The organism is Vibrio aphrogenes (assembly GCF_002157735.2).
GTDB lineage: Bacteria > Pseudomonadota > Gammaproteobacteria > Enterobacterales > Vibrionaceae > Vibrio > Vibrio aphrogenes.
Genome location: NZ_AP018690.1, coordinates 692,060 through 807,402, shown reverse-complemented (window position 1 = coordinate 807,402; position 115,343 = coordinate 692,060). Strand labels below are relative to the sequence as shown.

General features: G+C 41.9%; 90 protein-coding genes, 2 pseudogenes and 1 riboswitch (2 of these 93 running past the window's edge). Of the genes and pseudogenes, 55 read left to right on the top strand and 37 right to left on the bottom strand.

From position 1 onward, the window contains the following. From napA to napF, 3 genes are all read right to left on the bottom strand, one after another. A protein-coding gene (napA, locus tag VCA1004_RS14810) for a periplasmic nitrate reductase subunit alpha (protein WP_086981199.1) crosses the window boundary here: on the bottom strand, positions 1-87 show its 5' end (the start). Its footprint begins 2,406 nt before the window's first position; only the first 87 of its 2,493 coding nucleotides appear in the window; its start codon is at positions 85-87; its stop codon lies off the left edge, out of view. 63 nt (positions 88-150) lie between these two features. After that, on the bottom strand, positions 151-426 hold the full coding sequence (locus tag VCA1004_RS14805) for a chaperone NapD (protein ID WP_086981198.1): 276 nt from the start codon (positions 424-426) through the stop codon (positions 151-153). 83 nt (positions 427-509) lie between these two features. Beyond that, positions 510-992, bottom strand: a complete 483-nt coding sequence (napF, locus tag VCA1004_RS14800; protein ID WP_086981197.1) for a ferredoxin-type protein NapF — start codon at positions 990-992, stop codon at positions 510-512. 251 nt (positions 993-1,243) lie between these two features. Between napF and narQ the strand changes: the two genes are divergently transcribed. The 5 genes and pseudogenes from narQ to VCA1004_RS14780 all read left to right on the top strand — a co-directional run bounded on the left by narQ (position 1,244) and on the right by VCA1004_RS14780 (position 6,648). Next, positions 1,244-2,971: a nitrate/nitrite two-component system sensor histidine kinase NarQ gene (narQ, locus tag VCA1004_RS14795; protein WP_086981196.1), complete on the top strand. Its 1,728-nt coding sequence runs from the start codon at positions 1,244-1,246 to the stop codon at positions 2,969-2,971. A gap of 33 nt (positions 2,972-3,004) precedes the next feature. Continuing rightward, positions 3,005-3,380: pseudogene (locus VCA1004_RS15390) on the top strand (response regulator); the annotation flags it as partial. 62 nt (positions 3,381-3,442) lie between these two features. Continuing rightward, a pseudogene (locus VCA1004_RS15385) lies at positions 3,443-3,640 on the top strand (response regulator transcription factor); the annotation flags it as partial. 40 nt (positions 3,641-3,680) lie between these two features. Further along, positions 3,681-4,382 carry a riboflavin synthase subunit alpha gene (locus VCA1004_RS14785; RefSeq protein WP_086981194.1) on the top strand — a complete coding sequence of 234 codons (702 nt, stop codon included), beginning with the start codon at positions 3,681-3,683 and terminating at the stop codon, positions 4,380-4,382. A 271-nt stretch (positions 4,383-4,653) separates the two neighbouring features. Continuing rightward, the gene (locus VCA1004_RS14780) at positions 4,654-6,648 is read left to right on the top strand and encodes a sensor domain-containing diguanylate cyclase (protein ID WP_086981193.1); all 1,995 of its coding nucleotides are present in this window, start codon (positions 4,654-4,656) and stop codon (positions 6,646-6,648) included. 124 nt (positions 6,649-6,772) lie between these two features. Here VCA1004_RS14780 and pstB (VCA1004_RS14775) read toward each other — a convergent pair whose 3' ends face one another. The 9 genes from pstB (VCA1004_RS14775) to VCA1004_RS14735 all read right to left on the bottom strand — a co-directional run bounded on the left by pstB (VCA1004_RS14775) (position 6,773) and on the right by VCA1004_RS14735 (position 15,660). After that, entirely contained in the window at positions 6,773-7,522 is a 750-nt protein-coding gene (gene pstB / locus VCA1004_RS14775; protein WP_086981192.1) for a phosphate ABC transporter ATP-binding protein PstB, read from the bottom strand. Positions 7,523-7,634: 112 nt separating this feature from the next. Next, on the bottom strand, positions 7,635-8,498 hold the full coding sequence (pstA, locus tag VCA1004_RS14770; RefSeq protein WP_086981408.1) for a phosphate ABC transporter permease PstA: 864 nt from the start codon (positions 8,496-8,498) through the stop codon (positions 7,635-7,637). Between the two features lie 23 nt (positions 8,499-8,521). Beyond that, entirely contained in the window at positions 8,522-9,487 is a 966-nt protein-coding gene (pstC, locus tag VCA1004_RS14765; protein ID WP_086981191.1) for a phosphate ABC transporter permease subunit PstC, read from the bottom strand. A 94-nt stretch (positions 9,488-9,581) separates the two neighbouring features. Next, positions 9,582-10,403: a phosphate ABC transporter substrate-binding protein gene (locus VCA1004_RS14760; RefSeq protein WP_086981190.1), complete on the bottom strand. Its 822-nt coding sequence runs from the start codon at positions 10,401-10,403 to the stop codon at positions 9,582-9,584. A 181-nt stretch (positions 10,404-10,584) separates the two neighbouring features. After that, on the bottom strand, positions 10,585-11,382 hold the full coding sequence (gene pstB, locus VCA1004_RS14755) for a phosphate ABC transporter ATP-binding protein PstB (RefSeq protein WP_408646928.1): 798 nt from the start codon (positions 11,380-11,382) through the stop codon (positions 10,585-10,587). 55 nt (positions 11,383-11,437) lie between these two features. Beyond that, complete coding sequence (gene pstA, locus VCA1004_RS14750; RefSeq protein ID WP_086981188.1) at positions 11,438-12,295, bottom strand: phosphate ABC transporter permease PstA; 858 nt, start codon at positions 12,293-12,295, stop codon at positions 11,438-11,440. Beyond that, positions 12,295-13,251 (bottom strand): phosphate ABC transporter permease subunit PstC, encoded by a 957-nt coding sequence (gene pstC, locus VCA1004_RS14745; protein ID WP_232012664.1) that lies wholly within the window; start codon positions 13,249-13,251, stop codon positions 12,295-12,297. The genes pstA (VCA1004_RS14750) and pstC (VCA1004_RS14745) overlap by 1 nt, the downstream gene beginning before the upstream one ends. A gap of 122 nt (positions 13,252-13,373) precedes the next feature. Beyond that, the gene (gene pstS / locus VCA1004_RS14740; RefSeq protein WP_086981187.1) at positions 13,374-14,417 is read right to left on the bottom strand and encodes a phosphate ABC transporter substrate-binding protein PstS; all 1,044 of its coding nucleotides are present in this window, start codon (positions 14,415-14,417) and stop codon (positions 13,374-13,376) included. A gap of 454 nt (positions 14,418-14,871) precedes the next feature. Next, a complete protein-coding gene (locus VCA1004_RS14735; protein ID WP_086981186.1) occupies positions 14,872-15,660 on the bottom strand; it encodes a ferredoxin--NADP reductase in 789 nt (262 codons plus the stop codon). 253 nt (positions 15,661-15,913) lie between these two features. On the opposite strand from VCA1004_RS14735, the gene VCA1004_RS14730 reads away from it, so the two are divergent. The 4 genes from VCA1004_RS14730 to VCA1004_RS14715 all read left to right on the top strand — a co-directional run bounded on the left by VCA1004_RS14730 (position 15,914) and on the right by VCA1004_RS14715 (position 20,141). Next, positions 15,914-17,560, top strand: coding sequence for a phosphoethanolamine transferase (locus VCA1004_RS14730; protein WP_086981185.1), 1,647 nt, complete (start codon positions 15,914-15,916; stop codon positions 17,558-17,560). A gap of 18 nt (positions 17,561-17,578) precedes the next feature. Beyond that, the gene (locus tag VCA1004_RS14725) at positions 17,579-17,956 is read left to right on the top strand and encodes a diacylglycerol kinase (RefSeq protein WP_086981184.1); all 378 of its coding nucleotides are present in this window, start codon (positions 17,579-17,581) and stop codon (positions 17,954-17,956) included. Positions 17,957-18,027: 71 nt separating this feature from the next. After that, positions 18,028-18,705: a response regulator transcription factor gene (locus VCA1004_RS14720; RefSeq protein ID WP_086981183.1), complete on the top strand. Its 678-nt coding sequence runs from the start codon at positions 18,028-18,030 to the stop codon at positions 18,703-18,705. After that, positions 18,705-20,141: a sensor histidine kinase gene (locus VCA1004_RS14715; protein WP_086981182.1), complete on the top strand. Its 1,437-nt coding sequence runs from the start codon at positions 18,705-18,707 to the stop codon at positions 20,139-20,141. Before VCA1004_RS14720 ends, VCA1004_RS14715 begins: the two co-directional genes overlap by 1 nt. A gap of 262 nt (positions 20,142-20,403) precedes the next feature. Here the strand turns inward: VCA1004_RS14715 and VCA1004_RS14710 are convergent, their stop codons facing one another. Continuing rightward, on the bottom strand, positions 20,404-21,240 hold the full coding sequence (locus tag VCA1004_RS14710) for a bifunctional allantoicase/(S)-ureidoglycine aminohydrolase (RefSeq protein ID WP_086981181.1): 837 nt from the start codon (positions 21,238-21,240) through the stop codon (positions 20,404-20,406). 178 nt (positions 21,241-21,418) lie between these two features. On the opposite strand from VCA1004_RS14710, the gene VCA1004_RS14705 reads away from it, so the two are divergent. From VCA1004_RS14705 to VCA1004_RS14615, 18 genes are all read left to right on the top strand, one after another. Then, on the top strand, positions 21,419-22,282 hold the full coding sequence (locus VCA1004_RS14705) for a LysR family transcriptional regulator (RefSeq protein WP_086981180.1): 864 nt from the start codon (positions 21,419-21,421) through the stop codon (positions 22,280-22,282). 242 nt (positions 22,283-22,524) lie between these two features. Next, positions 22,525-23,829 (top strand): urea ABC transporter substrate-binding protein, encoded by a 1,305-nt coding sequence (urtA, locus tag VCA1004_RS14700; protein WP_179949589.1) that lies wholly within the window; start codon positions 22,525-22,527, stop codon positions 23,827-23,829. Positions 23,830-23,921: 92 nt separating this feature from the next. After that, a complete protein-coding gene (gene urtB, locus VCA1004_RS14695; protein WP_408646913.1) occupies positions 23,922-25,544 on the top strand; it encodes an urea ABC transporter permease subunit UrtB in 1,623 nt (540 codons plus the stop codon). A gap of 90 nt (positions 25,545-25,634) precedes the next feature. Further along, positions 25,635-26,774: an urea ABC transporter permease subunit UrtC gene (gene urtC, locus VCA1004_RS14690; RefSeq protein WP_086981404.1), complete on the top strand. Its 1,140-nt coding sequence runs from the start codon at positions 25,635-25,637 to the stop codon at positions 26,772-26,774. A 17-nt stretch (positions 26,775-26,791) separates the two neighbouring features. Then, positions 26,792-27,634, top strand: coding sequence for an urea ABC transporter ATP-binding protein UrtD (gene urtD / locus VCA1004_RS14685; protein ID WP_408646927.1), 843 nt, complete (start codon positions 26,792-26,794; stop codon positions 27,632-27,634). Positions 27,635-27,636: 2 nt separating this feature from the next. Beyond that, a complete protein-coding gene (gene urtE / locus VCA1004_RS14680) occupies positions 27,637-28,332 on the top strand; it encodes an urea ABC transporter ATP-binding subunit UrtE (protein ID WP_086981178.1) in 696 nt (231 codons plus the stop codon). Between the two features lie 273 nt (positions 28,333-28,605). Beyond that, positions 28,606-29,472, top strand: coding sequence for a mechanosensitive ion channel domain-containing protein (locus VCA1004_RS14675; RefSeq protein WP_086981177.1), 867 nt, complete (start codon positions 28,606-28,608; stop codon positions 29,470-29,472). A gap of 233 nt (positions 29,473-29,705) precedes the next feature. Beyond that, positions 29,706-30,851 (top strand): L-threonine dehydrogenase, encoded by a 1,146-nt coding sequence (gene yiaY / locus VCA1004_RS14670; protein WP_086981176.1) that lies wholly within the window; start codon positions 29,706-29,708, stop codon positions 30,849-30,851. Positions 30,852-31,018: 167 nt separating this feature from the next. Next, the gene (locus VCA1004_RS14665; protein ID WP_086981175.1) at positions 31,019-31,915 is read left to right on the top strand and encodes an urease accessory protein UreD; all 897 of its coding nucleotides are present in this window, start codon (positions 31,019-31,021) and stop codon (positions 31,913-31,915) included. 182 nt (positions 31,916-32,097) lie between these two features. After that, positions 32,098-32,400, top strand: coding sequence for an urease subunit gamma (ureA, locus tag VCA1004_RS14660; protein WP_086981174.1), 303 nt, complete (start codon positions 32,098-32,100; stop codon positions 32,398-32,400). A gap of 9 nt (positions 32,401-32,409) precedes the next feature. Next, positions 32,410-32,745, top strand: a complete 336-nt coding sequence (locus tag VCA1004_RS14655) for an urease subunit beta (RefSeq protein WP_086981173.1) — start codon at positions 32,410-32,412, stop codon at positions 32,743-32,745. 142 nt (positions 32,746-32,887) lie between these two features. Next, on the top strand, positions 32,888-34,630 hold the full coding sequence (ureC, locus tag VCA1004_RS14650; RefSeq protein ID WP_086981172.1) for an urease subunit alpha: 1,743 nt from the start codon (positions 32,888-32,890) through the stop codon (positions 34,628-34,630). 273 nt (positions 34,631-34,903) lie between these two features. Then, positions 34,904-35,377, top strand: a complete 474-nt coding sequence (gene ureE / locus VCA1004_RS14640; protein ID WP_086981171.1) for an urease accessory protein UreE — start codon at positions 34,904-34,906, stop codon at positions 35,375-35,377. A 100-nt stretch (positions 35,378-35,477) separates the two neighbouring features. Then, a complete protein-coding gene (locus tag VCA1004_RS14635; protein WP_086981170.1) occupies positions 35,478-36,062 on the top strand; it encodes a HupE/UreJ family protein in 585 nt (194 codons plus the stop codon). Between the two features lie 6 nt (positions 36,063-36,068). Continuing rightward, positions 36,069-36,773 (top strand): urease accessory protein UreF, encoded by a 705-nt coding sequence (locus tag VCA1004_RS14630; protein WP_086981169.1) that lies wholly within the window; start codon positions 36,069-36,071, stop codon positions 36,771-36,773. 46 nt (positions 36,774-36,819) lie between these two features. Beyond that, a complete protein-coding gene (gene ureG, locus VCA1004_RS14625) occupies positions 36,820-37,452 on the top strand; it encodes an urease accessory protein UreG (protein ID WP_086981168.1) in 633 nt (210 codons plus the stop codon). 268 nt (positions 37,453-37,720) lie between these two features. Continuing rightward, entirely contained in the window at positions 37,721-39,061 is a 1,341-nt protein-coding gene (locus VCA1004_RS14620; RefSeq protein ID WP_086981167.1) for a peptidoglycan DD-metalloendopeptidase family protein, read from the top strand. 90 nt (positions 39,062-39,151) lie between these two features. Then, positions 39,152-40,381, top strand: a complete 1,230-nt coding sequence (locus VCA1004_RS14615; protein WP_086981166.1) for an MFS transporter — start codon at positions 39,152-39,154, stop codon at positions 40,379-40,381. A 178-nt stretch (positions 40,382-40,559) separates the two neighbouring features. Here VCA1004_RS14615 and VCA1004_RS14610 read toward each other — a convergent pair whose 3' ends face one another. Beyond that, a complete protein-coding gene (locus tag VCA1004_RS14610) occupies positions 40,560-41,450 on the bottom strand; it encodes a LysR family transcriptional regulator (RefSeq protein ID WP_086981165.1) in 891 nt (296 codons plus the stop codon). Positions 41,451-41,625: 175 nt separating this feature from the next. On the opposite strand from VCA1004_RS14610, the gene VCA1004_RS14605 reads away from it, so the two are divergent. From VCA1004_RS14605 to VCA1004_RS14590, 4 genes are all read left to right on the top strand, one after another. After that, positions 41,626-42,726 (top strand): efflux RND transporter periplasmic adaptor subunit, encoded by a 1,101-nt coding sequence (locus VCA1004_RS14605; protein WP_086981164.1) that lies wholly within the window; start codon positions 41,626-41,628, stop codon positions 42,724-42,726. Between the two features lie 2 nt (positions 42,727-42,728). After that, positions 42,729-45,800, top strand: coding sequence for an efflux RND transporter permease subunit (locus VCA1004_RS14600; protein WP_086981163.1), 3,072 nt, complete (start codon positions 42,729-42,731; stop codon positions 45,798-45,800). 149 nt (positions 45,801-45,949) lie between these two features. After that, positions 45,950-46,828, top strand: coding sequence for a LysR family transcriptional regulator (locus VCA1004_RS14595; protein WP_086981162.1), 879 nt, complete (start codon positions 45,950-45,952; stop codon positions 46,826-46,828). A gap of 197 nt (positions 46,829-47,025) precedes the next feature. Then, positions 47,026-47,925, top strand: coding sequence for a cation diffusion facilitator family transporter (locus VCA1004_RS14590; protein WP_086981161.1), 900 nt, complete (start codon positions 47,026-47,028; stop codon positions 47,923-47,925). Between the two features lie 428 nt (positions 47,926-48,353). Here the strand turns inward: VCA1004_RS14590 and phoU are convergent, their stop codons facing one another. From phoU to VCA1004_RS14565, 5 genes are all read right to left on the bottom strand, one after another. Continuing rightward, positions 48,354-48,998, bottom strand: a complete 645-nt coding sequence (phoU, locus tag VCA1004_RS14585; RefSeq protein WP_086981160.1) for a phosphate signaling complex protein PhoU — start codon at positions 48,996-48,998, stop codon at positions 48,354-48,356. Positions 48,999-49,007: 9 nt separating this feature from the next. Then, positions 49,008-49,865: a phosphate ABC transporter ATP-binding protein PstB gene (pstB, locus tag VCA1004_RS14580; protein ID WP_086981403.1), complete on the bottom strand. Its 858-nt coding sequence runs from the start codon at positions 49,863-49,865 to the stop codon at positions 49,008-49,010. A 17-nt stretch (positions 49,866-49,882) separates the two neighbouring features. Further along, positions 49,883-50,803, bottom strand: coding sequence for a phosphate ABC transporter permease PstA (gene pstA / locus VCA1004_RS14575; protein WP_086981159.1), 921 nt, complete (start codon positions 50,801-50,803; stop codon positions 49,883-49,885). Then, positions 50,803-51,735 carry a phosphate ABC transporter permease subunit PstC gene (gene pstC, locus VCA1004_RS14570; RefSeq protein WP_197715839.1) on the bottom strand — a complete coding sequence of 311 codons (933 nt, stop codon included), beginning with the start codon at positions 51,733-51,735 and terminating at the stop codon, positions 50,803-50,805. Before pstC (VCA1004_RS14570) ends, pstA (VCA1004_RS14575) begins: the two co-directional genes overlap by 1 nt. A gap of 126 nt (positions 51,736-51,861) precedes the next feature. Next, positions 51,862-52,854, bottom strand: coding sequence for a PstS family phosphate ABC transporter substrate-binding protein (locus VCA1004_RS14565; RefSeq protein ID WP_197715838.1), 993 nt, complete (start codon positions 52,852-52,854; stop codon positions 51,862-51,864). Positions 52,855-53,032: 178 nt separating this feature from the next. Between VCA1004_RS14565 and VCA1004_RS14560 the strand changes: the two genes are divergently transcribed. The 5 genes from VCA1004_RS14560 to arsJ all read left to right on the top strand — a co-directional run bounded on the left by VCA1004_RS14560 (position 53,033) and on the right by arsJ (position 56,627). After that, positions 53,033-53,407: a hypothetical protein gene (locus tag VCA1004_RS14560; RefSeq protein ID WP_086981157.1), complete on the top strand. Its 375-nt coding sequence runs from the start codon at positions 53,033-53,035 to the stop codon at positions 53,405-53,407. Positions 53,408-53,486: 79 nt separating this feature from the next. Next, positions 53,487-53,828, top strand: coding sequence for a metalloregulator ArsR/SmtB family transcription factor (locus tag VCA1004_RS14555; protein ID WP_086981156.1), 342 nt, complete (start codon positions 53,487-53,489; stop codon positions 53,826-53,828). Positions 53,829-53,840: 12 nt separating this feature from the next. Further along, positions 53,841-54,842: an ArsJ-associated glyceraldehyde-3-phosphate dehydrogenase gene (locus VCA1004_RS14550; RefSeq protein ID WP_086981155.1), complete on the top strand. Its 1,002-nt coding sequence runs from the start codon at positions 53,841-53,843 to the stop codon at positions 54,840-54,842. A gap of 12 nt (positions 54,843-54,854) precedes the next feature. After that, positions 54,855-55,352, top strand: a complete 498-nt coding sequence (locus VCA1004_RS14545) for a cyclin-dependent kinase inhibitor 3 family protein (protein ID WP_086981154.1) — start codon at positions 54,855-54,857, stop codon at positions 55,350-55,352. Between the two features lie 48 nt (positions 55,353-55,400). After that, the gene (gene arsJ, locus VCA1004_RS14540; protein ID WP_086981153.1) at positions 55,401-56,627 is read left to right on the top strand and encodes an organoarsenical effux MFS transporter ArsJ; all 1,227 of its coding nucleotides are present in this window, start codon (positions 55,401-55,403) and stop codon (positions 56,625-56,627) included. Between the two features lie 241 nt (positions 56,628-56,868). On the opposite strand, the gene VCA1004_RS14535 is transcribed toward arsJ, so the two are convergent. Further along, complete coding sequence (locus VCA1004_RS14535) at positions 56,869-57,744, bottom strand: Fe(3+) dicitrate ABC transporter substrate-binding protein (protein WP_086981152.1); 876 nt, start codon at positions 57,742-57,744, stop codon at positions 56,869-56,871. Then, positions 57,744-59,876 carry a TonB-dependent siderophore receptor gene (locus tag VCA1004_RS14530; protein ID WP_086981151.1) on the bottom strand — a complete coding sequence of 711 codons (2,133 nt, stop codon included), beginning with the start codon at positions 59,874-59,876 and terminating at the stop codon, positions 57,744-57,746. Before VCA1004_RS14530 ends, VCA1004_RS14535 begins: the two co-directional genes overlap by 1 nt. A gap of 341 nt (positions 59,877-60,217) precedes the next feature. On the opposite strand from VCA1004_RS14530, the gene VCA1004_RS14525 reads away from it, so the two are divergent. Genes VCA1004_RS14525 through fecE form a run of 3 tightly spaced genes read left to right on the top strand, consistent with a single transcriptional unit; the run spans position 60,218 to position 62,963 of the window. Continuing rightward, complete coding sequence (locus tag VCA1004_RS14525) at positions 60,218-61,213, top strand: FecCD family ABC transporter permease (protein ID WP_086981150.1); 996 nt, start codon at positions 60,218-60,220, stop codon at positions 61,211-61,213. Then, positions 61,213-62,202 (top strand): iron chelate uptake ABC transporter family permease subunit, encoded by a 990-nt coding sequence (locus VCA1004_RS14520; protein WP_086981149.1) that lies wholly within the window; start codon positions 61,213-61,215, stop codon positions 62,200-62,202. The genes VCA1004_RS14525 and VCA1004_RS14520 overlap by 1 nt, the downstream gene beginning before the upstream one ends. Then, positions 62,199-62,963: a Fe(3+) dicitrate ABC transporter ATP-binding protein FecE gene (gene fecE / locus VCA1004_RS14515; protein ID WP_086981148.1), complete on the top strand. Its 765-nt coding sequence runs from the start codon at positions 62,199-62,201 to the stop codon at positions 62,961-62,963. The genes VCA1004_RS14520 and fecE overlap by 4 nt, the downstream gene beginning before the upstream one ends. 186 nt (positions 62,964-63,149) lie before the next feature. On the opposite strand, the gene VCA1004_RS14510 is transcribed toward fecE, so the two are convergent. The 6 genes from VCA1004_RS14510 to VCA1004_RS14485 form a co-directional block, all read right to left on the bottom strand. Continuing rightward, on the bottom strand, positions 63,150-63,434 hold the full coding sequence (locus tag VCA1004_RS14510; protein ID WP_086981147.1) for a hypothetical protein: 285 nt from the start codon (positions 63,432-63,434) through the stop codon (positions 63,150-63,152). Between the two features lie 322 nt (positions 63,435-63,756). Continuing rightward, positions 63,757-64,272: an RDD family protein gene (locus VCA1004_RS14505; protein ID WP_086981146.1), complete on the bottom strand. Its 516-nt coding sequence runs from the start codon at positions 64,270-64,272 to the stop codon at positions 63,757-63,759. Positions 64,273-64,303: 31 nt separating this feature from the next. Beyond that, entirely contained in the window at positions 64,304-65,014 is a 711-nt protein-coding gene (locus VCA1004_RS14500) for a DUF445 family protein (protein ID WP_086981145.1), read from the bottom strand. 104 nt (positions 65,015-65,118) lie between these two features. Further along, complete coding sequence (locus VCA1004_RS14495; protein ID WP_086981144.1) at positions 65,119-65,475, bottom strand: YibL family ribosome-associated protein; 357 nt, start codon at positions 65,473-65,475, stop codon at positions 65,119-65,121. Between the two features lie 155 nt (positions 65,476-65,630). Further along, positions 65,631-66,626 carry a metal-dependent hydrolase gene (locus VCA1004_RS14490; protein WP_086981143.1) on the bottom strand — a complete coding sequence of 332 codons (996 nt, stop codon included), beginning with the start codon at positions 66,624-66,626 and terminating at the stop codon, positions 65,631-65,633. A 9-nt stretch (positions 66,627-66,635) separates the two neighbouring features. Continuing rightward, the gene (locus VCA1004_RS14485) at positions 66,636-67,100 is read right to left on the bottom strand and encodes an HPP family protein (RefSeq protein WP_086981142.1); all 465 of its coding nucleotides are present in this window, start codon (positions 67,098-67,100) and stop codon (positions 66,636-66,638) included. 104 nt (positions 67,101-67,204) lie between these two features. Between VCA1004_RS14485 and VCA1004_RS14480 the strand changes: the two genes are divergently transcribed. Further along, a complete protein-coding gene (locus tag VCA1004_RS14480; RefSeq protein WP_086981141.1) occupies positions 67,205-67,762 on the top strand; it encodes a TetR/AcrR family transcriptional regulator in 558 nt (185 codons plus the stop codon). Between the two features lie 330 nt (positions 67,763-68,092). Here VCA1004_RS14480 and VCA1004_RS14475 read toward each other — a convergent pair whose 3' ends face one another. The 6 genes from VCA1004_RS14475 to xylA form a co-directional block, all read right to left on the bottom strand. Continuing rightward, complete coding sequence (locus VCA1004_RS14475; RefSeq protein ID WP_086981140.1) at positions 68,093-70,048, bottom strand: hypothetical protein; 1,956 nt, start codon at positions 70,046-70,048, stop codon at positions 68,093-68,095. Further along, positions 70,045-70,692: a hydrogenase maturation protease gene (locus VCA1004_RS14470; RefSeq protein ID WP_232012662.1), complete on the bottom strand. Its 648-nt coding sequence runs from the start codon at positions 70,690-70,692 to the stop codon at positions 70,045-70,047. The genes VCA1004_RS14475 and VCA1004_RS14470 overlap by 4 nt, the downstream gene beginning before the upstream one ends. Continuing rightward, complete coding sequence (gene cybH / locus VCA1004_RS14465; protein WP_232012661.1) at positions 70,689-71,573, bottom strand: Ni/Fe-hydrogenase, b-type cytochrome subunit; 885 nt, start codon at positions 71,571-71,573, stop codon at positions 70,689-70,691. Before cybH ends, VCA1004_RS14470 begins: the two co-directional genes overlap by 4 nt. 31 nt (positions 71,574-71,604) lie before the next feature. Next, on the bottom strand, positions 71,605-73,305 hold the full coding sequence (locus tag VCA1004_RS14460) for a nickel-dependent hydrogenase large subunit (protein WP_086981139.1): 1,701 nt from the start codon (positions 73,303-73,305) through the stop codon (positions 71,605-71,607). A gap of 3 nt (positions 73,306-73,308) precedes the next feature. Next, positions 73,309-74,448 carry a hydrogenase small subunit gene (locus tag VCA1004_RS14455; protein ID WP_086981138.1) on the bottom strand — a complete coding sequence of 380 codons (1,140 nt, stop codon included), beginning with the start codon at positions 74,446-74,448 and terminating at the stop codon, positions 73,309-73,311. A gap of 359 nt (positions 74,449-74,807) precedes the next feature. Continuing rightward, positions 74,808-76,127, bottom strand: coding sequence for a xylose isomerase (gene xylA, locus VCA1004_RS14450; RefSeq protein ID WP_086981137.1), 1,320 nt, complete (start codon positions 76,125-76,127; stop codon positions 74,808-74,810). A gap of 325 nt (positions 76,128-76,452) precedes the next feature. Between xylA and xylE the strand changes: the two genes are divergently transcribed. Next, positions 76,453-77,838: a D-xylose transporter XylE gene (gene xylE / locus VCA1004_RS14445; RefSeq protein ID WP_086981136.1), complete on the top strand. Its 1,386-nt coding sequence runs from the start codon at positions 76,453-76,455 to the stop codon at positions 77,836-77,838. Between the two features lie 173 nt (positions 77,839-78,011). On the opposite strand, the gene xylB is transcribed toward xylE, so the two are convergent. After that, positions 78,012-79,463 carry a xylulokinase gene (gene xylB, locus VCA1004_RS14440; protein WP_086981135.1) on the bottom strand — a complete coding sequence of 484 codons (1,452 nt, stop codon included), beginning with the start codon at positions 79,461-79,463 and terminating at the stop codon, positions 78,012-78,014. A 169-nt stretch (positions 79,464-79,632) separates the two neighbouring features. On the opposite strand from xylB, the gene VCA1004_RS14435 reads away from it, so the two are divergent. From VCA1004_RS14435 to VCA1004_RS14425, 3 genes are all read left to right on the top strand, one after another. Next, on the top strand, positions 79,633-80,832 hold the full coding sequence (locus VCA1004_RS14435) for a XylR family transcriptional regulator (RefSeq protein WP_086981134.1): 1,200 nt from the start codon (positions 79,633-79,635) through the stop codon (positions 80,830-80,832). A gap of 90 nt (positions 80,833-80,922) precedes the next feature. Beyond that, positions 80,923-81,321 carry a YgiW/YdeI family stress tolerance OB fold protein gene (locus VCA1004_RS14430; RefSeq protein ID WP_086981133.1) on the top strand — a complete coding sequence of 133 codons (399 nt, stop codon included), beginning with the start codon at positions 80,923-80,925 and terminating at the stop codon, positions 81,319-81,321. A gap of 90 nt (positions 81,322-81,411) precedes the next feature. After that, positions 81,412-82,368: a TIGR01212 family radical SAM protein gene (locus VCA1004_RS14425; protein ID WP_086981132.1), complete on the top strand. Its 957-nt coding sequence runs from the start codon at positions 81,412-81,414 to the stop codon at positions 82,366-82,368. Positions 82,369-82,479: 111 nt separating this feature from the next. Here the strand turns inward: VCA1004_RS14425 and VCA1004_RS14420 are convergent, their stop codons facing one another. Together VCA1004_RS14420 and VCA1004_RS14415 are read right to left on the bottom strand one after the other, a co-directional pair. Next, positions 82,480-84,678, bottom strand: coding sequence for a type I secretion system permease/ATPase (locus VCA1004_RS14420; protein WP_086981131.1), 2,199 nt, complete (start codon positions 84,676-84,678; stop codon positions 82,480-82,482). A gap of 2 nt (positions 84,679-84,680) precedes the next feature. Then, a complete protein-coding gene (locus VCA1004_RS14415; protein ID WP_086981130.1) occupies positions 84,681-86,069 on the bottom strand; it encodes an HlyD family type I secretion periplasmic adaptor subunit in 1,389 nt (462 codons plus the stop codon). A 389-nt stretch (positions 86,070-86,458) separates the two neighbouring features. Here VCA1004_RS14415 and VCA1004_RS14410 point away from each other — a divergent pair, with 389 nt between their 5' ends. Continuing rightward, the gene (locus tag VCA1004_RS14410; RefSeq protein WP_086981129.1) at positions 86,459-100,621 is read left to right on the top strand and encodes a T1SS-143 repeat domain-containing protein; all 14,163 of its coding nucleotides are present in this window, start codon (positions 86,459-86,461) and stop codon (positions 100,619-100,621) included. A 422-nt stretch (positions 100,622-101,043) separates the two neighbouring features. Here the strand turns inward: VCA1004_RS14410 and VCA1004_RS14405 are convergent, their stop codons facing one another. Further along, the gene (locus VCA1004_RS14405; RefSeq protein ID WP_086981128.1) at positions 101,044-102,147 is read right to left on the bottom strand and encodes an anhydro-N-acetylmuramic acid kinase; all 1,104 of its coding nucleotides are present in this window, start codon (positions 102,145-102,147) and stop codon (positions 101,044-101,046) included. A 135-nt stretch (positions 102,148-102,282) separates the two neighbouring features. On the opposite strand from VCA1004_RS14405, the gene nagZ reads away from it, so the two are divergent. The 10 genes from nagZ to bcsB form a co-directional block, all read left to right on the top strand. After that, positions 102,283-103,272, top strand: coding sequence for a beta-N-acetylhexosaminidase (gene nagZ, locus VCA1004_RS14400; protein WP_086981127.1), 990 nt, complete (start codon positions 102,283-102,285; stop codon positions 103,270-103,272). A gap of 81 nt (positions 103,273-103,353) precedes the next feature. Beyond that, positions 103,354-103,484, top strand: a riboswitch (purine riboswitch). Between the two features lie 138 nt (positions 103,485-103,622). Continuing rightward, complete coding sequence (locus VCA1004_RS14395) at positions 103,623-104,627, top strand: adenosine deaminase (protein ID WP_086981399.1); 1,005 nt, start codon at positions 103,623-103,625, stop codon at positions 104,625-104,627. A gap of 514 nt (positions 104,628-105,141) precedes the next feature. Continuing rightward, on the top strand, positions 105,142-105,687 hold the full coding sequence (ectA, locus tag VCA1004_RS14390) for a diaminobutyrate acetyltransferase (protein WP_086981126.1): 546 nt from the start codon (positions 105,142-105,144) through the stop codon (positions 105,685-105,687). Between the two features lie 147 nt (positions 105,688-105,834). Continuing rightward, a complete protein-coding gene (ectB, locus tag VCA1004_RS14385; protein WP_086981125.1) occupies positions 105,835-107,100 on the top strand; it encodes a diaminobutyrate--2-oxoglutarate transaminase in 1,266 nt (421 codons plus the stop codon). A gap of 232 nt (positions 107,101-107,332) precedes the next feature. Beyond that, positions 107,333-107,719, top strand: coding sequence for an ectoine synthase (locus VCA1004_RS14380; protein WP_086981124.1), 387 nt, complete (start codon positions 107,333-107,335; stop codon positions 107,717-107,719). A gap of 209 nt (positions 107,720-107,928) precedes the next feature. Then, positions 107,929-109,422 carry an aspartate kinase gene (locus VCA1004_RS14375; RefSeq protein ID WP_086981123.1) on the top strand — a complete coding sequence of 498 codons (1,494 nt, stop codon included), beginning with the start codon at positions 107,929-107,931 and terminating at the stop codon, positions 109,420-109,422. A gap of 427 nt (positions 109,423-109,849) precedes the next feature. Continuing rightward, positions 109,850-110,338 carry a hypothetical protein gene (locus VCA1004_RS14370; protein WP_086981122.1) on the top strand — a complete coding sequence of 163 codons (489 nt, stop codon included), beginning with the start codon at positions 109,850-109,852 and terminating at the stop codon, positions 110,336-110,338. After that, positions 110,329-111,096 (top strand): cellulose biosynthesis protein BcsQ, encoded by a 768-nt coding sequence (gene bcsQ / locus VCA1004_RS14365; protein ID WP_086981121.1) that lies wholly within the window; start codon positions 110,329-110,331, stop codon positions 111,094-111,096. The genes VCA1004_RS14370 and bcsQ overlap by 10 nt, the downstream gene beginning before the upstream one ends. Before the next feature lie 44 nt (positions 111,097-111,140). After that, entirely contained in the window at positions 111,141-113,246 is a 2,106-nt protein-coding gene (gene bcsA / locus VCA1004_RS14360; RefSeq protein ID WP_086981120.1) for a UDP-forming cellulose synthase catalytic subunit, read from the top strand. Next, positions 113,243-115,343 carry the 5' portion of a cellulose biosynthesis cyclic di-GMP-binding regulatory protein BcsB gene (bcsB, locus tag VCA1004_RS14355; protein ID WP_086981119.1) on the top strand. It continues 161 nt past the right edge of the window, so only the first 2,101 of its 2,262 coding nucleotides appear in the window; it begins with the start codon at positions 113,243-113,245; its stop codon lies beyond the right edge, outside the window. Before bcsA ends, bcsB begins: the two co-directional genes overlap by 4 nt.

The following is a 115,343-nucleotide window of genomic DNA, read 5'->3' as shown; positions in this document are numbered from 1 at the left end:
CGCTGAAGCGGGGAGAGTGATCCCTGCTACTGCGGCGGCTGAAGCGGCTGCATTTGCTTTAACAAACGCGCGTCTTGTCATTTTCATACATCACCCTCGGGGTTTTTAATCCAGTGTTTTATCTAAATGATTTAGATAATGAACTTGTTATTATTTTAATGTGTCTGCTTCATCATCGAGGTTTTGCTCGATTTGATGAAAAACCAATGCTGTGCTTAAGACATGATCGAGTTGGTTGATCGCATCGATGGTGTCTGTGATGTAACCTTGGTTTTCAGTTTCAATCACAACCACTAATTTGCCTTCTTCACTTTCGCCGTATATTTCTGTGCCGTCAAAAGACTCAATGGTTGCCTTGGTCGGTGCTAAATATTCAGGCATCACATGAACGACTAAACTTGAAATATGTACTTCATTAAGTGACATGAATGTTCTCTATATTGAGTGTTAAAATGGAATAATGGAGCACTGCTTTATTTATTGCTTTATTGCTTTATTGCTTTATTGCTTTATTGCTTTATTGCAATGGCATCCACCGGGCAAACCGAGACGCATGCACCACAACCATTACAAAGCGCTGTATCTATTTGTGGCTGAGCGACGGAACCTATCGCTAATTTGAAGCGAATAGCTTGAGGTTCACAACTGTCGCCACAACTGCGACAATCAATTCTTCGGGGAGCAAGACAGGTTTCGCTGATGCTTGCTTTTACTTGCCATGCTGCCTCTTCTTTTGAGTTAAAAAGTGGCTCAGGGCATGCCTGTGCACACTGATAACAAAAAGTGCACTCACCGAGGTTAAAATCGACTCGAGGAAAGCCACCATCTGAGAGTTGAATAATGCGCTCAGGACAGGCTTGAAGGCACTTTCCACATTGAGTACACAAATCGGTAAATAAATGGTCTTTTACCCAAGGTAAATTGGGTTTTCCGGTGTCTTTTCGACGCGTAAAAAGTTGTCGTCGAGATAAATTTATTTGCGAATTAGACACATTGATAACCTTGTTTATACACCCCAAGAAATGGGTAAAATATAAACAGCATCAAATATTTATTTACCCTTATAAAATTGTAGTTTTTATCAGTAAAGCTGAAATACCCACAAAGGGGTAATTAATAGGCAGGTTTGTTTTAGATCAATTTTTGCTCTGTATAAACTTCACACATTTGAAAAGGCATCAAGTAAGATGAACGGTATGTTTAAATTACTTTGATCATTGCTATAAAAAGAGATGACCCTATAGTGAACGCCATTCGTTATTCCAAATATTATGTTGCGCCCAAAAAGCCGATTGCCTCGACAATTGCTAAGGGATTGATGTCGATTCTTATCTTGGCAGTGATTGCCATCGTGGTGGGGATGTTGACGATGGTTTATAGCTTAAAAGATGCTGAAATGATTAATGTTTCAGGTTCACTACGAATGCAAACCTATCGCTTGGCGTATGATATTCAGACCCAATCGCCTCACTTATCCCGCCATATTCAAAGCATGAATGAGTCTTTACATTCATCGAGTATGCAATCACTCGATACAATGATCGTGCCCGATTCCATTAAGCAAGAGTACCAACAAGTGCTGCATCGCTGGAAATTGTTATCGTTCCAGCTTGAGTCTGAAAATCCTTCTGGATATTTAAATCAAGTGGAAGGCATGGTGGCACAACTGGATAACTTTGTTTTCAATTTGCAGCGCTTTTCAGAAAATAAGTTGAAAATATTCGCATTGGCGAGTGCTTTGTGTTTATTACTGGTATCGATCATTACGGTGTTAATTGTCCGCTTTGCACGTAATAAGATCGTCCAGCCATTAGGTGAATTAGTGGAGGCCAGTCAGTCTATTCAAGATAAAAACTTTGATATTCGCCTGAATATTAATAGTGAAACAGAGCTGGATGTTTTAGGGCAATGTTACCAGTCTATGGCGAATGAACTGGCTCAGCTTTATCATGGCCTAGAGCTGGCGGTGGATAAAAAAACACAACAGCTGCAACAAGCCAATGATGCGTTAACCATTCTTTATGATTGTTCGGAAGCGTTGTCCAGTTCACGGTTATCGATTCCTGATTTTCAGTCGGTACTCGACAGTTTTATTCAGGTCGATGGTGTGCTGGCTTGTCGTTTATCGATTGATGAAAAAGAAGGCGGCCAAATCGAACTGACAGTAGGCCAATCACAAGCGTCTTTAGAATGGAAACAGTTTCAATTAGAAGAAAATAATATGCCGTTAGGCGTGCTGCAATGGCAACAAACAAATCCACAATTAGACAAGGTCTTGATGGAAAGTTTAGGGCATATTTTAGCCAGAGCACTGTATTTCACGCATAATCAAAAACAAACAGAGCAATTAATTTTAATGCAAGAAAGGGCGACGATTGCCCGCGAGCTCCATGACTCATTAGCACAATCGCTATCGTATTTAAAAATTCAAGTCACTTTACTTAAACGAAATTTAAATCAAGAATTGTGTGTGAAACGCTGTGAAGTGGCGACCGATATCATCAAAGAAGTGGATCAAGTGTTATCTCAAGCCTATACCCAACTGCGAGAGCTCTTGAATACTTTCCGCTTAAAAATAGAAGAGGCTCATTTTGGTGAGGCATTAAAGCAATTGCTTCATCCATTAAAATCGCAAACCGACGCACGTTTATACGTTGATAATCAACTGCTTTCTATTGGCCTAGATGCACAACAACAAGTGCATTTATTACAGTTTATCAGAGAGGCGGTTTTGAACGCGATTAAACATGCCAAGGCAAATAATATTGATGTTGTTTGTCATCAAGATGATAGCCTGATTCGTGTTACTATTGAGGACGATGGCGTTGGTTTTGATGTCAATAAACCCAAGCTCAATCATTATGGCTTGAGTATTATGCAAGAGCGAGCCTCTCGGTTAGGGGCGGATTGCTCTATCCAATCTTATATTGGGCAAGGTACTCAAATTCGACTAGAGCTGCAATTAAGCTGAGCACATGCTCATAAAGAATAAGATAGGTAACTCATGACAACGACCGTATCAAAAGTATTGTTAGTTGATGATCATCCACTCATGCGCCGTGGTATTGGACAACTCTTAAGTTTAGAAAATTGTTTTGAAGTGATTGGTGAGGCCAGTAATGGGGTAGATGCCTTAGCCCTTGCTAATGAGTTAACTCCAGACCTTATTTTGCTCGATCTCAATATGAAAGGTATGTCTGGGTTAGATACGTTAAAGGCGATGCGCAAAGACGGTATTGATAGCCAAATCATTATTTTAACGGTCTCTGATAACCCAGCCGATATTGATGCATTAATCAAAGCTCAAGCGGACGGTTATTTATTAAAAGACAGTGAACCGGATGAATTGGTCGAATTATTAAAACAAGCTCAGAAAGGTGAGACCGTTTATAGTCGTCTGGTGCAACAGTATATAGAGACTAGAGGCGATAATGATAACCTGCTCGATCAGTTAACCGATCGAGAAATGCAAATTCTACAAGAAGTCGCAAAAGGCTATCGAAATAAGCAAATTGCCGATCATTTATTTATTTCCGAATCTACCGTTAAAGTACACATGAAAAGCTTATTGAAAAAACTGAATGTGGCTTCACGTACCGCCGCAACCGTATTGTATCTCGATACTTATGGCCGTGATTAACGTGATGGGTTAAATAAAGACTAGAGGTTTAGGAAGAGACATGTTTACAGGAATCGTTCAAGCAGTAGCAAGGTTAGAGAATATCTCTGATTCACACGGTATTCGTACTTTTGATATGCAATTTCCCTCAGGCTTTTGCCATGAGATTGAAATTGGTGCCAGTGTTGCCGTTGATGGCGTGTGTTTAACCGTCACGGAAATAATTACCCCGAATAAGCTGCGTTTTGATGTGATGCTTAAAAGCTTACAAATTACCACACTTAGCCGTTTCGTTCCGGGTGACACAGTGAACGTAGAGCGAGCGGCCAAAGATGGCGCAGAGATAGGCGGGCATCCTTTGTCTGGTCATGTAGACTTTACGGCGGAAGTGCTCGAGGTTGCTCATATTGAAGATAATTACCGTGTGCGTATCGGGGTAGAAAAGACCTGGATGCGTTATATTTTTTCCAAAGGTTATATCGCTATTAATGGTGCCAGTTTAACCATTGCCGATGTGGATAAAGCCCACAATTGGTTTGATGTATGGTTAATTCCTGAAACTCGCCGTATGACGACTTTTGAACACAAACACACTGGTTCGAAGTTAAATATTGAAATTGAACGCAGTACACAAGTTTTGGTGGATACGGTGCGTGAGAGTTTAGAAGAAAATTTAGGTCATTTATTGCCGTTATTAGAATCTCTATTACAAGAAAAGAATATCGATTTGACCAATTATATTACCCAACCTAAAAATAAATAATCATTCTTTCAATGTATTAATGCTTAATTATTGTTTTGCATTTTTATCATTCTGTTGGCGGCAAGGATGCTGCTATCCACTTTATGGATGAATCGGGCTTATCTATTTATTATTTAAATTTAAAAATAGAAGTCAGTTCATAAAAAGCACACATTAAGTCATTACTTTATTGGAAACGATAAAGGAACAGCGTATTCTTTCTAGATCGCTAATTCTGCATATATTGTTCGGGTAAACGAGCTTTTATCCAGTCAGTTCTAGGTTGTTTATTATGATGTTAAAGAATGATAAGCCTTTCCGTTACCAAACGGTTTGTCTTAGTGTGCTGTTTTCTTTATTAGTCACGGTGAGCTTTGCTTACCATGAATACGATACTCTCAAGGAGCGTATCAATTCAGACATTTTGCCTTCTGTTGTGACCGATCTTAATACCATTGCTAATCACACGCAGAATCAATTTGAATTTTTACAATTTACCGCATTGAAAAATGATGCCATGTCTACCGGCTTTCATCCCATTATTACGGAAGCCCAGCCACAATTGATTCATCACTGTTTATCAAAAATAGAAAGCAGGCCAGGCACTCAGCTTTTTTCTAATCGAGCACCAGAACCGTTAGATAATTCGGATCTTCGCAATGGTATTCTATTAGGGAAAGGTAATGTTAATGAATACTCTATAGAAGGCTTAAACATACTGTGCACTGTTGTTACTACTGCGAGTACTAATTCAGAAGTGATTAGGTTAGTACGCAGCCACCCTATGTTAAGTTCTCAATTTTACTTTTTACCTAAAAATGAAGATTATATATTTCTGTTTAATCAGTCATTCTCTGATTCAGATTTAGATGAGTATTCAACGCCTAAAATAAAAGAGCAATCTAAAGAGAACTCTGACTATACATTATGGGTTTCCCATCCTTATATTGATGAAAAAACAAATAAAAAAGTGATTAGCTTTGTTGAAAATATTAAAGACTATCATGGGGAGGTGATCGGGTTTTTAGTTCGAGATTTATATGCAGATAATTTAAAATCATTAATCGCTCAATCTTTAAATAAAAGAGATACCAATATTACCTTGATGGATTACGCAGCAGTAACTGTCACGAATAATGATAATGTTATCTTCTCCAGCTTCCCACCTTCGATAGAGCATACAGATACAGATTTGCTTACCTTTAAAGACAGCGATAAAGACTATATACCATCTGATTTTGGTGAGATGCACATTGGCGTAAAAATTCCATTTATTTTCATGGTAAGAATGATATTTAATGAACAAAGTTACTTATTCTTCTTACCATTTTTTATGTTTTTGTTTAGCTATACCATATTGCAGCAGATGCTACATGGCATCCGAGAAAGTGATAAGCAATACTATGACTCATTAACAAAAGTATTTAATCGTCAGGGTCTACATCATAAAGTGTATAAAAAAGTGGATAAAGCTATCGGCAATCATAAAAAAGTTCACCTCTTTTCTATTGATGCAAATAAATTTAAACATATTAATGATAAGTATGGCCATGATATGGGCGATAAAGCTATTCAATTAATTGCTTCGACGGCTCAACATATATGTAAGCCTAATGATGATATTATTCGACTAGGTGGTGATGAATTTTTAATTGTTTTATATATTGATTCATCAAACCCATTTGACCCACAACAATTTATAACCCGCTTTAATCAAAAGTTAGCTTATGATTGTAAAGCTAAATCGGTACCTAGTTTTACCATCAGTGCTGGTTATGTGATTTATAGCGTTAAAGAGCATCAAACCTTCTCACAAGCTATCAGAGAAGCCGATGAGATTTTGTTGAATAAAAAGTCAGTCGATAAAATTGAATCTATATGTGAAGAGTTTGATAGTTTTGATATTAATTTATCGAGCCATGAACAAGAGATAAAGTTGGATATGTTGAGGAAGTTTAACTTTGTTGAAGCCGAGAGCCTGCTACAAATGGAGTTAAATCCTAAAATATTATCGGCTTATCGTGGAAAGTTAAGTTACTTGATCAGTAATTATTTTCAAATGATTTATGAATGTTGCCGTGAGAATGATGATTTGCACCATTATCGTATGAAAATCATTGATAGCCACTATAAAACGGGCATTCCGATGTCGATCTTTTACTTCTTGTTTGTGAAGTATAGTAATTTTTTATTGCGAGATAGCGAAATAAGTCATGAGGAGTTTGTGATTAACAATCGCCTTCTTGCTTATGAATTGCACTTTATTTCTAGTTTAAAAACTCGGTAAAGTGAATGTGCTGGCTATAAAAAAGCCCCTCAGTAAGGGGCAAGAGTTCCATCGCTTTTTATAGTTATTTGGTAAGAGCTAGGTTAATACAACCTAGCTCTTTCATTCCTATGATCCTTAAGGCTTAACCAAAATCACCATTAACGTAGCCTTGAGTACGGTCATCTTTAGGGTTGCTAAAGATGATTTGAGTGTCGTCATGTTCGACTAATTCACCCATCAAGAAAAACGCAGTACGGTCTGAAATACGACGAGCTTGCTGCATGGAGTGCGTAACGATGACAATGGTAAATTCTTTCTTCAATGATTCCATTAACTCTTCAATTTTATGAGTCGCAATAGGATCCAGTGCTGACGTTGGCTCATCCATTAAAATCACATCAGGTTGCATGGCAATAGTACGTGCAATACATAAACGTTGCTGTTGACCGCCAGAGAGGCCAAATGCGTGTGATTTTAAGCGATCTTTCACTTCATCCCATAAGGCTGCACCACGCAGTGATTTCTCAACGACTGAATCAATGTGTTTTTTGTCTTTGATGCCTTGAGCGCGTAGACCGTAGGCCACATTTTCATAAATGCTCATAGGGAATGGATTTGGCTTTTGGAAAACCATACCCACTTTAATGCGCAGATCAGAAACATCAATATTGCCGTAGATGTCATGGTCATCCATGGTGATCTTACCGGTAATTTTTACCCCAGCGATCAAGTCATTCATGCGGTTTAGGCAACGAAGTAGTGTGGATTTACCGCAACCAGAAGGACCAATTAGCGCTGTAACTTTCTTTTGTGGAATTGGCAGATTAATGTTTTTCAGCGCTTGGTTTTCACCGTAGAAAAGGTCTAGGTTTTCGATATTGAATTTATTCATTATGTTATCTCTTTTATCAAAGTAGCCGCGGACAGTGTGAGCTCGCCGCTACTTATTATTCTATGAGGCCAGTTGAGTCTTTAGCCGTATAAATTTTTATTGGGTTTTATAATTAGTAGTTGGCTTTATTGAAGCGACTACCTAAAAACTTGGTCAACATGTTAATGACCAGAACGAGCACGATAAGCACAGTAGCGGTTCCGTAAGCTTGGTTCCATTCTTCAACACTGAAGAGTTCTGTGGTCAATTTGTATAAATGTACGGTCAAGGTACGGCCTGAATCTAATAATGACTCAGGAATACGAGCGACCATGCCCGCGGTTAAGAAAACAGGAGCAGATTCCCCAATAACACGGCCGATACTTAAGATGACCGAGGTTAAAATTCCTGGCATCGCACTAGGTAAGATTAATCGCCAGATAGTGTAAATCTTAGATGCACCTAAGCCGTATGAGCCTTCACGGTAAGTTTGCGATACGGCCATTAAGGACTCTTCTGTTGTACGAATTATTACTGGCAGAATTAAGATACTTAATGTGAGCGCCCCCGATAAAATCGAGAATCCAAACCCTAGTACCGCAACAAAGAAAGTCATACCAAACAGACCAAAGATGATCGATGGAATACCCGCTAATGATTCCGTACAAAAGCGGATCACTTTTACTAATTGACTGCCTGGTTTCGCGTACTCAGTTAAGTAAATTGCGGTCATGATACCCAGTGGTGCTGCAACCGCAATCGATGCAATCACCATGTAGATGGTGGCAATGATCATTGGGAAAATCCCGTGTTGATCGCCAGTGCGAGTATAGTCGTCGCTAATGAAGTTCCAATCTACATGTTGCAAGCCATTCGATAGGATGTACCAGATGATCCAAAATAGGAAGCCAACGGTTAATCCTGCCGAGATCCAAATCAAAACATTAAGGATTTTATCTTTGTTTTGGCGTTGTTTTTTTAGTTTTGCTAAATCCATAGTTTTTTCTACGTTCATGTGACTTACCTTGCTTTCTGACGGTTAAGGTACAGAAGAGCGCCATTTAAAATCATGATAAAGGCTAATAGCACGACGCCGGTGGCATAAAGTGCGTTTGCATGAATGCCACTTGCATAAGACATTTCAATCGCAATGTTGGCTGTTAACGTACGGGCTGAATCTAAAATACCTTGTGGCATAGCCGGTGCGTTACCCATGACCATGATGATGGCCATCGTTTCACCTAATGCACGAGCGATACCTAAGATAACGCCTGTCATAATTCCTGAACGAGCAGCAGGAACGAGAATTTTAAAAATGGTATACGTTTTTGAAGCGCCTAGTGCCAATGACCCTTCTTTATAAGCATGGGGTACCGCACGAATGGACGTTTCTGATACCGTAATAACGGTCGGTAAAATCATCACGCCAAGAACAATAATCCCAGCCAAAATAGTGTTACCTGCAGGGACATTAAAGATCTCTTGAATAAGAGGCACAATAATGACTAACCCGAAGAAACCGTAAACAACCGAAGGAATGCCAGCCAACAGCTCCACCGCAGGGCGGATAATGTTAGCAATACGTTTAGGGGCAATCTCTGCAATGAAAATTGCGGTAAGTAACCCTACTGGCACACCAATAACAACGGCTCCTAGTGTAGAAACAACAGAAGCAATGATCATGGTGTAAACGCCATACAGCGCTGGTGGTAGCCAGTTATCACCCAAAACAATGCCGGAAATGCCCACTGCTTGGAAGGCAGGGATACTTTCTGCAATGATGAAATAGGCAATCAAGGCAAGAGAAACAATACCAATAACGGCGCTACTTAAAAATAAGGCATGGAAGATTTTCTCTTTCCAATCAATACCTTTCTTTTGACGTAAGTTACCGTTAGGTTGAGAAGCTTGTACTTCTGAACTGGCGACAGTATTCATAGGCGTGTCACTATTTATATTTTTGTCACTATAAGTGGCGATGGTCATATTCAAAACTCACATTCCGATGGTTAAGATCAACCGTTCGAGATGGAAAAGAAGCTCAGCTCTTACAAGCTGAGCAATTTATTAAAAAACTTACTTAGTGGATATCGATGTAACCGTTAGCAATTACTAATTTTTGTGCATCTTTTGTTAGCATCCAATCTAGGAATTTTTGCGCTGTTGGTGTTGGGCGACCTTCGTGATAAAGAACCAAGAATGGGCGAGCCACTTTGTAAGTTCCATTTTTCACGTTAGCAATACTCGCTTCTACACCATCAACTGAAAGAGGGTGCACACTTTCATCGACCGTTCCTAAAGAAATGTAGCCAATTGCGTATGGGTTACTTGCTACCATGGTTTTTAGGCCACCGTTACCATTGGCAACTTGAGCACGTTGCGAAATCGCAGACACTTCAATGCCATTGATTTTCATTTTTAAATCCATGATGTCTTCAAATGCACCACGTGTACCAGAAGCGGTATCGCGAGTGATGGCAACGATAGGTTTATCTTCACCACCCACTTGCTTCCAGTTATTAATCTCACCTTTATAAATTTGAGTCACTTGTTCCGCGGTTAACCCTTTGATGTGGTTATTTGGGTTGACGACAACGGCAATCCCGTCACGGGCAACCACTTCTTCTTTAAGGGTTGCTTCTTTTTCTTCCGCTTTCAGTGCTCGTGACGACATACCTAAATCTGCAGAGTTGTTTTTTGCAGCTTTAATGCCGGCAGAAGAACCAGGACCTTGAACTTCGATGAAAACATCTGGGTTCGATTTCATGTAGGTTTCAGCAAAGACTTCCATTAACGGAGTAACACTACTTGAACCTACCGCAGAGATAGTTTCTTTTGCTGATACTGGGTTTACTGTTAGTGCGCCTAAAATAGCCAGAGCACTGATCACTGTCTTTTTCATACCTTTTTTCCTTTATGGCTTCATGCCGTTAAGTCATTGAGTTGACGAAAGCCACTTTAGGGTTGAATTATGACAGTTGTGTTACAGTAATTTGAAACATAGATGACACAGGCGGATCAAAACGATCGCCTGTGCAAAGATAGGAGATTGGAAAGGACTATTTAATGTAGGAGAAATTACATTAACCGAATTCACCACCGATGTACTCAGCCGTCATCGTTTCTTTTGGTTGATTGAAGATTTGTTGTGTTTCTCCAAATTCAATGAGTTTTCCTAAGTGCATGAAAGCCGTAAAATCTGAAATACGCTTCGCTTGTTGCATGTTGTGCGTGACGATAACGATAGTGAATGACTTACGTAGTTTAGTAATAAGTTTTTCAATACCTTGTGTTGCGATGGGGTCTAAAGCCGAGGTGGGTTCATCCATCAAGATGACTTCTGGTTTTAAAGCAATCGTACGTGCAATACATAAACGCTGCTGTTGGCCGCCAGATAAGCCCATGGCGTCTGCATGCAATTTATCTTTTACTTCTTTCCATAAGCGGGCTTGTTCTAGTGCATCTTGTACACGTTGGTCCATCTCCGCTTTAGGCACTTTCTCATTTAAACGAATACCAAAAGCAATATTCTCATAAATGCTCATTGGGAATGGTGTCGGTTTTTGGAAAATCATTCCTACTTTGTTGCGTAATCCGTAGATATCTACCGAGTTAGATAGGATGTTTTCATTATCAAGTTTGATCGTACCTTCAGCATATTGCTCGTCGTATAAGTTATAAATACGGTTCATGGTGCGTAATAAGGTAGATTTACCACAGCCAGACGCACCAATAATTGCGGTGACATGGTTGTGATAGACCGGTAAGGTAATGTCAAATAATGCTTGCTTTCCTTTTCCATAAAAGAAATTTAAGCCTTGGATATCCATACATGTTTCGCGAGAGGTAACCACTTTCTTTTGGACCATATCTGTTTTCATAATAACCACGTTGTTGCTCATCATTGGAGAGACAGTTGCGTTCATAAAGGGTGTCCTATTTGCTTAATACTTTTGTCTTTTTCGCTAACAATGCTGGTAGCATGCGAGAAGTAATGTTTAGACATAAAATTGCCACAGTAATAATGAGAGCGCCCGTCCAGGCTAAATCATTCCAACTGTCATAAGGGCTCATCGCTAAGCGGTAAATAGTCACCGGTAAGTTTGCCATAGGGGCATTCATATCAAAGGACATGAATGTATTATTCAATGAGGTGAATAGCAGGGGAGCTGTTTCACCTGAAATACGTGCAAATGACAATAAAATTCCAGTTAAAATACCTGCGCCAACGCTACGATAACTCAAGGATAATGTGACTCGCCATTTTGGTAATCCTAGGCCTGAACCTGCTTCACGAATGCTTTTAGGTACCAGTTTTAACATTTCTTCTGTTGTTGAAATGATCATAGGTAGTGCAATAATCGCAAGTGCAATTGAACCGGCCCAGCCAGAGAATCCACCTAAAGGTTTCACGCAGATTTCATAGATAAATAGGCCAATTAAGATGGATGGCGAGCTCATGAGCATGCCGTTCAAAAATCGAATGGTGTCAGCTAGTTTTGAATCTTTTCCATATTCAGAAAGCCAGGTTCCGGCAAGTAATCCGATTGGCACAGCAATGGCTATCCCAACAAGGCTGATCATTAAGCTGCCGACAATGGCATTTGCAAGGCCACCTTCACCGCCAGGGCTCGGCATTGATTCGGTAAAAGTGCGCCAATGCAAGCCATGCAGACCTTTGGTTAATAGGCTAAATAAGATCACAGCAAGAATGACTAAGCCAAGTCCAGTTGCGGTATAACAGATCGCTCTAAACGATTTACTTTTTATGGTGCGCCATTGAGAACGAGTCATTATTTGGCTCCTTTTCTAAGCTGAACACGGGCATAACCCATAACAATAAAAGTGATGAGGAATAGCACTAAGCCTAGTTCTAACAATGAGGCTAAATGCATTGGGTTGGTGGCTTCATTAAATTGCTCGGCAATGGTTGCTGAAATCGACGTTGCTGGCATAAATAAAGAAGTATTAATATCTTGTGAGCCACCTACAACAAAGGTGATGGCCATGGTTTCACCGAGTGCACGACCCAGGGCTAAGATGAAGGCACCTAAAATTGAGCTTTTAATCGATGGTAATAATACTTTGAGAATGACTTCGTATGAGTGTGCTCCGATGCCATAAGATGATTCGCGTAGTACATTTGGTACTGTGCCTAAGGCATCTTTTATCAATGACGTTAAGATAGGTAAAATCATGATGGCTAAAATAATACCGGAGGTCAGTAAGCCTAAGCCAATTGGCGGTCCATCAAAGAGCGCTCCAATGACAGGGATGGGAGCAATATGGTCAAGTAACCACATTTGAACGTTTTCTGAAAACCACGGCGCAAAGACAAACAAACCCCACATACCATAAATAATGCTTGGAACGGCCGCTAATAGCTCGATAGCAAGACTGATCGGTTTTGATAACCACTTGGGCATTAACTCAGACAGAGAAATTGCTATGGCAATACCAATTGGAGTAGCAAGCAATACGGCGATAACCGCAGAAACGATTGTCCCATAAAGTGCGTTCGCAGCACCAAAGAGAGATTGAACAGGGTCCCAATCAGTACTGGTTATGAATCCTAAACCAAACTTGGAGATAGCCGGCAAAGCACCGCCAACTAATGAGGCGAACAAGGCTATCATGATCAATGTAATCAAAAGGGCGCTAGTGAAGCTGGCTTTTTGAAATAAACGATCTGCACTTTGATGAGAAAGTCTATTTGAAGAGGGCTTAATAACCGATGATGAAACGCTCAAGGTGCTATCCTGTGTAATGTTGAATCATATTTCTCTTTGCATTAGTACAACGGGGTAATGCAAAAAGTATCACGCAAAGCAAGGTGCTCGATGACGAGCACCTTAATGAGTGGAGAAAGATATTATTGGTTGTAAACACTTGAGCCATCAGCGGCTTTAATGTCTTTAGACCACATAGTTTCTACCATCTTCACAACATTGCTCGGCATTGGTACATAACCTAGCTTAGTTGCGATATCACCGTGTTCGTAACCCCATTTGAAGAATTTCAATACTTCTTTTGCAGTTTCTGGTGAGGCTTGCTCTTTATGCATTAAGATAAAGGTCGCAGCAGTCATTGGCCAAGATTGTGCACCTGGTTGGTCGTTAAGCATTAATTTAAATCCTGGCGCATTGGCCCAATCAGCATTTGCTGCAGCGGCTTGGAATGCAGCTAGTTCAGGTTTAACAAAGTGACCATCTTTATTTTTCATTTGTGTATAGACTAAGCTGTTTTGCTCAGCGTAAGCGAATTCAACATAACCGATAGCGCCAGGAGTGCGTTTGACTAAGTTAGCCACGCCAGCATTCCCTTTACCACCTAGGTTAGTCGCTGCTTTAGGCCATGCGACTTCTTTGCCCATACCAACTTGATCTGCCCATGTTTTGCTAGCACGTTGCAGGTAGTCAGTGTAGTTATAAGTAGTACCAGAACCGTCAGAGCGGTGTACAGCAACAATCATTTGGTGAGGAAGTGTTAACTCTGAGTTTAATGCTTTTAGTTCAGCGTCATCCCAGTATTTTACTTTACCTAAGTAGATGTCCGCTAAAGCTTCACCAGACAGCTTCAACTCACCTGCGCTAATACCTTTAACATTAATCACAGGAACGATAGAACCCATAACTGCTGGGAACTGAACTAAACCATTTTTATCCAAATCTTCTTTACTAAGTGGCGCATCCGATGCACCGAAATCCACTGTTTTAGCTTCAATTTGTTTGATGCCGCCACCAGAACCAATCGCTTGATAGTTCAGTTGTACACCAGTTTCTTTGTTATAGACTTTTGCCCAATCAGCATATACTGGATACGGGAAGGTCGCGCCTGCACCGTTAATGGTTGTTGCCGCCATCGTAGACGCAGATGCCATGGCCAGTGAAGCTAAAAGAAGAGTGTATTTCTTCATTTTTCCATCCTAAAATTGTAATAAAGTGTATTTGCAGGACATAAATTAATCGTTTTAGATGTCAGTTATGTGACAATGACCTTTCATTTGTGAAAAGATTGATTTCATCTGGTTTTTATTTGTTAAGTATTTGTTTTTGATGTGTTTTAAAGTTCAGTGTTTTGCTTTTATCTTGAACAATCATGAATGGTATTGAGGGCATAGTAGAGTTTATGACAGTTTGACATTATTTATTTGTAACAATTTATACCTTGTTCTCAGGTTAACGTCGCAGCACATCGTAATCGTGAAAAGTTTAGTTCAAGGGGCTGATAAGTGAACGGAAGTGATGTGTCGTTGATAAAAAACAGGGTAGGAGAAGGACCATTACCCTGTTTGGTTTCTGTGTGTTGGGGACTGACAAGCTATTTGAGAGTTAGATCAATGATGTGACAATAAGCGGGTGAAAGATAGCCTACCAATAATTTTCAAAGCTAAATTGGCCCGCTTCACGGCGTAGGTGTTTTTTATAGCCCAATTGTTGCAAGACATCCCGAGTATCGCGGATCATATTTGGGTTGCCACATAAATATAAAAAGCTATGTTGTTGGCTTAATGGCAAGTGAGCGGCTTTTTCTAAGGTTCCTGCTTGAATATGCTGTGGGATCCGGCCATTTAGCGCGCCAGAGACAACTTCGCGCGAGACAATAGGCACGTAGCGTAATTTTCCTTGATAAGCCTTCATTAAGGCTATGATGGCGTCTTTGTAGACCAATTCTTCTTGAGTTCGCACCGCATGAACCAGCACTAAATGCTCAAAGCGTTGGCAGGCTTCTATATCTTCTAACAACGCCAAAAAGGGGCCAATGCCCGTTCCGGTTGATAACATCCATAAATCTTGCGTTGCTTGTGGCACTTCATTAATGGTCATAAAGCCTGCCGGTAGCGTACCCACAATGACTTCATCTCCAACGTGTTTATGTCCGAGTAAAGGGGTGAGTTTGCCATCAGGAATTTCAATGACCAAAAATTCTAATTCTAGATTATCACCATTAAGACAAGGTTTATTGACCATAGAATAGGCACGTCGAACCCATTCATTTTGCTCATTTAAGGCTCCTAACTTACTGAATTGACCTGCAACATAAGCTGGAGTGGGAAAGGCTGAACTAGGAGCTTGGACTCGTAATGAAAACAGATGTTCGGCCCAATCTATTCGTTTAATGATCGTACCTGCGACAAATCCGAGTGGTATTTCTTGCATAGAGGTCTCCCTATCTGGTGTGGAACAGGATGGGTGAGATTGGCATAAAATCCATCACCTTAGAATACACTTTCAGTATAGATTGGCAATGAAATGCTCTGCCACTGTTGCGCTAAGTTTCAGTTCCTCTTCAGTCAATCTTCAGTTTCCGTTTATAAAATCACGCCATTATTGTCCATGAAATAGATTGTCCGTGGAATAGATCGCCGGCGGGATAGGTTTTATAAAAGGGTTGAGTAATGAGGAATAAATTATGTGGTCATCAGTGAGTCGTTATTGGAACGGAGATTTGCTTTATCGTCCGAGTGCGAAAGTAACGACCATTATCATGCTGTTGGCATTTTATTATGGGTTTATTTTAAACTTCCCCATCATTCATCAAATTTTCATCTTAAGCCAGAATGTCCCTGATGTGTGGTTTCCATATACTGGTCCATTGGTATTGTTTTTTGCATTTTGTGTGATTTTTTCTTTATTGGCGTGGCCTTATTTGCTAAAGCCCTTTTTTATCCTCTTGACCTTAACCTCGGCGATAGCGTTGTATGGTGAACAAGAGTTTCATATTTTATTTGATCGTTCGATGATTGAAAATGTGATGGAAACCAATGCCTCTGAAATTGCTTTTTATATCAATGTTCGCTCGGTATTGTTTTTGCTTGGCTTTGGGGTTATTCCATCACTCTTCTTATTATGGGTGAAAGTGGAATATCGTGCTTCTTGGTGTCGAGAAGTTGTCGCTAGAATCATTCTGATGTTAGTGGCGCTCTTAGGGATCACGTTGATTACCATCACGACCTATAAAGATTACGCATCGGTAGGGCGTAACAACAAATATCTGAATAAAATGATCATACCGGCGCATGTGTATGACAGCTATCAATACATCAAACGTAATTATTTGACGCAGCCTTTGCCTTATCAATCATTGGGATACGATGCTAAGTTAGCTGCGACACGCAATGGTAAACCGACGCTGGTGGTGATGGTGTTAGGTGAAACGGCTCGCGCTATGAATTTTTCTGATAATGGCTATAAGCATGATACTCAACCTTATACCAAAGGAATGGGAGTGATCTCGTTTCACAATGTCGCTTCTTGTGGCACTTATACTGCGTTATCGGTGCCTTGTATGTTCTCAAATATGCAGCGCACCAATTACAGTAAAGCGAAAGCCAATTCACGAGACAATGCGGTTGATATTATTGCGAAAGCAGGCGTTGAAACCTTATGGATTGATAATGATGGTGGCGATAAAGGGGTAGCTCACGCGACTAAGTTGATTGCCATTGATCCCAAAAGCGATTCGCATTTATGTAATGGCAATACTTGTTTTGATGAAGTGATGCTAAAGCCTGCGCAGCAGTTTATCGAACAAGATAAAAACAATAAGCTAGTGGTGCTACACTCGATGGGTAGCCATGGTCCAACTTACTTTCAACGCTTTCCGGCTGAACGAGCAAAATTCGCACCTTGGTGTAATCGCAAAGATATCGAACAATGTACGGATCAGGAAATTACCAATGTATATGACAACACACTGGTATATACTGACTACTTTTTGGCAAAAGTGATCAAGCAGTTACAGCATTATTCTCAAGATTATAATGTGGCAATGATGTATGTTTCTGATCACGGTGAGTCATTGGGTGAAAATGGTTTATATTTACATGGAACCCCATACGCGATTGCGCCAAAGGAGCAAACCACCGTTCCTTGGTTACTATGGATGCCAACAGCCTATGCGCAACAAAAACACTTTAATGTGTCTTGTTTACAGCAACAAGCGCAGCAACCTGGCCATTCACAAGATAACTTTTATCATAGTTTGATTGGCTTGTTTGGCGTCACTACCCAAGATAAAAATCCTGAATTAGATATTTTTGCTAAGTGTAAAATTTAAATAGAGTTATAGATAAAAATGAATGAGAAAGTCGTAGTTAAACGTACCGGCCTAATGCGAATAATTTTCACCTTAAAGCATAGTTTTAATGGGTTAAAATGGATGGTTAAACATGAAGCAGCGTTCCAGCAAGAACTCATGCTATTCATTCCACTAACGGTCTTGGCGTTTTATCTGGATATTTCACCAATGCACACCATGGCGCTCATTTTGTCTATGATGTTTGTTTTGTTTGCTGAGATGGTGAATACCGCCATTGAAGCAGTTGTGGATCGAGTGGGTTTGGAATACCACACCTTATCCGGGGTGGCGAAAAATATTGGTTCAACTTTAGTGACACTTAGCATGATCATGGCAGCCATGGTTTGGGGTGTGATTGTGTATCCACTATTTTAACTCTGGTGCTTATTAAGATACGTTAGCTTCGATCAACACCATCTTAGAGAGATTAAGGAAAATAGTCGCAGATGAAATTATTGATCATTGAAGATTCCGAAGCACTACGTCGGAGCCTAGTGGTAGGTTTAAATAATCTTGGGTTTACTCTTGATGAAGCAGGGGATGGCTCGGTTGGCTTGAGTATGGCGTTGAGTCATCATTATGATTTGATTATCTTGGATTTAATGTTACCTAATGTCGATGGCATGAGCATTTTGCGCACACTGCGTCAGCAAGGGATTCAAAGCCGGGTATTGATTTTGTCGGCGAAAACCTTACCACAAGATAAAATTGATGGTCTGATGCAGGGGGCGGATGACTATCTTACCAAGCCCTTTTCATTTGAAGAATTACATGCACGTATTTTAGCGATTATGCGTCGTGGCGCCTTGCATCAACAAGGTAACCGACAAACCATTGGCGGTTTTTGTCTTGATTTGGAGACCATGAGTTTTCGCTATCAAGAACAAGAGATTGAACTGACGCGTAATGAATTTAAAATCATCGAGTGTCTTTTCTCGGCCAAAGGGCGAGTGGTAAATGTTGAAATGATCAGCGAGGCCGTGGTTGGAACCTTCGATTATTTATCTAAAAATACCATTGAGTCACATTTATCCTCTGTGCGTAAAAAAGCCAAGGCCGTCGGTGGAGTATTACCAGTCAAAAATAAGCGGGGTTTTGGTTATTTTGTTGAAGAGGTGAAGTAATGGCGCTCAAAGCACGAACCACTTCGATTAAACGCAATTTAGTCAATTCTATTTCGGTGGTTTTCGCCATCATTATTTTCGCCATTTATTTATTTATCGATCTCAGTTTGGATAGCTGGGTGGATAATCAATTTGATAAATCTCTGCTAAATAAAGCCAACTATATGAAATCTTTAGTTAAGGTTTCAAATGATCGCTTGAGTTTTGATGATGCGATGTTGTCTGAAATACAAGATAACGACGATCGTCACTATTATCAATTATGGTTTAAAGATCATAGTTTTAAACGTTCCGCCTCGTTATCTCCTTACCCTGATACCAATCTATTAAACGTCTCATTACCGTTAAATACGTATCAATTTGTGGATGTGATTTTACCAAATGGGGAAGAAGGCCGAGCTTTTCTTTCCTATTTTTTACCAGAATCTGAGCAACTGTCGAGCACGCATGAGCATCCCGCATATCTGGCTTTATATCAGTCAACTCATTCGTTAGAGCGGATGTTGGTCTTATTAGATATGTTGTTAGTAGTGACCTTTTTTCTTTCAATTTTAGTCATGCGTTATATCGCGATACGTATTGTCGATAAGGGGTTGCAACCATTATTGGTGATGAATGACAGTATCAAACATATCGATATTGCTCAAAATACCACGGCTGAAATTCCTGAGCCGGAGCAGAAGGTTGAAGAAATCGAACCAATACGTAAAGAGCTCAACGCCTTTATTAAAGCCAATCAGTTATTTTTGCAAAATGAACAACGGCTTACTGGAGATATTGCACACGAACTGAAAACGCCGATTGCCGAAATCATGAGTTTGAGTGAGGTGTATATCCGTTACCCAAACGATGAGCGAATTGGTCAAACCTATAAGCAAGATATGCTGAAAATTGCGCAAAGAATGAAGACGATTGTCGATAATTTGTTGCTGTTGCAGCGAACGTCTTCATCGATGCTGGTCATTGAGCACAACGTCATCGATTTGCCGCAATTGGTTGAGGAGGTTATTGACGATCTCTCCTTTAAATTTGCAAAAGCGCAGGCTCGAATTCTAATTGAAATGGATGTTACTCAGGTTATTGGCGATGCTTTCTCCTTACAAACGATACTGACTAATTTACTGGATAATGCGCTTTTTTATAGCCCGAGTGATTCTATGGTACGGGTGTCTGTTGAGCTGCAATCAACCGGTTTAGTTGTTGCGGTTGCCAATCAGGTAGCGGTTGCGTTAACCGACAAGGATATGACGCATTTATTGGAGCCACTGTATCAAGCCGATCAATCTCGAACATCCAATGACCGTTATGGCTTAGGCTTATCGATTGTTAATAATCTTTGTCGTTTGAATCATTATCAACTAGACGTGAATTATGAGGTTGAAAGCCGACAGATTTGCTTTTCAATTCAGCCTTTGAAGGTGCTAGAAACGGCTTAGAAATTGGGTTGATGGTTAAGCTAAGTGATGAGATAAGATCAAGTGATAGAGATAAGATCAAGTAACAGAGATAAAATAGACTGATTGAGATTAATAGAGGAAAGAAAAAAGCAGAAGTTGTTCAGTTTTTCTTTGTTGGTTATTGATGAATAATCGAAGGGTACTTAAAAAAGGTTAAGTACCCTACCTTTGATTGCGATATCGCAAAAGCCTAGCAAGATTGATGTTGCTAGGCTTTTTTCTTATTAACCTCAACTGCCGATCAGTTCTTTGGACGAATAAACGGCATGTGGCGATTGACGTCTTTATATAATAAATAACGGAATGGGCCTGGGCCGCCTGCGTAGCAAGATTGTGGGCAGAAAGCGCGTAACCACATGAAATCGCCGGCTTCCACTTCAACCCATTGTTGGTTCAAGTGATACACCGCTTTGCCTTCAAGGACATACAAACCGTGCTCCATTACATGAGTTTCATCAAATGGGATCACGCCACCCGGTTGGAACGTCACAATATTGACGTGCATGTCATGACGCATATCGGTGGAATCCACAAAACGAGTGGTTGCCCAAGCATCATCGGTGTCCGGCATTGGGATTGGCTCAATATCATTTTCATTGGTGACAAACGCTTCTGGTACTTCTAAACCTTCAACGTATTGGTAGGCTTTACGTACCCAATGAAACTTCACCGCTTGTTCACCGTTGTTATGCACGGTCCAATGACATTCTGGTGGGAGATAAGCATAACCCCCTTCGGTTAAATGATAAGGCTTACCTTCAATGGTGAGATCCATTTCGCCTGCTACGACAAATAGAACGCCTTGCGCCGCCGGGTCGAGCTCTGGTCGGTCCGAGCCACCTTGGGGTTCAATTTCAACGATATATTGTGAAAACGTTTCAGAAAAACCACTTAATGGGCGGGCAATTACCCACATGCGCATGCCTTGCCAAAAAGGAAGAAAGCTAGTAACGATGTCGCTGTAGACGCCTTTAGGAATAATGGCGTAAGCGTCAGTGAGTACTGCACGATCTGACAATAATTGCGTCTGCGGAGGAAGGCCGCCTTGTGGCGAATAATAAGTGTGTTTATGCGTCATTCTTGTGATCCTTCATACAAGAGTTGGAGTAGGAATACATCAGTGTCTTGTCCATTTGATGACTATGATTATGCACCTCACAATTAGAATTGAAAAATTAAATAATTTAATTACTACTAGTGGAAAAGCCACTAATATCAGAAGTCTTCATCCATAGAGCATCAAGGACGATCGCAGCATGAATAGCACCTTAGATCCGGTATTGTTACGTTCTTTAGTCGCGGTGATAGATTCGGGCAGTTTTACCCGCGCGGCTGAAAGTACCCACCTGACTCAATCTACTATTAGTCAACAAATTCGCAAATTAGAAGGGCAGCTTGGCTGCGACTTATTGGTGCGTAAAAAGCGTTATGCGACACCGACATTAGAAGGTGAGCGGATTGTGGCGTATGCACGGCGAATTTTGGCGATGATGGAAGATGCGATTGCTGAAACCGTCAGTAGTGCGGAACAAAGACCGATAAAACTCGGAGTGCCAGAAGATTTTGCTACTCAAGAATTGATGCCGACATTATCGCGCTTTGCCCAAGCTTTTCCGGAAGTTCGCTTAGAAGTGAAAAGTGGAATGTGCAGCGAGATCTGGCAGCAATTTAATCAAGGTGAGTTGGAATTAGCGCTAGTCAAACATCGCCCAGAGCAAGCCATGGGGATCGCAAGTTGGTCTGAACCATTAAGTTGGATTGATGGTAAGTCGGTGGATAATTTATCTAAACAAACAATCCCTTTAGTGGGCTTGCCGAGTACGGGCTTATACCGCAGTGAAATGGCACATACTTTTGATTCGCTAGGGAAGCATTGGCGAATGTCCTACATTACTTCCAGTTTAATGGGGGTGGGGTGCGCTGTTGAAGCGGGCTTGGGGATCTCTTTATTACCTTCTCGATTAGTCACGCCTTTACATCAAGTCTTAACCGAACAAGACGGCCTACCGGCGATTGCTCCACTAGAGCTGATTTTGCATGCCCAGCCACAGCTTAGCCAGCAAGGTAAGTTATTAGCTGAAGAGTTAATTGCCACTTGTGACCAAATTTATGCCATGTAACGGAGATATCACCTTTCCCTGATTTAGTGCAAGGTTGCAGCGCTCTCAGTCTCTATTCGAGTGAGATCACTATTTTAGTGAGAAGGTTAACTTTTGCGCACTATGATTGAGCAAGCTCAGGCTCGCAGAGTGCACCAAGATAGTTAATCTATTTTAAATCAATTGCTTATTTATTTGGCACGCTCTTTGCTCATTGAGTTTATTGACCTAATCAATGAGATATTTATCAAGGAGCGATATGTATGCAAAGCAATAGAAAAACCCTCAAAACTCGTTTGAAATGGCTTGCCACTAGTGCGGCCATTTCTGCCTGTGCTTTTAGTGTTCAGGCGGCCGATACCATTAAAGTGGGTGTTTTACACTCGCTCTCTGGCACCATGGCAATCAGCGAAACCACGTTAAAAGACACCGTTTTAATGTTGATTGAAGAACAAAATAAGAAAGGCGGTGTATTAGGTAAACAGCTTGAGCCTGTAGTGGTTGATCCTGCGTCTAACTGGCCGATGTATGCGGAAAAAGCGCGTGAGTTGATTGAAAAAGATAAAGTGGCGGTGACATTTGGCGGTTGGACATCGGCATCGCGCAAAGCCATGTTGCCTGTGTTTGAGCAAGACAATAGCATCTTGTTTTACCCCGTCCAATATGAAGGCCAAGAGTCTTCGAAAAACATTTTCTACACGGGTGCTGCGCCAAACCAACAAGCGATCCCAGCGGTGGATTATCTTATCAATGAACTTGGCGTGAAACGTTTTGTGCTTGCGGGTACCGATTATGTTTACCCGCGCACTACCAACAAAATTTTAGCGGCATACTTAAAAAGCAAAGGTGTGGCAGAGTCTGACGTAATGGTGAATTACACTCCATTTGGTCATTCTGATTGGCAGTCGATTGTCTCTAACATCAAAAAGTTCGGTTCAGAAGGTAAGAAAACCGCGGTGGTTTCAACCATCAACGGTGATGCTAACGTGCCTTTCTATAAAGAGTTAGCCGCGCAAGGGGTGTCATCGGAAGACATTCCAGTAATTGCATTCTCTGTAGGTGAAGAAGAGCTTTCTGGTATGGACACATCGGCTTTAGTCGGTCATTTAGCGGCGTGGAACTACTTTATGAGTGTGGATTCAGCAGCAAACGAGACGTTTATCGATACATGGCATAAGTACATTAAAGATGACAAGCGCGTGACTAACGACCCTATGGAAGCGACGTATATCGGCTTTAACTTATGGGTAAAAGCGGTTGAAAAAGCTGGCACGACCGATACCGATAAAGTCAGCGAAGCCATCATTGGTTTATCGACGCCAAACCTCACTGGTGGTACCGCCACCATGCTAGCTAACCATCACATTACTAAACCAGTCGTGATTGGTGAGATCCAAGATAATGGTCAATTTGATGTGGTGTGGGAGACGGAAAAAGAAGTAAAAGGCGATGCTTGGTCTGATTTCTTACCGAGCTCGGCTAACCTGATCTCTGATTGGACTAAGCCGGTTATGTGTGGCAGTTACAACACCGAGACGAAGACATGTTTAGGTGAGGTAAAAGAGTAACTTAGTTCAAGTGCTCACCTTATGGATCTCAACGGTCGGTAAGGTGGGCGATTTGAAAGGATTCAGATTCAATTTCTGCCATGGATGAGAGAATGATTATAAAACCAGTAAAAAGCTTTTTATTGATGAGCATGATGATGTGTTTGGTTGGCTGGGCTTCGTTGTCGGTAGCGGCTGATATTCAATCATTATCGGACGTAAAAAGCGCGTTGCTGTCAAAAAAAAGCAGCGATAAGAAAGGTGCGATTGAGTGGTTATCTCAATCTTCTGATACCGAACAAGCCAAAAATATTTTAACGCCTTGGTTGGAAGGCGATCTTTATTATCGAAAATCTGATGAGGCCTTATTTGTTATCTCCTCATTGAAATCAGGTCAAACGGCGACGGCCTTATTTGATGCTCAAAATGTGACCATAGATAACCCCCGTGATTTTTCTAAAGTTCGCACCAACAACTCTCTACGTTCTGAGATTCGTGATGTGATTGCACGAATGGATATCAGTGGGTTGCAAGCCTCCACTCGTTTGCAAGCGGTGAACAGCTTATTAGGGTCACCCCATCCTCAAACCATTGAAAAAATGCGCGTTCAACTTGCTAATGAGAGTGATGCTGATGTCCGTGATGCCATTTTATTGGCCTTAGCGATGAATCAAGTGCAAACCAGCGATGATGCGCAAGCCAAAATGGCCGCTATTGAGGTGATTGGCCAATCGAAACAATCAGAAGTGTACGGGATTTTAAGTCAAATAATTCAGAGTGATGCGCAAGATGAAGTCAAACAAGCGGCTCAATTGGCGTTAAATCATTATCAACAAAAACAACAGTTTTACGGCGGGGTCGAAACCGTCTTCTTTGGGTTGAGTCTAGGCTCGGTATTGGTATTAGCGGGGATTGGCCTTGCGATTACCTTTGGCGTGATGGGCGTGATCAACATGGCGCACGGCGAGCTGATCATGATCGGAGCCTACACCACTTACGTAATGCAACAAATCATGCCGAACAATATAGGGCTGGCTTTGGTGCTGTCGATTCCAGCTGCCTTTGTGGTATCAGGACTGGTGGGCATTGTGATTGAGCGCAGCGTCATCCGCCGCTTGTATGGTCGCCCATTGGAAACCTTATTAGCCACATTTGGTATCAGCCTTATTCTTCAACAAGCGGTACGTAGTATTTTTTCTCCTTTAAACCGCTCAGTCAGTACCCCTGATTGGATGGCGGGTGCACTGAATATCAACCCAATGTTGTCTCTCACATACAATCGCCTCTACATCATTCTTTTCTGCTTTATGGTGTTCTTGGCACTGGTCGCCATCTTGAAGAAAACGCCGCTTGGCCTACAAGTTCGCGCGGTATCGCAAAACCGAGCAATGGCACGAGCGATGGGCGTGCGTTCTGAACGTGTTGATGCCATGACTTTTGGTTTAGGTTCAGGCATTGCTGGAGTGGCAGGGGTGGCGTTATCACAGCTGACCAATGTGGGCCCGAACATGGGGCAAAATTACATCATTGATTCTTTCATGGTGGTGGTGTTTGGCGGTGTGGGCAACTTGTGGGGCACTTTAGTGGCAGGGTTAAGTTTAGGGTTATTCAATAAGATTTTGGAACCTTGGGCGGGCGCAGTACTGGCGAAAATTCTGGTGTTAGTGTTCATCATTCTATTCATTCAAAAGCGTCCCAAGGGGTTATTTCCTCAACGTGGCCGCGCGGCGGAATAAGGAGGCGGTATGACAGTGATGACTTCTCAATCTATTCATGGAACAGCACATAATGCAACGCCGTCTGGTTTTGCGGCACGACGTTCTTTTATGGCGTCGGATAAAGGCGGCAAGATCACTATTATCTTTTTATTGCTGCTGGCGGTAGTCGTTCCGATCCTAAATCTTGTGGTGCCAGAAGGTAACCCATTACATTTAAGTTCATTTACCGTGACGCAAATGGGCAAATATTTATCTTATGCGCTTGTAGCGTTAGCGGTAGATTTGATTTGGGGTTACTTAGGCATTTTAAGCCTAGGTCATGGCGCATTTTTCGCACTGGGCGGTTATGCGATGGGGATGTACCTCACTCGTGAAATCGGCGATAGAGGGGTTTACGGTAACCCATTGCTCCCAGATTTTATGGTCTCGCTCAACTGGCAAGAATTGCCGTGGTTCTGGCATGGGTTTGATAGCTTTGGATATGCAGCCTTGATGATCATGCTGGTACCGGGCGTGTTGGCATTTGTGTTTGGCTTTTTAGCCTTCCGGTCACGAGTTTCTGGTGTGTACCTTTCCATTATGACGCAAGCTTTGACTTACGCTCTGATGTTGGCCTTTTCGCGCAATGAAATGGGGTTTGGTGGCAGCAGCGGTTTAACGGGGTTTAAAGATGTGCTCGGCTTCAGTCTGGAACAAGACACCACCAAAGTCGGCTTGCTCGTTACCACTATAGCGGCCTTGATTGTGGGGTATTTGATTTGTCGCTTGGTGATTTCAAGTCGGCTAGGACGCGTCGCGGTGGCGATCCGTGATGCCGAACCTCGCACTCGTTTTACGGGCTATGATGTGGACAGCATTAAGTTATGGGTCTTTGTATTATCGGCAATGCTGGCTGGGATAGCCGGTGCGTTATATGTCACTCAAGCGGGCAGTACGAGTGCTGCGCAATTTGCGCCAATCAACTCGATTGAAATCGTGGTGTGGGTCGCTTTAGGCGGACGGGCAACTTTATTTGGTGCCATTGTCGGCGCTCTTATTATTAATTATGCCAAAAGCTGGTTTACGGTTGAGTTCCCAGATGTATGGCTGTTTGCGCTTGGTGGTATTTTTGTCTTATCCACCATGTATTTGCCGAAAGGGGTGATGGGGGCGTTATCTGAGAGGTGGGCCAATAAATCGGATCATCAAGCTTCATTGCAAAGTCCAGCTCAAAGCTCTACTCAACGTAATAAGGAGGCCCACTCATGAGTGCATTAGATTCGGTTGTGACACCATTTCGCCGCGTGGGTGAAGGTTTCGAAAAGTTTACCCGCCGCGATGAAGTCTTTGATTTTTTAAAGCCGGTTAATCATCCATTGATCGACACTCGTCATAACATCATGTTGTACATGGAAGGCGTATCGGTGTCATTTGATGGATTCAAAGCCATTAACGATTTGAATTTGTACATAAAAGAAGGGGAGTTGCGATGCATCATAGGTCCAAACGGCGCAGGAAAAACTACCATGATGGACATCATTACTGGCAAGACACGTCCGGATCAGGGACAGGTATGGTTAGGTTCAAAGACCAACTTGTTAACTATGGACGAAGCGGCCATCGCCAACGCGGGGATTGGTCGTAAATTCCAAAAACCGACGGTGTTTGAAAGCCTTACTGTATGGCACAACCTTGAACTGGCTATGACCGGTGCGCGCAGTGCGTGGTCGACTTTTCGTGCCAAATTATCGGGTGAGCAAAGTGATGAAATTGATGGCGTCTTGTCGCTGATTGGCCTTGAATCCTGTCGCAGTTTACTGGCTGGAGCTTTATCACACGGACAAAAGCAGTGGCTTGAAATTGGCATGCTGTTAATGCAAAAGCCCAAGCTATTATTGGTGGATGAACCGGTGGCGGGTATGACGCATCAAGAAATGGATCGCACTGCTGAATTGTTGAAATCGTTAGCAGGTAAACATTCGGTAGTGGTGGTTGAGCATGACATGGAATTTGTGCGCTCGATAGCTGATCAAGTCACGGTGCTGCATCAAGGGCATGTGTTAGCGGAAGGGAATATGGATCAGATCCAATCTCATCCTCAAGTGAAGAAAGTGTATTTGGGAGAGTAAGGATGCTGCAAGTTCAAGCGGTGAATCAATTTTATGGTGAAAGCCACATTCTTTGGGATTTGGATGTGGAAGTCGAAAAGGGCAAATGCACAGTTTTAATGGGGCGTAATGGCGTTGGCAAAACCACTTTGTTGCAATGCATTATGGGGCTTAATCCCATCAAAAGTGGCGATATTGTGTTTAAAGGTCAAAGCATCATTAAAGCGTCAACCGAGCAGCGTCCGCACTTGGGCATTGGTTATGTGCCGCAAGGTCGGCAAATCTTTCCGATGCTAACGGTACAGGAGAACTTGGAAATTGGTTTGCCAATCCGTAAGCGAGGCGATCGACACATTCCCGAATTTATTTTCGAGATTTTTCCAGTATTAAAAGAAATGTTGCACCGACGCGGTGGCGATTTATCCGGTGGTCAACAGCAGCAATTAGCCATTGGCCGAGCGTTGGTTGTCGAACCTGATTTGCTAATTTTGGATGAACCCACAGAAGGAATTCAACCGAATATTGTGCAAGAAATTGGCGATATCATCCGTATGCTCAATGAAAAGCATGGCCTGACCGTTTTATTGGTGGAACAAAAATTGCCGTTTGCGCGTAAAGTCGGTGATAAGTTCTGCCTATTAGACAGAGGTAAAGCGGTGGCAAATGGAACAATGCAAGATCTCAATGAAGAGCTGATCAAGGAATTTTTGACGGTATAAACCTGTGCTTGGTTACTCACATCTTGTTCATCAACCCCGGTTTTTGGCTTCATTATTATGGCGAGAAACTGGGGTTTTTATTGATGATAGCTATCATTCAGTAGCAATGATTCATCAAGGAAAAATAAAACTTCCCCTTATAGAAAAATACGATATATTCGCATTAGGTAGCGTTTCGCCAGAGGACGTTTCGTGGCGACGTATTTTATAATACCAACCACACTCATTAGACGCTCAGATAATGAGGACGATTGGTATCAGAAAGGATGATGTATGACTGTCGTTAATAATGCTGTGGTAGAACACACGGTATCCCCTTCTATTTTCCCAACTTGGTTGTCGGAACACTCGGATTTATTCATTCATTATGGCTTTAATATTGTCTCAGCCTTGCTGATATTATTGGTCGGGCATTGGGTGATTAAGTCGGTGCATCAAACCGTAGTTAAACTCCTTGAAGCCAAGAATATGGATGCTGCAATCATTCAATTTATTGGTGCAATTGTTCGTTATGGTTTAATGCTGGTGGTCTTGATTGCGGCTTTAAATCAAATGGGCATTGAAATGGCTTCTTTGATTGCAGTGATGGCGTCGGTGAGTTTAGCCATCGGCATGGCATTAAAAGGCACGCTATCAAATTTTGCTTCAGGGATTTTAATCGTTGTTTTTCGCCCTTTTAAAAGTAAGGATTTCATTACGGCAGGTGGCGTTTCGGGGACCGTTCAATCTATTGAGATTTTCCATACGGTGTTAAATACCGGGGACAATAAAATGCTGGTGGTGCCTCACCGTAAGATCATGTCAGGGCCGATCACTAATGTGTCTCGTCATCCTGTTCGCCGAGTAGATATGGAAATTCGTGTGTCTTATAAAGCCGATTTACAGCAAGCGAAACAACTAATTGAGAATATTTTGCAAGCGGATGAACGTATTTTAAAGACGCCAGCACCGACCATTGGGGTGATCAGCTTAAATGCCAGCTCCGTCAATATTGTTGCCCGTCCATGGGTGAATAAGGCGGATTATTGGAAAGTGCATTTTGATACTTTACAAGCGATTAAAGAAAGTTTTGAACAATATCAAATTGATATTCCTTATCAACAATGCGTGGTCCATGTAGATTCAAAAATGCCGCTCTAAAGACTACTTATCAAAACTCATAGAGTGAGTCTGGTTTGATGTACTGGCTCACTCTATTGAATCATTAAATGTCACTTTGTTTTTTGTGATCTAGGCCTATATTTTTTGATTAATCATAACTACCACTTATGGGTTAATTGTTTTAAGTCAATATAATTTCGCTTTAGAAGGTGCATATTGAATAAAAGTTCTAAATTATAATGAGTTAAAGTCAAATTGACTTAGGAGATAGTATGAGTACATTTTTTATCCCTGCAGTAAATATGATGGGTGCAGATTGTTTAATTGAAGCGGCAGATACCATTGTAGGTCACGGCTTTAAAAAAGCTTTAATCGTGACAGACAAAGTGCTAAATCAAATCGGTATGGTTAAGCAAGTCGAAGAATTATTGCATGCACGTCATATTGAAACAGTTGTGTATGATGGCACTCAACCTAACCCAACCATTAAAAATGTCGAAGCTGGATTGACTTTATTAAAAGACAATCAGTGTGATTTCGTGATTTCTTTAGGTGGCGGTTCTCCACACGATTGCGCAAAAGGTATTGCATTAGTGGCTTCTAATGGCGGTGATATCGCGGATTACGAAGGTGTTGATGTGTCTAAAAAACCACAAATGCCTTTAGTTGCGATTAATACCACCGCAGGTACCGCGTCTGAAATGACTCGTTTCTGTATCATTACTGATGAAGTTACTCACATTAAAATGGCGATTGTTGATAAAAATACAACGCCAATCATGTCAGTGAATGATCCTAAATTGATGTTAGCGATGCCAGCTTCATTGACTGCCGCAACCGGTATGGATGCCTTAACTCACGCCGTTGAAGCGTATGTGTCTACAGCAGCTACACCTGTGACTGATGCGGTGGCGATCAAAGCCATGGAAATGATCCAAAGTAACCTACGTGAAGTGGTTGCAAACGGCGAAAACTTAGAAGCTCGTGAAAACATGGCGTATGCCCAATTTATGGCGGGTATGGCGTTTAACAATGCTTCATTGGGTTATGTGCATGCCATGGCGCACCAGCTAGGTGGTTTCTATGACCTACCACACGGTGTTTGTAATGCGGTTCTTCTACCTCATGTTCAACGTTATAACGCACAAGTTTGCCCAGAGCGTCTACGTGATGTTGCTAAAGCATTAGGTGCTGATGTTGAAAACATGACCGCAGAACAAGGTGCAGAGGCAGCGATTGAATTGATTCAACAGCTATCTAAAGATGTCAATATTCCTTCTGGTTTACGTGAACTTGGCGCGAAAGAAGAGGATCTAGCGACATTGGCAACCAATGCGTTAAAAGATGCGTGTGGCTTTACTAACCCAAAACAAGGTACGCATGAAGAAATCGTAGAGATCTTTACTCAAGCGATGTAATTCACTCATCAGCGCATCCGATAAAAAGACCGCTGCCGAAGTGAATTTGGTGGCGGTTTTTTTATTTCACTGGTATCGACCAGTAGCACGATTCAATTATCAGGCATGATAGTTGCTTACTGGTAAAGAGAACTTATACCAGGCAATTATCAAAGGAGTTGTTATTCATGTCTGTTTATTCGGTAGCGGAACAACCTCCCCAGTCTTTATCTTCACAACCGTCTTCCTCATCTCATCGAAACTTAGATGGTTGGAAAGCCCAGCTAGCCTTAGATTTTACCGATCGAGGAGACAAAACCGTGGTTGGACATAAATCTCAGTGTGGCCCATTGGCGATTCAACGACCTTTATATCCTGAAGGGGATGTTTGCCATACATATTTGCTGCACCCACCCGGAGGTGTGGTTGGGGGAGATGAATTGTTGATCCAAGCGACGACCCATCCTGGTGCACACGCCTTAGTCACCACCCCAGGAGCCACCAAGTTTTATCGTTCAGAAGGAAAAGTGGCCCATCAAAAACAAATCCTCACCGCGAAAACGGGCAGTTGCTTAGAGTGGTTACCACAAGAAAACATCTTTTTCCCCACCGGACTGGTTCAAGTCGACACTGAAATTCATTTAGAAATCGATGCACTATTTATGGGCTGGGAGTTGCACTGTTTTGGGCGGCCTGCACTAAATGAGTGCTTTGATGCAGGGAAGATCGGAGGGAAAACTCAAATATTTCATCAAGGAAAAAGGATTCTTACTGAAAACATACAATTGGTTGGTGGCGATAACTCAATATTAAACAGTGGCTTACAAGGGTTCCCTATGATGGGGAGCTTGTTCATTACCGCTACTACTGATAATGATCTCAAAATGGTACAAGATTTGCTTCAAGATTTTGCATTTAACCGAGAGTTAGTCATTGGAGCAACACAACTAGAGCATCTGATTGTTGTACGAGCGTTAGGTCAATGGACCGAACCTATGATGGAAGCTTTCACTTTAATTTGGCAACAATTTCGTCAGCAATGGTTTGATTATGTGCCTGAGCCACCAAGAATTTGGGCAACATAGGATGTAGGTTTATAGGTGCTAGTTCCTAGTTTCTAGGTATTACTACTTCACCTTTTGTTGTAAGTCATGATAAGCCCTTAAAAATTTAAATATTGAACGTTTTGTTGTGTGGAAGAGTTTCCACAGCAAAGAAATTCTAGGGACTAGGAACTTGTATCTAGCACCCTTTTACGGAGTAAAATATGGAACTTACCCCAAGAGAAAAGGACAAACTCCTCATTTTTTGTGCTGGCATGTTAGCTCAGCAACGTAAAGAGAAAGGCTTAAAGCTTAATTACCCAGAAGCGGTAGCGTTGATCAGTAGTGCAATTTTAGAAGGGGCGCGTGAAGGAAAAACCGTCGCCGAACTGATGAGTTTTGGACGCACCATTTTGAGTGTCGATGATGTCATGGAGGGAGTGGCTTCGATGATCCCTGATGTGCAAGTGGAAGCAACCTTCCCCGATGGGACTAAGTTGGTCACGGTGCACGACCCGATTGTATAAGGAGAGACAATGAAAACCAGTCATGTGAACCCGAACGCATTTATTCCTGGCCAGTTAGTGTCTGGGCAAGGTGACATTGAGCTTAATGTTGGCCGTCAAACCAAGCAAATTAAAGTTGAAAATTTAGGTGACCGTCCTGTACAAATTGGCTCGCATTATCACTTTGCCGAAGTTAATGAAGCGTTGAAGTTTGACCGTGAGGCGGCGCAAGGTTGTCGACTTAATATTCCTGCTGGCACGGCGACACGGTTTGAGCCGGGTCAGCAACGTTCAGTTGAATTAGTTGAATTTGCTGGTGAGCGTAAGGTGTATGGTTTTCAAGGCAAGGTGATGGGCGCGCTTTAATATGCCCTTTGTACTTGAAGCAGCAGCGTTGTTGACGGCGTTCATTCGCCCTTAAGTTCTTCGTTATCTCACTGCAACGTCAATGACTTTGAGGAAAATCACCTTATAAGCAACAGAATAAAAAAAATTAAAAGGATTTAACATGGCAAAAATTTCAAAGCGTGCCTATGCGGAAATGTTTGGCCCAACCACTGGTGATAGGTTGCGCCTTGCCGATACGGAACTGTGGCTTGAAGTGGAAAAAGACTTCACCGTGTATGGCGATGAAGTCAAATTTGGTGGCGGTAAAGTGATTCGTGATGGAATGGGACAAAGCCAATTACCGTCTGAATTTACTCCCGATCTGGTTTTGACGAACGCGGTGATTTTAGATTATTGGGGAGTAGTCAAAGCCGATATTGCGGTGAAAGATGGCCGTATCTGCGGCATAGGTAAAGCAGGAAACCCAGATGTACAACCGAATGTCGATATAATCATTGGCCCTGGGACCGAAGTGATTGCCGCCGAAGGTTCAATTGTTACCGCAGGCGGGATTGACTCGCATATCCATTATATTTGTCCACAACAAATTGAAGAAGCCTTAGCCTCCGGCGTCACCACAATGATTGGCGGCGGAACGGGTCCGGCAACAGGAACCAATGCGACAACTTGTACTCCCGGGCCATGGAATATGCACCGTATGCTTGAAGCCTTAGATGAGTTTCCAATGAACTTTGGGCTATTAGGCAAAGGGAATGCCAGCTTACCAGAAGGGCTTATCGAGCAAGTCGAAGCGGGCGCCATTGGCTTGAAATTGCACGAAGATTGGGGCTCGACTCCCGCCAGTATTGATAATTGCTTAACCGTGGCGGATCAGATGGATGTGCAAGTCGCAATTCATACCGATACTTTAAATGAGTCAGGCTTTGTGGAATCGACCTTAAACGCGATAGGCGATCGCGTGATTCATACTTATCACACCGAAGGCGCAGGCGGTGGTCACGCTCCCGATATTATTCGAGCTTGTAGCGAAGCGAATGTGTTGCCGTCCTCTACGAACCCAACTCGTCCATATACCATTAATACCGTTGATGAGCATTTAGATATGTTGATGGTCTGTCATCACTTGTCGCCATCGATTGCCGAAGATGTGGCCTTTGCTGAATCACGTATTCGCCGCGAAACCATTGCGGCTGAAGATATTTTGCACGATTTAGGCGCGTTTTCGATGATCGCCTCTGATTCACAAGCCATGGGGCGGGTGGGAGAGGTGGTGTTGCGAACTTGGCAAACGGCTCATAAAATGAAAGTGCAACGCGGCACACTTCAACAAGATCAACAAGCCTTTGATGCTCAGGCTGACAAGTTTGGACACACGACGCCCAATGATAATTTCCGATTACGTCGATATGTGGCGAAATACACCATTAACCCCGCCATCACTCATGGTATTGGTCATGAAGTAGGCTCAATTGAAGTGGGTAAACTGGCCGATTTAGTGCTGTGGAAACCGGCATTTTTTGGAGTGAAACCGAGTGCGATTGTCAAAGGTGGCATGATTGCCATGGCTCCCATGGGCGATCCTAATGCCTCGATTCCAACCCCCCAACCTGTGCATTATCGTTCTATGTTTGGCAGTTATGGCAAAGCATCAAAACGCACCTCAATGCTCTTTGTGTCACAAGCGGCGCAAGAGAAAGACATTGCAGGGCAGCTAGGTCTAGGCAGCTTGATTGGTGTGGCAAAAAACTGTCGCAATATTTCCAAAGCGGATATGAAACTAAATGACTGGCAGCCCAAAATAGAAGTTGATTCACAAACCTATGAAGTGAGAGCCGATGGGCAATTACTCACCTGTGAGCCAGCGGAAGTATTACCCATGGCGCAGCGGTATTTTCTTTTTTAGATAAATGTTTCTAGGCCCTGGTCCCAAAAGAGAGGCCCTAGTTTATGGTTCCTAGTCCCTAGGTGGCTGACGCTGAATATTGTGCGTAATAAATAGATATTTGCGCTTGCTTTAATATGGTTGTCACGGAAAGCTTTCCTCCAGGAACCAGGAACCAGGAACCAGGAACCAGGAACCAGGAACCAGGAACCAGGAACCAGGAACCAGGAACCAGGAACCAGGAACCAGGAACCAGGAACCAGGAACCAGGAACCAATAATTGGATAAAAAATCATGATCGAATTAACCAAAGTAATTACAGATTCATTAGAACAACAGAAAATTGATGGCGTCTTGAGCCTTCCTATTAATAGCCGCATTAAAAGCCGCTTAAAAGTGGTGTTAGATGATGGTCGCGATGCTGGCCTTTTCTTACCGCGTGGTCATATTTTGCGTGGTGGGCAAGTGCTACAAAGTGAATGCGGTTTATTGGTGGAAGTGCAAGCGGCACCAGAAACGGTATCGAGCGTGTATTGCCAAGATGCGCTGTTGCTTAACCGAGTAACCTACCATTTAGGTAATCGTCATGTACCGCTACAAATCGCGGAAGGTTGGGTACGCTATCAACATGATCATGTCCTTGATGACATGGTGGTTGGGTTAGGCGCGAAAGTCACGGTAGAACAAGCGCCATTTGAACCCGAAGACGGTGCTTATGGTGGTCGTTCTGGCGGTCATCATCACCATGATCACCAACATGCTCATTAATTGGCCAAGTTGGATCTGACCCGTTTATTTGTTTTTGAGTAACAAGCGTATCAATAAATTGAATATGCAGTATAGAGAATAAAAAATAAGGATATTTGCCATGAAATTAACGCGTTTATTAACACTTGCTTCTCTTTTTGCAGCGCCAGCGGCGTTTGCCCATGTTGGGCATATGGAGCATGGGAGTCATCATTCCTTCATGGAAGGCTTTATTCACCCATTAACCGGCCTTGACCATTTAGTGATGTTACTTGGTTTAGGCATGCTTATTAACCGTGTGCGTGTTAATGACACCAACGCTAAAGGTAAAATTAGCTTGGCGGTTGCGGCCTTGTTGACACTAACATTGGGACTGGCTGCTGGGCGTATTATCGGGGCGATTAGTGGCGTCGAATTGATGATCGCTGCCTCTGTATTTGTGGTGGCATTAGGGATTTGGAATGCCTTTACCAGCCGTGAATCGATGACACAGTTTTTAGTGACCGCTTCCATTGGTTTGGTGTTTTTCCATGGTTATGCACATGGCGTTGAAGCCACAGGTGGCCTAATGGGATTTGGTGCCGGTATGCTCGTGGCGGCCTCATTGATTATGTTCGTTGGGGAGCGCGCCTCACACTTGCTCGCCAGTAAATGGTTAGGTGCTGGTATTGCGGCGTCTGGCATTGCTTTGATGATGGCCTCATAACACATTATGACATTTGAACCACAACCGACTGACGTTGCGAGTTTTCGCCTGTTTCAACTGATCAGCCCTTCTTTGCCAATAGGGGGATTTACCTATTCCCAAGGCTTAGAATGGGCGGTTGAAGCGGGTTGGGTAAGCAATCAAAAGCAAATGGTGGATTGGCTGGAAATGATGCTTAATAACAGTTTAGTCACTTTAGAGTTACCGATCTTAGCCAAGTTTTATCAAGCACTTGCAAGCGATGACCAAACGACTATCCATTATTGGAGTGACTACTTATATTCTTGTCGAGAAACTCGCGAGCTTCGCGCCGAAGAGCTGCAACGAGGTAAAGCATTATTTACCTTATTAAAGCAATTGGATTTGCCGATCCAAGCACAATGGCAACCTGAAAACGAACCTCATGCTGCGACACAAAATCAGCTATTAGGCTTTTGTGTCGCCGCCAAAGCGTGGGGGATTTCGCTGCACAGTTTACAACAAGGTTATTTGTGGAGCTGGGCGGAAAATATGGTGATGGCTGGCGTGAAATTGGTACCTTTAGGGCAAACTTCCGGCCAGAAAGCCTTGCTTACTTTGTCAGAAAAATTGCCGCAATGCATTGTGAAAGCCAATCAAATTCAAGATGACGAGATTGGCAGCTTTACGCCTTCGGTGGCGATTGCCAGTAGTCGTCATGAAACTCAATATACTCGACTGTTTCGTTCTTAGCGCGATGGCGTTATCACGGGAACCGTCACAAGATTAAGGAAAGATCATGTCTCAAGAAACCTATAAACAACCGCTTCGTATTGGTATCGGTGGCCCGGTGGGCTCTGGTAAAACGGCATTATTGGAAGTGTTGTGCAAAGCCATTCGCGACCGTCTGAATATCGCAGTCGTAACCAATGATATTTACACTCAAGAAGATGCCAAGATTCTAACTCGCGCCGAAGCCTTAGCCGCCGATCGCATCATTGGGGTGGAAACGGGGGGCTGCCCTCATACCGCGATTCGCGAGGATGCCTCGATGAACTTAGCGGCGGTGGAAGAACTGGCTAAGCGTCATAAAAACTTAGATGTCGTCTTTGTCGAAAGTGGTGGGGACAACCTAAGTGCGACCTTCAGCCCAGAGCTTGCCGACCTCACTATTTACGTAATTGATGTAGCGGAAGGGGAGAAAATTCCTCGTAAAGGTGGTCCGGGTATTACACGTTCAGATTTATTAGTGATCAATAAAATTGATTTAGCCCCGTACGTTGGTGCGTCCTTAGAAGTAATGGAATCGGATACCCAACGTATGCGTCCGACCAAGCCTTATGTGTTTACTAACCTCAAAGAGAGTATTGGTTTGGATACCATCATTGATTTTATTATTACGGAAGGAATGTTGACCCCGAAACCGATGTAACCGTTTGCGTATTGTTGCGTTAAGGACAGAATCTTCACCCACCTCAAGGTGATAGGAAATCTTACTTTGTTAAAATAAGCGAGTGCTAATCTCTCCTAGCGCTCGCTTTTTTCGTAAGATTAAGTTACATTTGCCGCCAATTTTTTGAACTTTTCGATTTGAAATGGTCTGTTATAACATTACATTTTTATTTCGATTGAGTGCAGATATTATTAACCAATATCGATTCAAATTTTCCTGCTTGTGATTAACACAGATATTAAGTCCTATGTCCAAACAAACATTTTCAAAATTCAAACAGCACCCACGGTTTCCGTTGTTGCTTAAAATTGGTGCGGCCTTTATTGCACTGTTTATTATTCTCGCTTTCATTATTGAATCAGGTGATGGACGTAAATCGGTCTCTTTAGATATTGATAAAATCCTTGCGGAAGAAGCGAAAGCCGTAGCCGCCACCAAACCCGTCCATGTTGATGAAGATTTGCCTCTATTTTCTTATCAGATCCAAGATGGTGATAATCTAAGTAGTATTTTTGTTCGTTTAGGGGTGCCATACGGCGATATGCTCAGTGTGATGGATACCGACCAAAACCACTTAACATTAGATACACTCACACCAGGTGATACTCTAAAAATTTGGATGGATGAAAAGCAACAGCATCTTACTAAATTAGAAGTTGAGTTTACTTTAGTCGATAAAGTGGTATTCACTCGTAACAATGATGAGAGTTATACCTTTAATGAAGTGCATTTAGCTGGTGATTGGAAATCGTATCCTTTATTTGGTGAAATTCACGGCAGCTTTTCCACATCGGTATATCAGCATGGTATTTCAAGTACCGAAACCGCACAAATAACTCAATTATTAAAAGATAAATTGAATTTTTCACGTGATTTACGTGCGGGCGATAAATTTGAGATTTTACAAAAACGCCAATTCCTTAATGGTGTGGCTACCGGTAATCGTGAAATTGATGCGATTCGAATTTATAACCGTGGCCGAGTGATCAGTGCCTATTTACATACCGATGGTCAATATTATGACGCTCATGGTGACAGTTTGCAGCGTGCGTTTTTACGTTGGCCAACCAAACAACATTATCGTATCAGTTCGCCGTTCGATCCAAACCGCTTGCACCCAGTGACGCACCGTCGTGCTCCGCATAATGGTACGGACCTTGCGACACCAACCGGTACTAACGTATTGGCCACGGGGGATGGCATTGTTACTTTAACCACCAATCACCCTTATGCAGGTAAATATGTGGTGATTCGCCATAGTGCGACTTACACCACGCGATATTTGCATTTGAGTAAAATATTGGTGCGTAAAGGGCAAGCGGTCCATCGCGGACAAGTGATTGCTAAATCGGGTGCAACCGGACGTGTCACCGGCCCTCATTTGCATTATGAATTCATTATTCGAAACCGTCCGGTTAATTTCTTAACGGCTAAGATCCCAATGGCGACGTCGGTTCCTAAGAAAGAAAAAGCCGCCTTTGATAAGCAAGTGAAAGCGATTGATCAGCAATTTGCAGCGGCCAAACAAGCCAAGTTAGCCCTTTCAAAGTTACAAGAGGCAAACCTCGCTCATAAAGATGAGCAATAATTAAAAATAAACGATAATTATTTCCAAATAGATTGAGAGCAAGTGATATCATCGCTTGCTCTTTTTTTTATTTTTTATTAAGGATGGATAATGAGCTCTGCGGAAAACTCATCCCAGCAATTGACACAAACGACGTCACCGAAAACGTGGAAAACACCTCAAAACTTTTTACTACTTATTTCGATTATTGTTCCCATTGCTTTTTCAAGTTGGATGGCTTTGCTTAATAACTTTGTGATTGAAAAAGCCGCTTTTACTGGGGCTGATATTGGCTTGTTACAAAGTGTACGTGAAATTCCCGGCTTCCTTGCGTTCACCGTGGTATTCGCTCTGCTGTTTATTCGTGAGCAAAAATTCATGATTGTGGCCTTAGTGATGTTTTCACTGGGTGTTGCCATTACCGGTTTCTTTCCGTCGCTATTTGGTTTATTGATGACGACATTATTGATGTCGACCGGTTTTCATTATTTTGAAACACTCAAACAATCCCTTTCTTTACAATGGTTGAATAAAGACGAAGCGCCGGAATTTTTAGGTAAGTTAATTTCTGTGGGGGCATTAGCCTCATTACTGACTTATGGTGCATTATGGGTCATGTTAGAAGTTGCGAAATTCAGCTATTGGCAAGTGTATTTAATCACCGGCGGGATCGCTTTGCTGATCACCTTGTTTATGAGTGTTTCTTTCCCTCAATTTGAGTCGACAACGATTCAAAATAAAAACTTAGTGTTACGTAAGCGCTACTGGTTATATTACGCCTTAACCTTTATGAGTGGGGCACGTCGCCAGATCTTTACCGTGTTTGCGGGCTTCTTGATGGTGGAAAAATTTCATTATTCCGCCGCAGATATTACCTTGCTCTTCTTAATTAACTACGCATTTAACTTTTTGTTTGCCAAGAAAATTGGTCAATTTATTGGTGTAGTGGGTGAGAGAAAAGCGTTAATTTTCGAATACTGTGGTTTAGTGTGTGTGTTTGTCGGCTACGCTTGGGTCGAAAATTCACATGTGGCGGCGGGACTGTACGTGGTGGATCACCTATTTTTTGCGTTAGCCTTAGCGGTGAAAACCTATTTGCAAAAAATTGCCGATCCAAAAGATATGGCATCAACCGCAGGGGTATCATTTACGATTAACCATATTGCAGCGGTCGTGATTCCCGTGACTTTTGGTTTACTGTGGTTACATTCTCCTGCGGCGGTCTTTTATATTGGTGCGGCGATGGCTGTTGTATCGCTGATTTTATCTTGCAATATTCCACGGATGCCTAAACCGGGAAATGAAGTGTGCCGCTTTAAATGGGGTAGTCAGGGTGAATAGTTTATCTAGTTATCCGCAACTGGGGTTAGGTGAGTAGCGTATAAATAGTAGCGCTTACCTGTAGCAAAACATCATGGCCGCTTACTTTTTAGTGAGTGGCCATTTTTTTGATTCAACCACAGCTTATCTTTAATTAACCGCCGTTGAGGTTAATTAGTACGATAGGCATAAGGGCAGATTACGCGGTTTTGTGTTTTAGAGTGTTCATCATGAAATCAATAAAACGTTGGCTGACTAAGCTGACAAAACGCCGAGATGGATAGACCAAATAACACTTGCCCTCAAAGGGCCCTAGTTCTTCAAACAGCATGACCAATTGCCCACTGTCAATGTATGGTTGCGCAAAGGTGAGCGGCATCATAGAAATCCCTCGCCCGAGTAAGGTGGCTTCTAAAATCGCATCAAGATTGTTGACACATAAATTGCCTTTTAATGGTATTGAATGGGTTTTATCTAGCGGAAAGCGGTTAAAGATTTTGCCATTAGGATAGCGAAATAAAATGGAATTGTGGCTTGGCAAATGTTCGGCGCTGAAAGGCAAAGGGCTTTGCTGGACATAATCTTGGCTGGCAAAAAAATGCACTTTTTCATCCATGATAGGGCGTGCGACCATTTCATTCTCATTGAAGGCATCACCGAGCATAAAGGCTAAATCGATATTATTACGAATCATATTTTGCGGTTCGGCGCTGACAATAATTTCCACTGAAATCTCTGGATTGAGATCCATAAATTGAAAAATGACATGGGTGATCCAGATAAACTCTGGGATCGGAAAAATAAGGATTCGCAAATGACCGTTAATGCCCGCTTCCTGGCCGGTTAGCTCCGACAAAGTTTGCTCTAATGACGCTAACATTTGGGTGGTTTTGCCATAAAAGTGTTGTCCGGCGGCGGTCAGTGTCATGGCGCGACTTTGACGATGAAACAGCTTTACTTTAAGTTCATCTTCTAAAGCTTGTAGACGTCGGCTTAACGTCGATTTTGGGACATTCAAAATATCGGCCGCTTGCACCAATCCGCCTACTTCCACAATATGATGAAATAATGCAATGTCTTCGGTTTTCATTCTCGCCCCTTCAATTATTCTTCGTATTAACTATTTTCTAATTACTATAACTCACATCTATTAATTTGTTTCATATTTTGGAACTATGGATTCCAATTGATTCCGTATTTATCAACTTATTTGCTTGTTATCTTAGCGAGACAACACGTGTTTATCTCAATACGGAATAGATGGTATGAAATGTTTTACAAGCGGTTTTTCTCTCATTTTGATGAGTGCCTTGATTTTGGTGAGTACATTGCTAAGCGGTTGCGGGGCAGAGTCGGTTGAAGTGACAAAGTCTGTCGTGCGGCCGGTAAAAGTGGTGGAGATCCCCGACCCAACCTCAGCGGCGCAGCATGTTTTTCCTGCCAAGGTGGCCGCAACAAAACGCACAGAATTGGCGTTTCGCTTATCCGGTCATGTGACAGAATTTTTCTTAAATGAAGGCGATGCGGTGAAACAAGGTACGGTGTTAGCTCGCTTAGATAGTCGAGATGCGCGTAATACCTTATTACACCGTGAAGCCGATTATGAATTAGCGGCGGCGGATTTTAAGCGTAAAGAAAAACTATTAAAGCGTAAGCTGATTTCTCAAGCGGATTATGATTTAGCCAAAGCGCAAGTTAAGTCAGCCAAAGCCAATCTTGCTAGTGCGCAAGACCAACTGAGTTACACCCAATTAACCGCACCTTATGATGGGGTGATAGCTAAAACCTTAATTGATAACTATCAAATGGTTCAGGCGAATCAAGCGATTTTAGTCTTACAAAAAGATCAAAGTATTGACGTGGTGATTCAAGTGCCGGAAACGTTAGTCAATCACCTACTACAGCTTTACCCTAACCCGACGATTCGTGCTCAAGTGAGTTTTGCGATCCGTCCGGAGCAAACTTTTCCGGTCACGATCCGAGAGCACTCCACACAAATCACTCCTGGGACACAAAGTTATGAAGTGGTGTTTACGTTACCTCAGCCAAAAGATTTGACTGTGTTACCTGGGATGAGCGCCGAACTCATGATCGATTTTTCTTCAGCGCAATCCAATCACATCTTAGCGGTACTGCCGAGCTCAGCAATTGTTAAACGTGACACTGATGGACAAAGCATTGTGTGGCTAATGGATGAGCAGACAGGGTTGGTGCATTCTCAAGTGGTGAGTTTAGGACGAGTAACCCAAGATGGGGTTGAGATAACTCAAGGCGTCAAAGCGGGTGATAAAGTGGTGGTTGCTGGAGTAAAAGCCTTAAGCGAAGGGCTGAAAGTGAAACCGCTTCGTAAGCAGCGTGGGGTGTAGCGATGAATTTTGCCGAGTATTCGATTAAAAACAAAGTGATCAGCTGGATGTTTGTCTTTTTACTGCTTATTGGCGGTAGTATTTCCTTTTTTAAATTAGGCCAGTTGGAATTTCCTGAGTTTACCATCAAGCAAGCGTTAGTGGTGACCGCTTATCCGGGCGCTTCTCCTGAACAAGTGGAAGAAGAAGTGACGCTGCCTATTGAAGATGCGTTACAACAGTTGGATGGGATCAAGCATATTACGTCGGTGAACAGTGCCGGTTTGTCACAAATTGAAATTGAAATGCTGGAACATTATGGCCCTGATGAATTGCCACAAGTGTGGGATGAAGTGCGTCGTAAAGTGAATGATCACTTAGATGCCTTACCTGCGGGGGCCATGAAACCTAAAGTTATTGATGACTTTGGCGATGTGTATGGCATTTTATTAAATCTCACCGGTGACGGGTACAGTGACCGTGAATTACAAAACTATGCCGATGTGCTACGACGTGAACTCGTGTTGGTGGATGGGGTTAAAAAAGTCACCATTGCCGGTAAAGTCATGGATCAAGTCGTGATTGAGATTTCACAGAAGAAATTGAATGCCTTGGGGTTAGATCAAGATTACATCTACAGTCTCATTCAAGCGCAAAACGTCGTGTCTAATGCGGGTAGCGTGCGGGTAGGAGATAGCCGCATACGCATTCACCCAACGGGCGAGTTTGACAGTGTTGAACAAATGAAGCGCTTGATCATCAGTCCTCCTAATAATGCCAAGCTGATTTATTTAGGTGATATTGCCACCATTTATAAAGATACCGAAGAGCAGCCCACTAATATTTATCACTCGATGGGTGAGCAAGCGTTATCCATTGGTATTTCATTTTCAAGTGGTGTCAACGTGGTGGATGTTGGCGTAGCTGTCAACCAACGTATGAACGAGCTCAATGGTGAGCTTCCGATGGGGATGATGCTCAATACGGTGTATGACCAAAGTAAAATGGTCGAACAAACCGTGAGTGGCTTTTTAGTGAACTTAGCTGAATCGATTGGCATCGTGATTGTTGTGTTGCTGGTCTTTATGGGGTTACGTTCCGGCTTACTGATGGGGTTGGTGTTATTACTGACCATTCTTGGCACCTTTATTGTGATGAACGTGCTGAATATTGAATTGCAAATCATCTCATTGGGCGCGTTGATCATTGCATTGGGTATGTTGGTTGATAACGCAATTGTGGTCACCGAAGGTATCTTGATCGGAATAAAATCGGGTAAAAGTCGCCTAGAGACAGCCAAACAAGTGGTAGCACAAACTCAATGGCCATTACTTGGGGCAACCATTATCGCGATTATGGCCTTTGCCCCGATAGGTTTGACGAACACCGCCACGGGTGAGTTTTGCCGCTCATTATTTCAAGTCTTGCTTATCTCGTTATTCATCAGTTGGATTACGGCAATGACCTTGACGCCTTTCTTTTGCCACCTGATTTTTAAAGATCAACTCAATGAGAAAGCTAATGACAGCGATCCTTACAAAGGCATCATTTTTACCCTGTTCCGTTATAGCTTAAATTTGGCGATGCGTTTCCGCTGGCTTACTTTGATTGCCGTGATCGCCACTTTAGTCTTGGCGATCATGGGCTTTGGGCACGTGAAACAAGTGTTCTTCCCAGCGTCAAATACGCCAATCTTTTTTGTGGATGTTTGGATGCCAGAAGGAACCGATATTAAGGCGACAGAAAAACAGATTGCTGAGATTGAACATCATCTTATGCAGCAGCAACATGAACAAGATGTGGGATTAGTGAATATTTCTTCTGTCGTTGGACAAGGGGCGCAGCGTTTCAATCTCTCTTATATGCCTGAAAAAGCTTACGCGGCATTTGGGCAAGTGATCATTGAAATGAAAGATTTAACTTCGCTAAATGCATTTATGCGTCAGTTGGAAACAGAATTAGGCGCTCAATATCCCCAGCCGACCTTCCGCTTTAAATATATGGAGAACGGGCCGGCTCCAGCGGCGAAGTTAGAAGCGCGATTTTTTGGTGATGATCCTATTGTCTTGCGCCAACTAGCAGCACAAGCCACTGAGATCTTTAATGCAGAGCCAACTGCGGTCAGTGTACGCCATAACTGGCGCAATCAAGTAACTTTAATTCGTCCACAGATTGCGTTGGCTCAAGCAAGAGAAACGGGCATCAGTAAACACGATATTGATGATGCGCTGTTAGTGAACTTCACGGGTAAGCAAATCGGTACGTATCGTGATAATAGTCACTTATTGCCGATCATTGCCAGAGCGCCTGCTAGTGAACGATTGAACGCAGATAGCATTAATAAAATACAAGTATGGAGTTCAAGCTATAACGAGTTTGTACCGATCACTCAAGTGGTGTCGAGCTTTGATACCGAATGGGAGAACCCACTTATCATGCGTCGTGATCGTAAACGCGTGATCACGGTGATGGCTGATCCTATTAATGGTCAAGGTGAAACCTCTGATTCGGTGTTGAATAAAATCAAAGCCGATATTGAAGCCATTCCATTGCCTGCTGGCTATGAGTTTGAATGGGGAGGCGAGCGCGAAATTTCACTTGAAGCGCAGCAAGGGGTATTTAGTACCATTCCACTAGGTTTCCTTGCCATGTTTATGATCACTGTGGTGCTGTTTAACTCATTAAAACAAACTTTGGTGATTTGGTTTACCGTACCTTTAGCTATGATTGGAGTGGCAACGGGGCTATTAGTGTTTAATGCACCATTTTCCTTTATGGCGATGCTGGGTATTTTAAGTTTAAGTGGCATGATTATTAAAAACGGTATTGTGCTGGTCGATCAAATTAATGTTGAACTTCAAGCAGGCAAAGCGCCCTTTCAAGCGGTCGTGGATTCAACGGTCAGCCGTGTGCGCCCGGTCTTAATGGCGGCGATTACCACTATGTTGGGGATGTTACCGTTAATCAATGATGCTTTCTTTGGTTCAATGGCCATTACCATTATCTTTGGGTTGGGCTTTGCCACCTTGTTAACGTTAATTGTGTTACCGGTGGCTTATACCTTGATGTTCCGTATCGAAACTCACCCTAAATAAAGTAGGCAGGTCAGATTACGCCAAAAGCGTCAGGCTCAACCATCGAGGTTGGGCCTGACGACGATTAAGGTGGTGGTTATCGCATGAGTCGATAGGCAAGCCGCGTAAATTTGTTTATTATTCTGAGACTTTCTTTATCTGAGTTTGCTATGAAATTATCGCAAATTGAAGCCTTCTGCACGATTGCCAATACCGGCTCAGTCTCTGAAGCGGCCCGTCAATTAGAATGCAATCGAACGAAATTGAGTATGGCGATCAAAGCCTTGGAAACCGATCTTGGTGTAGCTTTATTTGCCCGCACTGGGAATAACCTGACCTTGTCGGAGGCGGGAAAAGCCATTTATAAAGATTGTGAGAGTATGCTGATCACGGCGTCTCGAGTTCGCCGTACTTGCTCACAGGTTTCTGATGAATTTGCCGCTGAAATGTGGATTGCTCGTGACGATGCTTTGCCAGATATGCTGTGGCAAGATTTAGCCCATTCCTTACATAAACGCTTTCCCAATACCTCGTTTAATATTGTATTAGCTTCGAGTGGTGACCTAGCCAATCTCGTGGCGACGCAACAAGTCGATTTTGCCTTTGGAGTGGATTATGAGCGCTTAGATGACCCACGTATTGGTTATCAACCTTTAGGTAAAATTCGCATGATGTCAGTGTGCAGTGCAACGCATCCATTAACCAAAATGAAACGAGTAAGCGATGAAGATTTGCGTAAATCGATGCAGGCCGTCATGGTGTACCTTAATGAACAAGATAACTCCAGTTTAGAACCATTTTCCCGTCGCTATATTGGCTTTTCTAGCTTTGAATATATGTTGAGTACTATCTTAACGGAAAGTGCGTGGGGGGTGCTTCCAGAGCCGCTGATTCGGCATCATTTGCGTGGGCAACGTCTGGCAGTAATACGTCATACTTATGGCTTAACCCAAGAAGATTTCTGCATGTTTAACATTGCAGGTAGTGCTGAAAATCCGGCGATGACGTGGCTGGCGGATAAAGTCAGCGATTATTTATTCGATTTTTAAGCCTTTTGGACAGAGAATAAATGGTGCAATCCACTCAGTGTCAATATTTTTGACACATTATTTTTAATATTACCTATTGATAAATAACAATAAATTTAATTGATGATGGTTTTTGAATCATAGTTAATCGAGTTCCATCTTGTAAAATCCCTTCGTTGCGCCAAAATTACCTCAGTTCCCAAATAGGTATAAATAAAATGTGCGCTCGAACAACTTTCAATGAAAATCGTGTTTTAACCCTCTCAGCCTTTCTTGCATCACTCTTTGCAGGTGGTGGCTTGATTGTGGGTTTACTCGTCGGCTCGTTGGTGATCGTGTTTGACGGCGTGTATTCGCTGGTCAGCCTGCTGTTAACAATCTTGTCGCTGGTGGCTTCTCGTTACATTAGAAAACCGTCTGATGCCCAATTTCCTTTTGGACGAGCTGCTTTTGAACCTGCCGTGATTGCCATCAAAGGTGCGGTTATTTTACTGATTGTTGGTTATTCTTTGTATTCGGCGATTGGTGCTTTGTTGACCGGTGGACGTGCGGTGGATGTTTCCATTGCCACCGTATTTGGTGCGGTGAACGTGATTGGCTGTGGTCTCGCTTGGTGGTACATGGCGTCATTAAGTAAAAAACGCTTTTCTGGTTTGATTAATGCTGAAGTTAAGCAATGGCAAATGGATACCTTATTAAGCGTGGCGGTTACCGCAGGCTTTATCGTCGCTTGGTTATTGACTTTAACTCCGTTAGCGACTTATGCGGTGTACGCTGACCCGATGATGATGTTAGCGATGTCGTTCTACTTTATTAAAGTTCCATTTGGTATGTTACGTTCGGCATTGCGTGAGATTTTCTTAATGGCTCCAAGTCAAGAAATTTGCCAGACCGTTGATCAAAGTGTGGTGGCGGCGAGTAAAGAATCTGAGCAAGAGATAGAGCTGGCCGGAGTGACCAAAGTAGGCCATGAATTGTGGGTGGATGTGGATATTTACCCAGACAATAACAGCGAAATGATTTTACTTGAAGATATTGAACAAACACGTCAAACCATCGAAAAACGCTTAGCCAGTTTGCCGTTAAAATTACAAATATCTGTCAATATTGCCAGCTAATATCAATCGTACCAATTAGATGGTCAGAAATTGCCAGAGAAAAGAATTGAGAAGGTAGAGAAAAGATATTGAGAAGGTAGATAAAAGATATTGAGAAGATAGAGAAAAACCGTGAGAAAGTAGAGGAAAGGCTGGAGAGCAAGGCAACAATTTTCGAACTCTAGCTTGCTCTACAATCAATTTCTTTATCAACGAAAATATAACGCCGTTATTGAGTCTTTTCACAAGTAAAGAGGGCAGGTAATGAGCACGATTGCATCATAATAAACCTGCCCATAACAAACCCGCCATTTGAGGCGGGTTTTTTTATGGTGAGATTGGACTTTCGCTGTCGCACTTTTCATTGCAGCATGCTTGCGGCCCATTCCTGTTAGGCTTATTGGCTATGAACGATTAATTACCTGCTATTAATTACTCGCTATTAACCATTAACCATTAACCATGAATTGAACATCTTTTGCGATATCGCTGATGTGATCCCCAGCTCTTTCCAAGCCTTTGGCGATAAAGAGCAGCTCCACTTGTTGCTCTGGCACGGTAATGTGATGTTGAAAGCCCTCAAGGAGGTGTGCGTAAATGTCTCGATAGTATTCATTAAGTGCTTCATCGCCTTCCCATACAACATTAGCTTGAGCCGCATTTTTATCATTGTAAGCATCAATGACACTACGCAGCATAGTGATGAGATGAACATGCATTTGATGAAATTTCTGAGTTAATTCATCGGGGATCACATGGTTAAATTTGCTGGCCTTAACCGCCATGGATTTTGCGTAATCACCGATGCGTTCTAAGCGAGGAGCCATACGCATGGAAGACAGTATAAATCGTAGATCGTCTGCCACCGCATGTTGTCGAGCTAACACTTTTGCACCATGGTGTTCGATGTTAGTTAAGCATTGATTAGCTATTTTGTCTTGTGCCACGATGCGTTGTGCGAGTTCGGTATCGTGCTGGTCAAAGACCTTGATCGCTTGTTCGAATTCTTTTAATACAATGTCAGACAGTTTATTGATCTCAGATTTGATCTGTTCTAAGTCGCGATCAAAATTCTTTAAAGTATGCTTTTCCATTGTTCATTCCTATCCAAAACGGCCTGTAATATAGTCGCGAGTTTTCTCTTTTGTTGGGGAGGTAAATAACGTATCCGTTGATGAAAACTCCACCATTTCTCCCATGTGCATATACGCCGTATAGTGAGAAATACGCGCTGCTTGTTGCATATTGTGCGTGACCATGAGGACAGTCGTTTCTTTATGTAGGTCGCTCAGCAAGTCTTCAATTTTGGCGGTGGCAATCGGATCTAGGGCCGAAGTCGGTTCATCAAGTAGCAACAAATCGGGTTTAGGGGCTAAGGCGCGCGCAATACACAAGCGCTGTTGTTGCCCGCCAGATAATCCGTAAGCCGAGGTGTGAAGCCGCTCTTTGACTTCATCCCAAATGGCCGCGCCTCGTAATGATTCTTCCGCTCGATCGTCGAGCTCTGCTTTATTATTTACGCCACGAATACGTAGCCCAGCCACCACATTTTCATAGATGCTTTTGGGAAAAGGGTTGGGTTTTTGGAATACCATTCCCACGGTTAAACGAACAAGCCCGGGCTCCATATCAATAAGGTTATTACCGCTAGGGTGGAGAAGAATTTCCCCTTCATAACGGTTACCTGGGTAAAGATCATGCATTCTGTTGAAGCTGCGTAACAGGGTACTTTTACCGCAACCTGATGGGCCAATGAGAGCGGTGATTTTTTTGTCTGCTATCGGTAAATTGACATCTTGCAAAGCATGAACCTTTCCGCCGTACCAAAAATTCAAGTTTTTGACCTCAGCTCGTAGCGTCTCTTGTCCAATTGAGGCAGAGGGTACGGTTGTGTGGTGGTTTCCAATCTCTTGCTCAGTGGAGGCGGATTGGTTAATAGACGTTGAAATATTTTGTGTCATCATCGTTTAGTACTCTCTTACTTCAAGTTACGACGTAGTCGATATCGGATATAAATTGCAATGGCATTCATCAAGATGGTCATGGCCATGAGTACAACTCCGGTTGCAGCAGCATTGATATGAAATTCAGCTTGTGGGCGTGATACCCAGTTAAAGAGCTGAATTGGCATTAAAGTGAACGGGCTAGATAACCATTCAAAATTGATAAATGGGAACTCACTTTGGAAAGGTGACGTAGGTAAAAAAGCGATGAAAGTTAATGCACCAATGGTGATAACCGGTGCAGCTTCACCGATGGCACGAGCTAATCCAACAATGGTGCCAGTTAGGATTCCAGGTCTAGCCGCGGGAAGAATATACATACGAACGGTTTGCCATTGATCGGCCCCAAGCCCATACGCTGCTTCTCGCAATTCTTGAGGAATACTTCGGATGGATTCACGTGTGGATACAATGATGACCGGAAGGATCAGCAGTGCAAGTACAAGCCCAGCGGTAATGATGCTTTCACCTAAACCAAAACCATAGATAAATAAGCCCAAAGCTAATAAGCCGTAAATAATAGAAGGGACGCCGGCCAAGTTACTGACGTTAATTTCAATGATATTGGTTAGCCAATTCTTCGCAGCATATTCTTCAAGATACAACCCAGCAGCCACGCCAAAAGGGATAGCGATAAAGGCAGTAACTAACATCACCAGAGTGGTGCCCACCCAAGCGGATAGAATGCCTGCCCGTTCTGGATGACGTGAAGGGAAGTTGGTATAAAAATCGGCATCAAATAATCGCGGGAAGCCAGAATAGATCAGATCGGCAAAAACACTGACTAACAAAGACATCGCAATCATTAAGATAACGATTCCAATGGTAGCAATGGTCAGATCGGCTTGCTTATTTTTGCGGACGATCTGTTCGAGACTTAAGGTAGGATTTTGCATTAGTAAACCTCTCTAAATCGACGGCGTAAGTAAAAGCCTAAGATGTTAAAGATCAAGGTGATAATAAAAAGAACTAAGCCGGCAGCAAACACAGACTGATAGGCGATGGTGCCATGAGGTAAATCCCCCATTGCCATTTGCACAATGAAAGAGGTGATAGTGGCAGCACCTTCGGTTGGATCAAAACCAAACCTTGGATTTTGACCTGCGGCGATGGCCACGACCATGGTTTCCCCGACCGCACGAGACATTCCCAGAATACATGCAGCGGTGATCCCAGATAACGCCGCTGGGATGACGATGTGTGTGGCAACTCGAAAACGAGAGTAGCCTAATGCGTATCCTGCTTCTCTTAAATGCATAGGAACAGAGCGCATAGCATCTTCACTGACGGAAGCGGTGTAGGGTAGGATCATAATCCCCATCACAATCCCCGGTGCCAGTAAGTTAAAGCCTGACAAGCTTGGAATAAAGGTTTGCAAAAGTGGCGTCACGAAAAGCAGAGCAAAAAAGCCATAGACGACCGTAGGCACCCCTTCAAGCAGCTCTAAGAAAGGTTTAACAATTTCCCGTACTCGATTACTGGCATATTCACTAAGGTAAATCGCCAATCCAATACCGGCAGGAATGGCAACACCTAAGGCAATTCCAGCCACAGTAAGGGTTGCTGAGACTAATGTCATGACACCAAAATGCGCATTAGCAAACATTGGAGTCCATTGGGTATCAGTGAGGAAGTCCAAAATAGAGACGTGTTGGAAAAAAGGTAAAGACTCTGAAACCAAAACATACACAATGCCGACCGTCACAAAGATAGAAGCAAGAGCTGCCATCATTAGAAGGTAACGACTGATCACATTCCAAAATGCACGCCGTTTTAAAAAGGCTTCAGAAACTAAAAGGTTGGATGAATTCGATTGAGTTGTATTCATATACATTGCCCATTAAAAGAAACAAGGAGAAAAGCCGAAACTTTCCTCCAGGCATCAATACTGCGGTTATTTCGTAGACCGCGGTTATTTACGAGACTACCCTTACTTAGGAGGCCAAAACCAAAGCTACTTAGGAGTACGCGCTAATAGTTCTTCAATACCAACCCCGACTTCTGCTCCATGAAAAACAGAGCCAGTACGACGTTGCTTAAAGTTCTCTTGCGCTAACAAGTACGCTTTATTTGGTAGCGGCACATAACCCACTTCTTTGACCAACTTAGGAGCATGGGTTGTGTCCAGGTAGAAGCTGACAAAGCGGTCAACATGCGGTTTTTCATCCGCAGATTTTTTGTTTACATAGATAAAAATTGGGCGAGAAAGAGGTTGGTAAGTGGCATTTTTTGCATTTTCAACGCTTGGCGCCACAGGTGCGTTGCCTTTCCAGCTAATTGGGACGGCTTTTAATTTATCTTTATTTTCTTCGTAGTAAGCTAAACCGAAGAAACCGAGAGCTTCTACATCGTTAGAGACGCCTTGAACAATAATGTTATCGTCTTCACTGGCGGTAAAGTCACCACGGCTGGATTTCCCTTCAACAATCGCTTCAAGGAAATAGTCATAAGTCCCTGAATCTGTGCCAGGGCCAAACAGTTTAAGAGGACGGTCAGGGAAGTCAGGGTTCATCTGCTTCCAAGTCATCACTTTTCCTTGTGCTTCGGGTTCCCAAGCTTTCTTGAGATCTTCAACATTTAAGTGCTTAACCCAATCGTTCTTTGGATTAATTACGACAGTTAAGGCATCAAGAGCGGCGGGTAATTCAATGAATTCGATTCCGTTTTCTTCACACAACTTACGTTCTGAATCTTTAATCGGTCGAGAAGCGTTAGAAATATCCGTTTCTCCACGACAGAATTTTTTAAAACCACCGCCAGTTCCTGAAATACCGACCGTTACCATGGTTTTCCCTTTTTCTGCGATCTGAAATTCTTCAGCCATCGCTTCTGTAATTGGGAAAACAGTACTCGAACCATCGATTTTAACGAGATCACGAGCAATGGCTCCTTGACTCACTGCGAGTAACGTCGCACCAACTAAAGCGGCTGATAAAGTGTGTTTCATGACTTTTCTCCATATTTGCGTCATTGATAACTCACCGATTACGTTACTGGTCTTTTGTTGCTCTTTTGTTAATTTTTAATGTCATTTTATTTAAATATGCATTTATGCGTATGTACAGACTTTGATATGTGTTGTATGTTTTATCATCATGGAATTGTCACTAATGGAGTGAATGTGAATGGATAAAAGAACGGTACATTTTATTAGTTATCCCAACTCTGACTTGGCTTGTCTAGCCGCTCAACTTTTATTTATTCGTTCTAATGACCGCTATGTTATCACCTATGAACGTTTGCCAACTGAAGACGAGGCCTTGAATCATTCATTGGATCGCTTGGGCTATTTTGGTTATCTCTTTTTGGACCCATGTGAGGCGATCGAACCTGGTTATGATTACGTAATTGATATTAATTATGCCATGCAACGAGGGGGAGAGTATCGAAGTGGTTATCAAAAAAATTTGTATTGGGAAGTCAGTTGTAATCAAAATGCAATCACTGAGTTACAAAATCACATCAATTATTTCTCTTCTCGTTGTGATGTTATTTTGTAATTCCCTTCGGTTTTTTCCTTGACAGACAATGAATCTCAAATAAGATATATGAATATGCAGATATACATAGGAGTGGGTCATGTTACCTCACCAATTTTTTAAATTACTGTCAGATGAAACTCGAGTACGTTGCCTATTAATGATTGCACGTGAAGAGAAGGTATGTGTTGGAGAGTTAACAGAAGCGCTCAATGAAAGCCAGCCTAAGATTTCTCGACATCTTGCCTTATTGCGCTCAAGTGGCGTGGTTACAGATACTCGCCAAGGGCAGTGGGTGTTTTATCGTTTGTCTAATCAATTACCTGGTTGGATGAGAAAGCAAATTCAAGGCTTGGTTGAGTCAAATTGTTTAAAAGCAGAATACCAACAAGATATACAACGTTTATCTGAGATGAAAACTCGTCCAGAGTGTTGTGTTTAAAGGAAAATGAAAATGTCTATCAAAGTAGGAATTAATGGATTTGGTCGTATTGGACGTTTGGCTTTAAGAGCATCGTTTGATTGGCCAGAAATTGAATTTGTTCAAATTAACGATGTGGCAGGAGATGCCGCAACGCTTGCTCATCTACTGGAATTCGATTCTGTTCAAGGTCGTTGGCATCATGCCGTCGCCACTGATGGTAAGGCACTGGTTATCAATGGAAAAACAATTGTAACGTCACAAGAAAAAGCGATTGATGCAGTGGATTGGTCTGGCTGTGATGTCGTGATTGAAGCGACGGGTAAACATCGTAAATCAGAATACTTAAATCAATATTTAGCGCAAGGTGTTAAACGTGTGGTGGTGTCCGCTCCCGTAAAAGAAGAAGGGATTGCGAATATTGTTGTGGGTGTCAATGACCATATTTTTGACCCAGAAAAACATCAAATTGTCACGGCTGCTTCTTGTACGACTAACTGTATTGCTCCTGTAGTGAAAGTGATCCATGAGAAATTGGGTATTGAACAATCTTCATTTACCACTATTCATGATTTGACCAATACACAAACCATTCTTGATGCGCCACATAAAGATCTACGTCGTGCGCGTGCGTGTGGTATGAGCTTGATCCCGACGACTACCGGTTCTGCCAAGGCGATTGTTGAAATTTTCCCTGATTTAGAAGGCAAAATTAACGGCCATGCTGTGCGAGTGCCTTTGGCTAACGCTTCATTAACAGACATTATTTTTGATGTTCAACGTGATACGACAGCAGAAGAAGTCAATGCACTGTTAAAAACCGCTTCTCAAAATGAGTTGCAAGGGATCCTTGGTTTTGAAGAGCGTCCTCTTGTGTCGATTGATTACAAAGGTGATCAACGCTCAACGATTGTCGATGCTTTATCTACGATGGTTGTCGGTAAGCGTATGGTAAAAATTTACGCTTGGTATGACAATGAAATGGGCTATGCAACGCGCACGGCTGAATTGGTTCGTAAAGTCGGCTTAGTATAAGGAAAAAGAAACATGACACATCCAACATGGGAACTTCCCGTTGAAGAAAATAATGCTGGTTTGGTGTTAACGCCTTGTCCGGGCACAAAAGACGCTTCTTTGAGTGACAGTGTCGAGCAGTTAAAATCTCAAGGAGTCACTGTGGTGGTGACTGCGCTGAGTATGAAAGAAATGCAAGACAAAGGGGTTGGCGATTTACCTGATATCGTCGAAAAAGCCGGTCTGCAATGGTTTCATACCCCAATCGAAGATGATTGCGCTCCTGATGAGGCTTTTCAAGCTCGTTGGAAGCATGTATCCCCCTCTCTCCATAAAGCCTTAACCAATGGTGACAAGATTGCCATGCATTGTATGGGCGGCTCTGGTCGTACTGGGTTACTGGCAGCTCACCTGTTATTAGAAAAAGGGTGGTCATTGCCGGAAATTATTTCTCAAGTGCAAGCATTGAGACCGGGTGCATTCACCAAAGATGTGCAAGTTGAGTACATCCATCAGTTTGTTAACCAGTAAAACCTTAAAAGAGCTGCCTTGTGCGGCTCTTTTCAAAGAGAGTTAAGTATGTTTTCTCAGCTCAATCAAAATGTTCGCCAGTACATGTTGGTGACATTTAATTATTGGAATTTCACTATCACCGATGGCGCATTGCGCATGTTGGTGGTTCTCTACTTTTATGACTTGGGGTATTCCACTTTAGAAATTGCCTCGCTGTTTTTATTTTATGAATTTTTCGGAGTGGTGACCAACCTCATTGGCGGATGGTTAGGGGCGCGGTTAGGGTTAAATCGCACGATGAATATTGGTTTAGCGATGCAAATCATTGCCCTTTCAATGTTAGCGGTGCCTGCCGCTTGGCTTTCTATTCCATGGGTGATGGCAGCGCAAGCATTATCGGGGATAGCGAAAGATCTTAATAAAATGAGTGCGAAAAGTTCCATTAAGACTTTATTGCCTGAAAATGCGCAAGGTGCATTGTATAAATGGATTGCTATACTGACAGGGTCTAAAAATGCCTTAAAAGGAGCGGGGTTCTTTTTAGGCGGGGTATTACTATCGGTTATCGGTTTTCAATATGCGGTTGCGGCGATGGCTGGCGTGCTATTATTGGTCTTTATTGGTAGCGTCATGAGCTTAAAATCGGATCTTGGTAAAGCAAAGAATAAGCCTAAATTCTCAGAAATATTCTCTAAATCGAGCAGTGTTAACATCTTATCGGCGGCTCGAATGTTTTTATTTGGCGCGCGTGATGTCTGGTTTGTGATTGCCTTGCCGATTTATTTAGGCACGGTATTTGGCTGGGATCACAGTATGGTCGGAGGGTTCCTCGCGCTATGGGTGATTGGCTATGGCATTATTCAAGGTATTGCTCCAAAAATAACCGGCAGTAAATCAGGGCAAGTTCCTGATGGCAAAGCCGCCATAGTATGGGCTTTAGTCTTATCGATCGTGACCGGGCTGATTGCGTATAGTGTGCAACAACAATGGCATCCAGAAGTGGTGATTGTTGTGGGGTTGATGATTTTTGGCGCAGTATTTGCGGTTAACTCTTCTCTGCATTCTTACTTGATTGTGAGTTATGCAAAAGGCGATGGCGTGTCACTCGACGTAGGTTTTTACTATATGGCGAATGCAATGGGGCGCTTAATTGGCACGGTATTATCGGGTTGGGTATTCCAAATGTGGGGATTTTCAGCTTGCCTATGGGTGTCATTTGCATTCTTGGTATTGACCACTATTATTTCTTTTTGGTTACCGACCAGAGTCAAGCAAACACTTATTCAGTCGTAACCGTCATTATGCTTTTTATCTGCTATTCATTAAAAAAAGGTCTAGTTCGAACACTAGACCTTTGCCGTTATAACTATTCCAGTAATACCAATCACAGCAATACCAATTGTACTCGTTACCTAGTCATTCTTGCTTGTTAAAAAGCTTGATAACGGCGTTTAACTTTTCGTTTATCCTTAAACTACTAGAGGCAATTTGAGTGCTTATCTGGGTACAGTCGAGCATTATTACTGGGTAAATATTACGGGTTGAATATGGAATCAAGATCTTGGGCAATTCCCTCGGCAGCTAACATACCTCGATTAAGCGACCAGAGCTCGGGAGAGACTTGAATCGCTTGATGGTTGGTATGAATTTTGAGCAACGAATAAAGAGGGTTTTTCTGCCAAGTATCCAAGACCGTTTGCGGCTTTTTTTTACTATAAAAGAACCAATCAGGATTCACTTTCAATAGCACTTCTAAATTCGCTTCCATTAAATGGCTCGATTGTAATGAAGGCAAAGCGGGTTGTAGGCCTAAGTAAGCGAGTAAGCTACCCGTATAGGATTTTGGGCCATGTAGCCACATACCTCGGTCATTGACATTTGCAAATTGAACTACACCTTGAGCCGAGAACTTTCCTTTGTAGCTTTCCATTATCTTTCGATGTTTTGCTAGACGTTGTCGCATCTCTTGTTCTTTCCCAACGGCTTTCCCTATTTGTAAGGCTGCCTCTAAACTTTCTTGATAACTTTCACCTCGGCTTTTTAATAATAACGTCGGTGCTATCTCAGATAAGGAATGTAAACTCACCTTATGTCGATGTGCATCGGCAATAATCAAGTCGGGCTTAAGTTGGGCAATAATTTCTAAGTTAGGTTGAGAACGCATGCCAACAGACACCCAAGGAGAGATCAAGGCTCTCACTTGAGGAAGGATACGCTCAGGTTGGTTATCATCCGCAACTCCGATAGGAGAGACACCAATAACGGCCAGCGCATCAATAAAGGAATACTCTAGGACTACTACCTTTAGTGTGGAACTTGCCACGATAGGAGCACTTTGAGCTGGTGCGATTGCGAATAAGTAAAGACACAGTAGCCAGCATAAATGGCTAATTCGGTACGGAAATCTCATTAAAACTTACCTGAAAAGCTCAGCATGATTTTACGTGGATCACCTGAATAGATGCGATAATTATCCGTACCGCCTACATAATATTGTTCATCAAAAAGATTGGCGATATTAAGGGAAGTTCGATAGTTATTGATTTCATAATGCAGCCCGACATCCACGGTGACATAAGCGGGTAATTCGACACGGTCGGAAGGATCTTCGCTGGTATAACGAGCTCCTTCATAATTCACTCCTAATGTTGTCCCTAAAATGCCACCGGCAACTTCATAGGGGAGGTTGTATTTTGTCCAAATATACGCATCATTATAAGCCGTCATTGGCGTACGATTACCTTGGATTGAGGAATCAGGGTTGTCTGAAATCTCTGAATCCACATAAGAGTAGCCGAGCTTGATTTGCCAGTTTTCAAGGGGCATGACTAATAATTCAGTTTCAATCCCTTTACTGCGTATGCCACCAAGTAATTCATAATCGCCTTCATCGTTTTGCTCAACCACATTGGTTTTTTCGATATCAAAATATGCAATCGTGAGATTGGTGTTCTCGTTGAGTATGTTGGTTTTAGTACCAAATTCATATTGACGGCCTTTTTCGGGATCAAAAGCATCGCCGTAGATGTCTTTTTTCTCAACACTATTAGGGTTAAAGCTTTCGCCATAGCTAGCATAGAGTGAGCTACCTTCATAGATTTTATAAACAATACCGGCTTGAGAAACAAAGGCATCGGTAGATTGTGTATCGGTTGTCGATTTGCTGACATAGTCAAAATCGACATCTTGACGGGTATAACGTAAACCACCCATCACGGTCCAAGATTCATTCAGGCGGATGGAGTCTTGAACATACAATCCATAGTTTGTGTAATTGGTGATTCGATGGTCTTGTTTGTATTTACTCTCATTGCGAGCAGTCGAAGTTTGTGGATTATAAAAATCGACACTGGTCGTTGCGTAGGTTTCGCGAAGAAAATCTTTCTTTTCTAAGCCAATATTTCCACCTAAGAGTAGTTTATGTTCCATACCATAAGCCCAGAGACTGCCAGTGGTACGTACATCAACGAAATGATATTCCCGTTTATTGACTTGGTCTCGGTCACGAACACTGACGGTTTGAGTACTATCATCGACACTTCTGGTTTCGTATAAATTACGTGAATCTTCATGCCAAACACTGCGCCAATCAACGGTAAAATCAAAATCATTATTCAAGGCCGTAGTGAAGGTCGCGAACGCAACGGTTCCTTTGTCCTCGTCAGTATCATCAGCAGATTGATAATGGGTATCAATTGAAGGGGCTTGATTTATATCATGATTGAGCACGGCAATACCGTTATCGGCAACACGTTGTTCGGATTGAAGCTCTAAACCAAAGGTGAGTTCTGTTAGAGCTGAAGGTCGATAAGTCAGTGTGGGGAAAAAGTAATAGTTTTGGGCATTAACGTCATTGCGATAAGAATCGGCATCTTCACCACTGATTATCATTCGATATAACCAGGTTTTACTTTCATTTAATGGCCCGGTGGCATCTAGCGTACCCACAAATCGATTGTCTTCACCAAAGCCACTCACATCGGTAGTATAAGTGCGGGTTGAAATATCATAGTTGATTGAGGCGGAATCTTGCGGCTTTTTGGTGATGATGTTGACGATTCCGCCGGGTTGAATTTGCCCATACATAATGGAAGCTGGACCTTTTAAAATTTCAACCTGTTCGATATTGGCGGTGGTGGGTGAGCCAAAGCGTGAGGCTAAACCGGGTAAGCCATTGACTTGAATTGTATTCAGGTCGGCCGGCATTCCACGTAAAGTAAAACTATCTGCATCGACACCAGAGCGAGTGAGGCTGGTTGTATAACCATAAGCGTCTTCTAGCGTCGTAGCACCGATATCTTGTAAAAATTGTTGGTTGATAATATTGACTGTACTGGGGGTATCAAGAGGATCGATATCGGTTTTGGTTGCGGTACTGACTTGAGGGTTTAAATAAGAATGTTGTTGACCAACTACCGTGAAGGTTTCGTTAATATTTGAGCTATCAAGAGTTGATCGTGGTTCATCTTCTGCCATGGCATAACCATGTATACCAAGTATTAAGGCTAAACCTTTGACGCTGGTGTTTGGTGATAATTTCATATTACGGCTCTGAAGTTATTTTTGCATAAAAATGCAGTTAAAGGCGTTTTTTGTATAAGGTTATTCATATTCATGTAAAAGTGAACGCACATGGTAATGATTCTCATTATTTAATCAATATTAATTTGATGAATGTTTAAGGGATGGTTTTGGTTTTTTTTGTGATTTAGGTTGTGATTTTGTGTAATAGTTTGTTAGAAGTTATTTATCGAGTTGATGTTTTTAAGGTTTTAATGATATTGATTATCAATTCACTGGCGTGTAGTATGTGCATAAATATTGAATAAGAGTAAGGTGATTTCATTTGAACTTACTCTTTTAATGAGTGTACAAATCATCTAATGCGATCCCCTTTCTTTCCTCTTTTTACTTGGTTATTACTGAGCGTGCTTTTAGCTTTTGGTAGCCTTTTTTCGCTTCTATCGTGGTCTAGTTTTCCTCTTACTATTCATCATTTGGTCGATACTCTCATGTCCTTTGACTCGACGAGTATTGAACATCAAATATTGCTTTCGATTCGAATACCTCGGTTACTTTCTGGCTTTACCATCGGCGCTAGCTTGGCTATTTCTGGAGCGTTAATTCAAGGGCTTACCCGTAATCCTTTAGCCTCACCTTCGGTATTGGGTATTAATACCGGGGCTGCTTGTTTTATGGCACTTGCTGCAATAGGGGCTCCCTTCTTAGTGGATCTTCCTAGTGTGGTGGTGGCGGCGATGGGCGGCTGTGTGAGTGGTGCATTAGTGATGATACTTGGTGGGTTCTTTTCATCTCGTCCACACAAACTTAAATTAATATTGGCAGGGATTGCAATTAGCGCTTTATTTAGCGGTATAACACGTGCTGCAGTGATATTGGCTGATGATAAAGCTTATTCGGTGGTCAGTTGGTTAGCGGGTTCATTATCGTCAATGAGTTGGGTGCAATGGCAGATCTTGTGGCCCTACAGTGTGAGCGGATTGTTGCTGGCCATATACATTGCGAAATTCTTAAATCTACTTTCTTTAGGGAATGAGGTTGCCACAAGTTTGGGCTTGAACATCACAATGACGCGCACCTTGACGTGTCTCGCAGTGGTGTTATTAACGACATCCAGCGTTGCAGTGGCGGGGCCAATTGGTTTTGTTGGCATGTTAGTACCTCATATTGTGAAGCGGTTAGTGGGGAATGATTTTCACATTCTAATCCCGGCTTGTGGGGTCTTAGGTGGTAGCTTGATTGTTTGGGCTGATGGTTTTTCAAGGGCGATTGCTTTTCCTGCTGAAACACCAGTAGGAGTGATTACGGCCTTGATCGGTACGCCATTCTTTATCTTTTTAGCAATGAGAGGTCGCTAATGGATAAGACATTAAGAAGTCCGCAAATTAAGCTTATTATTTTTATCATCTTGCTCGCAGGTTTGGGGGTGGCGGGTTTGATGATCGGTGCAATGCAAGTACCGCTTTCTCAAATTGGGCATACATTATTGTTTGGTGGTGAGTTTGATTTCATTGTTAATCAGTACCGTTTACCTCGTGTTGTTTTAGCCATTGGGGTTGGCGCTGGGCTTGGATTATCCGGCATGTTGGTTCAAGGTGTGATACGTAATCCATTAGCTTCACCAGATCTGATGGGGATCAGTGCTGGAGCAGGGTTAGCCGCGACCTCACTTTTGATTCTCTACCCTGAAGCCCCCTTATATACCTTATCGCTTAGTGCCTTAGCAGGAGGGCTCGGTGCCGCATTATTGATTTTAATTATGGCGTATAAAATCAATCCAACTCCGAGTCATCTGGCCTTAATTGGCATCTCGGTCAGCGTCTTTTTTGCCAGTTGCATCGACTTCTTATTGATTGTGAATCCTGTTGAAATTAACACGGCAATGGTGTGGTTAACCGGCAGCTTATGGGGGCGCTCTTGGGAGCAAGTGCCCTATATTGGAGGGATTTTATTGGTCATGTTGCCATTTTCTTTATGGTTAGCCTGGCGATTGGATGTGATGGGGTTAGGGGAAGAGGCCGCCAGCTCACTGGGGGTCCAACCTAAACGTCTCCAAGGAATGGCATTATTCTCGGCGGTGGTATTGGCTAGTATCAGTATTTCGGTGTGTGGCACGATCAGTTTTGTCGGTCTACTGGCCCCTCATTTATCACGAATGGTATTTGGGCATCATCATAAGTTTTTAGTACCTAGCTCTGCCATCTTTGGGGCCCTGATGGTGCTCATTTCCGATATATTAGCAAGAGGTGTACAACCACCACTTGAGCTTCCTGCTGGAGTATTGACGTCTTTAATTGGCGCGCCTTATTTTATTTTTCTATTACAACGCTACAAAGGTTGGTCATGATTTCGACCCATAAATTGCAAGTTTCTTATGGTGATACTGTCATTATTAAAGAATTAAGTCTCACCATCCCAAAGGGAAAAATTACAGCGTTAATTGGGCCAAATGGCTGTGGTAAATCAACGTTGCTGAAAACGTTGGCAAGGATCCATAAACCTAAAATGGGAAACGTGTTACTGAATAATGTTCCCCTTAATGCTTATGATGATAAAGAGCTGGCTCGTGAATTGTCTTTGTTACCGCAAATGTTAGTCACACCGGAGGGCATTAACGTACAAAGGTTAGTTGAATATGGTCGCTCACCTTACTTGTCGCACTGGGGTAAGTTGGGGGTAGCCGATAAAGCTTATGTAGCAAAAGCGATGCAAGAAACCGGGGTCAGTGAGTTAGCCTTACAACCTGTTGAATCGTTATCTGGGGGGCAACGTCAACGAGCTTGGATAGCCATGATATTAGCGCAAGATACCAATATTGTGATGCTGGATGAACCGACGACCTATTTGGATCTCTCTCATCAAATTGAGTTAATGAAAATAATGAGAGAGATGAATAAACAAGGGAAAACCGTGGTTGTGGTTTTACACGATTTAAATCAAGCGTGTCGTTATTGCGATCACCTCGTGATATTGAAACAAGGCGAATTAGTGGCGCAAGGTACTCCGGAACATGTGTTTACTGAAACGATGCTTGAGGAGGTTTTTTCTCTGAAAGCAAAAGTCATTCAAGACCCCATCGCACAAACGCCAATGTGTGTCGCTTATTAGAATCTGCTCGACGCATTCGTTATTAATGAAATTGAAGATTAATGAAGCTGAAGATTAATAGGAGACTTTGAGCTGAGTCTTCAGCCTCCGGATCAAGACCTAGCACTTTGTTAATAATGGATATAATTCATCAATGGAATTAACTGCATACGGATTTCATTGGTCGTTTGGCTATGCCAGAATCCACTAGCAAAGGCGATTAATGGAATCCCAAACATGATGAGTAAGAGGACGATCAATATTTGGCCTTTGATTGACCTGTGTAAGATGGGGTACGCGTTTATGTACCACGGTCACAATGACACATGCCAATATTAAGGTGAGCAATAAAGGCCAATATAAAGTTGCTAGTGTGGCAAAAAATATTACGAATAACAGTAAGACCGCCCCCAATTTTTTACCACCGGTATACAGTAGGCTGCCACTATAAATAAGAGATAACATTAACGTAATCGATTCAAGAAATGTCATGATTGCACCTTGAGACTTATACATCCATATAGAAATAACTATTTCAAATGTCGCAGTTCGGAGTTGAATGAGGGATTCAATAGTTTATTATTTTATAAGCTCATTTCATTATTTTATTGATGTGCAATAACATTATATTTATTGAGCCTAACCCTTTATGGTTATTTTTATAAAATAGAGAAGCTTGGCAGGCGAATTAAGTGCTTACATGAGGAATAAAGCGATAGATGAAGGGGTTATAAGTCGTGTGATTGCTATTATTCTGTCAGAAATAATGAGTTATAAAAAAAGCCTGAACATTATTCAGGCTCTCATCAGTATATTAAAGGTTGGGTTTAAAGGTGCCTGCTTTAGGGCGAATAACCACAGTGCCGGCTATTTTGTCATGTAAACCTTGTTTGCGACCATCAAATGCCACCCAAAGAAAACCCAGCATAAACAGGAACGTCGACAAAAAATAGCCCAAATAACGAATGACGGATTGAACAGTCGTTAAACGTTGCCCTGTTTTAGCATCGACCACTTGAGCTTTAATTAGCATTTTACCCGGTGTGGCACCTTTGAATTTCCAGAATAACACCGTCACAATTAAGAGCGGAATATAACTCCACCAAGTATCGGATAACATCGAACCCGTCCAAGAGGTCGAGTAAGATGAGAAAGAATAATGCTCAGTTTGTGTCGAAAAGCTTTGTTGATACGAGTCTAAGGTTGGAAGCGCTAATATTCCTATCACGATAGAATATAAAATAGTATCGATAATGCTGGCACCCACACGTGACCAAAAGCCAACGTATTCGTATTCCACTAAGGTGTCACGTAATTCGAATTTTTTCATAATGTACTGCTTATCCCGTTAAGAGTCACTTTTAGGCTGCGCTGATAATGGCGGAAATGACCCCGATTAAACCACCGAAAATGCCACCCCAAACTACTAACCAACCCAAATGTTTTTGAATCATAGTTTGCACGATTTCTTTGACCATCTTTGGGGTTAATTCGTTCAAACGCTGATCAATAATTTTTTCAATATTGGTTTGAATGTCTTCTAACATTGCTGGCTGTTCAAACTGTTCTTTGAGTGCTTGTTTGACTTGCTCGCTTTGGCTGATATCAATGATTGAGCTTTGCATTTTTTCAACGAAGGGTTGTTTTAGTGGCTGGATTGCTTCAACACCACCCAACATCGTCAGCATACCACCGAATGATGAATTCATGATGACGTCGGTTAATGAATCAAAAGATGGTGAGAGATCAATTTTTTTAATAACAGGGGCTAAGTCCAATGAGGTGGCGCTGCTCATACCTTGGTTTACAAATTTGTCTATATTTTTTTGGGTAAAGAATTGATCCATCATGAGGTGTTTAATCGCCGCTTTAAATTCTTCAAACCGTGCAGGGATCACGCCAGATCCATATAAGCCTGGGACTTTTTCAAACAGCATGTGAATGGCGAGCCAGTTTGTGATAGCACCAGAAAAGGCAAACAGGCCCGCATACAACACGATGGTGTTTTGTATTTGATAACCAATAATCAAAAGAAGAATGGAGATGAGGTTTGTGATTAGGCTTTTGTTCATAATGTTCTTTTATTTATCAATAGTAACAATGAGTAGACATAAAAAAGGATGATAAACCGAGGGGTTTTACCATCCTATTGCAGTATAACGTGAGATTGGGCTACTTAAAATTCTTTCGGTGCAAAGCCAGTCATTTCTTCTAGGTTTAATGCTTTACCAATTTTAGTCAGAGGATGAACCACCACTAAGCCTTTGATTGATTTTTTCAGTTTGCCTTGATCGGCTTTTTCTTCTTTAGTTAGGGCACGGCTAAAAGGCATCGCTAATAAAGCTTTACGTTCTTTATTGATGTCATAACTTTGTTTGTGGTTGATTTGAGCAACTTTTTTACTGAGTTGATTAATCTCAGCTTCAAATTGATAAATCATGGCTTTATCCGCACGCTTTTGTGCTGCAGCAAGTTTATGGCGGCACTTATCGAGTCGATTATTAAGTTGTTGTAGTTCGTTTTGTTGGCTCATGTGTTCACCATATTAACCGGGTTAAATTACAAGGGAGCGGAGTATAGCATGGCTCGTGGCTTTCACCTACTTGAAGTACGGCTCTAAAATGCAGAAGCAACGACTTTATCGGTACTTTTGATGATTTTAAGGTAGAAGCCGTGGGAAAACGGCCATTAATGATCGGTTAATATTTGCCAAGGGAGTAATTGTCGTTGGTTTTCTTGAGTATGGCTTTGATAGCTAATATGTTGCTCAGATTGATGCGGTGTAATCACAATCTCCCACAGCGGTGTAGTGCCATTAACTTGAGGTGAATAGCGTAAATCAGCAATGGCATTAGGAGTGGAAGGGGATGATACTAACCAACCATCACTAAACCAACGAAAGCGTTGTATGTCTTGTTGTTGCACGCTGTGTTTATCTAAAGTTGGGAAGGCTTTTTGTTGGTTGAGTACCGCAATGCTTTGACCTGGGTACATTTTGATCTCCCCAAATAACGAGATTCTTAGTGCATTGACGTAATATTGATCTCCTGCCTGATAAAGCGTACGCCACACCAGTAAATTACCAATCGTCGGCATGGCTTTAACTCGCTGAATAGGCGTAGTATGAGCACTGGCCATCAGTTGTACCGCTTGCAAAGCGCGATGATGTTGCAGGGCGCCAAAACTCATATAAGCGACAAAGAAGAGTGAGCCGATAACGATCCATTTTTTGGCTTTAGTGCGGCAAGTCAGTATGACTGCGAGAAGTAATGGAACAGTAACCAAGGGGTCGATAATGCCAATCATATCCCACGCGATACGTTGATTAGACAGCGGCCACAATAGTTGGGTGCCGTAGGTGGTGAAAGCGTCTAATAAGCCGTGAGTAGCATAACCAATCGTGGCGAATAACAGGGTTTGCTTAAAAGGCACTTGCCGGTATACCACCGCCCAAAGTAAAAAGGCGACGATCAAGCCGCCAATAGGAATAAAAAAGAGCGAATGGGTAAATTGCCGATGAAATTCCAACGCCAGCAGAGGGTCGGAGCTGGATTTGATTAAGACATCTAAATCGGGTGCTAACCCAGCCACACAACCCACTTTTGCCGCATGAACACGATGACTCTTGTTAGACACTAATAATGCTGCCGTTGCACCTAATACACCTTGAGAAACCGGATCCATTGGCTGTCCTTAGTTAGGTTTTTTATTGCTGATTATCTGATGCTGAAATCTTAGCATCGTCTTTCCTAATGCAACAATGACTAAAGCTCCAATTAAGACTGGTGAGATTAAAAATTCCCAATTTTGTCCTGACAACATAATTAATAATGGATTAGCCCCAGCTGGTGGGTGAGTCGTGTTTGTTACTAGCATAGCTGTGACTCCTAAACCTGTTGCAAGTCCTAAATCCAACGGAGTTATACCTATGTATTGTACAAATATTATACCAATCATCGCTGTGATTAAATGACCGAAAATGACATTTTTAGGCTGAGCAAGTGGGCTATCTGGGATCCCAAATACTAATACTGCTGTTGCTCCAAATGGGGCCATGAGTAGCACAATATCTTTGAGAGTGCCATTTAATAGTGCAAGTAGACCTATTGCTAAAGTGGCGCCAAGTCCAGAAATTATAGGGAGAATAAACCTTTTCATAAAACTTTCCTTTTTGTAGACAAATTTGTCTACTTGTTAAAATAGACAAATTGGTCTACCTTTGTCAAGAAAGATTATTGGTGAGATATTCTTAAGGCATCAAAATGAATGAAAAAAGACAATTATTAGTAAAGACAGCGTTACATCTGTTTTATGATAATGGTATTAATTCGGTTGGTATTAACGAAGTATTGAAAGTGTCTGGGGTCGCTAAAAAGACGCTTTATCATCATTTTCAAAGTAAAGAGCAGTTAATACTAGCCGTACTCGAAGAAAGGCATAATATCTTTATAGAATGGTTAACATTAAAGTTAAAGGCTTCAACAAGTCCTCAAGATTTAATTGAAAGACTTTTTACCGCTTTGAAGAGTTGGTTTGATAGCGATGAACCTATGTTAGGTCATTTTCGGGGGTGTTTTTTTATTAATAGCGCAGCCGAGTTTGGCCAACCTAATAACGAAGTTGCCCTATATTGTTGTAAGCATAAGCACGACGTTAGAAATATTATTGAGCAATTCTTACCTGGAGCCCCTCCTACCTTAGTAGATACAATCTGTCTTATGAAAGAGGGGGCAATTACTACCGCATACGTAACAGGTCAGCATGACGTAACCAAGCAATGTATCAAAATGCTCACCCAAGTAATAAATAAACCGTTATAACTTGTCACGGGGAAAATATGTCGAAGCTGTTAAATGATGAATAATATTAAAACTGGAAAGTGTTATAGTCCGATAGAGGAATGTTTTGCTTAAAAGAAGATACTGACTTTTAACTTATTTACAGTGTAAATGTTTCAGTGGCTTCAAAGCAAAGATAAATATTATGAGTTGGGGAGTTCATTCAAACTTCAACTAAATATATTTTGAATACCCTCAGTCTCTATTATCGCTAGTTTAGTAAACGCTTATCTATATCCATAATTTGCATTAGCTTCGTTACTCCTATTAACTCTTATTTTCATATTTGAATAGAGGCAGGCTTTGTTTAAACTAACGTCGGCGGCGTTGTGGTAAGTACAGTGCCCCGACGGCTAAGTTCGCTCCTTCCAGATCTAAGAGTGGGTTGATACTCACGACGTAGTTACAACAAAGTCTTTTGGTTAATTGCTGGCTAAAGACGGAGTATTGAAAGTCTTCGCCCGCTAACAGTACTTGTTGGATTCCGACTTTTTGATCGAGATGTTCAATCCACGTTGTCATGTCATCAGCTAAGGAATCCATCAATCCGTAAGCCAATCGAGCGGCAGTGTGGCTATCACTGTCAGAGCCTTTTTCCGTCTGTTCTGCTAAACAAAAACTCATCAAGCTTTTGATGCTTTGGCACCAATCGAAACTCATAATATTATTGGCGGTGCTGCGTTGAGGAAAATCTATTCTTGGTGCATGAGAGGCTGGAAATTGTTGTGCTTGTGCAATAAAGCGGTCAATAGATATTTGATTGGAGTGTGGATGAGACAGCCCCAGCACAGCAGACGCAACAATAAGTAGAGAATGCAGATTATCCGTTGGCGCTGTGAGATTGAGCGCTTTAATCGCGGTCATTCGCTCGGCAAAATGATGTTGATACTTATCTAATATTGTATGTTGAGTGAGTAAGTTTCCTTCAATACTTGGGGTGATTGAGTTTGCGAGAGTTTGTAGAATTTCTTCTCCCGTTTCTGGCAGTTGCGGCCAAGTAAAGGCGCTGTGTGGTCGGTCTTTTTCAATACGTCCGCTTTGGCTCACGCTATTGCTGGTCACGATTTGGCTGGGGTAATAGGCGCTCAGGTAAATACAAGCCGCGTCTTTTTGTTGGCGCAACGGTTGAGTCAATCGAGCGGCTAATAACGCATTAATGGCTTGTTGCTCTGGCTTGCATGGGCTAGTGGCAGCGGTGTTATTGAGTTGCACGCTGAGCAACCCTTGCTTCATTTGTGCTTGATAACCTAGCTGAACGGCCTCATCGTGTAAGCTTTCTGGTGCGTAGAAATGTATTGGAGAGGGGCGTTGGCGATACAACCATTGCTGATGAATAAAGTCCATACTGGGTAAGGGTTGCTGGGTGTGATAATACAGCCAATCGATACCTTGCTGACGTAAATACTCGGTGAAAACAATCAAGGCACGGTTAAAGGCAAAACGCACTTCACAACGTGGTGCATTAATGGCGGCTTGTGGTTGAGTAGTTAAGGTTAAGCTTGGTTTTTCTAAGCATGATAAGGTGATGACTTGTTCGTGACTTGCTTGAAAAAATTGCGATAAGGTATTGGGGTTACAGATCAACACCAGTGGGCGCAGTGTTGCTGTAGTATGAGTTTGAGCTGACGGTGTGCTCAATTGTAAGTCGATGCCGATGGCACGTAAATCGACCTTACCTTGCTGCATCAATTGTGTCGCCAGTGAGGTTATTTGAGCTAAGGTAAGCGGTTGTGATGAATAGGCTTGTTCACCATGGCAACAGCTACACGGGAGGTCGAGTTGACCAAATTGAGGGCTCTGATTATCGCCAAAAAGCGGAGTGCAGCGTTGGCAGTAATCCAGCCCGGTTTGTTGATAAATAGGCGCAGCATTGTGTGACGTGTGTGCTTTCTTGCTCAGCCAGCGGGTTGAGTTTGCTTTGGTGGTCAGTTGCAAAGGCAAAGGAGCTTTGTTGCCGTTGCTTTGTGACAACGGAGTGATAGTTGCCTTGATTAAATGCGCTGAGAGTAAAAAATCGTGAGCAATGCGTTCGGCTAATTGTTCTAGTTGTGGCTGCGTCCCTTGCGCTTCTATACGGTAACGGTATTGACCATTAGTTAAGTGGCCATTATCAATACTGATAGCTAAGCCTTGATTCGTGTGTTGAAGTAGCTGAATATCAAATGCCTGACTCAGATAGTGATTACACAGGTGTTGATAAAATGCGACCGGTTGCGTGCAGTAAAAATCAAAGCCAAGCAAAGTGGAAGTCATCACAGGAGAAGTCATAGCGTTTTTCGTTCGTTTAAGAGAATTGAGTCAAGGGTACGTTTTTGTGCGTCGGGGATCACATCATCAATCGTTAAGTTGGGCAGGTGTTCGTTGATGGTAAATCCTAATTCGATTAAGTGTTGGATAACGGTACGTTCCATGGTGGCAACCGATGATTTAATGCGTTCGGTGAGCCCCATAAACATGGGTTCGATGATCGTTGGAATGACGCCTAATACCAAGGTGTGAGGGCGGTCACCGACCATATCCATCATGATTAAGGTTTGCAGCATTTCAACTTCATGTGCGCTGCCTTGCCAATCAACATCGGCGGGGGCATGATCAAAATCGAACCAATACACATCACCTGGTTTGCCTGTGGCGCTGTTAATCGTGTCAACAACAATCAATTGCTCGTATTCAGATAATAGTGGAATTAACCCATGGGCTAAGGTGCCACCGTCGATAATATCTATTATAAAATCAGCATGTTGAAAGTGATATTTATCTTTAAGGTAATTGGTAAAATGCACGCCGATGCCTTCATCGCCATATAAAATATTACCAATGCCAAGCAGCAGAAGTTTCGTGGGGTTGGCTGACGGTTCACCCGCCGACAATTCGCTGTCAGCGGGGTGGGTTCGATGTGTGGATGGCATCATTTTTGAGTATCTGTGTTTGAGGTATCTATTTTGGGCGTCTTGGTTTTGGGGGTATTGGCATTTTGACTGTCAGTTTGCTCTTGTTTTTTAGAGAGTTGTTCAGACAAGGCCGCCGCAACCGATAAGTGTTCTTCGGTATGATAATCATAGCCAGAAATAATGGCATCGACCGCAGCTTTCTTAAAGCGTAAACCAGTCCAAATTGCTAAGTAGACATGCAAGAATAAGAACACAATAAAGACCCAAGTAAAGTAATGGTGTAAATTCCGTAAGTTCGCCAGTCCGCCCACTGCTTTGACTAACCAAGTGGAAGGCTCATAAATTAACCCGCCTAAACCTTGGTGATACACGTGGGCATATAAGGCTAGGCCGGTAAATACCATGACTAATGAGCAAGTATAAAATACCGCATAAGTTACTAATTGCATTGGGCCATATAACCCGGCTTTTTCATCCGGCTTACCTAAGAAAATGTAGGCTTTTATTTGCGCAATCCAGCGATCTTTTCTCAAGGCATCTTTTAAGGAGCGACGTTCGCTGTTGTCTTTGGAAAATAAGAATAAATAACAACGTACAATGGTAATGCCAGAAAATAAAAAGCCACAGATGAGGTGACCAAAACGTAGCCAGCCTTGCACTAAAACATCGGTTGATTTTGGTGACATTAAAAATGGCCAAGCGATGTAAAACCCGGTGGCGATTAAAATCAAAATAGATAGAAAACGCGTCCAGTGAAAAATACGGATCAGGGGAGTGAAAGCAAACTCACGCATAGTGGGAATATGTTGGATTTGCAAAGAATGGCTTTGCGCGGCTTTCCCACCGGGTATGGTTGTCGCTTTCACGGTATGATTGTCAAGCGTTTGAGATGACTCACTCATAAGCTTTGTCCTTTTCAAAGTAGGCGGGCTATTAACCCGCAGTATTCACTTTAAACTCGCCTAATGTTTGCTGTTGGTAGTCCATGACATGAACGGAACACGACATACAAGGGTCAAACGAGTGAATGACGCGTAATACTTCTAATGGCTTACTTGGATCTTCTAGTTGAATGCCAACCAAAGAAGCTTCATAAGGCCCCATTTTGCCATTTTCATCGGTTGGACCCGCATTCCAAGTGGTGGGCACGACGGCTTGATAGTTTTCCACCTTTCCGTCTTTGATGCGTACCCAGTGACTGAGCATGCCACGTGGCGCTTCGATCATTTGATGACCGATATATTCTTCGGCAGGATCAATGTGCGGCTCAACGTAAGTTAATTCATCCACTTCAATATTACTGACTAAAGCATCGAAGGTTTTGACACTTTCACGTAAATTGATCACGCTTTGTAGCATACGACCTGCGGTACGGCCTAAAGTGGTAAATAAAGCTTCAACCGGTAATCCTGCTTGTGCTAGGAATTGATCAACAGTATCAACCACCACTTGATTGCCACGTGCATAGTTGACGATTAAGGTGGCTAATGGGCCCACTTCATAAGCTTCACCTTGATAACGCGGCGATTTGACCCAAGAATATTTTCCGTCTTCATTTAAGGTGGGCAATTTGCCATCCAAGGTGTCGCGTTCAATAAAGCCGGTATATTCAGGTATGGTGGTGCCTTGATAAGGATGTTGCGGTGCCTCAGCGGTATACCAAGAGTGCGTGACATCTTCTTTTATATCATCGGGATTCAAATCAAAAACCTGACTTAAATCGCCATTTTTTACTACCCCCTGAGTGAATAAGAACTGGCCTTTGTTGAGTAAGAACTCATCGCTACACAGGAAGTTTTTCACATGCAGCCCGCCTAGTGCGCTTGGCTCAGTTTTATAGGCCTCCGCTGCCATTAGAATGTCGGGGTAATAAGCGTTTTCAATGAAGTTGGCCACGTCATCGAATTTTTGTTTCCATTCTTGTAATCGAGCTGGGCTGAGCATATCGCGTACTGACGTAATACCGCCGACCACAATCGATTGTGGATGTGGGGACTTACCTCCAAAGATGGCCAATAGCTGCGCTGCCACGCGTTGTACTTCTAAGGCTTTTAAGTAATGCGAGAGGGCAATGAGGTTTTGCTCGGGGGTGAATTTGTAGGTTTTATTTCCCCAATAGCCATTCGCAAATGGACCCAGTTTGCTGGTGGCGACTAAGCCTTTTACTCGCTCTTGCACTTGACGTAACTCACCTTCACCACAAGCAATCGGAGTATCGCTATATTTCATTGCCACTTGGGCGGCTTTGGCTGGGTCTGCACTTAACGCGGAGACGACATCCACCCAATCTAAACCATGTAAATGATAAAAATGCACAATATGATCATGCAGATGTAGGGCGGTCATCATGAGGCTACGAATGTATTGTGCGTTGACTGGGATCGTAATTCCTAGAGCATTTTCAATGGCTTCAGTACTGCAACGGTAGTGAGAATACGTACAAACCCCACAGATTCGTTGAACCATTAAGCCGACATCAAGTGGAGAACGATCTTTGACGATGGTTTCGATGCCTCGCCATAAGGTTGATGATGCCCAAGCCTTTTGGATGGTATTTGTTTCGTCGATTTCCACTTCGATACGTAAGTGGCCTTCAATACGAGTGATAGGATCGATGACAATACGTTTATTCATAAATTATTCATCCACAGGTTTGGCAAAAAAACTGGCAACGGCGTGACCACCAATACCGACAACCGCAGCCCCTAATACCACAGCACCCACAGTATCGGCGGTGGTATCTAGCCCTTTAAGTAATTGGCGACTCAACGGTTTCTCAAAATCTGACATGGTGTCCCAAAAATTAGGCTCAGAACAACCAATGCAACCGTGGCCTGCCAGTACTGGCCAACTGGTGTGATTATTAAAGCGCTCGGTTGGGCAGTTGTTATAGGTGTATGGACCTTTGCAGCCGACTTTATACAAACAATAACCATCTTTGGCTTCTTGGCTGCCAAAGGTTTCGACAAATTCGCCAGAATCAAAATGACCACGGCGTTCACAATTATCGTGTACGCGCGCACCATAAGCCCATTTAGGACGGCTATACATATCAAGTGGTGGTAATTTCCCAAACATGATGTAGTACATGAGTGTGCCAACAATATTGCGTTCATTGGGTGGACAGCCACCAAGGTTGACCACCGGTTGTGTCACCACTTCATGTACCCCTTTTGCTCCAGTTGGATTGGGCGCAGCAGCTTGGATGCCACCAAAGGAGGCGCAAGTCCCAACAGCAATGATAGCGGCGGCATCTTTAGCCACTTCTTTTACTCGGCTTAAACCCGTTTCACCATGTGGGCCTAAGGTTAAAAATGCCCCATTATTGGCCGTTGGAACTCCTCCTTCAACCGCTAGCAAATAACGTCCTTTGTAATTTTTAATGGCATTGTGGAGGTTTTCTTCAGCTTGAAAACCGGAAGCCGCCATTAAGGTTTCGTGATACTCCAGCGAGGCATGATCGAAAATAATCGAATCAATATTTGGGGTGTCGGCACGAATTAAGGACTCTGAGCATCCCGTACATTCAGCAAGGTGTAACCAAATAAGAGGCACACGATCTGCAATTTCAGCCGCTTCAGCAACGAGACTGGTAAATGGAGAGGGAAGGGCAAGAATGGAAGTTAAAGCGGCGCTCCACTTCATAAAATCTCGACGAGAAATACCATGCTCTGCCAGTTTGTCGATCAAGTTTGATGAGGATTTTAGGGAAGGGTCTTGCTTTAGTTTTTTAAGGCGAGACTTACCCAATTGGAATAAGGCGTTATGTGTATCCATGCAATTTACCTTTCATGATCAGGAGATAGGTAGATACGGCAAGCTTAGAACCTATATCCATAAATTTTGTAGGTATTTTACGACAGTACCAATAATAAAGAGGTTATTTGAAATAAATGCTTACATATTTGTAATAGTATGAGCCGGGTTTCGTTAAGACTCAGATGATTAAATTTATATTAAATTATTTAGATTCATGAGGTTATTTTCAGTGAGAACGGTTAGGAGTGAGATGAATAGGTGATCAGTTTTTTGAATAGAGGTCAGCTTGTGGGCGCGATGGAGTACCTGAACGATAGAATAATTAAGGGCAAAGTGTGCACGAGGAAACTTTGCCCTTGGGTTGCAGTGAATCGAAATTATTTATAAATATAATTATTCACGATATTTTCAAGATATTCTTGTTTTCCTGATTGCTGAATGGGTTGGATGTCATTCTCAATGGCAAATTTAGCAACGGCTTCTAACGACATTTCGCCTGTTAATATTTTTTTACCTAGCTCTTCATTCCATCCAGCGTAGCGCTGTGCAATATGTTTGGAAAGCTGATCATTTTCAATCATGCTTGCTGCTCGTTCTAGGGATAAAGCCATGGTATCCATACCACCAATATGACCATAAAATAGGTCTTCACCATCAATGGATGGACGACGAACACGTGAATCGAAATTAAAGCCTCCAGTGGTAAATCCGCCAGCTTTTAATACTTCATACATTACTAAGGTATTTTCTTCTACACTACTTGGAAATTGATCAGTATCCCAACCTAGTTGTGGGTCTCCTCGGTTAGCATCAATAGAACCTAATAACCCTAAAGACGTTGCGGTAGCAATTTCATGGTGGAAGCTATGGCCGGCTAATGTTGCATGGTTAGCTTCAATGTTAACTTTGATTTCATTTTCTAGACCAAATTGCTTAAGGAAACCATATACTGTTGCTGTGTCATAGTCGTATTGATGTTTTGTTGGCTCTTGTGGTTTAGGTTCAATTAAGATCGTTCCTTTAAAACCTATTTTATGTTTGTGCTCTACGACCATCTGCATTAAACGGCCTAGCTGTTCGCGCTCTTGGCGTAAATCGGTATTTAATAGTGTTTCGTACCCTTCACGGCCACCCCATAGTACGTAGTTTTCCCCACCTAAACGTTGGGTTGCTGCCATGGCATTAAATATTTGAGTTGCTGCATAAGCGAAGACTTTGGGATCAGGGTTTGTCCCTGCGCCTGCCATATAACGAGGATTGGAGAAAGCATTAGCGGTTCCCCAAAGTAATTTTAAGCCAGTTTCAGCTTGTTTTTGCTCGAGTATGTCTACCATTTCTGAAAAGTTATTGACATATTCTTTTAGAGAATGCCCTTCTGGCGCAACGTCAGTATCGTGGAAGCAATAATACGGTACATTGAGTTTACTGAAAAATTCAAATGCAGCATTAGCTTTCATTTTAGCCTGTTCCATTGGATCGTTGCTTTTCATCCAGACTCGATCGAATGTTGGATTCCCAAAAATATCGTGTCCTTGCCAACAAAAGTTATGCCAATAACAGGCAGCGAAACGTAAATGATCTTTCATTGATTTTCCTAAAATCATTTTGTTTTCGTCGTAATGTTTAAATGCCAAAGGATTTGTACTTGTGCTTCCTTCAAATTTGATAGGAGCTACATTTTTAAAAAATTCAGTCATAATTTAAATTCCATATTGATGTTGTATGGTGAACATTATTGACATTATAAAAATGTGCTCAATTATGAAATTTTATAATCAAATTCAGCTATTTGTTTATTGTGCACAACCTCTCAAAATAGCTCTATTTCTTTTGGGTGAGAGTTATGAATTTATCTGTTTTTTTATTTGAAATCACAAAAGCCAAAATACATAAAGACAATAACAAATAGCATAATATTAATCACAATAATCCCAGCTCAAAATGCAACCAATAATGGGGGGATTTCCTTCTTTTATATTGTTTTATTTTTATAAAGAATAATTATTATAAGGAGAATTAAAAATGGTAAATAGAAAAAGCATTTTCCATATAACATTAGTAGTTGCATTAGGGGGGTTATTATTTGGTTATGATACTGCCGTTATTTCTGGAGCGGCAGAATCTTTGCAAGTTTATTTTCAATTGTCTCCTGCTCAACTAGGGTTTGCTGCGTCATCAGCATTGATTGGTTGTGTTATAGGTGCAATTATAGCCGGAAGTGTGAGCGCTAAATATGGTAGAAAAGCTTCTCTTATTTTTTCAGCTGTTCTATTTTTTATTTCAGCTTTAGGGTCCGCAGTGCCTGAGACATTAAATTGGGCGCTGGGTAGTACGTATATGAGTTTTATCATTTACCGTGTAATAGGTGGTATAGGTGTTGGTATCGCATCTATGGTTTCTCCAATGTACATTGCCGAAATAGCTCCGCCCCAAAAGAGAGGGAGTTTAGTTTCTTGTAATCAATTTGCGATTATATTTGGCATGTTGGTTGTCTACTTTGTTAACTATGGTATTGCGTTACTCGGGTCGGATCAATGGCTGAATAATGTTGGGTGGCGTTATATGTTCGCCTCTGAGTGTTTGCCAGCAGGAGTATTTTTCATATTGCTATTTGGGGTGCCTGAAACTCCTCGTTGGTTGGCATTGAAAGGTAGAATGTCTGAAGCTAGAAAATTGATTGCTTCTCTTAATAAGGGAGATGATTTCGATAAACAATGTCAAGAAATTGAAAGCTCTTTTCAGTCAAATTCAACATCAATGAGTGTGTTTTCTAAACGTATTCTTCCTATCCTAATTATTGGTATTGGTTTAAGTATCTTGCAACAAATAACAGGAATTAATGTTTTTCTTTATTATGCCCCAGTAATATTAAAAGGATTTAGTTCGTCTACTACAGATATTGCTTTACTTCAAACGGTATTAATTGGTGCTGTAAATTTAACATTTACTGTAATTGCAATTTATAGTGTGGATAAATTTGGTCGTAAGCCTTTGATGATGTTAGGTGCTGGAGCGATGGCCATTAGCATGTTAGCGATAGGAACCGCAGCATATTTAGAGTCTATAGGTGGTTATTTATTGTTTTTTATGTTGTTGTATATTGCTGCTTTTGCACTGTCTTTAGGCCCAGTTACTTGGGTGCTTTTATCCGAAATATTTCCGAATTCAGTTCGCTCAAAAGCTTTGTCGATTGCTGTTTTTGCTCAATGGGTCTCTAATTTCTTAGTTTCTCAAACCTTTCCTATGATGAATGCTAAGACAAGCTATTTATATCAAGAGTTCAATGGTGGGTTTCCATTTTGGTTATATGGATTAATGGCTGTATTTACAGTGTTTTTTGTTTATAAATGGATTCCTGAAACGAAAGGAAAGTCTTTGGAAGAGTTAGAAAAATTATGGAAAAATTAGGTGTTTATCCATGTTTTATATTAAATGATTAATAATAAGGGCTGATTTTAAATCAGCCCTTATTATTTTAGTTTACTTGAAGTGAGTTTTAGGTATTTCTTTGGATGAATCTTTGGGTGATCATTATGGATCTATTTTAAATAGCCAGTATAAATAATGAGTTTAGGGAGTAATTAAAATAAGTTCTTCACTTGGTGATAAATTTTTTGAAATTTCGCTCTCTTTAATTGGTACATATTATACCTTTCTGAGTTTGTAACATGGGTTTCAATTAATGTGGGGATCGGGCACAAGGCATTTAAATCTGCATTTGGCGTAACCGCAAGCTGTGCTAAACGAGCAGCCCCTAAAGCTGGACCGACATCTCCGCCTTCACGAAAAACCAATGTCATTCCTGTAATATCAGAGAGCATTTGACGCCAATAAGCACTACGGGCACCACCACCAATTAAACAGACCTCTTTGGGGATAAATTTTGTGACATGAAGGGCATCAAAACCATCGGCTAATGCAAAACCAACACCTTCTAAGACAGCTAAACCAAGATCCGCAGCGGTGGTTTCATGAGTCATTCCAAAGAATAGCCCTTGTGCATTAGGGTTATTGTGAGGTGTGCGTTCACCCGATAAATAGGGCAGAAAAAGAACATGTGAATGAGGGTTAGCATTATTTTGTATGTTTGCTAATAACGTGCTGACATCCGGCATATTGGTAATTTTTGCGACCCAATCTAAACAAGAAGCGGCACTGAGAATAACGGACATGGTATGCCAAGTATTAGGAAGAGCATGACAGAAGCTATGTAGGGCTGATTCTGGATTGGAAATAAAACCATCGCTTGCGGCAAAATATACACCTGACGTACCGAGAGATAACATTGCTTGTCCAGGGTTAATGATTCCCACCCCTATCGCTCCAGCAGCATTGTCACCAGCGCCAGCGACAATAGGGACTGTTGACATTCCCCACCGTTTGGCCAGTGTTAAGAAGAGGTGTCCTGTAATTTGATTACCTTCAAACAGATTAGGCATATTATCTCGCGTCACTCCTGTGGCACTGAGAAGCTCATCATTCCAATCACGTTGTTGGATATCAAGCCACATGGTACCTGCTGAATCTGACATATCAGAAGCAAAGATGCCACAGAGTTTGTATCTTAGGTAATCTTTCGGAAGTAAGACTTTATGAAGACGATTAAAATTGTCTGGCTCATGTTGTTGAACCCACTTAATTTTTGGGGCAGTAAATCCTGGCATCATAATATTACCAGTAATTATTCGGCTATTTGGGACCAGTTCTTCTAATTGTTTGCATTCTGCTTCACATCGTCCATCATTCCATAGTATGGCTGGACGAATTACATTACCATCTTTGTCTAATAAGGTTGCACCGTGCATTTGTCCTGACAATCCAATGGCTTGTACTTGTGATAAGTCTTGTTCTTCACTTAATAAATCAAGGGTTTTTTGTGTGGCTTCCCACCATTGGTCTGGGTGTTGTTCTGACCAGAGAGGGTGAGGACGTGAGATGGTTAATGAGGTATGTTGCGTACTGATAATATTGCCATCTGAATTTAACAAAATGACTTTTACACCAGATGTTCCTAAATCGATACCAATAAACATGATGGATTTCCTGATAAATAAAAATAGTGATTTATCATCATTTGGTACCCTGTTTTATACAATTATGTTTTTTAGTTCTCGTTTTTATAGATTTTACTAATGTCGTACTTATCACAGAATAAGGAAGAGTATTATTTATACTGCTCAAAAAAATAATGATAAGTAGGTTATGGAAAAAAAGTATCGAATTGCTTTGCTGTTTAATGCCAATAAAGTGTATGACAGGCAAGTTATTGAGGGTATCGGGGAGTATATTCAAGCAAGTCAATGTGGTTGGGATATCTTTTTAGAAGAAGATTTTACATCGAATATTAATCATTTTCATAATTGGAATGGTGATGGAATCATTGCTGATTTTGATAATCCTGATGTAGTTGAGCAACTATCGAATATTGATATTCCTGTGATCGGCGTGGGGGGGTCTTATCAATCTGAAGATGATTACCCTAATGTACCTTATGTCGCTACGGATAATTATGCGCTTGTGAAAATGGCCTTTGAACATTTAAAGAATAAAGGGATACAAAAATTTGCCTTTTATGGCCTACCTTGTGATTCAATTAATGGGTGGGCGCATGAAAGACGGAAAGCTTTTGTTGATATTGTGAATCGTGAAGGTTATCCATCCTCTGTCTACCTTGGGAATGAAACTAATCCCAAAACTTGGCAATATGATATGAATCGGTTATCAGATTGGTTACAAAATCTGTCGACTCCAACTGGGATTATCGCGGTAACGGATGCTCGTGCAAGGCATTTGCTTCAAGCTTGTGAAAATTTAAATTTAATGGTTCCGGATCGTATTTCAATCATTGGTATTGATAATGAAGAGCTCGCTAGATATTTGACTCGAGTTTCTTTGAGTTCTATTGGACAAGGTTGTAAATCCATGGGGCATAAAGCCGCTAAAATGCTTCATCAACAGCTAGATCTTTACTGTTCATCAGAATCGCCTCTTATCACTCAATCTAAAAAAAATGTGCGTGTATTGGTTCCTCCAACGAAAGTTTATGAACGGCAAAGTACTGACTTCCAAGCGTTAAAAGATCCTTACGTTATTCAAGCGATGCACTTTATTCGGCAGAAGGCTTGCAAAGGAATCAAAGTGGAGCAAGTGTTAAGCTATGTCGGCATATCTCGTTCGAATATGGAAACTCGTTTCAAAGAGGAGCGCGGACATTCAATACACCAAGAAATCCATAATTCTAAATTAAATAGAGCCTGTAGTCTATTGAGAGCAACGGAACTTGCTATTTCCGAGATTTCTGAATTATGCGGTTACCCGTCTTTACAATATATGTATTCTGTTTTTAAAAAAACTTTCGATAAAACACCGAAAGAATATCGATTAAAGAATAAAAACTTATGATTGTGAATATGTTTTTCACGCACTCTTCACGTTTACTGAGGCATGATAGCGTTATGAATTGGCAACATAAGCATTGTTGAGATGAAAACTATGAAAGCAATATTATTGGCGAGTGTATTGAGCCTAACATCGGTATCTGTTTTGGCGAACAACCACCTTGTCTCTGCTGATGGTCAACCGGTTGTGCAGCAACATAAAGGTGGGTTTCAAGGCCCGAGTAAATCAAAGCGTATTATTCGTGATGTGATCAGTGCTATAAATGCCAGTGATGACACCAAAGTAGAGTTAACCGGTCATTTGACGATGTCATTAGGGGATGATGATTATATCTTCCAAGATGAAACGGGTGAAATCACGGTAGAGATTGATGATGATATTTGGTTTGGCCGTATTGTTACGCCGGAACATACCATTATCATTCGTGGTGAAGTTGAAAAAGATTGGAATAATATTGCGATTGATACTGACTCATTAGAAGTAGTTCAATAACACTTTTCTTGATTTAACGTAAAGCTTGGCAAAATGCGCTTCTTTATACTCCTCGGCTTTTAGATTTCGACTGCATGGCTGAGGGTATATATGCAACTGCATGAGTTAGTCAATACAATTGGTCAAGACTTACAACACCGTTATGGTGAAAAAGTACATAAGCTGACATTACACGGTGGATTCAGTTGTCCAAATCGTGATGGTACGATTGGTCGTGGTGGCTGCACTTTCTGCAATGTTTCTTCATTTGTGGATGAAAATGTCCAAATCAAACCAATCTATTCGCAATTACATGATCGCGCGGGTGAAGTGCAACGCGCGAAAAAATACTTGGCTTATTTTCAAGCCTACACCAATACTTATGCCGAAGTGCAAACGCTGAAAACTATGTATGAAGAAGCGTTGCGCTCAGCTGATATGGTGGGCCTTTGCGTGGGAACTCGCCCTGATTGTGTCCCCGATGCGGTATTAGAATTATTAAGCGGTTATGTGAATCAAGGCTATGAAATTTGGTTAGAGCTCGGCTTACAAACCGCCAATGATAAAACCTTAAAGCGCATCAATCGTGGGCATGATTTTGCGTGTTATGCCGCGATCACTCAACGAGCGAGAGCTTTGGGAATTAAAGTATGTACGCACTTGATCATAGGCTTACCTAAAGAAGGGCGAGATGATTATTTCGATACCTTCGAAAAAGTGATGGCGGTTGGGACTGATGGTTTAAAGTTGCATCCTTTGCACATTGTGGAAGGTAGTACCATGGCAAAAGCGTGGAAAGCTGGACGCTTACAAGCACCTGAAATGGATGACTATGTGGCAGTAGCAACCGAGATTATTCGCCGCACTCCAGCGCATATTATTTACCACCGGGTTTCAGCAGCAGCAAGAAGACCAACCTTGTTATCACCGCTTTGGTGTGAAAATCGTTGGTTAGCAATGACCGAGATTGGCCGAGCGTTAGATAAATTGGGGCCACAAGGCAGTTTATGCGGTGATCCTTTTCAATATACTTTGCCCTTGTGTCAGCAAAATCCAGCCAGCCGCTAGAGCTTAAAAATAAATCGCCATTAATAGTCAATCGCATCGGTATGCAAGAGGCGGATAACTCTTTAATCTCAACGCTTGTATGGAGAGACGTCTAGTTATCCGCTGCTGAGGTTATTTATCTGGGCGCTGAACTTGGGTGGGTTGAATCGCCTTAGGGAGTGTTGTTTTATTCGATTTTTGGCTCGGCCGTACCGGCGTTTGAGCCGCGGCATTCCCTTGTTTCATCAATTGTGCTAACACTTCACGTTTTGGACCATCTGCCACTACTTGGGCTTTATCTAAAACAATGACCCTGTCGACCACATCCAACATACTGGTTTTATGAGTGATCAAAATTAGGGTTTCGTTGGCCGTTAAGTGTTTGAGTTGCTGCTTTAACAGTGCCTCAGAGCGGTTATCCATTTGACTGGTCGGTTCGTCCATGATCAAGACCGGCGGACGAGTTAACCAAGCTCGAGCAATGGCAATCGCTTGTTTTTGCCCACCAGATAATGCCGCGCCACCTTCTCCTACTTGTTTGTTTAACCCCGCTTCATCATCTTGAGTAAAATGAGTTACTCCAGCACGTTGAGCGGCGATTAAAATATCTTGATCACTACTTTGTGGTCGGCCTAAGGCGATGTTGTCTCGAATCGATCCAAAGAATAATGAGCAATCTTGTGGTACGCAGCCAATATGACTTCTGACATCGGTTTGATGCAGTTGGTTGATGTCAAGATCATCAATCTTAACAGAACCTTCTGTGGCTTTATAAAGACCCATGATTAAACGTTGTATGCTGGATTTTCCTGAGCCAATACGACCAATAATCGCCACTTTTTCACCCGGGTTAATGGTGAATTTAATATTTCTTAATGCGTAAGTTTTACTATTAGGATAGTGAAAACTGACATTATTAAATTCGATTTTTCCGTTCAACACAGGGCGATGAATGTATTGTTTGCCTTCTTCTTGCTCCAGCGGCGTACTCATCACTTCTTCAATGATGGTCATGGCTGATTTGGCTTGGTTATAGCGGGTGGATAACATGGATAATTGCACTAAAGGCCCGACAGCACGGCCACTGAGCATGGTGGAAGCGATGAGTCCGCCCATGGTTAAGTCGCCATTAGAGATCAGGTAGACCCCACCAATGATCATCGCGACCGATACAAACTGCTGTAAAAACCCTGCGGTGCTTTGAACCGAATCGGTTAAGCGGCGTGTTTTAATGCTCCAATTTGACATGTGGGCAACGGCTTCTTCCCAACGATACTGAAACTGGCTTTGCGCATTAAATGTTTTTAAGGTTTCAAGTTGGCTAAGGCTTTCAATTAAGTTGGCATGCTTTTGAGATGACAAGCGAGAACCTTCTTCAATAGAGCGTTTTAAGGGAGCTTGAATAATCCAACTATAGATGGCGAGAATGAGCACGGCGATTAAAGGCACCAATGCAAGAGGGCCAGCAATCAAATAAATGACAAATAAGAATAACAGAGCAAACGGCAAGTCAATCAATGCACCAACGGTGGCGGAAGTTAAAAATTCACGGATAGATTCAAATTCTTGCAAATGGCGAGCAAAAGCGCCGACGGAAGCTGGTTTAGCTTCTAAGCGTGACCCCATCACACGGTGAAATAATTTAGCCGAAATCAAAATATCTGATTTTTTCCCTGCTAGATCAATAAAGTAAGAGCGGATGACTTTTAGGACTAAATCAAAAAGGAAAATCACAAAGATGCCAGAAGATAACACCCATAATGAGTTAAACGCCAAGTTAGGCACAATTTTGTCGTACACCAGTCGTGAGAATAGCGGTGTCGCGATAGTAAAAATATTGATAAGAATCGACGCGAGTAAGACATCGGTATAAATGTCTTTTGATTGCCATAAAGTACTCCAAAACCAATGACCTTTATCACTGGTGAGGACTTCTGGCGAACGTTCATCATGGCGAAACCGTTTCTTGGTAAGAAAAAGTTGCCCAGTATATTGTTGTTCAAGTTCACTAAGGCTGATGGATTGCGCTAAGTCTTCCGTTTCAGGGAAAACCACTTCAGCTTCTTGAGTCTCTTGATCCAGCGATAAAATCACACAGCTATGACCATCCTTGAGGAGGGCGACGACCGGCAGCAGCATGGTCGATAATTGCCTCAGTGGCATTTGGCGTGCTTTGACCACAAGACCGGCTTTTTCAGCGGCACGTTCAAAAAAATGAGGTGTTAATAAACCATCTTTGAGTGGCAAGTCGTGAACCAGGGCGGTGGGCGAGTATGGTTGCCCATAATAATGGCATAGGTAGAGTAACGACTGTAATAATGGATCTTTCATGGTCACTCCCTCAACGCCGTTTGTTTTGCTTTTAAAATTGGTTTCAATAAGTAATCTAAAACTGTTCGTTTACCGGTGATGATATCGGCTGAGGCTGTCATGCCGGGGATGATCGGTAAATTATCGCCAGTCGAGTCGGTTAAGCTGTTGTTATCAGTACGAATACGGACCAAATAAAAGCTATTCCCTTCTTCATCTTGGATGGTATCGGCGCTAATGGTTTCTAGCGTGCCGTCTAATCCTCCATAATTGGTGAAATCGTAGGCGGTAAATTTAATAATGGCCTTCAGTCCGGGATGGAGAAAGCCGATATCTTGCGGCGCTATTTTTGTTTCAACCAAAAGTGTGTCTTCGGTGGGGACAATTTCAATCAGATCCATACCCGGTTGAATGACGCCACCCACCGTATTGACATGGATTTTTTGTATGGTGCCTTTCACCGGAGAGGTGACTACAGTACGGCTGACTTTATCTTGTAACCCAACTTGTACTTCCGTCATGCTCGACAGTTTATTGGTGGTATCGGTTAACTCTTGTTGAGTTTTGGCGCGAAAATCAGAGGCAATATTAATGTACTTATAGGTGGCTTCTTGAATTTCTGATTCGATAACCGGCAACTTCATTCGAGCAGAAGTGAGGTCTCTTAAGCTATCATTCATTGAGCGCTGTAATTGCAAAATTTCGATTTCAGGTACAACGCCATCTTCAGCTAACGGTTTGGTCATATTGTATTCACGCTGAATAATTTTGTAGTTACTGGCTAGGTTGGAAATTCGGCTTCTTGTTTCACTTTGTTCTTGTTGTTTTTGTTTGATTTGTTGCGCCGTGACGTTGAGCTGATTTTGTAAGTTAATCATCACATCGCGATATTCATTTTGTTGCTGTTGCACCAGTTTGGGGTGCTGCTGGAGAAACTCGGCATCAAAAGTTAAAGGTTGAGTGGAAAGTTGCACTTTATCTTGCCATGTTTTTCCGGTGTGGTTGATTTTTATATTATTGATAAGTTGATGTAAGCGCAGGCTATCAGCGGTGAGGCTGGCCATGTCTTGGCTTTTTTCCCGAAAATTGGATTGGAAAAGCGTGTCGTCGATGAGTAATAATTTCTGACCTTTCTCAACCGATTGCCCTTCTTTGACCAGCATTTGTTTAACAATTCCGCCTTCGAGATTTTGCACCACTTGCAATTGTGAAGAGGGAATCACTTTGGCAGAACCTGTGGTCACTTTATCGATTTTGGCCCAAGATGCCCAAGCGATCGCTAAAATAAAAAATAGCCCGATGATACGTAAAATAATACGAGGATGAGTGGGAGCATGTAGAAGCAGAGCGGCTGATTTATCATCGATAAAATCTCTATCTTCTTTTAATACGGTATCTTGTCCATTTTTCATAGGAATTCCATGTCGATACTCAGTGAAAGAAAATTTATAACATCAACAACATTTATTTCAGATTGAATATGTTTTTTATAGACACGTTATTAGTTTCATATTGATGTATAACAATGGTGTCTTGTATGTAATAACTTGAAAATTGTGATTTGTGTTGGGTTATCGTGTATATACTATGTTTCAATGATGTTTTGGTAAAGTGATTTCATATATATTTATCAAAAGCTTGAATGAGTTTGAACTTTATTAGCTTCGGCTATTAATAATGAAATTTTATTGGCTGATATTATGATTTTTTGAGCTCTAAATGGAACATTTGGTCTATGCTCATAAGTGCCAATCAATCATGTTTTATAATCTTAGTGGTATGATGAAGTAGGATTTTTTATATGGATATATTCAGTTCAAATAAAGTAAGCATTGATGTCTTGCACGGTGAAGTTTTTGTGGGCAGTGACCTACAATCGTTAAACCAAATATTTGGCTCTTATCAACTGGCTCCAAATGAAGTGTTATTAGCCAATCCTCATGCTAAATACACATTGACCGATTCTACAAATTCACCACAGGTTATTGAATCAAACTGTATTACGTGCATAACTTCCGATAATAATTCGTCATCCTCGCTTCATGAAATTGATCCAAATCTTGCTGTTAATATTAACGAGCTACAAAACTCCCCTTTGTCGATACAAGATATTGCGGTAATGCGTGCTCATGGCTTAGCTATTGAACAAGATAGTGATGAGCAAGAAGATGAGCAAGCACCAGAAGATGAAAACAACCAAGTGCAAAATGATGCCGGAACGCCGGTTGAAACGGCAACAACGGGCTTTGTTGCGGTAGATTACGATAATGATCAAATCCTGACTCATGCAGGGTTTACCACGGAAGGCTTTGAGATTGAATATCCTGAAGAGGATGATAGTTTTGCCGTTGTGAATGCACGAGGTGGGGCTCAAGCCTCAATGACCGTAGAAGAAGGCGATTTATCCATTATACAAACGTATAGCAATACGAGTTACCCTGTAAGTGAAAGTGTCAGCGTGTTAGTTAAAGCTGGTTCTTTCCCATTAATGGCTGATAGCTTTACTTTTGAACCTGCTCAATTGCAGTTATTGTTGGCTGAATTGAATCAAGAAATTACCTCTGGTGGCGAAAGCATTATTTTCACGTTTGATGAGGCTGAAAATGCCATTATTGGTACGTTAAACGGGGAGTGTGTGTTTTCTGCTCAGATATCAGCCTCCTCTGATAATAACCGTGATGTGACCGTCACTTTAACCACTACGGTTTATGGGCCGCTTGATCATTTATCGAATGGTAATACTTCAGGTTTAGTTTCTAACACTAACGACACCATTTTTATCAATACCAGTATTCAAGGCCAAGATCGCAATGGTAGCGAGCTTAATGATCCTATTACGATAGGGGTGTCCGTATTAGATGGTGATGATCCGAGCTTAGGTACTGATCCGGGGATTGTCATTGAAGAATTAGATGACCGCGGAGAAGCCAAAACAGGACAAGTCCCTTTAGATTTAGGTTCCGATGAAATTGCGTCGATTATTATCAATGATTATCAACCACAACTAGAAGGGTTAACCAGTCAAAGTTTTCCGACCTCATACGTGGTTGAAGGGTCATTATTAACGGTATATAACGTACTTCATGAAGTGATTTTTACCCTTGAAGTTTATAGCGATGGTTCTTATTCTGCAACCCTATTCCGGCCTTTTGACCAAGGGGGGGCAGAGCACTCGGATGCAGGCTTCTTCATTACCGCATTTGATAAAGATGGTGATTCAACACCAGGTGAAATCTTCATTCAGTTTAATGATGCGGATTTTCCAACCGGTGGAGAGCACGGGGAGTTTTCCGTTACCGAAGGTGATTTAGCTCCCGATAGCTACCCTGTTACAGGGAATGTCAAAATAGAAGTACACCCTGAATCTAATGATGCTATTGACCGACTTGAAGCCAATACCGTGCACTTTGATGAAACTCAGGTTGATGCATTGATTGCCGAGATGGAGCAAGAGTTAACGACTGCGAATGGCGATGGTATAACATTTTCACTTAGCGATGATGGAAAAACCATTTTGGGATACGCCGGTGATGAATTGGTCTTAAAAATTGAATTGAGTGCATTGCCGCATTTTTATGGTGTCGATGTTTTTGTAAAGTTAACTCAATATGCTCCGCTTGATCATAAGAGCAGTGGTAATAGCGAAGGATACATTACAGTGGATGGTGACGACATTACCATTCATGCTGAGCTTCAAATGAAGGATTCCGATGATTCGCTTTTAACTGAGCCAGTTACGGTCGATATTACTATTGTTGATGGTGACGTGCCTCAATTTTCAACCGATAGCGGGACCCTCATCAATGAAACGGATGACTTAGGTCAAGTCATTCATGGGGCGGTACCGTTAGATGTAGGCTCTGATGCCATTCAAACCATCACTTTTGATGCTGAGGCAGCCGCCGCTTTCGATGGGCTGACTTCAAATGGTCAACCTACAACTGTTGATATTAATGATAATGTATTGACCTTATTCAATAACGCCGATCCTGCAGAAGCACTTATTACGGTAACTATTAATCTTGATGGTAGTTATACGGTAACAATCACTGGGCCTATTGACCAATCTGACAGTGAAAATAGTCATTTTGAACTGCCTATTACGGCAACCGATAAAGACGGTGATGAAGCCGCTGGTACGGTCATTCTTGATATTACTGATGGAAGCAATGCTTCTGGTGCTGGGGTCGGAGTGGAGTTGGGTGTGATTGAAGGTGATTTGGCCAATGCCGACAGCACTGAGTATACCAATGCTCCAACCGATAATGACTTATTCACTTTAGTGGCCGTTAATGATGATTTAGTGGCCACCACGTTAGATATTGAACCGGCAGTTTGGAACACGCTTAAAACTGATTTAGAGAAATTAACGTCCGGTGATATTCCTCTTTCGGTGACTAAAGTTATCGACCCGGTGACAGGTGTTATCACGTTAACCGCCGTTGCTGGAGCAGTGACCGTCTTTACCTTAGTTCTCACTCCAACGGCTAATGCTCAAGATGATGGTAAATCTGGTGTGAATGTTCAGGTTGAGTTTACCCAGAATGCTCCGTTAGACCACGATAAAAACTTTACCAGTGATTTCATTGAATTCGAGCAAGCGCCTAATGGCTCGACAGCCGATAACATTCAAATCACAGTACCGGTACAAGTTCAAGATACGGACGGAGATTGGTTAACCGATGAAAATGGGCAATTAGCACCAGCTGATGTCACGGTGACGATTACTGACGGGGATAATCCCATTGTGGGTGATGATGCCATGTCATTTGTTGAAATTAATGGTCAATCTTCAGAACCACAACCAGGGGCTATTACGCTTGATGTAGGTAGTGACACCATAGATTTTCTGCAATTTGAACTGACAGTCGAACAACAAGCGGTATTGGATGGATTAACCTCCAATGGGTATGACACTCTAGTTTCTAATATTGATGGTGTTATTACGGTATATATTCCTGGCGTCGATGGTGCTGCAGATATTCCGGTTTTGGTGATTACGCTAAATAACGATGCCAAAGATGGCAGTTATACAGTTCAGCAACTTGAAGCCATTGACCAGCCTGCCAATGATACTACGACGATAGTGTTGGATGTTACGGCCACAGATAAAGACAGCGATGTGAGTAATGTGGGTGAAATTACACTTAATATTACCGATGGTGCCAATGCAACGGGTGGCTCTGCAACGATCACGATTACAGAACCCGATTTAGTCAATACCGATGGTGCTTCTGAATATCCATTAGTGGGCGATAGCGTAAGGTTAATTTTAGAAGCTGGTGTGGATCGTCTACTGCCTGAAAGTGTAGTGATTAATCCTGATCCTTTAGATCAGAGTTCAACGGGGCTCAATGCGTTTTTAGCCGAATTGTCGAATGAGTTAACTTCATCAGGACAAGAAATCACTTTCATTATCAACCCTCAAACTGGGGCTTTAGAAGGTCGATTGGATGGTGGTACGGGTGAGCTAATTTTAGAGCTGGTTCTGATTTCGACGCAAGGCGATGATGGCAATGTGAATGTCGACATGGTGATCACTCAACATGCTCCTCTAGATCATAATATAAATGGTAATCAAGAAGGCCTAGTTAAAACATGTGAAGGCAAGATTATTTTTGAAGTGCCAATTCAAGCGAAAGACAGTGATGGAGATTATTTAGAGTCGGCGAGTAGCGTGACGGTAACGATTAACGATGGCGATCTGCCAGTGTTAGGGAATTCTGAGACACTCGCTATCACCGAAGTTGAACCAGATCAACCGAGTCAAGGTTCGATTGACTTAGATGTCGGTAGTGATTTGATTGCTAGTGTAGAGTTTGCTTTAACGCAAGAGCAATTGGATGTGCTGAACGGGTTGATGTCGAATAATCAAGACACTAGTGTTCAGATAATCGATGGCCAAATTATTGTGTATATCCCAGCGGAGCCGGCTAATGATGATGGGACGTATACGGAAGGTGTTGATACGCCAGTTTTAATGATTGAGCTGAATAATCTTGAAAAAGATGGCACTTATAGCGTCACTCAATATGAGGCGATAGAACAGACTAATACCGCAAATAGTGGTGGAGAAAACGACCTCAAATTGAATGTGGTCGCGACTGATTTTGATGGCGATGCCAGTGAACCAGGTACAATTCATATCGTGATTAAGGATGGTTCTGACCCAAGTTTTGCCACGGATACGGGTATTGTTTTTGATGAAGATGCCGCAGCAGGTTCTAATGGGGCCGGTGTCACTAACTCTGGTGGTCAAGTGGTATTGACGGTCGGCAGTGATGATATTGAATCCATTAAATTTGATGCTGACCAGCCGACATTTGATACTTTGACTTCCAATGGTGTGGCGACCACTTTTCATATCAGTGAGGATGGTACAACTCTGACAGTGTACGAAGTGGGAGGCAGTATCAATGACCCTATTATGGTGGTTAGCTTAGATGATCTTGAAGGAAATTATACGGTTGTCTTATATAAGCCTTTAGATCAAATTGCGGATTCGGATGAAAGTATTCTCAATATTGGTATTACCGCCACAGATACCGATGATGATACCGCACCGGGTACTATTGTGATCACAGTTCAAGATGGGACTAACGCCTCTGGATCCGGTGTTGATGCCACCTTGTCGGTAACAGAGGGTGACCTTAATGACCCTAATGGGATAATCTACCCCGGCACAGCGCCTATGTCGGAGGGGGCATTTACTATACCTGCTGTTGACGATGCGCTTGATCCAAAAACCTTGCGACTAGAAGAAGGGGTATGGGCAGCTTTACAAGCCGATCTTCAAAGTCTAATGTCCAATGGCGAGTATCTTGAAGTCTCTGAACCAACCATTGTCGATGGTGTGATCACGATTACGGCAACTGCCAATGGCCAAGATGTCTTTACTATCGTCTTGACGCCTAAGAGTGTTGATGGTGATGTGGAAGTGTCGATGTCCATCACTCAACACGGCCCGTTAGATCATGAGAATGTGACAGACAGCGACTATATCTCATTTACTCCGGCCGCTGATGGAGCGACCAACGATCAAATTCACATTACTATTCCGGTACAAATTGATGATACCGATGGCGACCCTTTAACCAATTCTAATGGTGATTCTGATCCTGTTAACGTGGTAGTGACCATTGAAGATGGTGCAGATCCGGTCTTTAAGACTCCAAGCCAAGAAACTGTGATTAATGAAGATCAAAGTGGTAGCGGACTTATCTCTGAAGGAAAAACGTTAGATCTTGATGCCAATAGTGATGCCATTGAGTCAATTACATTCGCTCTTACCGACGCTCAACTTCAAGTCTTATATGACATTACCTCTAATGGTATGGAAACCCGTGTTGACCTCGGAGTTGATGGCCGGATTTATGTGTTTGTTCCCGCTGAATTTTCTGGTGTGGATAAACCTGTTTTAGAAATTATTTTTGATAACGACGCTAAAGATGGCAGTTACACCATTCAACAATATCAGCCTATAGATCAGCCTGCCGATGATTCTTTAACAATCGATTTAGATGTGATTGCCACCGATATGGATGGTGATACTGGCAAAGGCAGTATTACGATTGTGATTAATGATGGTGCTGATCCTAATACGTTAGATGATACTGTCGCCATCGGAGTGATTGAAGGAAATCTCAATGACAATGGCGAGAGTTTGATTTATCCCAGTGATATATCTGCCGACATTAAGTTCGATATTCCGGCTGCAAATGATTATCTTGACCCATCTTCATTGATCATCTCTGATTATGATGATTTTAAAGCTGCGTTTGATGATTTGGGTTTAACGTCTAACGGTCGTGATGTTGTTATTGATGATAATTTAATCGTTGATGCTAATGGAATTATCACCATTACAGGCATCGACCCAGAAACTGGAGACATCATATTTACTATCACATTAACGCCAATATTAAAGTTAGATGGTAGTGTTGAGGTTACTGTGGTTTTACTGCAAAAAGAACCTCTTGATCATACCGTTTCAGACGATATTTCTTTCAATGTGCCTATTCAGATTGCCGATAGTGATGGAGATCAACTTGTTAATGGGCAGGGTGATTTAGCTCCTATTGAGATTACAGTGACATTTACCGATGGTGCGTCACCCGTATTGTCTAACAGTTCAGTTAGTTTCATGGAAGCTGATGAAAGTGCTACCGATCCACAAATTTATCAAGGTCAAATTTCAATAGATATTGGTAGTGATTCTATCGCTAAAATTGAGTTTGTCTCTAGTAATAGTACAAACATCACAACAGAGCTCACATCAAATGGTCAACCGGTTTTAATGGATGATGCTACGATGGGGATTATTCGTTATTATTATATTGATAATAATTCTGGTGAGCAGGTTAACGTTCTCGTTGTTAGCTTAGTCGAGACGGATGGTGTGTATGATGGATCTTATACCGTTTCACAATATCAACCGTTTGATCAAAGTGATGTTGATGGCGATGTAGTAAGCATCACTTTAGAGGTTGTAGCGACTGATCATGATGGTGACCCTAGTGAGAATGCAACCATCACTATCAATATTACAGATGGTGCGGATCCTATATTTGTCGATGATACTTCCGGTATCATCCTAAATGAATCAACCGATAGTGGAGTGACAAATTCTACAGGTAAAGTAGATGTGACAACAGGTTCCGATAATGTGAATACTATTCAATTTGCCGATGATCTGTTAGATGCAGAAACGGGGAATCTTGTTGATCTCATTTTGACGTCAAATGGCGAAGCGACAAGTTGGGTGATTACGGATTACAGTGCTATTTTGTATGCTCAAGATGGTACGACGGAATTAATCGTTGTGACTTTGGATGATAGCGGAGCTTATTCTGTCACCGTTCATGGGCCAATTGATCAGTTGGACAGTGAATCTACAGTCATTGAACTTGGATTAGTTGCTACTGATTCTGATTTAGATACTGCTGACGGCTCATTAATCTTTACGGTTACCGATGGAGCCAATGCGGCAGGCGGGCAAACTGGTTCAGTGTCCATTACCGAAAGCATCCTGCCTGGTGCTGATCTTCCTTATGAGACTCCTCCAACTAATACTTCGGATGCAATCACAGTTGACGCAGGCGTTGAGCGTTTAGATCCTTCTACGGTTCAAATTGCCAAAAAAGATCTCGATATTTTAATTAAGGAGTTGGAGACAGATTTAACCTCTAGTGGTTTGCCGATTGTATTTTCTTATGATGCTGCAACTGCCACGTTAACGGGTATGGTCAACGGTGAAGTCGCGTTAGAGATTCAATTAAGTGCGACTCAAAATAGTGATGGTCAAGGAGTTGATATTGCCTTGTCAGTAACTCAATACCTCCCACTGGATCATGATCATGATGACAGTGGCGCAAACACATCAGGTTTGGTGACGATCAATGACTCTGAAATTCATATCAAGGTACCAGTACAGGTACAAGATAGTGATGGAGATTATTTAGACGTGCCAGTCAATATTGACGTACAAATTAATGACGGTAACGACCCATCATTTAATGTCGATTCTGGTGTCAGTGTAGATGAAAGTGCGATTAATGCGGGAGGGGGTAACCATCAAGGCTCAGACCCAGATAGCACAACAGAGAGTGCCAGTGGTCAAATTACGATTGTATTAGGTAGTGATAATATTGATACCTTCAAAATCGATGCAACAGAATTTTCCAATTTGAATCCGGGCCTGACTTCTCAAGGTGTAAAAGTCGAATTAGTTGAAAATGCCGACGGTACCTTCAGTGGCATGGCGGGCGATCGTGAAGTGTTCAAAGTCACGTTTAAGCCAAATGGTGAATATACCTTTGAAATTACAGGTGGACTCGATCATCAAAAGCCAAGTCACGATACCTCTTTAGATATTCAATTACCCATTTATGCGGTAGATAAAGACGGAGATAGGGTTCCAAGCTCGGATGATTCTACAGATTATAATTCTACCAATACGATCACGGTGACAGTTAACGATGATGTCCCTCATCTTTCTGATGCAGATATTACTTTGGCTGAAGGTGAAACGGATGTTGTTGTTATCTTGCCTGAAAATGAAGGGGCGGATGGTATTTCAGCCTTATATTTAACGTTTATTGATGGAAGTGATGGAACGAACCCGGTTCCTCATCAAGCTCCATTTACTGATATTGATATTTACGATGCTGATGATGGTGGACAGCTTCTTGGTAAGCTTAGTGTGGATATCAACGGTCATGTGACATTTATTGCTAATGATAATTTAAATAACGACAATGTAGAATTATCTACAGATATTGGCGTTCGAGTGGTTGATAAAGACGGGGATGAAGATACCTCAACCGTGACATTGAATTTGACTGACCAAGACCCTGAGTTCATTTTCCCTAATCCAACTCATGGTCAAGAGGAAGATGGTCAAGAGCTTGTTGATGGTTTAGATGAATTTGATAATACCGATGGTACAGAACATTCATCTAATGGAATCCTTGTCTCGATAGAGATTGATTTAGGTGATGTCGATAGGCAAGAAAGCCTAGTTGAAGATTCATTAATTATTACCGTGCCAGAGGGAACCGAAGGTAATTTTTATTATGACGGTAATCTAATCGTCATTGTTGATGGCAAAGTTATTATTCCAAGTGCAGCGATTTCAACCACTGGGAATATCGTGTCGGTTTCCGGTGTGACCTTTGTGCCTAATGAGGATTATTCGACCGAAGGGATTACTTTCACTGTTAACGCCACCATTTCACGGGACGATAATTCATTACAAGATATCACTGGTGAACTGAATATTTCAGTTGATGGCATTGCGGATATTCCTAGTTGGGATACTACCGAAGGAACGGGCACTCAAACCGAATACATCGGTACTGAAGATAATGACATTGCGATTGATAAACTTGTCGCTAACCTGAATGATAATGATGGCTCTGAAACCCTATATTATATTGTACAAATTGCGGTGGATTATACAGGAACCTTAAATGGAACAGGCTTAGAAGCCATTACGCTTGAGGATGGAACTACGGCTTATCGCATTTCAGTGGATAATATCAGCAGTTTAACCGTCACACCGGATAAAGATTTTAGTGGTGATATCCATATCAATGCTTGGGCGCAAAGTGAGGAGCAAGCACCATTTGTCGATGGAAAAGAAACGGCACTTTCCGAGAAGCTTGATATCGTTGTACGAGTGCAACCTGATGCTGATGAAGACCTAACTCTGAAAGTCAGCCGTGTTGAGTCGGAGGAAGACGTTGCAATTAGTCTCGTTAATCTGATCACACTCAACCATCCTTCTGATAATTCCGATGATTCTGAAACCTTATATGTTCGTTTAAGTAATCTACCAACGGGGGCTGTGCTCCTATTGAATGGAGAAGCGGTCACACTTGCAGACGATGGCAGCTATGAAATTTTATATAGTGAGTTGAAAAACTTAGTCTTAATGCCACCACCGGATGCCAGTGGCGATTTCACGTTAACGGTCGAAGGGGTCGTAAAAGATATTACCACTTATGATAGTAGTACTTCCGCAAGTACTAGCGATGAATATATTACTGAGAGTAAAGACATCAATATTTCGGTGAAAGGGGTTGCAGATTCGCCGACGATTGTGATTGATGATGGAAGTGATTGGACGTTAATTAACTATGATGAAGATACAAATACTAGTGATGGTGTCGAAATTACTATTCCGGAAGATAGTTCGGCACCATTTAATTTCCATATTAATTCAGGCGAAGTAAATGCCTTACCTGGTGATAACTCTGAAACCTTAACGGTGGTGATTTCTGGCATACCAGAAGGGGTGACCATCTTTAGTAATGGTAACCCAGTGGAAGTAACGTATGTCGGTCAAGACACTAATGGCCGTCCTATGTATCAAGTTGAACTAGATAGCCTGGATAATATTCATGTACAACCGCCATTAAACAGTACGGAAGATATTGAACTGACCGCAACGATTGTCGTCACAGAAGAAGATGGTGATAGCGCGGTTTTCGAAAAAGATATTGTGATTCATGTTGAGCCTGTGATTGATTTAGATTCAGCCTATAACACCACATCAAATGGTATTGAAGATGAATTAGTGACCTTAAATTGGGCCCCGACCTTTACCGATAATCAAGAATATGTAACGGCTTTAACGCTTTCTTTACCAGACGGAATGGATGCGGAAGGCTATGCTATTTTTATCGTTACTAGCGACGGTACTCAGACGCAAGTTTTCTTTGATGCGAATGGAGATTTAAATCTTGATGCTTATGTCGGAAAGGATGGTGAACTCAATAACGGTGCGGAATTAAAAATTCAGATGCCTGAAAACTCCGATACGGACTTTACTTTAACGACCAATATTACCGTTCAGCAAGATGATGCAGATGTAGTGGACCCAGAAGATTCAGCAATAAAAACTGATATTACAGGCACTTTAAGTGTAGATGTCAAAGCTAAAGTGGAAGAAGCTGGTGACCCATATACCTCCGAAACGGGGGCAGGCAAGATTGTGATCAGTTCCGGTCTTGATGAAGATGGTGACGGTATTATTGATGATCTCGGCACAGTCTTGTGTGATTCTGACGGTGTGGTCGATTTAAGTACTGATGGGGTTGGTACCATCATGTTTGCTGAAAATGATTTCTCCAGTGAAGAAGTCATTGTTGAATTGGTCTTAGACTTCTCTGCGATTAATTTGCCTGAGGGACAAGGCTTTGTGGTCTTTGGTGCGGTAAATAATGGTGATGGTAGTTGGACGGTTAAGGATGGCAATTTAGCTAATATTCAAATTCAAGCTCCGGCGGGTTTTACTGATACCGTGAATGTCAAAGTGGTCGCTAAAGTCGTGGATCTAGGTGATAACGGTGAAGGTGATGTGAGTGATGAGGCGGTGAGAGAAGGAGAGATCGTATTAGATTTTAGCCCTAATACCAATACGAACTTAGACTTGGCCGCAGATATTATCGTCACAGATACTGTGGTAAGCGGAGTAGAAGATGAGGGTATTGATCTTGGTTCTCAAATCATGAATAACAACAGTATTTTTGTCTCAACTGACGATCTTACCGGTGATGGAGAGAATGAAATACCAAATGATACGATGACCTTGGTTATTGACTCTGCCGATTTACCAGAAGGTACTATTATTATTGGCGCTGAATATGATTTTGAAACTGGTCAATATATTTATGAAGCAACGGTCAATCTTGATGGTAGCGTCAATATCAGTGGTTTGGATTTAATTCCACCGGAGGATTTTGCTGGTGATTTCCAATTCCCAATCAAATATGTCAATACTGATCAAAAAAGTGGCGATGTTAACGAAGCGACTCAAACCATTATCGTCAATGTTTCTCCTGTGGTGGATTCCGGTGCGAGTTTAGATTTAGGTATTGAAAGCCAAGGTTTAGATAGCGATAAGCAACCGATTGATGACTCGGGGAACCCTGAGACGATTTATGACGGAGTTGCCTATGAAGATGCCACCATCGTATTAGATTTCTCTCAAGTAACCTTTGGCGATACACGTAATACGGTAGAAGAAGGTATTGAAAGCATTCATTCAATGACCATTAAAGTAGATCCTAGTAAAGGTTTCTTCGTTGATTCTGAAGGTAAGTTGGTTAGCGAAATAACACTGGGTCCAGGTGAATATTCTGGAGTTCAGTTTATTCCTAATGAAGATTACAGTGGCCCGGTTGACTTTACGTTGAGTGGAGAAATTATTGATACCGCTACCTATGACCTTGATGGTAATAGAATCGAAACCGATACGAAAGTGGTTGATGGCATTATTGTCAGTATTGACGTGATCGCCGTTAATGATGATGTGTTAGTTGAGTCAAGTGATGGTAGCAATATCATACAAGGTGAAGAAGATGAGGAAGGCGGAATTTCTTTAGCAGAAGGTACGGTTACACTGCAAGATATTGATGGATCTGAAGAAATTGTCTCCATTATTTTGACTGGAATACCGGAAGGGTTTGTGGTTAAAGGGGCGGCAAACAACGGCGATGGAACGTGGACGATTACCGGAGCCGCAGGCCAGCAATCTTTTAGCTTCGAGGGTTTAAGTCTCGTCCCACCGAAAAACTTCAGTGGCACCATTGAAGTCGGTGTCACTATTTATACCAAAGAAAAATCGTTAGATGAGATTGCAAGTTTCGAGAAAACGATAGTCGTGGAAGTGCTTCCTGTGGGCGATGAGATTGACACTGATGTTATCACTACTGCGTCAGGAACAGAAAATGAAGACATTATCTTGGAACTAGATATTACTACGGTTGATAGTCATTATTCGTATGACCCTGATGGCTATGGAGCAGGTGCTAAGGACGCTTCTATCCATGAGAACCCACCAGAAACAATTCAAGTGACCATCAGTAATGTACCTGATGGGGCAAGTTTTAGACTGCCGGAAGGGGTTGAGGGTAGCGTAATCGATAACGGCAATGGCACTTGGGTTATTACTACCGATTCTGGCGCATTGGATAATATTATTTTTAATCCTGGAGATGCCAATAATACCAATTGGGATGGACAATTAGCGTTAGATATCCGCAGTGTCGATAACGGAGTCCCAGCAGATGATACTTTAGCCATTGATACGGTTATTAATGTTGATGTTGCCCCCGTCAACGATGCACCCGAATTAACCATAGCGGATAGTGATTTAGATGCCGTGGCCAATGAGGAAATCACCATCACAGGATTATCGATTAAAGATGTTGATGTGAACGATACGGTAGGTGGTCAAATGACCGTGAAATTAACATCTGATGATGGTGTGCTATCGGTACCAGATGCTTATGCTGGCTCGGTGACAATAGAAGGTGATGATTCAGGAAACTTGATTTTAACCGGTAGCTTAGAGGCGATTAATGACCTTCTTGCGGCTGGAATTAATTTTGTTGCCGATGAGGAATTTTCTGGAGAAACCTCAATTTCGGTGACTGTGAGCGATAATGGCAATACGGGAGCGGGAGGCGAGTTGACCGATAATGGCAGTATTTCGGTGAATGTGTCTGCAGCGCCATCTTCCATGATGGCAAGTAGCTTTGCGTTAAGTTCAATGCGACCGGTACCTAATATCGCGGCAACCGCAGCTCAGTTAGCCTTGATACCGTTACTAGGGTTGCTCGGAGAAGATATTCAAGCCTTAGAGCTGGATCATATTCAAATTAATAATCTTGATTCCGGTAGAGTAGTTAACTCAGCAGGTGAGCCGCTTGGTGAGCCGCAAGAAGATGGCTCTTGGATCATTGCGGCACAAGACCTCGATGATGCTTATTTAACGGAAATGGCCGAAGGTGAGCATAACCTAGATATTGTCTCTGTGCCTAAAGAGAGTGCAGATCGAGAAGTAACCATCGAACCTCAATCAACTAAGGTTGACGTGACGATAGAGCCTGATTCAAGTACGACTCTAGAGGCGAAAGAATCGACTCAACAGTCACTGATTGTTGGGGATGATGATGGTGAAACACTAATTGGTACGTCTGGACACGATATTTTAATTGGTGGAGCGGGAGACGATGTTCTTGTCGGCGGTGCAGGTGAGGATATTTTAACTGGTGGAGCTGGAAATGATGAGCTATGGGGTGGTGAACGCTATGGTACAGGAGATGGTGAAACCGATATCTTTGTGTGGCATGCCAATGATTTGAGCGCCGATAATGTTCCTACGGTTGATATCATTAAAGACTTTGAGTTGAATATTGACCAAATTGATATAAGAGAGTTATTAACGGATGCGGAAGCTAACGGCATTCACATGGATGACTTATTGGCCGGAGTACAAGCTTCAGAGCAAGATGGTAAAATAAATCTAACGGTAAACTCTGATAAGGGCAAAGAACAAGTGATTGTGCTTGATAATATCAATACTGGAGCTCTAGGCTTAGATTCTAGCGCCAGTTCGCATGATATTTTGTCTAACCTATATCAACAGCATAATGCCTTTACGGTCGATCACTAATGAGATGAGTTCATAGACTCAGCTTAATCTAAATGCCTCTGATAGTATTCAGGGCATTTTTATTTTTTATGCACGATTATTGTGCAAAATAATTTCAGAGTCGTGGGTGAGGATTAATAAATACTATAAAACAATTGGTTAAAATAAATAATTTATTGGCATAGTTTTCGCTTAATTACAGGTAATGAATAACATCAGCTATTCAGAAAACCTGATTCGCACCAGGCAAAGACGCCTCTTAGATTCGTGATCACTGCGGTGAAAACAGTCTAAGAGGCGTTTTTCGTTTAGATGCATTATTCATTTAGAAGCATTATCGCCAATCCATTGTTCTGAATAAGAAAAGGGAAGCTGATGGTAAAAGAATGCCTTCAATTATGTTTATATTGCTAATGTGTAAGGAAAGCCTGTGTGGTGTCACCTTAGCCCGGTAAATAAATCGCTCCTAATACCGCAAGACGGGTAGCGCCAGTGGCTGCCGGTAAGTTACCCGGTAGATTGTGCATGGTTTGATGGGCGAGCCAAGCAAAGGCCATCGCTTCCATGTAATCCGAATCAATGCCGTATTTTAAGGTATTGCCAAGCTGCCATTCCGGCAATAAATCTTGCATTCTTGCCATTAATAATGGGTTTTGTGCTCCGCCGCCACAGACCAATAATTCATTCTCAGTATTATTTTGGGTTAACCCTTTCACTTGTTCAGCAATTGTGAGCGCCGTAAATTCTGCCAGTGTGGCTAATACATCTTCTGGCAGCAAAGTAAAACCAGAGAGGTGCTGTTCCAACCAAGGCAGATTAAACAGCTCTCTTCCCGTACTTTTGGGCGCCGGTAGTTGCAGATAATCTTCTGCCAATAAGCGTTGTAATAATGCGTGATTGACCTTGCCTGAACGGGCAATCTTGGCATCTTTATCGTATGGTTTTCCAAATTCTTTCTGCATCCAAGCATCCATTAACATATTGCCAGGGCCGGTGTCATACCCAGAAGTTTGGTCGCCATTAATGATAGAAATATTGGCAATGCCGCCGATATTTAAAATCACAATGTTATTTTCAAGGTGATCAAAGAGTGCTTTATGAAAAGCGGGGACTAACGGTGCGCCTTGGCCTCCTAACGCCATGTCTTTGCGGCGGAAATCTGCCACGGTAGTAATGTCCGTTTGCGCCGCAATGATGTTCGCATCACCGATTTGCATGGTGAAAGGGTAAGTGGAATCTGGCGCATGAAAAACGGTCTGTCCATGGCTGCCAATCGCGGTAATGGTGCTACGGTCAAGAGAGTTTTTGTTAATGAGTTGCTCTACAGCATCAGCAAACACTTTACCCAGACGATGATCAATTTCACCGATGTTAACCAGCGTGGTTTGTTGACCAATACATACATCCAATACGTCTTGTTTCAAGTCGGCAGGGATAGCAAAAAAATCTTGTGCCAGAAGTTGAATCGACTGTCCGTCGGTTTCTACTAAAGCGGTATCGACGCCATCTAAACTGGTGCCAGACATGATGCCAATATACTTTTCCATCGCTAACCTCTTGTACTGTGACTGAATGTTGAATACGCGTTATTTTTAACAGACTTGAGTTTTAAAGATATCGCATTAGTGACAAAATAGGGCAAAATATTTTTAATATAATGAATACGTTAAAAGGAAAACGCTATGGGCCCGTTGTGGTTAGATGTTGCCGGTTATGAATTAGAGGCCGAAGATAAAGAAATTTTAGCCCACCCAACCGTTGGGGGGGTGATTCTATTTGCCCGTAACTATCATGATAATAAGCAGCTTATAGCGCTCAATCAGGCGATTCGTAAAGCGGCGAAGCGTCCCATTTTGATTGGTGTGGATCAAGAAGGGGGCCGCGTGCAGCGTTTCCGTGATGGGTTTACCAAAATCCCACCGGCGCAAGCTTATGCTCAAATGCAAGATGGGGTAGAAGCGGCTGAACTTGGTGGCTGGTTGATGGCAGCCGAGCTCATTGCCCATGATATTGATTTGAGTTTTGCTCCGGTACTCGATCAATCCTTCCAATGTAAAGCCATTGGCAGCCGTGCATTTGGTGATGACCTTAATACCATTTTGACTTACAGCACCGCCTACATGAAAGGGATGAAACAAGTGGGCATGGCGACGACGGGTAAGCATTTTCCTGGTCATGGTGGGGTGGTGGTAGATTCACATTATGAAACGCCATTTGATGCTCGCCAGGACATTTTCGAAAAGGATATGGCTATTTTCAAAGCGCAAATTGAGGCAGGGATCTTGGATGCGATGATGCCCGCGCACGTAGTGTACCCACATTATGATGACCAGCCAGCGAGTGGCTCTGAATATTGGCTTAAAGAGGTATTACGTAACCAATTAGGCTTTAAAGGTATCGTATTTTCTGATGATTTAAACATGGAAGGGGCGGCCATTATGGGTGGACCAGCTGAACGTTCGCTTAAATCGATGCAATCAGGCTGCGATATGGTATTGATGTGCAATAACCGAACATCGGCAGTGCAAGTATTGGATAACCTGCCGATTGTTGACGTGCCAAAAGCAATGAACTTATTGAAAAAACAAACGTTTAGTTTAAGTGATTTACAGTCAGATCAACGATGGAAACAGGCTAATACGTTGATGAACCAGTATTGGGATCAACAATAAACGCGCCTTTATCTGAAATATTTTATTACATTTATGAAGTGATGGGGGTTGCTTTTCATCACTTCTACTGTAGAATCCGCCCTCAATTTTATAGAACACCTTCGTATAATTCTGCTAATTGAACTTTTTGGTCTATGATCAAAAGAGTTTTAGGTGCGGGAGTCTCTACCAGAAACCTCATATTTCTGATTACGAAGAGAAGCGTAAAACCGTTTTCTCTTTGTATCGCTACACTTTAATTTATCTTTTTCCTTTTCGGTCTTGTTTGTCCGAAGCGGGATGAGCATATCAAAGAAAAATCGTTGCGCATTCATTTAATTTTTACGAAGGATAAACAAATGAATTCACAAATGATGACTTATATCCAAGGCTTACCGAAAGTTGAGCTACACCTGCATATTGAAGGTTCATTAGAGCCCGATCTGATGTTTGAGCTAGCGAAACGTAACCAAGTGAGTATCCCATTTAACTCACCTGAAGAAGTGCAAGCGGCTTATCAATTCGAAGATTTACAATCATTTCTTGATATCTACTATCAAGGTGCCAACGTTTTAATCAATGAACAAGACTTTTTTGATTTAACATGGGCCTACCTATTGCGCTGCCAACAAGACAACGTGATTCATACTGAGATTTTCTTTGATCCACAAACTCACACTGCACGTGGTATTGCATTTGATACTGTGATCAACGGTATTGATAAAGCATTGCAAAAAGGCCGTGAAGAGTTAGGTATTTCTAGCCAAATCATCATGTGTTTCTTGCGCCACCTAGATCAAGACAGCGCCTTTGAAACTTTACGCCAAGCACTACCATACAAAGATAAAATTATCGGTGTAGGTTTAGATTCTTCAGAGAGTGGTCACCCACCAGAAAAATTCCAGCAAGTATTTGAAGAAGCGATTAAACATGGCTTCTTAACTGTTGCACATGCGGGTGAAGAAGGCCCAGCTGAGAATATTCATAATGCAATGAAATTACTTGGTGTGGCTCGTGTTGATCACGGTGTGCGTTGTGTGGAAGATGAACAATTGGTTGAACAATTAATTCAAGACCGCACACCTTTAACTGTATGTCCTTTATCTAACATTAAGTTAAAAGTGTTCCAAGACATGGCGGATCATAATATCGCCGATCTCTTACGTCGTGGTTTATGCGTCACCATCAACTCTGATGATCCGGCCTACTTCGGTGGTTATATGACGGATAACTTTGTCGCAGTGGCTGAAGCGCTACCAATGACCAATGAAGAACTAAAAGCTTTCACACTCAATGCGATTGAAGCGAGCTTTATTAGTGAAGAAGAAAAACAACGCCTAGTGGCGAAAGTTGATCAATTTTGTGCGTCAGTTTAACGCTAGATTGACCTTTTAAGATCCATTTTTATTCATTGTATTTTGCCCTTTGTTTGGAGAGATTCAGGCAAAGGGCTTTTTTATGTCATCATACTAATCGTGCTAATTATCTGAGCATCTCATTAGTGTGATTGGTATCACTCGCCTTCTTTAGCCTTGATTTTCTTCGCTCTCTTCGTTTAGCCATTGCTATCATACCCTTGTCATTGTTATGACGCTTTCCTGAATAAAAGATTACAGTACTAAATATTAATCTTATCAATTATATTTTTTCAATTGTAATATTCTCTATTTATATCAGTAAATTAAGTTATATGTTGGTATTTACGCATAAAAATGAGGGTTGATATCTGATTTTTTGCCGTTATCATTTAATAGAAATTGATTAGTGCACTAAACAAATTGTGAGTTTGTTTTGGTCAGACACTGATAAAAATCAATCACCGTTTGGGGGCTTTGTCATTGGGATAATGATTAAGAGAACCGAGCGTACAAATAAACATATAGGGCTAAGATGATTACGGCACCATGGGTTTCACAACCTAAAAAAGTGACCCCCGCTCAGGATGAGTGGACATTTAGAAAACCCGAAATAAGCGATGGCAATCAGGTCAATGCCTTGATTGAATCGTGTCCTCCTTTGGATACTAACTCTGCGTACTGTAACTTTTTACAGACTTCCCATTTCAGCGACACATGTGTGATTGCAGAGCGAGATGGTGAGATTGCAGGCTTTGTCTCCGCTTATCTTAAACCTTCAAGTCACCCACATCGGCCCGTGTTATTTATCTGGCAAGTTGCGGTTGCACAAAAGAGTCGCGGCTGTGGGTTGGCATATCGCATGATCAAATCGCTATTAGCACGTGACTGTGTTGCAGGCGTTGTCGCCATTGAGACCACGATTACCAAAGACAACCACGGTTCGTGGAATTTATTTCGCAAGATCGAGCGTGAAGAGGGTGAAGAAGGGCGCGTCAGTGTGTTTTTAGATAAACAACATCACTTCGATGGTGAGCACGATAGCGAGTTCTTATTTCATATTCCACTTGCGATGGGGTAAAGCCATTCAGTGAATTCAAGTGGACAAATCACACGATTTCACAAGTTAACAAATCAAATACACAAACTAGTAAACCAAATTTCATTAATCTTGGTTGGGCTCCGCTCAACCAAGATAAACACATAGGATGGATAGACAGGATAAATCATGAATATCTTTAAAAAGCACGAATCAAACGTTCAATGTTATGCCAATAATTTCCCAGTAGTATTTTCTTCTGCGAAAGGCTGTTGGCTACATACCGAAGACGGAGATCGCTACTTAGATTTTCTTTCCGGTGCAGGTTCATTGAACTACGGCCACAACAACCCTGTTCTTAAAAAAGCCTTGCTTGATTATATCGACCAAGATGGTTTAACCCATGGTCTGGATATGCATTCACAAGCAAAAGGGCGATTCTTAGCAAGCTTAAACGATAACATTTTGCAGCCGCGTCAGTTGGAATACAAAGTCCAATTTACCGGCCCAACCGGAACGAATGCGGTGGAATCTGCTATGAAATTGGCGCGTAAAGTCAAAGGTCGCAGTAATATCGTTGCCTTTACTAATGGCTTTCACGGTGTGTCATACGGCGCTCTTGCTGCAACGGGTAATCAACACCATAGAGGGGGGGCCGCCATGCCATTATCGGGCGTGACGCGTATTCCCTATGAAGGCTATGCTGACGTTGATGGCCTCGCTTTATTTGAAACCATGTTAAAAGATAATTCAGCAGGCTTGGATAAACCGGCCGCGGTGATTATTGAGGTGGTACAAGGGGAAGGTGGTTTAAATGCAGCTTCTAATGATTGGTTACAGCGTTTAGAGAACATCTGTAAAAGCAATGACATTTTATTGATTGTTGATGACATTCAGGCCGGTTGTGGCCGTACCGGGACTTTCTTTAGTTTTGAGCCATCAGGTATTAAGCCAGACATGGTAACGCTCTCAAAATCAATTGGTGGTTATGGTTTGCCAATGGCGATTATGTTGATGAAACCAGAGCTGGATCAATGGGCTCCAGGTGAACATAACGGTACGTTCCGTGGTAATAACCATGCTTTTGTGACGGCGGCTGAAGCTATTGATACTTATTGGCATAACGATGAGTTTGAAATGCACATTAAAGAACGTGCCGAGCAACTAAACAAAGCATTGAATAAAGCATTAACGCAATATTCAAACTTATTTGAAAAGATTAAAGGTCGCGGCTTAATGCAAGGTATTGCTTGTAAAAATGGCGATATTTCAGATCTTATTACCAGCGAGTGTTTTGCGAACGGTATGGTGATTGAAACCGCCGGACCTGATGATGAAGTGGTGAAGTTTTTTTGCCCATTAACCGTGAGTGAATCTGAGCTAGAACAAGGTATTCATATCTTTGAAAAAGCCGTTGAAAAAGTTTCGGTGAAGCTCACTAAAAAAGCGTCATGAAAGGAATCCAAGCGCATACCTTTAAGTGAGGAAGATAAGCTCAGTAACTCATTGATAGAGTTGCCTATCACTCAAATGCCGGTATGGCAATTATTGGCGATGCGCAATTAAGCATTACTAATCCACAACATTAATCCACAATGAAGTGATGTTTATCAAGGTTGTTTTTATCAACAAAGACGCATCAAACCATGCTCATTGTGAAAAATACATAAGAGTACAAGGACAGATAATGATAGTCAGAACGTTAGAAGAATGTCGAAATAGTGAACGTCGCGTTGTAGCAGATACTTGGGAAAGTGTACGTATGCTCTTGAAAGAAGACAAGATGGGCTTTTCGTTCCACATTACCAACATTTACGCGGGAACCGATACCCACATTCATTATAAAAACCACTTAGAGTCGGTTTACTGTATTTCTGGTGAAGGTGAGATTGAAGTGAAGGGTGACAAAACTTACCCAATCAAACCCGGCACGCTTTATATCCTCGACAAACATGATGATCACCAATTACGAGCTTACAAAGGAGCAGATATGGTGATGGCGTGTGTATTTAACCCACCACTAACGGGCGCAGAAACCCATGATAAAGATGGTGTGTATCCGATTGTTGAATAGGGAATAGATGCTAGGTTGTTAGTTCCTAGTTCCTAGTTCCTAGTTCCTAGTTCCTAGGTGATTGGGCTGAAAATGAATCGCTAATAGGTATCTGTGATGATTCTATTATTGATGTAAATACAGCGGCAAAGCCTAGGAACTAGGTACTTGACCCTAGAAACTTTTACGATTTGAACAAATTTACTTAATTGATCTCCAAGGAGCCTATTTTGACTTCTGCAAATAGAAGCCACACTGCCAATATTCAAAACTCAAATCATACCGTTGAAAAAATTGGCGGTACCTCGATGTCAGCCTTTGATGCTGTGCTTGATAATATTTTACTTCGTCCAGAGAACCCTTATAACCGCATGTTCGTGGTGTCGGCGTATGGCGGTATTACCGATGCTTTGCTGGAATGTAAGCGTTCGGGTAAACCGGGTATTTATCGTTTGGTAGAAAACCGTGATGATGCTTGGGCTGACGCGATGGAAGCACTCGAACAACGCATGCTATTGATTAACGAAAATATGTTTGCTGATCCTATCAGTCGTCGCCGTGCAGATAATTTTATTAAAGACCGCATTGCGCAAGCGACCAATTGTATCAACAATATCATGGAAACTTGTCAATATGGCCAGTTCTCAATGCAGCATTATTTGCCGCAAATCCGAGAGTTTTTATCTTCCATCGGTGAAGCACACAGTGCCTACAATACTTGTTTGAAGCTAAACACTCTTAACGTGAATGCCAAGTTTGTTGATTTATCCGGCTGGGATATTGAAGAGCAAACTGAGGGCAAAGAAGGTTCGAGTAACCTTGACCGTGTGATTGAAAAAGCGTTGAAAAGTATTGATCTAACAAAAGAGCTACCGATAGTCACAGGGTATGTTTATTGCTCTGAAGGGTTAATGAAAACCTATGACCGTGGCTATAGTGAGATGACTTTCAGCCGCCTCGCGGTACTTTCTAAAGCAAAACGGGCGGTGATTCACAAAGAATATCATTTAAGTACAGCGGACCCCCGTATTGTTGGCCCAGAAAAAGTACGTCCAATGGGACAGACTAACTACGATGTGGCTGATCAATTAGCTAACCTTGGGATGGAAGCGATTCACCCTAATGCCGCATCCGGATTGCGCCGTAGTGGTATTGAATTGGTGATCAAAAATACCTTTGAACCTGAGCATAAAGGAACTTTGATTTCACATGAATTTGCCCCACATCGTTATGCGGGGAACACGGATAAAGTCGAAATTATAGCGGGTAAAAATAAGGTCTTTGCGTTACATATTTTTGATCAAGCCATGGTCGGACAAGCAGATAATGTTGGTTATGAATTGATGGAAATCATTAACGATGAGCGTGTTCAATTGGTCGGAAAAGAGATGAACGCAAACTCAATTACCTATTATCTGAGCGGCAATTCTAAAAGTAAAAATAGAGTGCTCTCTCGCGCAGAAAAAGCGTTTCCTAATGCCAGAATCACCGGCAAAATGGTGGCATTAATTTCAGTGATTGGTGCATCAATCGATACTAATAAAGCACTGAGCCACGGCATGATTGCATTGATGAACCAAAACATCACACCACGCGCAGCGCACTCGTCGATGCGTAATGTGGATGTGCAATTTGTGGTTGATGATGAAAACTATGAAGCGGCTATTTGTACTTTACACGATGAATTTATTGATGATAACCGTAAAAAGGCCGCAGCTGCTTAATACTAAAAATGGTTGTTAAGTGATCAAAGAAAATCGCGCCATAAATGATACTTAAGCAATAAATGTAAACAATAAATGAAACTAGGCACTTTTTGCCTAGTTTTTTTATATGGATTTTTTTGAAAACTTGCTTATTAGTTTATATTTTAAAATAATCAAGTTGATATGCGAAAAATAAATATACCATGTTGTCTCAAAAATAAGAATGAGCATATTTTGTAGAGAACACTTCAAGTAACCCTTTAAATTATAATGACTAATGATTTTTTTAATTATAATTTTTCTTATTTTTTTATTGAAAAAAAGTTAAGCATCATTTGTCATATAAATACTTTATTGACAATTATTGGCTGAGCGTTGCAGAATCGTTTTTAAAAGGATGTAAACCAATGAAGTACGTAGTTTGTGGGTTGTAATTGGAGTGGTTATGGATAACTATGATGATCTAGCACGTTTTAAATATAAGACTAATTCTCAGTCTATTGATTTTAAAGATTTTTTTATTGAAAACTTGAAATACGAAGTTGGTGATAATCAGATCCTCAATCAACTTTGCCAAAAAGAAAGCAACGCCTCACCGTTTGATAAAGCCACACATACCTCCAAAATAGCTATGCGTAGTATGAAAAAGAATGCTTTGCATAAAGAGCTTAATGTCTCTAAAGAGATGTCACTGGCCAATTCAGTTGACTCTGCTACTTTGCCATCTACACACTATGAACATCGGTCATACTCATTAATTGATGACTTTTCTGCCATGATGACGTCTCAATTAATCACTAAAGAGACACAAGAGTACGACTCTCATGAAGAGATACACTCACTGAATGAACATTCAAAAATAGAGAGTAATAAAGTGCCGGAGCAAGACATATTATTGGACGATTTATTTAAAAGGATTTCTTCATGTCGGTAATCTGTGTTTATTCGCCAAAGGGTGGAGTAGGGAAAACGACATTAACTGCTAATTTGGCCTATTCGCTAGCTCGTACTGGGTTAAAAGTACTTGTCATTGATTTTGATGCACAAAATTCGTTGGGATTGCATTTTGGTCTGCCACTATCTGACAATCATGGGTATGTGGCACAATCATCCAAAAGCTCTGATTGGAGTGACAGCGTTTTGACTGCGGGTAGTAATATTTTTGTTCTACCTTATGGTAATGTAACAGAACAAGAGCAAACCTTGTTTGAGCATAATTTAACCACGGATGAGTTATTTTTATCTCGAGGTTTACACTCTTTATTAAATTATCCAGGGTTAGTGATTATTGCTGATCTTCCTTCTGGACGCAGCCCAGCTTTGAAAGCCTTATCACCTCTAACCACTATGTATCTGGTTCCATTATTGCCAGATACGGCCTCTCTTTCATTACTTCCTCATATTGAAAATAAACGCCTAACTAATCATAAGTTGGCTGATCATTATTTCGTCATTAACCAAGTCGATCACCGACGTAATGTGAGTCGTGATGTATCGCTATTTATGAAAGAACGATTAGGCGAAAAATTGCTAGGTGAGATACATAAAGATGAAAGTGTTGTCGAAGCGCATGCGGCTCAGAAATTAGTATTTAACTTTAACCCTGCCTCCTCTGCGGCTTTTGATATTGAGATTGTCAGCAAAAAGGTCATTTCATTATTGAGTTTAAATATTGGTAATGGCGCTATTTAAATAGTCATAACAAATTGGATGTTCATTCGCTAAAGGAATTAGCCGTGAAAAAAATACCTGTTTATCTTTTATTGCTTATTTTAATCCCAATGGCAATGCTTATTATTGTTACGCCAATGGATAGTGAAAAGCAGTATATTTTTGCACTGACAAGCTTGGTTTGTATTGTTTTACTTAATTTCAGTAAAAAGCGCAGCATTTCGATTGTGATCGTCTTGATTTCGGTCTTAATGTCAACGCGATATATCTATTTTCGAGCCTTTCAAACGTTAGAGTTTAATTCACAAATAGAAGCCATTTTAGGTGTCGGTTTATTTCTTGCTGAGCTTTACTCTTGGATTATGTTGTTGCTTGGTTATTTACAAACGGCATTTCCTCTTAACCGTAAAATTGTACCTTTACCAAAAGATGATTCCCTTTGGCCGACAGTCGATGTTTATATCCCCACTTATAATGAAGATTTAGACGTGGTTCGAGATACCGTATTAGCGGCCCAATGTTTAGATTACCCTCGAGATAAACTGAAAATTTATTTGTTGGATGATGGGAATCGAGGCGAGTTTGCTATGTTTGCAGCAGACGCTGGCGTAGGTTATATCACTAGAAATGATAATGCCCATGCGAAAGCGGGTAATTTAAATAATGCCATGAAACTAACTAATGGTGAGTTAATTTGTATTTTCGATTGTGACCATGTGTCGACCCGTATCTTTCTTCAAGCAACAGTCGGATCGTTTTTACAAGATCCTAAGTTAGCTTTATTACAAACCCCGCACTATTTTTATTCACCAGATCCATTTGAACGAAATTTATATAAAGGTAGAGATATTCCGAATGAAGGTGAATTATTTTATGGTGCCATTCAGCCAGGAAATGATAATTGGAACGCGACTTTCTTTTGTGGCTCTTGTGCGGTGATTAGGCGTAAAGCTTTAGATGAAATCGGCGGCTTTGCCGTTGAAACCGTCACAGAAGATGCTCATACCGCTTTGAAAATGCAGCGATTGGGTTGGAAATCTGCCTTTTTAGCGATTCCGTTAGCGGCGGGACTGGCAACCGAACGTTTAACTTTACACGTAATTCAAAGGAACCGTTGGGCAAGGGGGATGACGCAAATTTTCCGTGTTGATAATCCCTTATTAGGTAAAGGTCTCACATGGCAACAACGTTTATGTTATTTAAGTGCCATGTTGTATTTTCAATTTGCATTGCCAAGAATCGTTTTTATTACAGCGCCGTTGGCTTACTTATTATTTAACTTAAATATTGTGCACTCTTCTGCAGGTTTGGTACTGGCGTATGCTTTACCGCACTTTTTATTACCGGTATTCGTCAACTCTCGTTTAAATGGACGAAAGCGCTATAGTTTTTGGGGAGAAGTCTATGACTTATCTTTAGCGTTCCATTTGGTCATTCCAACATTATTTACCATGATTTTCCCTAAACGAGGTAGTTTTAATGTTACTGATAAAGGTGGAATTCTGGATAAAGAGTATTTCGATTTTCATATTGTTCGCCCTCAAATTATCGTTGTGTTATTGCTTTTAGTTGGTATTGCTGTGGGGATCTTTCGTATTTTTGATGCCAGTACTTTTTCGGCTGAGCCGGATATTGTTTGGCTCAATATTGCTTGGGGAACATACAGTTTATTCTTCTTATCGGCGGCCATTATGTTGGCACGTGAAAGCCGTCAAATGAGAAAAACCATTCGGATTGATACTGAAATATTGACGGTTATCCATTATGCCAGTGGTATCTCCTCGCAAACCAAAACAGAAAATTTATCCATGGGAGGCTGCTCTGTGTATGCTCCTGATGATCGTCACCTTAATGACCCTGTTGAGGATGTCGAATTTCGCCTGAAGTCGGGTTTGATTAGCATTCCTGTAGAAATGGTATCTTCGAATACAGACAAAATTAAATTTCAATTTAAAGAGATTCCTTTAGCCCGTCGACGAGAATTGGTTCGTATTGTGTTAGCTCGTGCAGATGCTTGGATTCAACCTTCTAAAGCACAGGATAACCCCATCAAATCTTTGGTGACTATTGCTGCTTGTACATTTGGTGCCTTTGGGGCGATGTGCAAGAGCGTGTATAAAAAACGCCAAATAAGCCGAGATCAGTTGCAAGCGGAGAGGTCGTCATTATGAAATCGATTTTAACCTCTGTCTTGCTGTGCCTCTTATCCATGCATTCTGTATTGGCTGAAACGATTAATGAGGTCTCAGAAAAAGTATCAGAAGAGCAGGTTGGCACTTTACATAGTCGTATTAGTTTATTGCAAATGGGTCGCCCTAATGGGGTTACCTTGAGCCAAGGTCAACGACAATCGGGGATGAGCTTTACATTACCCAGCGATCAGGTTATTACCGATGCGGTGTTAAATTTACACTTACAAGTTTCTAATGAGCTTGCAGAGCATGACTCAATATTAACATTAACCCTAAATGGGCAACCGTTATCCAACATTCCATTAGACAGTGCTTCTTCCATTGCCACGGTTTATCGAATAAAGATTCCTGCAATATTAGTGACATCGTTTAATCATCTCAATTTTGAGATAGAAAGCGGTGATGAATTTTTGTGTAAGCCAGAAATTATCGAACAATACAAAGTCTCTATTTTACCTTTGACGACCATTGATTTAGTTGGACAGCAATTGAATGTCGCGGCGGATTTGAATCAGTTCCCGAAACCTTTTTTTGATGAGATGCAGATGAATGCTTCTCTTATTTCTGTGTCGCTTTCAGAACGTTTCACCCCAGAACAAGTCAGTGCTGCTGCACTTATTTCTTCTTGGTTAGGGATGGAGTCTGATTATCGTGGTGTTTCATTTCAGGTGTTAACGAATAGTTTGCCAACAGGAAATGGCATTGTGATTGGTTCACCAGGAGACATTATTGATGGTTTAACGCTCCCTCAAACAGACCAAGCTCTCATTAAAATTATCGCTAATCCAAATGCACCAGCACATAAGTTATTGTTGGTGGTAGGGAGAAATGATCAGCAACTACGTTCTGCGGCTTGGCGTTTAATCCAAGGAGGTATTCCAACTAATACTTCTGAGTTGATGGTTGCGCCTCAAGTTCTTCCTCAAAGTCAGCTATATGATGCGCCACGGTGGATTAGCACACAAAGACCGGTGTATTTGAAAGAATTAATTCGCCAAGATCAAGCCATGACAGTTGATGGAATTTGGCATGATGCTTTAAACGTTTCTTTTAGGGCTGCCCCCGATTTATTCTTATGGGACGGTGATAGTATTCCGATGAAAATCAATTACCGTTTTCCTTCAGAAAGCTGGATTGATGAAGAAAAATCATTTTTAAATATGACGTTTAATCATAAATTTTTAGATGATTTACCGATGAATAAACAAGGCGGATTAGAGAAAGTTTGGCAAATGCTGGGTGGTGATATTCGTCAAGAAAGCGTGGATATTCCTATTGATCCTAAATTGGTTTACGGTGACAACCAATTATCTTTATATTTTAAAGTCACGACAAAAGCCGATACTTTATGTAATGACTTTTTAAATTCCAATGCTCAAAGTCAAATTAAAGAAGATTCTTGGATCGATTTTAGCAAGACTAGACATTTTACCTTATTGCCTAATCTTTCTTATTTTGCAGGGTCATCTTTTCCTTTTTCTCGAATGGCTGATTATTCTGAAACCACCATTTTACTACCCTCCAAACCGGCTAATGCGCATATTGCTACATTACTCGATATGGCAGCCCGTTCAGGAAATGACACCGGTACGCCATTAGTTCATAACCGTGTGTTCTTTGGAGTACCGGATCAGGGGGATGAGGCACTCATATCTAAAGATATCCTCGCGATTTCTACAATGGACCAACAACATTTTAATGGTCAGCTATTGAGCCGTTCTCCTTTTGATACACAAGCTAAAACATTAACAGTTCGTCAACCCACGATGAGTGAAAAAGTAATACGCCTTATTAAAGGTGATTGGGATTTACATGGTGTAGAGGCCGAGCGTTATTCTTCATCTAAGCAATCTTGGCGTGGCTTCGTGAGTTATCGTTCTCCATGGAACCCTGAACGAGTGGTCGTGCTTGCTTTAGCGAGTGATAACCAGCAACTCATAAGGTTAAATCTGGATTTAAATTCGAGTGAGATTGCATCACAAATACACCATGATATGTCGATTATTACTGATGAAAATGGAGTGCGGAGTTTCCAAGTAGCCCCTCAGTTCCCTAGCGGTGAATTGCCATGGTATA

Bases quoted from the DNA above. Each gene is read 5' to 3' on its own strand.
- VCA1004_RS14605 (WP_086981164.1), top strand. From the start codon at position 41,626: ATGAAATGTTTTACAAGCGGTTTTTCTCTCATTTTGATGAGTGCCTTG.
- VCA1004_RS14380 (WP_086981124.1), top strand. From the start codon at position 107,333: ATGATAGTCAGAACGTTAGAAGAATGTCGAAATAGTGAACGTCGCGTT.
- VCA1004_RS14525 (WP_086981150.1), top strand. From the start codon at position 60,218: ATGCGATCCCCTTTCTTTCCTCTTTTTACTTGGTTATTACTGAGCGTG.
- ureG (WP_086981168.1), top strand. From the start codon at position 36,820: ATGTCTCAAGAAACCTATAAACAACCGCTTCGTATTGGTATCGGTGGC.
- VCA1004_RS14415 (WP_086981130.1), bottom strand. From the start codon at position 86,069: ATGAAAAATGGACAAGATACCGTATTAAAAGAAGATAGAGATTTTATC.
- VCA1004_RS14560 (WP_086981157.1), top strand. From the start codon at position 53,033: ATGGATAAAAGAACGGTACATTTTATTAGTTATCCCAACTCTGACTTG.
- ectB (WP_086981125.1), top strand. From the start codon at position 105,835: ATGAATATCTTTAAAAAGCACGAATCAAACGTTCAATGTTATGCCAAT.
- urtB (WP_408646913.1), top strand. From the start codon at position 23,922: ATGATTATAAAACCAGTAAAAAGCTTTTTATTGATGAGCATGATGATG.
- VCA1004_RS14705 (WP_086981180.1), top strand. From the start codon at position 21,419: ATGAATAGCACCTTAGATCCGGTATTGTTACGTTCTTTAGTCGCGGTG.
- xylA (WP_086981137.1), bottom strand. From the start codon at position 76,127: ATGACTGAATTTTTTAAAAATGTAGCTCCTATCAAATTTGAAGGAAGC.
- VCA1004_RS14785 (WP_086981194.1), top strand. From the start codon at position 3,681: ATGTTTACAGGAATCGTTCAAGCAGTAGCAAGGTTAGAGAATATCTCT.
- VCA1004_RS14520 (WP_086981149.1), top strand. From the start codon at position 61,213: ATGGATAAGACATTAAGAAGTCCGCAAATTAAGCTTATTATTTTTATC.
- arsJ (WP_086981153.1), top strand. From the start codon at position 55,401: ATGTTTTCTCAGCTCAATCAAAATGTTCGCCAGTACATGTTGGTGACA.
- VCA1004_RS14460 (WP_086981139.1), bottom strand. From the start codon at position 73,305: ATGAATAAACGTATTGTCATCGATCCTATCACTCGTATTGAAGGCCAC.
- fecE (WP_086981148.1), top strand. From the start codon at position 62,199: ATGATTTCGACCCATAAATTGCAAGTTTCTTATGGTGATACTGTCATT.
- VCA1004_RS14535 (WP_086981152.1), bottom strand. From the start codon at position 57,744: ATGAGATTTCCGTACCGAATTAGCCATTTATGCTGGCTACTGTGTCTT.
- VCA1004_RS14630 (WP_086981169.1), top strand. From the start codon at position 36,069: ATGACATTTGAACCACAACCGACTGACGTTGCGAGTTTTCGCCTGTTT.
- VCA1004_RS14370 (WP_086981122.1), top strand. From the start codon at position 109,850: ATGGATAACTATGATGATCTAGCACGTTTTAAATATAAGACTAATTCT.
- ureA (WP_086981174.1), top strand. From the start codon at position 32,098: ATGGAACTTACCCCAAGAGAAAAGGACAAACTCCTCATTTTTTGTGCT.
- nagZ (WP_086981127.1), top strand. From the start codon at position 102,283: ATGGGCCCGTTGTGGTTAGATGTTGCCGGTTATGAATTAGAGGCCGAA.
- urtC (WP_086981404.1), top strand. From the start codon at position 25,635: ATGGCGTCGGATAAAGGCGGCAAGATCACTATTATCTTTTTATTGCTG.
- pstB (WP_086981403.1), bottom strand. From the start codon at position 49,865: ATGACACAAAATATTTCAACGTCTATTAACCAATCCGCCTCCACTGAG.
- ectA (WP_086981126.1), top strand. From the start codon at position 105,142: ATGATTACGGCACCATGGGTTTCACAACCTAAAAAAGTGACCCCCGCT.
- VCA1004_RS14395 (WP_086981399.1), top strand. From the start codon at position 103,623: ATGATGACTTATATCCAAGGCTTACCGAAAGTTGAGCTACACCTGCAT.
- VCA1004_RS14720 (WP_086981183.1), top strand. From the start codon at position 18,028: ATGAAATTATTGATCATTGAAGATTCCGAAGCACTACGTCGGAGCCTA.
- VCA1004_RS14595 (WP_086981162.1), top strand. From the start codon at position 45,950: ATGAAATTATCGCAAATTGAAGCCTTCTGCACGATTGCCAATACCGGC.
- yiaY (WP_086981176.1), top strand. From the start codon at position 29,706: ATGAGTACATTTTTTATCCCTGCAGTAAATATGATGGGTGCAGATTGT.
- VCA1004_RS14620 (WP_086981167.1), top strand. From the start codon at position 37,721: ATGTCCAAACAAACATTTTCAAAATTCAAACAGCACCCACGGTTTCCG.
- VCA1004_RS14530 (WP_086981151.1), bottom strand. From the start codon at position 59,876: ATGAAATTATCACCAAACACCAGCGTCAAAGGTTTAGCCTTAATACTT.
- VCA1004_RS14725 (WP_086981184.1), top strand. From the start codon at position 17,579: ATGAATGAGAAAGTCGTAGTTAAACGTACCGGCCTAATGCGAATAATT.
- VCA1004_RS14565 (WP_197715838.1), bottom strand. From the start codon at position 52,854: ATGAAACACACTTTATCAGCCGCTTTAGTTGGTGCGACGTTACTCGCA.
- VCA1004_RS14600 (WP_086981163.1), top strand. From the start codon at position 42,729: ATGAATTTTGCCGAGTATTCGATTAAAAACAAAGTGATCAGCTGGATG.
- VCA1004_RS14490 (WP_086981143.1), bottom strand. From the start codon at position 66,626: ATGGATCCGGTTTCTCAAGGTGTATTAGGTGCAACGGCAGCATTATTA.
- VCA1004_RS14475 (WP_086981140.1), bottom strand. From the start codon at position 70,048: ATGACTTCTCCTGTGATGACTTCCACTTTGCTTGGCTTTGATTTTTAC.
- VCA1004_RS14780 (WP_086981193.1), top strand. From the start codon at position 4,654: ATGATGTTAAAGAATGATAAGCCTTTCCGTTACCAAACGGTTTGTCTT.
- VCA1004_RS14410 (WP_086981129.1), top strand. From the start codon at position 86,459: ATGGATATATTCAGTTCAAATAAAGTAAGCATTGATGTCTTGCACGGT.
- VCA1004_RS14610 (WP_086981165.1), bottom strand. From the start codon at position 41,450: ATGAAAACCGAAGACATTGCATTATTTCATCATATTGTGGAAGTAGGC.
- VCA1004_RS14730 (WP_086981185.1), top strand. From the start codon at position 15,914: ATGTGGTCATCAGTGAGTCGTTATTGGAACGGAGATTTGCTTTATCGT.
- ureC (WP_086981172.1), top strand. From the start codon at position 32,888: ATGGCAAAAATTTCAAAGCGTGCCTATGCGGAAATGTTTGGCCCAACC.
- pstA (WP_086981408.1), bottom strand. From the start codon at position 8,498: ATGGATTTAGCAAAACTAAAAAAACAACGCCAAAACAAAGATAAAATC.
- phoU (WP_086981160.1), bottom strand. From the start codon at position 48,998: ATGGAAAAGCATACTTTAAAGAATTTTGATCGCGACTTAGAACAGATC.
- VCA1004_RS14555 (WP_086981156.1), top strand. From the start codon at position 53,487: ATGTTACCTCACCAATTTTTTAAATTACTGTCAGATGAAACTCGAGTA.
- VCA1004_RS14590 (WP_086981161.1), top strand. From the start codon at position 47,026: ATGTGCGCTCGAACAACTTTCAATGAAAATCGTGTTTTAACCCTCTCA.
- pstA (WP_086981188.1), bottom strand. From the start codon at position 12,295: ATGACTCGTTCTCAATGGCGCACCATAAAAAGTAAATCGTTTAGAGCG.
- VCA1004_RS14505 (WP_086981146.1), bottom strand. From the start codon at position 64,272: ATGAAAAAATTCGAATTACGTGACACCTTAGTGGAATACGAATACGTT.
- VCA1004_RS14510 (WP_086981147.1), bottom strand. From the start codon at position 63,434: ATGACATTTCTTGAATCGATTACGTTAATGTTATCTCTTATTTATAGT.
- VCA1004_RS14655 (WP_086981173.1), top strand. From the start codon at position 32,410: ATGAAAACCAGTCATGTGAACCCGAACGCATTTATTCCTGGCCAGTTA.
- VCA1004_RS14430 (WP_086981133.1), top strand. From the start codon at position 80,923: ATGAAAGCAATATTATTGGCGAGTGTATTGAGCCTAACATCGGTATCT.
- VCA1004_RS14715 (WP_086981182.1), top strand. From the start codon at position 18,705: ATGGCGCTCAAAGCACGAACCACTTCGATTAAACGCAATTTAGTCAAT.
- VCA1004_RS14675 (WP_086981177.1), top strand. From the start codon at position 28,606: ATGACTGTCGTTAATAATGCTGTGGTAGAACACACGGTATCCCCTTCT.
- pstC (WP_086981191.1), bottom strand. From the start codon at position 9,487: ATGACCATCGCCACTTATAGTGACAAAAATATAAATAGTGACACGCCT.
- VCA1004_RS14455 (WP_086981138.1), bottom strand. From the start codon at position 74,448: ATGGATACACATAACGCCTTATTCCAATTGGGTAAGTCTCGCCTTAAA.
- VCA1004_RS14405 (WP_086981128.1), bottom strand. From the start codon at position 102,147: ATGGAAAAGTATATTGGCATCATGTCTGGCACCAGTTTAGATGGCGTC.
- VCA1004_RS14485 (WP_086981142.1), bottom strand. From the start codon at position 67,100: ATGAAAAGGTTTATTCTCCCTATAATTTCTGGACTTGGCGCCACTTTA.
- VCA1004_RS14550 (WP_086981155.1), top strand. From the start codon at position 53,841: ATGTCTATCAAAGTAGGAATTAATGGATTTGGTCGTATTGGACGTTTG.
- VCA1004_RS14545 (WP_086981154.1), top strand. From the start codon at position 54,855: ATGACACATCCAACATGGGAACTTCCCGTTGAAGAAAATAATGCTGGT.
- pstB (WP_408646928.1), bottom strand. From the start codon at position 11,382: ATGAAAACAGATATGGTCCAAAAGAAAGTGGTTACCTCTCGCGAAACA.
- ureE (WP_086981171.1), top strand. From the start codon at position 34,904: ATGATCGAATTAACCAAAGTAATTACAGATTCATTAGAACAACAGAAA.
- bcsQ (WP_086981121.1), top strand. From the start codon at position 110,329: ATGTCGGTAATCTGTGTTTATTCGCCAAAGGGTGGAGTAGGGAAAACG.
- VCA1004_RS14735 (WP_086981186.1), bottom strand. From the start codon at position 15,660: ATGCAAGAAATACCACTCGGATTTGTCGCAGGTACGATCATTAAACGA.
- pstA (WP_086981159.1), bottom strand. From the start codon at position 50,803: ATGCAAAATCCTACCTTAAGTCTCGAACAGATCGTCCGCAAAAATAAG.
- urtE (WP_086981178.1), top strand. From the start codon at position 27,637: ATGCTGCAAGTTCAAGCGGTGAATCAATTTTATGGTGAAAGCCACATT.
- VCA1004_RS14635 (WP_086981170.1), top strand. From the start codon at position 35,478: ATGAAATTAACGCGTTTATTAACACTTGCTTCTCTTTTTGCAGCGCCA.
- VCA1004_RS14805 (WP_086981198.1), bottom strand. From the start codon at position 426: ATGTCACTTAATGAAGTACATATTTCAAGTTTAGTCGTTCATGTGATG.
- urtA (WP_179949589.1), top strand. From the start codon at position 22,525: ATGCAAAGCAATAGAAAAACCCTCAAAACTCGTTTGAAATGGCTTGCC.
- VCA1004_RS14500 (WP_086981145.1), bottom strand. From the start codon at position 65,014: ATGAACAAAAGCCTAATCACAAACCTCATCTCCATTCTTCTTTTGATT.
- VCA1004_RS14435 (WP_086981134.1), top strand. From the start codon at position 79,633: ATGGAAAAAAAGTATCGAATTGCTTTGCTGTTTAATGCCAATAAAGTG.
- VCA1004_RS14480 (WP_086981141.1), top strand. From the start codon at position 67,205: ATGAATGAAAAAAGACAATTATTAGTAAAGACAGCGTTACATCTGTTT.
- VCA1004_RS14710 (WP_086981181.1), bottom strand. From the start codon at position 21,240: ATGACGCATAAACACACTTATTATTCGCCACAAGGCGGCCTTCCTCCG.
- xylE (WP_086981136.1), top strand. From the start codon at position 76,453: ATGGTAAATAGAAAAAGCATTTTCCATATAACATTAGTAGTTGCATTA.
- VCA1004_RS14665 (WP_086981175.1), top strand. From the start codon at position 31,019: ATGTCTGTTTATTCGGTAGCGGAACAACCTCCCCAGTCTTTATCTTCA.
- pstC (WP_197715839.1), bottom strand. From the start codon at position 51,735: ATGAATACAACTCAATCGAATTCATCCAACCTTTTAGTTTCTGAAGCC.
- VCA1004_RS14420 (WP_086981131.1), bottom strand. From the start codon at position 84,678: ATGAAAGATCCATTATTACAGTCGTTACTCTACCTATGCCATTATTAT.
- VCA1004_RS14470 (WP_232012662.1), bottom strand. From the start codon at position 70,692: ATGATGCCATCCACACATCGAACCCACCCCGCTGACAGCGAATTGTCG.
- VCA1004_RS14760 (WP_086981190.1), bottom strand. From the start codon at position 10,403: ATGAAAAAGACAGTGATCAGTGCTCTGGCTATTTTAGGCGCACTAACA.
- VCA1004_RS14615 (WP_086981166.1), top strand. From the start codon at position 39,152: ATGAGCTCTGCGGAAAACTCATCCCAGCAATTGACACAAACGACGTCA.
- xylB (WP_086981135.1), bottom strand. From the start codon at position 79,463: ATGTTTATTGGTATCGATTTAGGAACATCTGGTGTAAAAGTCATTTTG.
- cybH (WP_232012661.1), bottom strand. From the start codon at position 71,573: ATGAGTGAGTCATCTCAAACGCTTGACAATCATACCGTGAAAGCGACA.
- pstS (WP_086981187.1), bottom strand. From the start codon at position 14,417: ATGAAGAAATACACTCTTCTTTTAGCTTCACTGGCCATGGCATCTGCG.
- pstB (WP_086981192.1), bottom strand. From the start codon at position 7,522: ATGAATAAATTCAATATCGAAAACCTAGACCTTTTCTACGGTGAAAAC.
- VCA1004_RS14495 (WP_086981144.1), bottom strand. From the start codon at position 65,475: ATGAGCCAACAAAACGAACTACAACAACTTAATAATCGACTCGATAAG.
- VCA1004_RS14425 (WP_086981132.1), top strand. From the start codon at position 81,412: ATGCAACTGCATGAGTTAGTCAATACAATTGGTCAAGACTTACAACAC.